General features: G+C 65.5%; 107 protein-coding genes and 8 pseudogenes (2 of these 115 cut by a window edge). 63 read left to right on the forward strand and 52 right to left on the reverse strand.

The window, feature by feature from the left end; translation table 11 throughout:
• The 16 genes from FOZ76_RS22840 to gspG all read right to left on the reverse strand — a co-directional run.
• On the reverse strand, positions 1 to 335 hold the start of the coding sequence (locus tag FOZ76_RS22840; RefSeq protein ID WP_143950557.1) for an ABC transporter ATP-binding protein. 385 nt of this gene lie to the left of the window's left edge; the window shows 335 of its 720 coding nt (coding positions 1-335); the start codon lies at positions 333 to 335; the stop codon falls past the left edge of the window.
• Positions 332 to 1,102 carry an ABC transporter ATP-binding protein gene (locus FOZ76_RS22845; protein ID WP_143950558.1) on the reverse strand — a complete coding sequence of 257 codons (771 nt, stop codon included), beginning with the start codon at positions 1,100 to 1,102 and terminating at the stop codon, positions 332 to 334. Before FOZ76_RS22845 ends, FOZ76_RS22840 begins: the two co-directional genes overlap by 4 nt.
• The gene (locus tag FOZ76_RS22850) at positions 1,099 to 1,980 is read right to left on the reverse strand and encodes a branched-chain amino acid ABC transporter permease (protein WP_143950559.1); all 882 of its coding nucleotides are present in this window, start codon (positions 1,978 to 1,980) and stop codon (positions 1,099 to 1,101) included. Before FOZ76_RS22850 ends, FOZ76_RS22845 begins: the two co-directional genes overlap by 4 nt.
• Positions 1,981 to 1,990: 10 nt before the next feature.
• On the reverse strand, positions 1,991 to 2,863 hold the full coding sequence (locus tag FOZ76_RS22855) for a branched-chain amino acid ABC transporter permease (RefSeq protein ID WP_143950560.1): 873 nt from the start codon (positions 2,861 to 2,863) through the stop codon (positions 1,991 to 1,993).
• Positions 2,864 to 2,882: 19 nt separating this feature from the next.
• The gene (locus tag FOZ76_RS22860; protein ID WP_143950561.1) at positions 2,883 to 4,016 is read right to left on the reverse strand and encodes an ABC transporter substrate-binding protein; all 1,134 of its coding nucleotides are present in this window, start codon (positions 4,014 to 4,016) and stop codon (positions 2,883 to 2,885) included.
• A 245-nt stretch (positions 4,017 to 4,261) separates the two neighbouring features.
• Complete coding sequence (serB, locus tag FOZ76_RS22865) at positions 4,262 to 5,122, reverse strand: phosphoserine phosphatase SerB (protein ID WP_143950562.1); 861 nt, start codon at positions 5,120 to 5,122, stop codon at positions 4,262 to 4,264.
• On the reverse strand, positions 5,119 to 6,552 hold the full coding sequence (gspE, locus tag FOZ76_RS22870; RefSeq protein ID WP_143950563.1) for a type II secretion system ATPase GspE: 1,434 nt from the start codon (positions 6,550 to 6,552) through the stop codon (positions 5,119 to 5,121). Before gspE ends, serB begins: the two co-directional genes overlap by 4 nt.
• A gap of 10 nt (positions 6,553 to 6,562) precedes the next feature.
• On the reverse strand, positions 6,563 to 9,034 hold the full coding sequence (gene gspD / locus FOZ76_RS22875) for a type II secretion system secretin GspD (RefSeq protein WP_143950564.1): 2,472 nt from the start codon (positions 9,032 to 9,034) through the stop codon (positions 6,563 to 6,565).
• Positions 9,035 to 9,038: 4 nt separating this feature from the next.
• Complete coding sequence (gene gspN / locus FOZ76_RS22880; RefSeq protein WP_143950565.1) at positions 9,039 to 9,809, reverse strand: type II secretion system protein N; 771 nt, start codon at positions 9,807 to 9,809, stop codon at positions 9,039 to 9,041.
• 160 nt (positions 9,810 to 9,969) lie between these two features.
• Positions 9,970 to 10,560: a type II secretion system protein GspM gene (gspM, locus tag FOZ76_RS22885; RefSeq protein ID WP_143950566.1), complete on the reverse strand. Its 591-nt coding sequence runs from the start codon at positions 10,558 to 10,560 to the stop codon at positions 9,970 to 9,972.
• Positions 10,557 to 11,822: a type II secretion system protein GspL gene (gene gspL, locus FOZ76_RS22890; protein ID WP_170235582.1), complete on the reverse strand. Its 1,266-nt coding sequence runs from the start codon at positions 11,820 to 11,822 to the stop codon at positions 10,557 to 10,559. Before gspL ends, gspM begins: the two co-directional genes overlap by 4 nt.
• Positions 11,819 to 12,757 carry a type II secretion system minor pseudopilin GspK gene (gene gspK / locus FOZ76_RS22895; RefSeq protein WP_143950568.1) on the reverse strand — a complete coding sequence of 313 codons (939 nt, stop codon included), beginning with the start codon at positions 12,755 to 12,757 and terminating at the stop codon, positions 11,819 to 11,821. The genes gspL and gspK overlap by 4 nt, the downstream gene beginning before the upstream one ends.
• Positions 12,754 to 13,422 carry a PulJ/GspJ family protein gene (locus FOZ76_RS22900; RefSeq protein WP_170235583.1) on the reverse strand — a complete coding sequence of 223 codons (669 nt, stop codon included), beginning with the start codon at positions 13,420 to 13,422 and terminating at the stop codon, positions 12,754 to 12,756. The genes gspK and FOZ76_RS22900 overlap by 4 nt, the downstream gene beginning before the upstream one ends.
• Positions 13,419 to 13,799, reverse strand: a complete 381-nt coding sequence (gspI, locus tag FOZ76_RS22905; protein WP_246129713.1) for a type II secretion system minor pseudopilin GspI — start codon at positions 13,797 to 13,799, stop codon at positions 13,419 to 13,421. The genes FOZ76_RS22900 and gspI overlap by 4 nt, the downstream gene beginning before the upstream one ends.
• An 85-nt stretch (positions 13,800 to 13,884) precedes the next feature.
• On the reverse strand, positions 13,885 to 14,469 hold the full coding sequence (locus tag FOZ76_RS22910) for a prepilin-type N-terminal cleavage/methylation domain-containing protein (protein WP_211366413.1): 585 nt from the start codon (positions 14,467 to 14,469) through the stop codon (positions 13,885 to 13,887).
• Positions 14,470 to 14,505: 36 nt separating this feature from the next.
• The gene (gene gspG / locus FOZ76_RS22915) at positions 14,506 to 14,952 is read right to left on the reverse strand and encodes a type II secretion system major pseudopilin GspG (protein WP_281283028.1); all 447 of its coding nucleotides are present in this window, start codon (positions 14,950 to 14,952) and stop codon (positions 14,506 to 14,508) included.
• Positions 14,953 to 15,087: 135 nt separating this feature from the next.
• Here gspG and FOZ76_RS22920 point away from each other — a divergent pair, with 135 nt between their 5' ends.
• Positions 15,088 to 15,519 (forward strand): type II secretion system protein N, encoded by a 432-nt coding sequence (locus FOZ76_RS22920; protein WP_143950572.1) that lies wholly within the window; start codon positions 15,088 to 15,090, stop codon positions 15,517 to 15,519.
• A 70-nt stretch (positions 15,520 to 15,589) separates the two neighbouring features.
• Here the strand turns inward: FOZ76_RS22920 and gspF are convergent, their stop codons facing one another.
• Both gspF and smpB read right to left on the reverse strand, forming a co-directional pair.
• The gene (gspF, locus tag FOZ76_RS22925; RefSeq protein WP_143950573.1) at positions 15,590 to 16,798 is read right to left on the reverse strand and encodes a type II secretion system inner membrane protein GspF; all 1,209 of its coding nucleotides are present in this window, start codon (positions 16,796 to 16,798) and stop codon (positions 15,590 to 15,592) included.
• 10 nt (positions 16,799 to 16,808) lie between these two features.
• Complete coding sequence (smpB, locus tag FOZ76_RS22930; protein ID WP_143950574.1) at positions 16,809 to 17,258, reverse strand: SsrA-binding protein SmpB; 450 nt, start codon at positions 17,256 to 17,258, stop codon at positions 16,809 to 16,811.
• A 53-nt stretch (positions 17,259 to 17,311) separates the two neighbouring features.
• On the opposite strand from smpB, the gene FOZ76_RS22935 reads away from it, so the two are divergent.
• From FOZ76_RS22935 to FOZ76_RS22950, 4 genes are all read left to right on the forward strand, one after another.
• Complete coding sequence (locus FOZ76_RS22935; RefSeq protein WP_143950575.1) at positions 17,312 to 17,758, forward strand: type II toxin-antitoxin system RatA family toxin; 447 nt, start codon at positions 17,312 to 17,314, stop codon at positions 17,756 to 17,758.
• Positions 17,742 to 18,074, forward strand: coding sequence for an RnfH family protein (locus FOZ76_RS22940; RefSeq protein WP_246129714.1), 333 nt, complete (start codon positions 17,742 to 17,744; stop codon positions 18,072 to 18,074). Before FOZ76_RS22935 ends, FOZ76_RS22940 begins: the two co-directional genes overlap by 17 nt.
• A 146-nt stretch (positions 18,075 to 18,220) precedes the next feature.
• On the forward strand, positions 18,221 to 19,681 hold the full coding sequence (guaB, locus tag FOZ76_RS22945; RefSeq protein ID WP_143950576.1) for an IMP dehydrogenase: 1,461 nt from the start codon (positions 18,221 to 18,223) through the stop codon (positions 19,679 to 19,681).
• A gap of 215 nt (positions 19,682 to 19,896) precedes the next feature.
• Positions 19,897 to 20,127: a hypothetical protein gene (locus FOZ76_RS22950; protein ID WP_143950577.1), complete on the forward strand. Its 231-nt coding sequence runs from the start codon at positions 19,897 to 19,899 to the stop codon at positions 20,125 to 20,127.
• A 111-nt stretch (positions 20,128 to 20,238) separates the two neighbouring features.
• Here FOZ76_RS22950 and FOZ76_RS22955 read toward each other — a convergent pair whose 3' ends face one another.
• On the reverse strand, positions 20,239 to 20,787 hold the full coding sequence (locus FOZ76_RS22955; RefSeq protein WP_143950578.1) for a hypothetical protein: 549 nt from the start codon (positions 20,785 to 20,787) through the stop codon (positions 20,239 to 20,241).
• Between the two features lie 487 nt (positions 20,788 to 21,274).
• Between FOZ76_RS22955 and FOZ76_RS22960 the strand changes: the two genes are divergently transcribed.
• The 6 genes from FOZ76_RS22960 to FOZ76_RS22985 all read left to right on the forward strand — a co-directional run bounded on the left by FOZ76_RS22960 (position 21,275) and on the right by FOZ76_RS22985 (position 28,541).
• On the forward strand, positions 21,275 to 22,708 hold the full coding sequence (locus FOZ76_RS22960) for an ABC transporter substrate-binding protein (protein ID WP_143950579.1): 1,434 nt from the start codon (positions 21,275 to 21,277) through the stop codon (positions 22,706 to 22,708).
• Positions 22,709 to 22,710: 2 nt separating this feature from the next.
• Positions 22,711 to 23,598 (forward strand): ABC transporter permease, encoded by an 888-nt coding sequence (locus FOZ76_RS22965; RefSeq protein ID WP_143950580.1) that lies wholly within the window; start codon positions 22,711 to 22,713, stop codon positions 23,596 to 23,598.
• The gene (locus FOZ76_RS22970) at positions 23,595 to 24,455 is read left to right on the forward strand and encodes an ABC transporter ATP-binding protein (RefSeq protein WP_143950581.1); all 861 of its coding nucleotides are present in this window, start codon (positions 23,595 to 23,597) and stop codon (positions 24,453 to 24,455) included. The genes FOZ76_RS22965 and FOZ76_RS22970 overlap by 4 nt, the downstream gene beginning before the upstream one ends.
• Positions 24,456 to 24,573: 118 nt before the next feature.
• On the forward strand, positions 24,574 to 25,941 hold the full coding sequence (locus FOZ76_RS22975; protein WP_143950582.1) for an arylsulfatase: 1,368 nt from the start codon (positions 24,574 to 24,576) through the stop codon (positions 25,939 to 25,941).
• Between the two features lie 127 nt (positions 25,942 to 26,068).
• Entirely contained in the window at positions 26,069 to 26,938 is an 870-nt protein-coding gene (locus FOZ76_RS22980; RefSeq protein ID WP_143950583.1) for a formylglycine-generating enzyme family protein, read from the forward strand.
• A 97-nt stretch (positions 26,939 to 27,035) separates the two neighbouring features.
• Complete coding sequence (locus FOZ76_RS22985) at positions 27,036 to 28,541, forward strand: SulP family inorganic anion transporter (protein ID WP_143950584.1); 1,506 nt, start codon at positions 27,036 to 27,038, stop codon at positions 28,539 to 28,541.
• A 123-nt stretch (positions 28,542 to 28,664) separates the two neighbouring features.
• Here FOZ76_RS22985 and FOZ76_RS22990 read toward each other — a convergent pair whose 3' ends face one another.
• The 4 genes from FOZ76_RS22990 to FOZ76_RS23005 all read right to left on the reverse strand — a co-directional run bounded on the left by FOZ76_RS22990 (position 28,665) and on the right by FOZ76_RS23005 (position 33,431).
• Positions 28,665 to 29,471 carry a GntR family transcriptional regulator gene (locus tag FOZ76_RS22990; RefSeq protein ID WP_143950585.1) on the reverse strand — a complete coding sequence of 269 codons (807 nt, stop codon included), beginning with the start codon at positions 29,469 to 29,471 and terminating at the stop codon, positions 28,665 to 28,667.
• Between the two features lie 215 nt (positions 29,472 to 29,686).
• The gene (locus FOZ76_RS22995) at positions 29,687 to 30,784 is read right to left on the reverse strand and encodes a CaiB/BaiF CoA transferase family protein (RefSeq protein WP_143950586.1); all 1,098 of its coding nucleotides are present in this window, start codon (positions 30,782 to 30,784) and stop codon (positions 29,687 to 29,689) included.
• Positions 30,781 to 31,776 (reverse strand): Bug family tripartite tricarboxylate transporter substrate binding protein, encoded by a 996-nt coding sequence (locus FOZ76_RS23000; RefSeq protein WP_143950587.1) that lies wholly within the window; start codon positions 31,774 to 31,776, stop codon positions 30,781 to 30,783. Before FOZ76_RS23000 ends, FOZ76_RS22995 begins: the two co-directional genes overlap by 4 nt.
• A 23-nt stretch (positions 31,777 to 31,799) precedes the next feature.
• Positions 31,800 to 33,431: a carboxylesterase/lipase family protein gene (locus FOZ76_RS23005; RefSeq protein WP_143950588.1), complete on the reverse strand. Its 1,632-nt coding sequence runs from the start codon at positions 33,429 to 33,431 to the stop codon at positions 31,800 to 31,802.
• 218 nt (positions 33,432 to 33,649) lie between these two features.
• Here FOZ76_RS23005 and FOZ76_RS23010 point away from each other — a divergent pair, with 218 nt between their 5' ends.
• From FOZ76_RS23010 to FOZ76_RS23020, 3 genes are all read left to right on the forward strand, one after another.
• Entirely contained in the window at positions 33,650 to 34,651 is a 1,002-nt protein-coding gene (locus FOZ76_RS23010; RefSeq protein WP_143950589.1) for a LysR family transcriptional regulator, read from the forward strand.
• 132 nt (positions 34,652 to 34,783) lie between these two features.
• Positions 34,784 to 36,376 carry a glutamine-hydrolyzing GMP synthase gene (gene guaA / locus FOZ76_RS23015; RefSeq protein WP_143950590.1) on the forward strand — a complete coding sequence of 531 codons (1,593 nt, stop codon included), beginning with the start codon at positions 34,784 to 34,786 and terminating at the stop codon, positions 36,374 to 36,376.
• Positions 36,377 to 36,684: 308 nt separating this feature from the next.
• Positions 36,685 to 37,893: a tyrosine-type recombinase/integrase gene (locus FOZ76_RS23020; RefSeq protein WP_143950591.1), complete on the forward strand. Its 1,209-nt coding sequence runs from the start codon at positions 36,685 to 36,687 to the stop codon at positions 37,891 to 37,893.
• 399 nt (positions 37,894 to 38,292) lie between these two features.
• Here FOZ76_RS23020 and FOZ76_RS23025 read toward each other — a convergent pair whose 3' ends face one another.
• Positions 38,293 to 39,264, reverse strand: a complete 972-nt coding sequence (locus FOZ76_RS23025) for a LuxR family transcriptional regulator (RefSeq protein WP_246129715.1) — start codon at positions 39,262 to 39,264, stop codon at positions 38,293 to 38,295.
• Between the two features lie 146 nt (positions 39,265 to 39,410).
• On the opposite strand from FOZ76_RS23025, the gene FOZ76_RS23030 reads away from it, so the two are divergent.
• Genes FOZ76_RS23030 through FOZ76_RS23040 form a run of 3 tightly spaced genes read left to right on the forward strand, consistent with a single transcriptional unit; the run spans position 39,411 to position 41,205 of the window.
• Positions 39,411 to 39,584, forward strand: coding sequence for a helix-turn-helix transcriptional regulator (locus FOZ76_RS23030; protein ID WP_211366416.1), 174 nt, complete (start codon positions 39,411 to 39,413; stop codon positions 39,582 to 39,584).
• Positions 39,585 to 39,587: 3 nt separating this feature from the next.
• Positions 39,588 to 40,466, forward strand: coding sequence for a helicase RepA family protein (locus tag FOZ76_RS23035; RefSeq protein ID WP_143950593.1), 879 nt, complete (start codon positions 39,588 to 39,590; stop codon positions 40,464 to 40,466).
• Complete coding sequence (locus FOZ76_RS23040; RefSeq protein ID WP_143950594.1) at positions 40,453 to 41,205, forward strand: ABC transporter ATPase; 753 nt, start codon at positions 40,453 to 40,455, stop codon at positions 41,203 to 41,205. The genes FOZ76_RS23035 and FOZ76_RS23040 overlap by 14 nt, the downstream gene beginning before the upstream one ends.
• 661 nt (positions 41,206 to 41,866) lie before the next feature.
• Here the strand turns inward: FOZ76_RS23040 and trbK (FOZ76_RS23045) are convergent.
• On the reverse strand, positions 41,867 to 42,118 hold the full coding sequence (gene trbK / locus FOZ76_RS23045) for an entry exclusion lipoprotein TrbK (protein WP_211366419.1): 252 nt from the start codon (positions 42,116 to 42,118) through the stop codon (positions 41,867 to 41,869).
• Between the two features lie 657 nt (positions 42,119 to 42,775).
• Between trbK (FOZ76_RS23045) and trbJ the strand changes: the two genes are divergently transcribed.
• The 5 genes from trbJ (at position 42,776) to FOZ76_RS23070 (ending at position 45,918) form a co-directional block, all read left to right on the forward strand.
• A complete protein-coding gene (gene trbJ / locus FOZ76_RS23050) occupies positions 42,776 to 43,624 on the forward strand; it encodes a P-type conjugative transfer protein TrbJ (RefSeq protein ID WP_425473343.1) in 849 nt (282 codons plus the stop codon).
• Between the two features lie 12 nt (positions 43,625 to 43,636).
• A complete protein-coding gene (trbK, locus tag FOZ76_RS23055; RefSeq protein WP_143950595.1) occupies positions 43,637 to 43,867 on the forward strand; it encodes an entry exclusion lipoprotein TrbK in 231 nt (76 codons plus the stop codon).
• Positions 43,864 to 45,336, forward strand: a complete 1,473-nt coding sequence (trbL, locus tag FOZ76_RS23060; RefSeq protein WP_143950596.1) for a P-type conjugative transfer protein TrbL — start codon at positions 43,864 to 43,866, stop codon at positions 45,334 to 45,336. The genes trbK (FOZ76_RS23055) and trbL overlap by 4 nt, the downstream gene beginning before the upstream one ends.
• A 66-nt stretch (positions 45,337 to 45,402) precedes the next feature.
• Complete coding sequence (locus FOZ76_RS23065; protein ID WP_143950597.1) at positions 45,403 to 45,648, forward strand: type I toxin-antitoxin system ptaRNA1 family toxin; 246 nt, start codon at positions 45,403 to 45,405, stop codon at positions 45,646 to 45,648.
• Between the two features lie 12 nt (positions 45,649 to 45,660).
• Complete coding sequence (locus FOZ76_RS23070) at positions 45,661 to 45,918, forward strand: hypothetical protein (RefSeq protein WP_143950598.1); 258 nt, start codon at positions 45,661 to 45,663, stop codon at positions 45,916 to 45,918.
• An 86-nt stretch (positions 45,919 to 46,004) separates the two neighbouring features.
• Here FOZ76_RS23070 and FOZ76_RS23075 read toward each other — a convergent pair whose 3' ends face one another.
• From FOZ76_RS23075 to FOZ76_RS23085, 3 genes are all read right to left on the reverse strand, one after another.
• The gene (locus FOZ76_RS23075) at positions 46,005 to 46,304 is read right to left on the reverse strand and encodes a helix-turn-helix domain-containing protein (protein WP_143950599.1); all 300 of its coding nucleotides are present in this window, start codon (positions 46,302 to 46,304) and stop codon (positions 46,005 to 46,007) included.
• Positions 46,305 to 46,392: 88 nt separating this feature from the next.
• A complete protein-coding gene (locus FOZ76_RS23080) occupies positions 46,393 to 46,710 on the reverse strand; it encodes a type II toxin-antitoxin system RelE/ParE family toxin (RefSeq protein ID WP_143950600.1) in 318 nt (105 codons plus the stop codon).
• The gene (locus FOZ76_RS23085; RefSeq protein ID WP_143950601.1) at positions 46,707 to 46,958 is read right to left on the reverse strand and encodes an antitoxin; all 252 of its coding nucleotides are present in this window, start codon (positions 46,956 to 46,958) and stop codon (positions 46,707 to 46,709) included. The genes FOZ76_RS23080 and FOZ76_RS23085 overlap by 4 nt, the downstream gene beginning before the upstream one ends.
• A 323-nt stretch (positions 46,959 to 47,281) precedes the next feature.
• Here FOZ76_RS23085 and FOZ76_RS23090 point away from each other — a divergent pair, with 323 nt between their 5' ends.
• The 8 genes and pseudogenes from FOZ76_RS23090 to FOZ76_RS23130 all read left to right on the forward strand — a co-directional run.
• Positions 47,282 to 48,010 (forward strand): recombinase family protein, encoded by a 729-nt coding sequence (locus tag FOZ76_RS23090; protein ID WP_143950602.1) that lies wholly within the window; start codon positions 47,282 to 47,284, stop codon positions 48,008 to 48,010.
• The gene (locus FOZ76_RS23095; RefSeq protein ID WP_143950603.1) at positions 48,007 to 48,276 is read left to right on the forward strand and encodes a hypothetical protein; all 270 of its coding nucleotides are present in this window, start codon (positions 48,007 to 48,009) and stop codon (positions 48,274 to 48,276) included. The genes FOZ76_RS23090 and FOZ76_RS23095 overlap by 4 nt, the downstream gene beginning before the upstream one ends.
• A gap of 234 nt (positions 48,277 to 48,510) precedes the next feature.
• A complete protein-coding gene (locus FOZ76_RS28400) occupies positions 48,511 to 48,612 on the forward strand; it encodes a recombinase family protein (protein ID WP_425473347.1) in 102 nt (33 codons plus the stop codon).
• A gap of 417 nt (positions 48,613 to 49,029) precedes the next feature.
• Positions 49,030 to 50,376, forward strand: coding sequence for an antiviral reverse transcriptase Drt3a (gene drt3a, locus FOZ76_RS23110; RefSeq protein WP_170235584.1), 1,347 nt, complete (start codon positions 49,030 to 49,032; stop codon positions 50,374 to 50,376).
• Positions 50,369 to 52,441: an antiviral reverse transcriptase Drt3b gene (drt3b, locus tag FOZ76_RS23115; RefSeq protein WP_143950605.1), complete on the forward strand. Its 2,073-nt coding sequence runs from the start codon at positions 50,369 to 50,371 to the stop codon at positions 52,439 to 52,441. The genes drt3a and drt3b overlap by 8 nt, the downstream gene beginning before the upstream one ends.
• 800 nt (positions 52,442 to 53,241) lie before the next feature.
• Positions 53,242 to 53,772 (forward strand): annotated as a pseudogene (locus FOZ76_RS23120) (tyrosine-type recombinase/integrase); the annotation flags it as partial.
• Positions 53,773 to 53,926: 154 nt separating this feature from the next.
• Positions 53,927 to 54,748 carry a type IV toxin-antitoxin system AbiEi family antitoxin domain-containing protein gene (locus tag FOZ76_RS23125; RefSeq protein WP_143950722.1) on the forward strand — a complete coding sequence of 274 codons (822 nt, stop codon included), beginning with the start codon at positions 53,927 to 53,929 and terminating at the stop codon, positions 54,746 to 54,748.
• A pseudogene (locus FOZ76_RS23130) lies at positions 54,732 to 55,527 on the forward strand (nucleotidyl transferase AbiEii/AbiGii toxin family protein); the annotation flags it as partial. The gene FOZ76_RS23125 and the pseudogene FOZ76_RS23130, both read left to right, overlap by 17 nt.
• Before the next feature lie 105 nt (positions 55,528 to 55,632).
• Here FOZ76_RS23130 and FOZ76_RS23140 read toward each other — a convergent pair.
• A pseudogene (locus FOZ76_RS23140) lies at positions 55,633 to 55,985 on the reverse strand (helix-turn-helix transcriptional regulator).
• 71 nt (positions 55,986 to 56,056) lie between these two features.
• Between FOZ76_RS23140 and FOZ76_RS23145 the strand changes: the two are divergent.
• Positions 56,057 to 56,343: pseudogene (locus FOZ76_RS23145) on the forward strand (DUF2958 domain-containing protein).
• Between the two features lie 164 nt (positions 56,344 to 56,507).
• Here FOZ76_RS23145 and FOZ76_RS23150 read toward each other — a convergent pair.
• Together FOZ76_RS23150 and FOZ76_RS23155 are read right to left on the reverse strand one after the other, a co-directional pair.
• Positions 56,508 to 56,909 carry a DUF6157 family protein gene (locus tag FOZ76_RS23150; RefSeq protein WP_143950607.1) on the reverse strand — a complete coding sequence of 134 codons (402 nt, stop codon included), beginning with the start codon at positions 56,907 to 56,909 and terminating at the stop codon, positions 56,508 to 56,510.
• Positions 56,910 to 57,245: 336 nt separating this feature from the next.
• Complete coding sequence (locus FOZ76_RS23155; protein WP_143950608.1) at positions 57,246 to 57,695, reverse strand: MerR family transcriptional regulator; 450 nt, start codon at positions 57,693 to 57,695, stop codon at positions 57,246 to 57,248.
• An 80-nt stretch (positions 57,696 to 57,775) separates the two neighbouring features.
• Here FOZ76_RS23155 and FOZ76_RS23160 point away from each other — a divergent pair.
• Positions 57,776 to 58,078: pseudogene (locus FOZ76_RS23160) on the forward strand (DUF2938 family protein); the annotation flags it as partial.
• Entirely contained in the window at positions 58,075 to 58,863 is a 789-nt protein-coding gene (locus tag FOZ76_RS23165; RefSeq protein ID WP_143950610.1) for a class I SAM-dependent methyltransferase, read from the forward strand. The pseudogene FOZ76_RS23160 and the gene FOZ76_RS23165, both read left to right, overlap by 4 nt.
• 81 nt (positions 58,864 to 58,944) lie before the next feature.
• Here the strand turns inward: FOZ76_RS23165 and FOZ76_RS23170 are convergent, their stop codons facing one another.
• A complete protein-coding gene (locus FOZ76_RS23170; RefSeq protein ID WP_246129718.1) occupies positions 58,945 to 59,886 on the reverse strand; it encodes an AraC family transcriptional regulator in 942 nt (313 codons plus the stop codon).
• A 204-nt stretch (positions 59,887 to 60,090) separates the two neighbouring features.
• Here FOZ76_RS23170 and FOZ76_RS23175 point away from each other — a divergent pair, with 204 nt between their 5' ends.
• The 5 genes from FOZ76_RS23175 (at position 60,091) to FOZ76_RS23190 (ending at position 64,051) form a co-directional block, all read left to right on the forward strand.
• On the forward strand, positions 60,091 to 61,425 hold the full coding sequence (locus tag FOZ76_RS23175; RefSeq protein ID WP_143950611.1) for an aldehyde dehydrogenase family protein: 1,335 nt from the start codon (positions 60,091 to 60,093) through the stop codon (positions 61,423 to 61,425).
• Between the two features lie 86 nt (positions 61,426 to 61,511).
• A complete protein-coding gene (locus FOZ76_RS23180) occupies positions 61,512 to 62,357 on the forward strand; it encodes an oxidoreductase (RefSeq protein ID WP_143950612.1) in 846 nt (281 codons plus the stop codon).
• 109 nt (positions 62,358 to 62,466) lie between these two features.
• Positions 62,467 to 62,604 carry a hypothetical protein gene (locus FOZ76_RS27625; protein WP_170235585.1) on the forward strand — a complete coding sequence of 46 codons (138 nt, stop codon included), beginning with the start codon at positions 62,467 to 62,469 and terminating at the stop codon, positions 62,602 to 62,604.
• A gap of 108 nt (positions 62,605 to 62,712) precedes the next feature.
• Positions 62,713 to 63,249, forward strand: a complete 537-nt coding sequence (locus FOZ76_RS23185) for a TetR/AcrR family transcriptional regulator (protein ID WP_246129719.1) — start codon at positions 62,713 to 62,715, stop codon at positions 63,247 to 63,249.
• A 64-nt stretch (positions 63,250 to 63,313) separates the two neighbouring features.
• Positions 63,314 to 64,051: an SDR family NAD(P)-dependent oxidoreductase gene (locus FOZ76_RS23190; protein WP_211366422.1), complete on the forward strand. Its 738-nt coding sequence runs from the start codon at positions 63,314 to 63,316 to the stop codon at positions 64,049 to 64,051.
• 68 nt (positions 64,052 to 64,119) lie between these two features.
• Here FOZ76_RS23190 and FOZ76_RS27755 read toward each other — a convergent pair.
• A pseudogene (locus FOZ76_RS27755) lies at positions 64,120 to 64,215 on the reverse strand (cyclase family protein); the annotation flags it as partial.
• Between FOZ76_RS27755 and FOZ76_RS28055 the strand changes: the two are divergent.
• Positions 64,216 to 64,389 (forward strand): annotated as a pseudogene (locus tag FOZ76_RS28055) (LysR family transcriptional regulator); the annotation flags it as partial. It lies immediately after the preceding pseudogene.
• A gap of 28 nt (positions 64,390 to 64,417) precedes the next feature.
• Here the strand turns inward: FOZ76_RS28055 and FOZ76_RS23200 are convergent.
• On the reverse strand, positions 64,418 to 65,326 hold the full coding sequence (locus tag FOZ76_RS23200) for a LysR family transcriptional regulator (RefSeq protein WP_170235586.1): 909 nt from the start codon (positions 65,324 to 65,326) through the stop codon (positions 64,418 to 64,420).
• A 127-nt stretch (positions 65,327 to 65,453) separates the two neighbouring features.
• Here FOZ76_RS23200 and FOZ76_RS23205 point away from each other — a divergent pair, with 127 nt between their 5' ends.
• From FOZ76_RS23205 to FOZ76_RS23230, 6 genes are read left to right on the forward strand one after another with little or no spacing between them, the layout of a single operon-like run.
• On the forward strand, positions 65,454 to 65,900 hold the full coding sequence (locus tag FOZ76_RS23205; RefSeq protein ID WP_170235587.1) for a nuclear transport factor 2 family protein: 447 nt from the start codon (positions 65,454 to 65,456) through the stop codon (positions 65,898 to 65,900).
• Between the two features lie 16 nt (positions 65,901 to 65,916).
• On the forward strand, positions 65,917 to 67,095 hold the full coding sequence (locus tag FOZ76_RS23210; RefSeq protein ID WP_143950616.1) for an iron-containing alcohol dehydrogenase family protein: 1,179 nt from the start codon (positions 65,917 to 65,919) through the stop codon (positions 67,093 to 67,095).
• A gap of 40 nt (positions 67,096 to 67,135) precedes the next feature.
• Positions 67,136 to 68,059: a TauD/TfdA dioxygenase family protein gene (locus tag FOZ76_RS23215; protein ID WP_143950617.1), complete on the forward strand. Its 924-nt coding sequence runs from the start codon at positions 67,136 to 67,138 to the stop codon at positions 68,057 to 68,059.
• On the forward strand, positions 68,056 to 69,303 hold the full coding sequence (locus FOZ76_RS23220; protein ID WP_143950725.1) for an alpha-hydroxy acid oxidase: 1,248 nt from the start codon (positions 68,056 to 68,058) through the stop codon (positions 69,301 to 69,303). Before FOZ76_RS23215 ends, FOZ76_RS23220 begins: the two co-directional genes overlap by 4 nt.
• On the forward strand, positions 69,284 to 70,300 hold the full coding sequence (locus FOZ76_RS23225; protein ID WP_170235588.1) for a Bug family tripartite tricarboxylate transporter substrate binding protein: 1,017 nt from the start codon (positions 69,284 to 69,286) through the stop codon (positions 70,298 to 70,300). Before FOZ76_RS23220 ends, FOZ76_RS23225 begins: the two co-directional genes overlap by 20 nt.
• Before the next feature lie 31 nt (positions 70,301 to 70,331).
• Positions 70,332 to 71,168 (forward strand): fumarylacetoacetate hydrolase family protein, encoded by an 837-nt coding sequence (locus FOZ76_RS23230; protein WP_246129720.1) that lies wholly within the window; start codon positions 70,332 to 70,334, stop codon positions 71,166 to 71,168.
• 70 nt (positions 71,169 to 71,238) lie between these two features.
• On the opposite strand, the pseudogene FOZ76_RS23235 reads toward FOZ76_RS23230, so the two are convergent.
• Positions 71,239 to 71,965: pseudogene (locus FOZ76_RS23235) on the reverse strand (helix-turn-helix transcriptional regulator).
• 98 nt (positions 71,966 to 72,063) lie between these two features.
• On the opposite strand from FOZ76_RS23235, the gene FOZ76_RS23240 reads away from it, so the two are divergent.
• Positions 72,064 to 72,810, forward strand: coding sequence for an SDR family oxidoreductase (locus FOZ76_RS23240; RefSeq protein ID WP_143950619.1), 747 nt, complete (start codon positions 72,064 to 72,066; stop codon positions 72,808 to 72,810).
• A gap of 73 nt (positions 72,811 to 72,883) precedes the next feature.
• On the opposite strand, the gene FOZ76_RS23245 is transcribed toward FOZ76_RS23240, so the two are convergent.
• Positions 72,884 to 73,729, reverse strand: coding sequence for an aldo/keto reductase (locus FOZ76_RS23245; RefSeq protein ID WP_143950620.1), 846 nt, complete (start codon positions 73,727 to 73,729; stop codon positions 72,884 to 72,886).
• 728 nt (positions 73,730 to 74,457) lie between these two features.
• On the opposite strand from FOZ76_RS23245, the gene FOZ76_RS23250 reads away from it, so the two are divergent.
• Both FOZ76_RS23250 and poxB read left to right on the forward strand, forming a co-directional pair.
• Positions 74,458 to 75,237 carry an acetoin reductase gene (locus FOZ76_RS23250; protein WP_143950621.1) on the forward strand — a complete coding sequence of 260 codons (780 nt, stop codon included), beginning with the start codon at positions 74,458 to 74,460 and terminating at the stop codon, positions 75,235 to 75,237.
• Positions 75,238 to 75,275: 38 nt separating this feature from the next.
• Positions 75,276 to 77,003, forward strand: a complete 1,728-nt coding sequence (gene poxB, locus FOZ76_RS23255; RefSeq protein ID WP_143950622.1) for a ubiquinone-dependent pyruvate dehydrogenase — start codon at positions 75,276 to 75,278, stop codon at positions 77,001 to 77,003.
• A gap of 66 nt (positions 77,004 to 77,069) precedes the next feature.
• On the opposite strand, the gene FOZ76_RS23260 is transcribed toward poxB, so the two are convergent.
• On the reverse strand, positions 77,070 to 77,990 hold the full coding sequence (locus tag FOZ76_RS23260) for an NAD(P)/FAD-dependent oxidoreductase (RefSeq protein WP_143950623.1): 921 nt from the start codon (positions 77,988 to 77,990) through the stop codon (positions 77,070 to 77,072).
• 2 nt (positions 77,991 to 77,992) lie between these two features.
• Positions 77,993 to 78,436 (reverse strand): Rrf2 family transcriptional regulator, encoded by a 444-nt coding sequence (locus tag FOZ76_RS23265; protein WP_143950624.1) that lies wholly within the window; start codon positions 78,434 to 78,436, stop codon positions 77,993 to 77,995.
• A 7-nt stretch (positions 78,437 to 78,443) separates the two neighbouring features.
• Here FOZ76_RS23265 and FOZ76_RS23270 point away from each other — a divergent pair, with 7 nt between their 5' ends.
• Entirely contained in the window at positions 78,444 to 79,910 is a 1,467-nt protein-coding gene (locus FOZ76_RS23270; protein WP_246129721.1) for an MFS transporter, read from the forward strand.
• A gap of 67 nt (positions 79,911 to 79,977) precedes the next feature.
• Here FOZ76_RS23270 and FOZ76_RS23275 read toward each other — a convergent pair whose 3' ends face one another.
• Both FOZ76_RS23275 and FOZ76_RS23280 read right to left on the reverse strand, forming a co-directional pair.
• Positions 79,978 to 80,601, reverse strand: a complete 624-nt coding sequence (locus FOZ76_RS23275; protein ID WP_143950625.1) for a TetR/AcrR family transcriptional regulator — start codon at positions 80,599 to 80,601, stop codon at positions 79,978 to 79,980.
• Positions 80,598 to 81,218: an NAD(P)H-dependent oxidoreductase gene (locus FOZ76_RS23280; protein ID WP_143950626.1), complete on the reverse strand. Its 621-nt coding sequence runs from the start codon at positions 81,216 to 81,218 to the stop codon at positions 80,598 to 80,600. The genes FOZ76_RS23275 and FOZ76_RS23280 overlap by 4 nt, the downstream gene beginning before the upstream one ends.
• A 129-nt stretch (positions 81,219 to 81,347) precedes the next feature.
• Here FOZ76_RS23280 and FOZ76_RS23285 point away from each other — a divergent pair, with 129 nt between their 5' ends.
• The 6 genes from FOZ76_RS23285 (at position 81,348) to FOZ76_RS23310 (ending at position 85,688) form a co-directional block, all read left to right on the forward strand.
• Complete coding sequence (locus tag FOZ76_RS23285) at positions 81,348 to 81,818, forward strand: MerR family transcriptional regulator (RefSeq protein WP_143950627.1); 471 nt, start codon at positions 81,348 to 81,350, stop codon at positions 81,816 to 81,818.
• Positions 81,751 to 82,134, forward strand: a complete 384-nt coding sequence (locus FOZ76_RS23290; protein WP_143950628.1) for a carboxymuconolactone decarboxylase family protein — start codon at positions 81,751 to 81,753, stop codon at positions 82,132 to 82,134. Before FOZ76_RS23285 ends, FOZ76_RS23290 begins: the two co-directional genes overlap by 68 nt.
• Positions 82,135 to 82,318: 184 nt before the next feature.
• Positions 82,319 to 82,627, forward strand: a complete 309-nt coding sequence (locus tag FOZ76_RS23295) for an I78 family peptidase inhibitor (protein WP_143950629.1) — start codon at positions 82,319 to 82,321, stop codon at positions 82,625 to 82,627.
• 140 nt (positions 82,628 to 82,767) lie between these two features.
• Positions 82,768 to 83,151 (forward strand): VOC family protein, encoded by a 384-nt coding sequence (locus FOZ76_RS23300; protein ID WP_143950630.1) that lies wholly within the window; start codon positions 82,768 to 82,770, stop codon positions 83,149 to 83,151.
• Between the two features lie 192 nt (positions 83,152 to 83,343).
• Positions 83,344 to 85,029 (forward strand): AMP-binding protein, encoded by a 1,686-nt coding sequence (locus FOZ76_RS23305; RefSeq protein ID WP_143950631.1) that lies wholly within the window; start codon positions 83,344 to 83,346, stop codon positions 85,027 to 85,029.
• 56 nt (positions 85,030 to 85,085) lie between these two features.
• Positions 85,086 to 85,688 (forward strand): peroxidase-related enzyme, encoded by a 603-nt coding sequence (locus FOZ76_RS23310; protein ID WP_143950728.1) that lies wholly within the window; start codon positions 85,086 to 85,088, stop codon positions 85,686 to 85,688.
• Positions 85,689 to 85,744: 56 nt separating this feature from the next.
• Here the strand turns inward: FOZ76_RS23310 and FOZ76_RS23315 are convergent, their stop codons facing one another.
• Positions 85,745 to 87,430 (reverse strand): ABC transporter substrate-binding protein, encoded by a 1,686-nt coding sequence (locus tag FOZ76_RS23315; RefSeq protein WP_143950632.1) that lies wholly within the window; start codon positions 87,428 to 87,430, stop codon positions 85,745 to 85,747.
• A 183-nt stretch (positions 87,431 to 87,613) separates the two neighbouring features.
• On the opposite strand from FOZ76_RS23315, the gene FOZ76_RS23320 reads away from it, so the two are divergent.
• The gene (locus tag FOZ76_RS23320; RefSeq protein ID WP_170235589.1) at positions 87,614 to 88,381 is read left to right on the forward strand and encodes a class II aldolase/adducin family protein; all 768 of its coding nucleotides are present in this window, start codon (positions 87,614 to 87,616) and stop codon (positions 88,379 to 88,381) included.
• Between the two features lie 79 nt (positions 88,382 to 88,460).
• On the opposite strand, the gene FOZ76_RS23325 is transcribed toward FOZ76_RS23320, so the two are convergent.
• From FOZ76_RS23325 to FOZ76_RS23365, 9 genes are all read right to left on the reverse strand, one after another.
• Positions 88,461 to 89,831, reverse strand: coding sequence for an MmgE/PrpD family protein (locus FOZ76_RS23325; RefSeq protein ID WP_143950634.1), 1,371 nt, complete (start codon positions 89,829 to 89,831; stop codon positions 88,461 to 88,463).
• Between the two features lie 146 nt (positions 89,832 to 89,977).
• Positions 89,978 to 91,339, reverse strand: a complete 1,362-nt coding sequence (locus FOZ76_RS23330) for an LLM class flavin-dependent oxidoreductase (RefSeq protein WP_143950635.1) — start codon at positions 91,337 to 91,339, stop codon at positions 89,978 to 89,980.
• Positions 91,340 to 91,349: 10 nt separating this feature from the next.
• Positions 91,350 to 92,513: an acyl-CoA dehydrogenase family protein gene (locus FOZ76_RS23335; protein ID WP_143950636.1), complete on the reverse strand. Its 1,164-nt coding sequence runs from the start codon at positions 92,511 to 92,513 to the stop codon at positions 91,350 to 91,352.
• A gap of 28 nt (positions 92,514 to 92,541) precedes the next feature.
• Entirely contained in the window at positions 92,542 to 94,185 is a 1,644-nt protein-coding gene (locus FOZ76_RS23340) for a rhodanese-like domain-containing protein (protein ID WP_143950637.1), read from the reverse strand.
• Positions 94,186 to 94,190: 5 nt separating this feature from the next.
• Positions 94,191 to 95,342, reverse strand: coding sequence for an ABC transporter ATP-binding protein (locus tag FOZ76_RS23345; protein WP_143950638.1), 1,152 nt, complete (start codon positions 95,340 to 95,342; stop codon positions 94,191 to 94,193).
• Positions 95,333 to 96,391 (reverse strand): ABC transporter ATP-binding protein, encoded by a 1,059-nt coding sequence (locus tag FOZ76_RS23350; RefSeq protein WP_143950639.1) that lies wholly within the window; start codon positions 96,389 to 96,391, stop codon positions 95,333 to 95,335. Before FOZ76_RS23350 ends, FOZ76_RS23345 begins: the two co-directional genes overlap by 10 nt.
• Entirely contained in the window at positions 96,388 to 97,296 is a 909-nt protein-coding gene (locus FOZ76_RS23355; protein ID WP_246129722.1) for an ABC transporter permease, read from the reverse strand. The genes FOZ76_RS23350 and FOZ76_RS23355 overlap by 4 nt, the downstream gene beginning before the upstream one ends.
• Positions 97,293 to 98,297 (reverse strand): ABC transporter permease, encoded by a 1,005-nt coding sequence (locus tag FOZ76_RS23360; protein ID WP_143950640.1) that lies wholly within the window; start codon positions 98,295 to 98,297, stop codon positions 97,293 to 97,295. The genes FOZ76_RS23355 and FOZ76_RS23360 overlap by 4 nt, the downstream gene beginning before the upstream one ends.
• Positions 98,294 to 99,121: an SDR family NAD(P)-dependent oxidoreductase gene (locus FOZ76_RS23365; RefSeq protein ID WP_143950641.1), complete on the reverse strand. Its 828-nt coding sequence runs from the start codon at positions 99,119 to 99,121 to the stop codon at positions 98,294 to 98,296. Before FOZ76_RS23365 ends, FOZ76_RS23360 begins: the two co-directional genes overlap by 4 nt.
• A gap of 374 nt (positions 99,122 to 99,495) precedes the next feature.
• Here FOZ76_RS23365 and FOZ76_RS23370 point away from each other — a divergent pair, with 374 nt between their 5' ends.
• A complete protein-coding gene (locus FOZ76_RS23370) occupies positions 99,496 to 100,416 on the forward strand; it encodes a LysR substrate-binding domain-containing protein (RefSeq protein ID WP_170235590.1) in 921 nt (306 codons plus the stop codon).
• 66 nt (positions 100,417 to 100,482) lie between these two features.
• Here the strand turns inward: FOZ76_RS23370 and FOZ76_RS23375 are convergent, their stop codons facing one another.
• A complete protein-coding gene (locus tag FOZ76_RS23375) occupies positions 100,483 to 101,616 on the reverse strand; it encodes a porin (RefSeq protein ID WP_170235591.1) in 1,134 nt (377 codons plus the stop codon).
• Between the two features lie 260 nt (positions 101,617 to 101,876).
• Positions 101,877 to 102,872 (reverse strand): ketopantoate reductase family protein, encoded by a 996-nt coding sequence (locus tag FOZ76_RS23380; RefSeq protein WP_143950644.1) that lies wholly within the window; start codon positions 102,870 to 102,872, stop codon positions 101,877 to 101,879.
• A gap of 465 nt (positions 102,873 to 103,337) precedes the next feature.
• On the opposite strand from FOZ76_RS23380, the gene FOZ76_RS23385 reads away from it, so the two are divergent.
• The 6 genes from FOZ76_RS23385 to FOZ76_RS23410 form a co-directional block, all read left to right on the forward strand.
• The gene (locus tag FOZ76_RS23385) at positions 103,338 to 104,255 is read left to right on the forward strand and encodes a TauD/TfdA dioxygenase family protein (RefSeq protein ID WP_170235592.1); all 918 of its coding nucleotides are present in this window, start codon (positions 103,338 to 103,340) and stop codon (positions 104,253 to 104,255) included.
• A 10-nt stretch (positions 104,256 to 104,265) separates the two neighbouring features.
• Positions 104,266 to 105,279, forward strand: a complete 1,014-nt coding sequence (locus FOZ76_RS23390; protein ID WP_170235593.1) for an ABC transporter substrate-binding protein — start codon at positions 104,266 to 104,268, stop codon at positions 105,277 to 105,279.
• Between the two features lie 221 nt (positions 105,280 to 105,500).
• A complete protein-coding gene (locus FOZ76_RS23395) occupies positions 105,501 to 106,331 on the forward strand; it encodes an ABC transporter permease (RefSeq protein WP_143950647.1) in 831 nt (276 codons plus the stop codon).
• The gene (locus tag FOZ76_RS23400; protein ID WP_170235594.1) at positions 106,321 to 107,115 is read left to right on the forward strand and encodes an ABC transporter ATP-binding protein; all 795 of its coding nucleotides are present in this window, start codon (positions 106,321 to 106,323) and stop codon (positions 107,113 to 107,115) included. The genes FOZ76_RS23395 and FOZ76_RS23400 overlap by 11 nt, the downstream gene beginning before the upstream one ends.
• On the forward strand, positions 107,115 to 108,557 hold the full coding sequence (locus tag FOZ76_RS23405; protein WP_143950649.1) for an MFS transporter: 1,443 nt from the start codon (positions 107,115 to 107,117) through the stop codon (positions 108,555 to 108,557). Before FOZ76_RS23400 ends, FOZ76_RS23405 begins: the two co-directional genes overlap by 1 nt.
• A 14-nt stretch (positions 108,558 to 108,571) precedes the next feature.
• Positions 108,572 to 109,215 carry the 5' portion of a sulfurtransferase gene (locus tag FOZ76_RS23410; protein ID WP_143950650.1) on the forward strand. 175 nt of this gene lie beyond the right edge of the window, so the window shows 644 of its 819 coding nt (coding positions 1-644); it begins with the start codon at positions 108,572 to 108,574; the stop codon falls past the right edge of the window.

The following is a 109,215-nucleotide window of genomic DNA, read 5'->3' on the forward strand; positions in this document are numbered from 1 at the left end:
GGCACGCCGGCCGCCCAGAGCCCCAGGCGCATGGTCTCGGCCACGGTGAGCCCCGGGAAGACGCCGCGGCCCTCGGGTACGAGGGCGACCCCGGCGGCCGTCATGGCCCGCGGCTCGACCTGGGCAAGACGCTTGCCGTCGAGCAGGATCTCGCCGCCCTGGCGGGCGATCAGCCCGAACAGCACCTTGAGCAAGGTGGACTTGCCCGCGCCGTTGTGGCCGATCAGGCACAGCACTTCGCCCGTGCGCAGCTCGAAATCGACGTTGGAGAGGACCGGACGGCCGCCGTAGCCGGCCTGCAGGTCGCGGGTCTGCAAAATGGCGGAGGTGCTCACGAGGTCTGCTCTCCAAAGTAGATCGCCGCCAGGTGCGGATCATTGAGCACGGTCTGCGGGTCGCCGTCGGCCAGCAGGCGGCCCTGGTCGAGGAAGGCGATGCGGTCGGAGATGCTGACGACGATGTCCAGGTTGTGCTCGATGATGCACACCGTCACGCCGTTGCGCACTTCGCTGCGCAACAGTTCCAGGAAGTGGCCGTACGAGCCGCGGTCCAGCCCGGAGGCAGGTTCGTCGAGCAGCCAGATGCGCGCCCCGGTAGCCATCACGCGCGCGATGCTGAGGAACTTGCGCTCGGCGTACGCGAGGTCGATGGCGCGCGCCTCGGCCTTGCCGGCCAAGCCGGTCCGGTCCAGGATCGCATCGACCCGTGCGGCACGCTCGTCGCGCGCGCTGCGCCCGCCCGGTTGCCAGAGCCAGGCGCGATTCTCCGTGACGGTGAGGACGTTCTCGCGCACGGTCATGTGGTCGAACAGACGCAGGTCCTGGAAGGTGCGCGCGATGCCCAGGCGCGCGATCTCGTGGGGACGCTTGCCGAGCAGGGGGCGCCCCATCCAGTGGATCTCGCCCGAATCCGGCACCAGGTGGCCGGTGATCTGGTTGAACAGGGTGGTCTTGCCGGCTCCGTTCGGCCCGACCAGCGTGGTGACCACGCCCGCGCGCAGGTCCAGCGTGACGTCGTTGGTCACCTGCAGGCCGCCGAAGCGCTTGTTGAGATGGCGGATGCCGAGCAGCACCTCGCCCGCGCAAGGATGCGGCGTGCTCATCGCGTCTTCCCCTGCAGCGCGCCGACGATGCCGCCGGGACGAAAGATCATGAGCAGTACCATGGCCAGGCCGTAGGCGATCTGCTGGATCGCGCCGATCTCGCTCTGGGGCAGGAACCACATGTAGCTGAACAGGCTCGGCAGCAGCATGAGCAGGATGGTGCCGACAACGGGGCCGGCGATGGTGCCGGTGCCGCCGATGATGACCATGGCCATCAGCAGCACCGAGGTGTCGAGGGTGAAGCTCTCGACGTTGATGAAGCTCAGGTAGTAGGCATAGACCGCGCCGGCGATGGCGGCGAGGGCCGACGACACCACGACCGAGAGGGTCTTGATCGCCGCCACGTTCTTGCCGTAGGCGTAGGCCGCCGACTCGCTGTCGCGGATCGCCTTGAGGTTGCGTCCGAAGCTCGAACGCAGCAGGGCGGTGGTGAGCGCGACCACCACGACCAGGCTGGTGAAGGCCAGGCCCAGAAACGCCCAGGGCTCGATGATCTCGTGGCCGAGCAGTTCGGCGGGCGGGATGCCGACCAGGCCGCCGAGGCCGCCGGTGACGGCATGCCACTCCGAGAAGATGGTCACCGCGATCACCTGCAGCCCGAGCGAGGCGGCGACGAAGTACTCGCCGCGTACGCGCAGCGCGGGCAGGGCGAGCGCCAGCGACAGGACGCCCGCGACCAGCATGGCCGCCGGAATGGTGAGCAGGATGGATGCCGAGGCGTTCAGTGCAAGGTAGGCGGCGGTGTACGCCCCGACGCCGAAGAACACGGCATGCGCGAGCGAGAAGATGCCGGCATAACCCATGATGAAGTTCAGCGTGACCGCGAGGACCGCGTTGACGCACATCAGGGTCGCCAGGTTCAGGACATAGGCGAGCATGCGGTGAGCCTCAGGAAGCGATGGGCCGGCCGAAGAAGCCGGACGGGCGGAACAGGATGAAGAGGAACAGCACCACGAAGGTGACCGCCTCGCTCCATTGCGGCCCGAACCACAGCAGCGCCAGGTTCTCCGCCAGGCCCAGCAGCAGCCCCGCGCAGGCCGCGCCGCGCAGGCTGCCCACGCCGCCCACGATGGTGGCGGCCAGGCTGATCAGCATGACGTGATGGCCCACCGCCGGGTTCAGCCCCGAGGTGGCGGCCGAAATGATGGCGGCCGGCACGACGAGCAGCGAACCCAGGGCGAAGATCAGCGTGGACAGGCGCGCCGGGCTCAGGCCGTAGGCGCGCACCAGTTCCGGATTCTCGGCCAGCGCGCGTACCGCCATGCCCAGGTGGGTGCGGGTGAGGAAGAGCTGCAGGCCGGCGAAGAAGACCGCTGCGCAGACGATGGCGATGCCCGACAGCGGCGAGACGAACACGCCCTCGACCAGTTCGACGCTGCGCGAGAGCGGCGTGGCCACCGTGACGAAGCCGCGGCCGAACACCATGCCGATCACGTTCTGCACGATGATGCCGGCGCCGAACGAGGCGACGAAGACCGTGAAGAACGAGCCCTCGTGCCGCTTGATGGGCGCGTACACCAGGCGATCCAGCAATACGCCGAACACCACGGCGGCCAGGGCGGCGGCCAGCGCCGCGAGCAGCCAGTGCAGTTCGACCAGCGAATACAGGTCGTAGAAGACGTAGGCGGCCAGGGCGAAGGCCGCGCCGTGCGCGAAGTGAAAGACGCGGGTGGTGGAGAAGATCAGCGAGAAGCCGGCCGCGATCAGGGCGTACAACGCCCCGGTCTGCAGGCCGTTGACCAGCAACTGTAGCAGGAGCATGGATGACTCCGTTGCGCGGTCAGCGCAGGTCCGAGGCGACCACCTTGCCGCCCTTGCCGTCGACCTCGACCACTTGCATCGGGCTCACCGCGGTGCCGTTCTCCAGCAGCGTCACCTTGCCGCCGACGAGTTCGAAGGTGCCGACCGACTTGCGCTGCGCCAGCAGGTTCTCGCCGGTGATCCGCTTGCCCTGCTGGATCAGGTCGTGGGCGAGCAGTCCGAACAGACGCACGGCGTTGTAGTAGTTCGCGATGTAGGCCGTCGGCATCTTGTCGTACTTGGCGCGGTAGTCGTCGACGAAGCGGCGCGTGACCGGGTCGTCCGAGTTCCAGTCGACGTTCTGGGTCGTGTAGAGCGCGCCCATGGCCTCGGGCAGGGTGTTGATCTCCGGCACCGAGAACGCGCTGTAGCTGACGAGCTGCTGCTTGACCCCGTTGTCGCGGAACTGCTTGATGATCTGAGCCTGCTGCGAACCGTAGGAGACGATGTAGACCACGTCCGCGTTGGCCGCGCGCACGCGCGCGGCGATGCCGCTGAACTGCTGTGCGGTGACGGGCACCGAGAAGCTGCCGACCAGTTCGCCGCCGGCCTGCGGCAGCGTCTCCTTCATCTGCGCCAGGATCGACTGGCCGATCGGGTCGTCCACGTAGACCAGGGCGAAACGGGAGAGCTTACGTTCCTGGATGAGGTAGGGGATCATCGCCTTGACCTCGAAGTTGGCCAAGGGAATGATGTTCCAGAAATAGGGGCCCAGTTCGGCCAGGTCGGGGCCCACGCCGCCCCCGTTGATGGCCACCGTCCTGGAGCGCTGCCCGAGCGTGGCGATGGCCTTGGATACGCCGGTGAAGGCCGACAGCACGTAGGGCACCTTGTGCACGTTGACCAGCTTGGTCATGCCGATCACGCCCTGCTGCGGCAGCGCCTGGCTATCCTCGTACTGGATCGTCAGCTTGCCGTCGCCGAGCATCTTGTCGGCGTTGACGTGCTCTGCGGCGAGGTTGGCGCCCGAGCTGAAGACGTCGCCGTACGTGGCGTTCGGGCCGCTCATCGGAAACAGGGCGCCGATGGTGACGTCGGCGGCATGCGCGAACGAGGCCGCGGCCAGGCCGGTCGCGGCCACGGCGGCGGCGAGCCATTTGCGGATGGGGGTCATGGGAGTCTCCTATGGTTTTATTGTTCGTACGGCCGTCCTTGGGAACGGCTTTTTTTGCCATCAGGTAGCCATGGCGAAGCCGCGGCCTTGCCCCGCAGGGCAGCGGCGCAGCCATCGTCCGGGCAGGTTGACGGCACCCGCACATGATATTAGGCAATTCGCACGCGGCCCAGCCTTCGGCATCGACGAAGCAAGGGTTCGCGCCGTATGAACCGGCGCGGCTGGGGAAAGGGGCTGGCGCCCCTTCAGCCCGCGGTGTCCTCGAACCAGTTGAGGATGCCGTCCAGGCCGCTCACGCTCAGTGCGCAGCTCGCCGCGGCTCGCACCGCGGGTTTGGCATGATAGGCCACGCTCAGCGCGGCTTCGCCCATCATGCGCAGATCGTTCGCGCCGTCGCCGATGGCGATTGCGTGCGCGCGCGGCTCGGCGCCCACCTCTGCGCAGAAGCGGCGCAATTGCTCGGCCTTGCCCTCGGCATCGAGGATGCGGCCGAGCACGCGGCCGGTGAGCTGGCCGTCCACGATCTCCAGCTCGTTCGAATAGGCCGCATCCAGCCCCAGCCGCTCCTTGAGGCGGCTCGTGAAGAAGGTGAAGCCGCCGGACACGAGCAGGGTGCGAATGCCCAGGCGCCGCGCGGCCGCGAGCAGGGCTTCGGCGCCGGGGTTCAGGCGCAGGCGCTCCTCGTAGACCTGCTGCAGGGCGCTGGCCGGCACGCCCTGCAGCAGGGCGACGCGGCGGCGCAGGCTCTCGGCGAAATCGGCGATCTCGCCGCGCATGGCGGCCTCGGTGATCTCCGCGACCTGCGGCTTGACGCCCACGGCGTCGGCGATCTCGTCGATGCACTCGATGTTGATGAGGGTCGAATCCATGTCCATCGCGATGACGCGAAAGTCCGACAGGCGAAAGCCGGGCGGAACGAAGGCATGGTCGATACCGTCCTGGGCGCAGCGCTCGGCGACCAGCTCGCGCGCATGCGCGTCGGCGGCCACCTCGCACAGGCGCGTCGCATGCGCGTTCAGGCGCACGGTGCGGCTGGCGCCGGTCAGGGTGGCGATGCGCTCGACGGCGGCGTCGGCCAGGACGGGGCTTTGCAGAATCAGGTTCATGTATCTCGGGTAACTCGTAGGATTTCTTCGGGCGTGGTGCTGCCGTCTGCCACCCAGCGCTCGCCGTCCTGACGCATGGTGCGCATGCCGGCTCGCTGCGCGGCATGGCGCAGGGCCTGTTCGCCCGCGTCCTCGTGGATCAGGCCGCGCAGGGCGTCGTCGATGACGAACAGCTCGTGGATGCCGGTGCGGCCCTGGTAGCCGCTGTGGCTGCAGGCCGCGCAGCCGACCGCGCGCCATTGCGTCGGCCGGCCCTCGGCGTCATGCGCTGCCGGCTGGCGGCAATGCGGGCAGAGCCGGCGCACCAGGCGCTGGGCCAGTACGCCCAGGAGGGACGACGATAGCAGAAAAGGCTCGATCCCCATGTCGGTGAGCCGCGTCACGGCAGAGACCGAGTCGTTGGTGTGCAGGGTGGCGAGCACGAGGTGGCCGGTCAGCGAGGCCTGCACGGCGATCTGCGCGGTCTCCAGGTCGCGGATCTCGCCGATCATGATGACGTCGGGGTCCTGGCGCAGGATGGCGCGCAGGGCCGTGGCGAAGCTCATGTCGATCTTGGCGTTGACCTGGGTCTGGCTGATGCCGGGCAGGTCGTACTCGATCGGGTCCTCGACGGTGAGGATGTTGGTCGTGCTCGCGTCCAGGCGGCCCAGGGCGGCATACAGCGTCGTGGTCTTGCCGCTGCCGGTGGGGCCGGTGACGAGCACGATGCCGTGCGGCTGGTGGATCAGGCGGTCGAGTTCGCCGAGCACGCCGGGGGCCATGCCCAGGCGCGAAAGCTCCAGGCGGCCGGCCTGCTTGTCGAGCAGGCGCAGCACGGCGCGCTCGCCGTGGCCCGTGGGCAGGGTGGACACGCGCACGTCGATCGGGCGGCCGCCCACGCGCAGGGCGATGCGTCCGTCCTGGGGCAGGCGCTTCTCGGCGATGTCGAGCTGGGCCATGATCTTGATGCGCGAAACCAGGGCCGCGTGCAGGGCGCGGCGCGGGCTGACCACGTCGCGCAGCGTGCCGTCCACGCGGTAGCGCACCACCGAATGCGTTTCGTAGGGCTCGATGTGGATGTCGCTCGCCCCGTCGCGCGCGGCCTGGGTGAAGAGTGCGTTGATCATGCGAATGACCGGCGCGTCGTCCTGCGTCTCGAGCAGGTCCTCGACCTCGGGCATCTCCTGCATCAGTCGGTCCAGGTCGATCTCGTTCTCGGCCGCGTCCATCACCGCGGCGGCATTGCCGGGTAGATCGGCGTAGGCGGCGGTGAGGCGCGTCTCCAGCTCGTTGTCGGCCACCGGCAACAGCTCGACGATGCCGTGCACGCGCTGCACCTCGGCGATGGCCCAGGCGGGCGTGCGCTCGGTGACGAGCAGGCTGGCGCCGTCGGTGCGTACGTCGAGCAGGGCGCGTTGCGCGCGGGCCCAGGCAAAAGGCAGCGGATGCATGCCGGGGCCCTCAGCGCCGCACCAGCAGCTCGGGCGCGTAGCCGAGCTGGCGCAGCGCGCCGACGGCGGCGTCGGTGGTGGCGGCCTCGCGCGCGACCCGGATGTACACCTGATACACCGGGTTGGCGCCGGCGCGCCGCACCTGGACATAGGGCGCGAAGCCGGCGTTGCGGATCTGTTCGGCGATCTCGTCGGCCTGCGCCTGGCTGGCCACGCTCGCCGCGAGCAGCACGTTGACGCCGCGATCGAGGTAGATCGCCGCCGGATCGCGCGGGATCACCATGCCGCCGGCCAGCGGCTGGCCGCGGCTGGCGGTGAGGTCGCCTTCGCCGGGCAGGCGCGGCGGCAGGGTCGGTGTGCCCAGCTCCGGCAGCAGCCAGTGGTCGGCCGGCAGGTTGCCGCCCTGCATGGCGCGCATGATGTCGTAGCGCTCGGCGGTGAAGCGGTCGATCTCGGGGCCGCGCACCACGTAGGGACGCAGGAAGATCATCAGGTTGGTCTTGGTGCGCGAGCGCGTGTCGTAGCGGAACAGATTGCCCAGCAGCGGGATGTTGCCCAGGCCCGGCACCTGCTCGCGCCCGCCGCTCATGCGGTCTTCGAGCAGGCCGCCCAGCACGATGATCTGGCCGTCGTCGACCAGCACGTTGGTGCTGACCTCGCGCTTGTTGGTTACCACGCCCAGGTCGGGCATGGCCGCGGTGAGGGCCTCGTCGAGGTTGCTCACTTCCTGGTGGATCGCCAGGCGGATCGTGCCGCCCTCGGAAACCTGCGGGCGGATGCGCAGTTGCAGGCCGACGTCCTGGCGCTCGATGGTCTGGAAAGGGTTGATACCCTCGGCGCTCGTCTGCGTGTACTGGCCGGTGACGAAGGGCAGGTTGCGGCCCACCATGATGCGGGCCTCTTCGTTGTTCAGCGTGAGCAGGTTGGGCGTGGACAGCACGTTGGCGTTGCCGCGGCTTTCGAGCGCTCGGGCGAGCAGGCCGAGGTTGAGGATGTTCAGGTTACCGATGCGGACCGAACCGCGCACCAGGCCGACGTTCAGGCCGTTGCCGATCGATGCGGGGTTGGCCGCCACGCCGATCAGATTCTGGCCCGCGCCGCCGAAGTTGGTGCCGCCGAACGCGCCGCTGCCGCCGTCCAGGCGGCCGCCGCCGGCCATCCACTGCACGCCGAACTCGGCGGCGTCGTTGGCCGCCATTTCCACGATCAGGCTTTCCACGAAGACCTGGGGGCGGCGCACGTCGAGCTGTTCGATCACGCTGCGCAGGTTGCGGTAGATCGGAGGCGGCGCGTTGATGATGAGGGTGTTGGTGGCCGGATCGGCCTGCACGGTCGCACCGCCGGCGGAAAAAGCGTTGCCGCCCTGCTGGCCGCCTGTGGCCGCCGAGGTGAGGTTGAGGGTGCCGTCCTGCCCGCCACCCATGCCGCTGCCGCCGCCCAGCCCACCGCCGAGCCCGCCGCCGGCGCCGTTCGCACCGCCCAGACTGCCGCCGCCCAGGCCGCCACCCGCTGCCTGCGAGAGCTGGCCCATGTCGGCCGAGCCGCCCTGCGACTGGCCGGTCAGCAGGCCGCGCAGCACCTCGGCCAGGCGCACGGCCTCGGCGTTGCGCAGCGTGACCACGTGCATGGTGGTCTGGCCCGCCTCGGGCGTGTCCAGGCGGGCGATCAGCTCGCGCGCGAGCTGGGTGCGAGCCGGACTGCCCGAGCGGATCATCAAGGTGTTGGCGCGTGCGTCGGCGACCACGCTGATGCGCTGGGTGGGGTCGTTCGCGCCGTTGTCGAGCAGCCGGGTGAGCTGCGCGGCCAGGTCCGGGGCGACCGCATAGCGCAGCGCGATCACGTCGGTGTCGGTGGAGCCGGGTGTGTCGATCGACTGGATAACCTGGGCGATGCGGTTCAGGTTGCCGGCGTAGTCGGTGATGACCAGCGTGTTGTTGCCCGGGTAGGCGTTGACCGGGTTGTTCGGCGAGACCATGGGCCGCAGCACCGGCACCAGGTTGGCCGCGTTCTCATGGCGCAGCGTGAAGACGCGCGTCACCAGTTGATCGCCCGCAAAGGCCGCCGGCGGCGCTGCGGTTCCCGTGGCCACCGCGCTGCCCTGCAGTTTGGCGTCGGCCTCGGGCACCACCTTGGCGATGCCGTCCGTCTCGACCACCGCGAAGCCCTGCATGCGCAGCGCGCCCAGCAGCATGCGGTAGGCGATGTCCCGGTTCACCGGGCGCTCGGAAACCAGGGTGAGCTGGCCCTTGACGCGCGGGTCGATCAGGAAGGTCTTGCCGGTGAAGTGGCCCAGGGCGCGCACCACGGCGTCAAGGTCGGCGTCGACGAAGTTCAGCACGACGTCGCCGGGGTTGCGCACGGCGGCAGCCTCGCCCGTGCCTTGCGCGGCTGCCGGCAGAGGGCCCAGCGCCGAGGCGGCGAACACGCAGGCCGCCACGAACGGGGAGAAGGGGAAGCAGCGAAAGCGGGAAGTTGACGTCATCGGGCTAGCGGCCAAACTGAAAAAGGGTCTCGTCCCCGGAGCGCCGGCCGATGGCCGAGAGCAAACCCTGAAGACTCATGATGGTGGTGTCCGGCGTGCCTGGCGCCGGGCCGGCGCGGCCCGAGAAGCGCGCCGCGGCCGTGGGCGAGAAACTGCCTTCGCCCTGCACCTGGAGTACGCCGCGCAGGGTCGCGATGGAAACGTGGGCGGCGCCATTGTCGCCGGTCATCTGCACGCGGTAATCGCCCAGCGGGCGCACGGGCGACAGCGCCGAGCCGGCCAGGGTCCAGTCGAGCGTGACGAGCTGGCCGCTCGGCACGCCGCCGCGATAGGGCAGGCGCAACCCCGGCCAGCTTGCGCGCAGGGTGCCGCTGGGCTTGAGGGTGTTCAGCGGCGCGCCGAGGGTGGCCAGGGTCTCGGCCGGCAGGCGCACCTGGCAGGGGCCCAGGCCGAGACCGGACCAGCCCGCGCGTATGGCGAGCTGGCTGCATTCCAGCCAAGGATGGTGCACCAGGGCGCGCAAGCCGGCGTCCCAGCCGGTCTGCCACCGGATCGGATCGGGCAGCGTGGTGCGTGCGCCGGGCGGGCCGAGCGCGACCAGCGCGGTGCCGGCCCAGACCGTGCCCGAAGCGTCGACGATGGCGAGCGGCGCATCGGCCGGCAGGAGCGTGATCAGCCAGCGTGCCGGCAGCACGGCGAGCGCGGCGGCTAGCGCCAGGATGGCGAGCGCCGCGCCGACGAGGACGCGCGGTGCCCAGCGGCGCATGGCATTCATGGACGACCCTCCTGTCGCTGGCGCGACATCCTCCCCGCGGGAGGAATCGCACCTCCTTCGGGCGGCCGGGCGGGGGCGTCGGAAAATGCCCTCCTGTCGCTACGCGACATCCTCCCCGCGGGAGGAATCGCACCCCCTTCGGGCGGCCGGGCGGGGGCGCTCATGGCGTACCTCCATCGTCGCCGGCCGCACTCAGATCCACGCCGCCGCTGACCAGCCCGGGCAGGATGGCGCCGGCGTCGTCGGCGACGCGGCTCAGGTCCACGCGGGTGGGGCGCAGGCGCAGTTCGGTGCCCACGTCGCGCAGCCAGCCGAGTACGGGTTCGATCGGCGCCGCCCGCAGCGTCACCTGCCAATGCCTCGCTTCGCGCGACACGCTGGCGTGGGTCGCGAGGCCCGCGCGCGTCAGACTGGCGGCGAGGTCGGTTTCGCCGATGGGCGCACCGGCCCGCGCCTGGCGTGCGTTCGACGCGCGTGCCTGGGCGATCACGGTGTCGAGCTGGGCGGCCTGTGCCCGCAGGGCCGGCAGGGTGTCGGCGGCGGCCCGCGTGGTGCGCCAGGCCGGCAGGAACAGGAACTGCCAGGTCAGGGCGACGCCGGCCAGCGTCGCGGCCAGGCTCACCAGGCGCCGCTCGCGCGGGACGAGGCGCTGCCAGCGCGTGGCGACGGCACGGCGCGTCTCGCCATAGCGGGCCTGCAGCCCGCGCTGGGCCTGCGTCTGCGGGGACGAGCCGGAAAGGCGGCGGCTCATCGTGCGCCCCCGTTCGGGCCGAGGCCGGCACGCGGTGCCAAGACCCCTGTGTCGGCGCCGATCCCGGCGCCCAAGACGCGGGGGCGCAGCAACCAGGTACCGTCGCGTTGTTCGATCTCCAGATCCAGGTCGCGCGCGCGGGCCGCGGTGTCGGGGTCGAGCGCGCGCGCGCCCACGTCGCCGACGGTGCTGACCGCGAGCACGCCGTCCTCGTAGTGCAGCCGGTCGACCTGCGCGCCCGCGGGCAATAGGCGGGCGCCTGCCAGCGCCAGGGTTACCACGTCGTCGGCTACGCGATCGCCGACGGCCGCGAGCAGCGCGTCGCGCCGCTGCGTGGCCTGGCGCAGCGGGTCGAGCACGACCGGGATGTCCGGAAAGGCTGCGCGCACGGCCGCCGCCATCTGTGCGCGCACGGCGTCGGCTTCGCGCGAGAGCCGCGCCGCGTGCAGGTTCAGGCCGAGCAGCCAGAGCGCCGCCGCAGCCGCCGCCCAGGCGAGGGGCCTGCGCCAGGTCGACGCCTGCATCCGCCGTGGCCGCAGCGCCGGGAGGGCCAGCGACCAGGCGGGCAGGCTGGCGCCCCAGCCGGCGTCCGCCGGCAATACCCGGGGCGCAGGCGCATCCGGGCCGGGCTGCGCATACCAGGACGGCACCGCGCCCAGCCACACGGGCTGCGCCTGCGGCTGGCGCTGCCAGGTAAGCCGCAGCCAGGCCATGGCGTTGGCGGCGGCGGCCCGGGCATCGTCGGGCAGCACGAGCGCGCTGCCGGCGTCGCGCCCGGCGCGCGCGAGCAGCACGTGGTCCTGCACGGCGAGCACCAGCTCGCCATCCTCGGGCAGGGGCAGGGCGAGCGGCGCGGGCACCAGGGCCTGGACCGGCAGGCCCGCGTCGGCCAGCAGCGCCCAGGCGCGGGCCAGGGCCGATCGGTCGGCCCAGGCGATCGGCGTCGCGCCGTTGGCCGCTCGCGCGCCATGGGCCAGGGCGTACGGCTCGCTGTCGCCCAGCAGCAAGGGCTCGGCCGCGCCGGCGACCGCGCTGGCCATGCGGTGCGCAGGCAAGGGCGGCAACACCACGGCAGCGAGGTTCGCGTCGGCCGGATGCAGGATGGCCGCCGCGGGCACCGGCGGCAAGGTGGCGGCCAACTGGGCCATCGTCAGTTCGCCGCTGCGCACTGCCTGCCCTTGCTGCACCAGGGCGAAACGCAGCGGCACCTGCGGAGCGAGCTCCGCGAGGCGTGGCAGTTGCAGGCGTAGCGTGGCTTTCAAGGCAATTCTCGGATCCAGACGATTTCGGGCGATGGTGCCGCACCGCGTTGCAGGAGCGCTTCGGTGCCCACGACGGCGCGCTCGAGCGTAACCGCGCCTTTTACCAGAAACCAATTGCTATTTACTACGACGTTGGGTTTCGCAGATGTAACGCCGATGCTTTCGATGCGAAGCCAGAAGCCCGCCGCGTCATTGAATGTCTGGCCGGCGTCGCGCTGCGCTGCCACCCCGCGCATCGCGGGCAGCGGCAAGCCGGTCAGGGCCGCCAGGACTTCGGGCGTCGCGGTGTTGACGTTGACGTCGGTCCGCTCGGGCAGCAGGGTGACGTGCGGGCGCAGGGCGGCGATGGCCGCCGGGCCCAGCACCTCCATGTGGCCGAGATCGTCCAGGCGCGTCGGCATGGGCGCCGCCGGCAGGCGGGCGCTGCGCGCGGGTTCGTCATCCTGCGAGGCCGTGCCCGGATCGCGCTGGGCCGCGGCGATGCGCGCAGCGACGAAGGCGGCAAGGCCTTCGGGCAGATCGAGCAGGGGCAGCAGGCGGCGCAAGGCCGTGATGTCGTCGTCGCGCACGGCGCCGTTCTGCGCGAGGTTGCGCAGGTTGAACTTGCCCTGTTCGTCCTCGATGCGGCCGGAGAGCACGGCGGTGCGGTCCCCGTCGAGCGCAACGCGGGTGTCCTCGATGGGGGTCGCCCACATCTGCCCCTGTCGGGTGGTGACGGCTGTGCGCAGGCCGTCGGAGCGCAGGATCAAGCGGGCCCAGTCCACCCCGGCGGTCATCAGCAGGCGGGCCTGGGCGCGCGCCATCTCGTTTCCCAGCGCGCGTACGTCCGTGGCCTGGCGCTGCAGCAGGCCGGTGACGAGGACGGTCGCGACCATCACCACGACCAGGGCGGCGACCACGGCCATGCCGTGTTGGGAGCGTCGGTGCGGCCTCATCGGAACTCCGTCACGCGGCGATAGCCGGCCTGGGGCGGCATGTCGCGCTCGAACACCATTTCCAGCCCCTGCACCACGGCCGTGCTGTCGGCCGGCAAGGGCAGGTCGGCCCAGCCGCGGCCGGCCACCCAGCCGCGCAGCGACCAGGCTGTGACGCGTGGCAGCACCACCGTGCCGCCCGCGGGCGCCGGCAGCGGGTAGATCGAGGACGCGGCGCCGACGGCGCGGTGCAGCGCACCGTCCTGCTGCCACCAGCGCACGCGCTGCCAGGCGCCAGGCTGGGCAGGCGCCTCGCGCACGATGTCCAGCTCGAGCTGCCGGCCGGGCTGCAAGGTCAGGGCCAGCGGCAGGCCCGGCCGGACGCTCGACGGGGCCGGGGGCGTCTCGGTGCCGGTCGATTGCGCGAGCAGCAGCGGCTCGAGCGCCATGTCGGGCGCCCGCGCCGCCAGGTCGCGCTCCCACTGGCCCAGCACGCGCAGCAGGGCCGCGCTGTCGTCGGCGTCCTGCGTCAGGCGTTCGCGCAGGAAGATGATGCCGTCCAGGCCGCGCCAGGCCATCAGGCTCAACACCGCCATCAGCGTGATCGCCACCAGCAGCTCGACGAGCGTGAAGCCGCCGGCGCGCCGGCGGCGGAGGGCATGTGTTGTGGGCGGACGCGCGCTCACTCGGGCACCCTCGACAACAGGCCGCCGACGGAGGCCAGGGTCTCCAGGCGCTCGTCCTGGCGATGCACGCGGACGACGACCTGACGGAAATTGGCGTTCACGGAGCTGCTGATGGTGTGTTCGCAGACGAGGGCGATGCCGCCCTGTGGACAGGGCACGCTGCCGCGGCCGGGCGCGGGAAACTCGCGCGCCAGCCGCATCTCGGCCAGGCGGTTCTCGGCCGACAGCACGGCGATGGCGCGCTCGCGCAGGCCGGCGTCGTTGCCGGCGATCATGCCGGCCGCGCGCACGGCCGCGCCCAGCGCGACGGCGACGATGGCGAGCGCGATCAGCACCTCGATCAGCGTGAAACCGCGCGCGGCCCGGCCCAACGGCAAAAAAAAGGGGGCGCCTTCGGCGCCAGGATGGACTTGCCTCGCCGGACCTCGCCGTAAACGGCGAGGCTGGCCCTTGGGCCCATGGTCACTGCACGGCATAGCGGCCTGCGGCATCCCGCACGATGAGGGCGTGCCCCGTGTCGGCCGACAGCTCGACGCGCAGGGGCGGTGCGATCCACTCCGGCGTGAAGACCGCGCCGCCGGGCGGTTCCACCCGCACCTGGACGGGCGCGGAGGCCCAGGCGCGCGGGCGCAGCGGCGCATCGGGCGGGAAGGTCTCGGGCGGCGCATCGAGCACGGTGGTGGGCAAGGGCTCGCCATCGACATAGCGGCGCGCGGGGCGCTCGAAGCGATAGCCGTCCGGACCCGCGACCCAGGCGATGTTGCGCCCGTCCGCGCGCACCTCGCTGTGCGCCAGCGCGAACAGCTCGACCAGGCGGCGGGCCTCGGTCTGGATGTCGGCCTGGCGCGGCGGCATGGCCGCGAGGCCGACGGTCGCGGCCAGGATGCCGATGATGGCAACCACCACCATCAGCTCGAGCAGGGTGAAGCCGTCCTGCCGCGCGGCTGGTTCCCCGGGGACGGGCACGCCACCTTCGGGCGGCCAGGCGGTGGCGTTGGGATGACGGCCCTCCGGTCGCTGCGCGACCACCTCCCCGAGGGAGGGCACGCCACCTTCGGACGGCCGGGCGGTGGCGTGCATGCGCTACAGCGCCCAGGAGCCGATTTCTGCGTCGACGCCTTCGCCGCCAGGCTGGTTGTCGGCGCCCAGCGAGAAGACGTCGATTTCGCCGTGCACGCCGGGGTTGAGGTATTGGTAGGGGGCGCCCCACGGGTCGGTGGGGACGCGATCCAGGGTGCGGCGCCAGTTGGCGCCGACGGGCCCGGCCGCGGGCTTCTCGACCAGCGCCTGCAGGCCCTGCTCGTTGCTGGGGTAGCGGCCGTTGTCCATGCGATACAGGCTCAGGGCCTGCACAATGGCGCGGATATCCTGCTTGGCGGCGGCAACGCGCGCCTGGTCGGGGCGCTCCAGCAGGCTCGGCACCACCAGGGCGGCGAGAATACCCATGATGACCACCACCACCATGATCTCGAGCAGTGTGAAACCCTGCTGGCGACGCAAAGCCCGGCGCGCGGGAGAAAGACTGTGCACGGAAACGAAGACTCCTTGGACATGCCGCCTGCAGCGGCGCGACTGGCGCGGGACGCCACAGGCTGACTATCCTAATACAGTTGTTTAACAATTGTGTTGCAATATGACGCGGTTTCGGCGGAACACAGGATCGACATGAACAGGGATTGGCCTGCCTTGGGGCGCAGCTCGGTGCAGTGGTTGTCCATCGCGGCGCTCGCCGTCGGGGTGGGGGTATGGGGCGCTATCCTGCTCGCGCCCACGCCGCGCGCGATTCCGCCTGCGCTCGTGGTCGCCACACAGCCGCCGGCGGACACGGCGCCCGTGGCGGGATGGTTCGGCGCCGCAGCGGCGGCGCGGGTGAAGGTCGAGTCCAGCGGCCTCATTGCGGCGGGGCCCGACAGCTCGGCGATCCTTGCCGTCGACGGCGGGCGGGCGCGCGCCTACGGCGTGGGCGCACGCCTGGCCAGCGATCTCACGCTGGCGGAGGTCAGGCCGGATGCCGTGGTGTTGCGCCAGGGTGCGCAGCACGTGGTGGTCGAGGTGCCCCGGCTGCCCGAGCCGTCCGGGATCACGCCGGCGCGCTGAGCCGTGCGCGTCGGGCTTCCCCGCGGGCAAACCCGCCCGGCGACGATCCGCCGGCAGCGCCTTGCCCGGCTCATTGCACGAGCTGGTTGATCTCGATGATGGGCAACAGCACGGCCAGCACGATCAGCAGCACGAAGCCGCCCATGGCGAGGATGAGCAAGGGCTCCATCATCGCGGTGAGCGTCATGGCGCGGCGTTCGAGTTCGCGCGACAAAGTCTGCGCCGCGCGGCCGAGCAGTTCGGGCAGCGCGCCGGTGCGCTCGCCGCTTGCGATGAGGTGGATCAGCAGCGGGGGGAAGCGGCCCTGGGCCTTGAGGGCGTGCGCCAGGCTGGCGCCTTCGCGCACCCGGTCGGTCGCGGTGTCGATGTCGGCGCGCAGCCTGTCGTTGGCGACCGTCTGGCGGGCGGCGTCCAGCCCGCGCAGCAGCGGTACGCCGCTGCCGGTCAGTATGGCCAGGGTCGAGGCGAAGCGCGCGGCGTTCAGGCCGAGCGAAAAGCGGCCGGCGAGCGGCAGCCGGAGGATCGCCGCATGCCAGCGCAGCCGGTGCGCCGGATTGCGCAGCAGGGCGCGCCAAATCGCAGCGAGCAGCACCAGGATGCCCAGTGCCACCCAGCCCCAGCCCTGTACGAACTCCGACAGGCCGAGCATGACGCGGGTGAGCAGGGGCAGCGCCTGGCCGGACTGCGCGAAGGCATTGACCACCTGCGGCACCACGTAGGCGAGCAGGAAGATCACGATGGCCACCGACACCAGGCTCACGATCGCCGGGTAGATGAAGGCCGTGCGCACTTTGTTTTGCAGGGTGTTGCGCTCTTCGATGTAGTCGGCGAGCTTTTCCATCACCTGCGCGAGGTTGCCCGACTCCTCGCCCGCTGCGACCAGGGCGCGATAGATTTCCGGGAAGTCGCGCGGGCGCGAGCCCAGGGCATCGGCCAGCCGATGGCCCGCGCGCACGTCGCTGCGCACGCCGGCCAGGACCTCGGCCAGGTAGCGGCGCTCGGCCTGTTCCGCGGTGGCGCTCAGCGTTTCCTCCAGCGGCAGCCTGGCCGAGAGCAGGCTGGCCATCTGGCGGGTGGCCCAGGCGAGTTCGGCGTCGGTGAGCCGCGGGGCGAACCAGCCGCGCGCCTGCGCGGACGCGGCGCCGGCGTCCTCGACCTGCAGCGGCGTCAGGCCGCGCGCGCGCAACTGGTTGCGGGCACCGCGTGCGGTGTCCGCGTCCAGCGTGCCGCGTTCGATGCGGCCCGTGGCGTCTGCCGCCTCGAAGCGGAACGAGGGCATGCCGGGCCCGTCAGCGCGCGGCGCTCTTCATGATGCGTTCGCGCTCGCGCTGCCAGTCGCGTTCGCGCGCGGTATCGCGCTTGTCGTGCAGCTTCTTGCCGCGCGCGAGCGCGAGCTCGAGCTTGATGCGCCCGTTGCGATAGTGCAGGTCCAGGGGCACCAGGGTATAGCCGCGCTGCTCGACCCGGCCGATGAGCTTGCTGATCTCGTCGGCCTTGAGGAGCAGCTTGCGCGTGCGCGTGGCATCGGGCCTGATGTGCGTGGAGGCGGTGGGCAGCGCACTGATGTGCATGCCGATGATATAGAGTTCGGCATTGCGGATCACGATGTGGCTCTCCTTGAGCTGCACACGGCCGTCGCGGATGGCCTTGACCTCCCAGCCTTCGAGCACGAGCCCGGCCTCGAAGCGGTCTTCGATGAAGTAGTCGTGAAACGCCTTCCGATTGTCGATGATGCTCATGGTCGCCAAGCCGGTAAAATCTTTCGATTCTACCCTTTGCCAATTTCCCGCGTATGCATAACGTGCAACGATCCGTGCTGGTGCCCTACGCCCCCGCGCGGATGTTCGAACTCGTCGCGGATGTCGAGAGTTATCCGGACTTCATGCCCTGGTGCGGCGGCGCCCAGGTGCTCGAGCGCACCGACGACGGCATGCTCGCCTCGGTCACGATCAGTTTCGCCGGTCTGCGCCAGTCGTTCACCACCCGCAACACTCACGACTTTCCGAACAGCATCCATCTGACGCTGGTGGACGGGCCTTTTTCGAGGCTGGACGGCCATTGGGAGTTCCAGAGCCTGGGGGATGGCGAGGCGTGCAAGGTCGTGTTCACCATGGAATACGCGTTTGCCGGCCGCGCGCTGGAGCTGCTGGTGGGCCCGGTGTTCAACCGCATCGCGACGACTTTCATCGACGCGTTCTCCCAGCGCGCGGAGCGGTTGTACGGTGGCGCAATCAGTTGAGCAGGGCGCCCGGGTGCGCGTGAGCGTCTGCTATGCCTTGCCGGGCGCGGCGTGGCAGCGCGCGCTCGAACTGCCGGCGGGAAGCACTGTGCGCGACGCGATCGCGGCCAGCGGCTTCGCCGCCGAGCATCCCGGCGTCGATCCCTATGCCCACGGCATCGCGGTGTTCGGCGCATTGCGCGGCCCGGGCCACGTGCTCGAATCGGGCGAGCGCGTCGATATCCTGCGCCCGCTCACGTTCGATCCGATGGAGTCGCGCCGGCGGCGCGCCCGGCACAAGGCGGCTGCCGCGGCGAAAAAGGCGGCGGCTGACTGAAGCGCTTCAGGGAGCGCACGGCCGTCTGCGTCGGCGGCTCGCGCGCGGGCGACGGCTCGCCCTGGGCGGGGCGAGGGCTTGCGTGTCGGCTGGAAATGTGCCTTGTCGAGGCGTATAATTCGTTTTTGCGCCCAGGGTAAATCTCCATGCGTCTCGTCAAACAAGCGCTCACCTTCGACGATGTGCTGCTCGTCCCGGCTTATTCGGACGTCCTCCCCCGCGACACTCAGCTCGCCACGCACCTCACCCGCGACATCGTCCTCAACATCCCCCTCGTGTCCGCCGCCATGGACACGGTCACCGAAGCCCGCCTCGCCATCGCGATGGCCCAGGAAGGTGGCATCGGCATCGTCCACAAGAATCTCTCCGCTGAAGCCCAGGCGCGCGAAGTGCTCGCCGTCAAGCGCTTCGAGTCTGGCGTGGTCGGCGATCCGGTCACGGTCACTCCCGACATGCGCGTGCGCGACGCGCTCGCACTGCAGCGCCAGCATGGCATCTCGGGCCTGCCGGTCGTGCAGGGCAAGGAAGTCGTGGGCATCATCACCAACCGCGACCTGCGCTTCGAGGATCGTCTGGACGCTCCGCTGTCCAGCGCGATGACCCCGCGCGAGCGGCTGGTCACGGTGCGCGAGGGCGCGACCCCGGAAGAAGCGCAGGCCCTGATGCACAAGCACCGCCTGGAGCGTGTGCTGGTGGTCAACGACCACTTCGAACTGCGCGGCCTGATGACCGTCAAGGACATCAACAAGAACATCGAGCGCCCCTACGCGGCGCGCGATAGCCAGGGCAAGCTGCGCGTGGGCGCGGCCGTGGGCGTGGCGGGCGACACCGAAGAACGCGTCGAGAGGCTCGCGGCCGCAGGCGTGGACGTGATCGTCGTGGACACCGCGCACGGCCACACCCGCGGCGTGATCGAGCGCGTGCGCTGGGTCAAGCAGAACTATCCGCAAGTGCAGGTCGTCGGCGGCAACATCGCCACCGGCGACGCAGCGCGTGCGCTGGCCGAGGCCGGCGCCGACGGCGTCAAGGTCGGCATCGGGCCCGGCTCGATCTGCACCACCCGCGTCGTGGCCGGTGTCGGCGTGCCGCAGATCACCGCCATCTCCGACGTGGCTGCTGCCCTGGAAGGCACGGGCGTGCCGCTGATCGCCGATGGCGGTGTGCGCTTCTCGGGCGACGTCGCCAAGGCCCTGGTGGCCGGCGCCAATACCGTCATGATGGGCGGCATGTTCGCCGGCACGGAAGAGGCCCCGGGCGAGGTCGTCCTGTACCAGGGCCGCTCGTACAAGTCGTACCGCGGCATGGGCAGCCTGGGCGCGATGACCGACGGCTCGGCCGACCGCTACTTCCAGGATCCGGCCAACAACGCCGACAAGCTCGTGCCCGAAGGCATCGAAGGCCGCGTGCCCTACAAGGGCAGCGTCCACGCCATCATCTTCCAACTGGTCGGCGGCGTGCGCGCCTCGATGGGCTATTGCGGCTGCAGCACGATCGAAGAGATGCGTACCCGTCCGCAGTTCGTGCAGATCACCGCGGCCGGCATGCGCGAATCCCACGTGCACGACGTGCAGATCACCGAAGAAGCCCCGAACTATCAGGCAGGTTGATCCCGCACCTGGCACTGCATTGCAATAATGGCCCGACATTGTTCGGGCCATTATGCTTTTCGGTGTCGTGCCGGGCGCAGTCCGGGTCCTGAACGCCCCGACGCCGGCGAGGACGGCGCCTGCGCGCGGGAGGCATACCCCTTGCTGCCTTCGTCCGGGCCAAGGGCGCGGATGGCTCCCGGTTCCCCGGGAGCGGCGACGCCCGGGAGAAGGTCATGAGCAAGGTGGACCCCAGCAAGCCGATAGCCCCGCCCGCACCCGCCACGCCGTCGGTCGAGAAGCCGCGGAACACGCGCGAGCCCGAGGACCGTACCTTGGGAAATCGTCCGGTGGATCCGAACGCCGCCAACCAGAAAGTCCGGATCCCGCCGGGCGTGGCGCCGGAAGAAGTCCGCGACCCCGGCAGCAACACACCGGGGGCCCCGCCGGTGGACAACCGGTCCTGAGCGCTCCCGCGCGGCCGCCCGGAGGGAGCGCGTTCCTCCCGCGGGGAGGATGTCGCGCAGCGACAGGAGGGTGCCTTGGGTCGCTCCCGCGCGGCCGCTTTCTCTTCCTTTTTATTGCATCAACCCGCCCAGTTGGGCAAGCCAGTGCTTGCCCGCGCTGACGGCTTCGCCGTAGACGGCATCGGTTTCGCGCACCTCCCGGTCGAGGATGCGCACGTCGTAGGCAGGCGCAGTGTCGGCGTCGAGGATGAGGCGCAACTCCACGCGGCGCACTTCCTGCCAGCGCGTGATCTCGCCCTCGGCCCTGTGCACCACGGGCGGGGACAGCTTCTTCTTCAGCTCACTCACCCGAGCATCTGCGCCGGGGCGCTGCACGGCGGCCAGAGGTTCGCCATCCCGATAGAGTTCCGCGGCAAGCACCTGCGCAGCCGGGATGCGCTGCGCGGAGCGGCCCGGGCGCAGCAGCCCGATTTCGCGCGAGCCCGGATCCAGGGCGATGCCGGTGCCGCCATCGGCGCCGAACAAGGTCAGCGACGGATTGAAGCCCTGCATCGCATCCAGCGAGGTCTGCAGCGCCTGTTCGCGCCTGGGTTCGTCCTTGTGCCAGAAGAAGGCGCCGAGGGCGATGGCGACGATCAGGGCGATGACGATGACTGCCATGGGCTCTCCGGAGTTTCAGCCCCTCGATTCTAGGGGCGTTGCGCGGATCGCCGGGCAGTGCGGCGCGGCGATTTGGTAGCCGGTTGTGAACGGCGCGGTCCGCGCTTCGCCCCCGTGGCCATGAACGGCCGCACGCACTGGCGTGGGGACGGCCCGCGTCACGATAGTGCGTAGTGCACTCGAGCGGTGGGCATGCGCCTGCCTCATCGCCCCCGCGCTCCTCGTATTCCCTGCGACACATCGATTGGCACGCCTTTTGCATCATTTTGAATCGTCATAACGAGTTATGTTGAGTTAAGCGACCATGGCATTCCACGACGGTGACCCGCCTGAATCACTCCCGAGGAGACGACCGCCAGTTCAAGGTTCGCGCCGCGCGTTCCACTGACCAGCAAAACCGGGGTGGCCGGGGTCGCATACGGTTCCGCGGCCGCCACTGCCCCAGCAAGAAGGACCCGCCTGCCCATTCTCTTTCGGAGATTTCACTATGCGCTTCGCTTCTCTTGCACGTCACATCGCCAACCTCATGGTGCCGCTGGGCACCTCGCTCGCGCTTGCCGCGCCGCTGCATGCGCAGACCATCAACCTCGGCATCGGCACCCAGAACACGACGACCAATACCGTTACCGGCGGCATCCTCCTGAAGGAGCTGGAGCTGCTGGAAAAGCACTTGCCCCGGACCGGCAAGTACGAGGGCGTCAAGTACAACATCAGTTGGCAGAACGCCACGTCGGGGCCGCCCATCACCAACGGCATGATGGCCGACAACATCCAGATCGGCATGATGGGGGACTACCCCCTGCTCGTGAATGGCGCGACCGGACAGGCCACGGGGAACCCGACGCGGCTCGTCGCCGTGATTGCCTACAACGAGGTGGGCGGCGGCAACGGCATCGTGGTGCCCAAGGATTCGCCGTACTACGCGCTGGATGACCTGAAGGGCAAGACGGTATCCGTGCCGTTCGGCTCCGCCGCCCACGGCATGATGCTGCAGGCTTTGCAGCAGCGCGGCCTGCCGCCGACGTTCTGGAACCTGGTTTCGCAATCGCCGGAGGTCGGCAGCACCAACCTGCAGGAAAAGCGCATCGACGGGCACGGCAACTTCGTGCCTTTCGCCGAGCTGCTGCCGTTCCGCGGCATCGCCCGCAAGATCTACGACGGTTCGGAAACCCGGCAGCCGACGTTCCATGGCGTGGTGGTCCGCGAGGATTTCGGTGAAAAGTATCCCGAAGTCGTGGTGGGCTACATCAAGGCGATGATGGAAGCCAACGACTGGGTGCGCAGCAATCCCAAGGCCGCCGCCGAGAAGATCGAGGCCGTGACCGGGATCGACAAGGAAGTCGCCTATATCTTCCTCGGCCCGGGTGGCATGCATACGCTGGATCCGACGATCAAGCCGCGCTGGGTGGAAGCGCTGGGCGTCGACTACGGCGTGCTCAAGAACCTCGGCATGATCAAGGAGCTGGACATCCCGGCCTGGGTCGACGACAGCTACGTGCGCCGCGCCCACGAGGAGATGGGCCTGGACTACGAGGCGCAACTCGCGTCCTTTGCCAACTATGCCGTCCAGGGCGACGACCCGGTATGCGGCAAGCCCATCACCAACCCGAACGAATCCGGCCAGATCTGGATTGAGGACGGCGACATTCTTTCGTTCAGCTCCGCTGTCTGCACGCTTGCCGGCGTAAAGAGGTACGAAGCCGAGGGCAAGAAGCTGGATGCGGTCTACCTCGTGGATCACACGCTGGGCATCAAGGTATTCGCCAATGCGGCGTTCTACACCGTGGCCGGCGACCCGAAGCAACCGCAGATCACGCCTTATCTGCTCAGGCGCGACGCCGAGGCGGATGCCGAGAAGAACGGCGGCAAGGTCGCCACCTACGACGAAGCGCTGGCCGCTGTCGGCAGCGTGGAGCTCTGACCATGAGTCGTCCATCACCAATGCTGTCGCAGGCGACGCCGGTGGAGCGGCAAGGGTCGGGCCGGCCCGCCGGCGCCGTGCCGGCGGGGGTCGTGGCGGATTTCGTGCGCCAGCATGCCGTCGCAGCCCTGTTGGCGGTCGCATCGATCGGCGGCGTGTTCCTGTTCTGGTATCTGGGAACCCGGTACCAATGGGAGTTCTACATCCGGTTCAGGAATGTTCCCACGCCCTATGCCGTCTTTCAGGAAGCCGTCGATGTCGTGTTCTCCGGCCAGTTCTCGACCCACATCCTGGTCAGCCTGCGGCGGATTCTCGCCGGTTTCGGCATCGCCATCGTGCTGGGGGTCGTGCTCGGCCTGCTGATCGGCCGCTATCGCCGGGTCAGCGAACTGTTCATGCCTGCGATCGAGGTCCTGCGCCCGATCCCGGCGATCGCCTGGGTGCCGATGTCGATCATGCTGTGGCCCACCAGCGAGGCCTCCATCGTGTTCATCACCTTCGTGGGCGCCTTCTTTCCGATCCTGCTCAACACGGTGCACGGTGTGAAATCGATGGACGGCGTGCTGCTGCGCGCCGGCCGCTGCCTGGGTGCGCATGAACTGCAGTTGTTCTGGCACGTGATCCTGCCTGGCGTACTGCCCCACATCTTCACGGGCCTGGCGATCGGCATGGGTGTGGCCTGGGTGTCGCTGATCGCCGCAGAGATGATCTCCGGCCAGTTCGGCGTCGGCTACTACACCTGGGAGGCCTATTCCCTCGTGAATTATCCGGCGATCGTGCTCGGGATGATCACCATCGGTGTGCTGGGGCTGGCCTGCAGCGGCGCCATACGCCTGATCGGCCACGTCGCGATGCCCTGGCTGGCCTACGTCAACGGAGCGAAGAAATGAACGGTGCAAGCAAGGGTTTCGTCGAATGCCGCAACATCGGCGTGGTGTTCGGCTCCGGCGACGCGCAGACGGAAGCGGTCAAGGACGTCTCGATCACGGTCCAGCCGAATGAGTTCGTATCTCTCATCGGCCCGTCGGGCTGCGGAAAATCCACGCTTCTGAGCATCGTGGCGGGCTTCGCCCACCCTACGCGCGGCGTCGCCACCCTGGACGGTGTCGAGATCAGGAAACCGGGCGCCGAGCGCGGCGTCGTGTTCCAGCAGTACTCGCTGTTTCCCTGGCTGACGGTGCGCAAGAACGTCGAGTTCGGCCTGCGCATGGCGGGCGTTCCGTCGAGCAAGCGCATCAGCTCGGCCCGCACGCTGCTCGGGCTGGCCGGGCTGCTCGCATTCGAGAACCACTACCCCGATCAGCTCTCGGGCGGCATGAAGCAGCGCATCGGGATCGTGCGCGCGCTGGCGACCAGCCCGCAGGTCCTGCTCATGGACGAGCCGTTCGGCGCGCTCGACACGCAGACGCGCGCGGTGATGCAGGAAATCCTGACCAACATGTGGCAGCAGTTCCGCATATCGGTGCTCTTCATCACGCACGACATCGAGGAATCGGTCTTTCTCTCGGACCGCATTTACGTGATGACCTCCCGGCCGGGCCGGATCAAGGCGGAGATCCAGGTGCCGCTGCCGCGCCCGCGCACCGCGGCCATGACCGACACGAAGGAATTCACCGATCTGGTCCACCAGTTGAAGTCCCTCATCCGCGAGGAATCCCTGGCGGCGATGGGCTCGGAGCTTGGCCCGGAAGGCGTCGCCGGCTTCGGCATGGAAGTGGGCCCCGGCGGCGTGAACAACATCTTGTGATTACGGGCCCCGAGTCCGAGTCTCGCCCTCTGCAGGGCGAGGCGAAGCGAGGCAAGCCCATTCTGGCGCCGCGCGCGCCTCCATCCTCCCATCCTCATCTCAACCCTGGAGTACACAAATGGCGAAAAAGCCCAACATTCTCTTCTTCCATGTCGACAATCTCGGCATGGGAGAGCTCGGGTGCTATGGCGGCGGCAAGCTGCGCGGTGCGGACACCAAGCGCATCGATGCCTTTTGCAAGGAAGGCATGAAGCTCACCCATTACGTGGTCGAGCCGCAGTGCACTCCCACGCGCTCGGCGCTGATGACGGGTCGCTATCCGATCCGTTCCGGCAACCACACCATCGCGCTGGGCGGCAACGGCGGCGGCCTGGTCTCGTGGGAAGTCACCGTCGCGCAAGTGCTGGAGAAGGCCGGCTACAAGTCCTCGTGCCTGGGCAAGTGGCACATCGGTGCCGAGGACGGACGCTTTCCCACCGACCATGGCTTCGACGAATGGTACGGGCCGTTGCGCACCTATGACGAATGCATGTGGCTCGAGGACCCGCACTACGTGCCCGAACGCGACGGCTACTCGCACATGCACGAGGGCAGGAAGGGCGAAGGCACCCGCCCCCTGCTGGACGAGCAGTTGACGATGGAGACGAAGAAGATGTGCGACCTGGAATACCAGAAGCGCGGCGTCGACTTCATGCGCCGCTGCGTCGCCGAGGACAGCCCGTTCTTCCTCTACTTCAACCATTCGCTGATGCACTTCCCCATGTCGCCTCGCGACGAGTTCGTGGGCAAGAGCACCAACGGTGACTGGGGCGACTGCCTGCTGATGCTGGACCACGACTTCGGCGTGCTGCTCGATGAACTGGACCGCCTCGGCGTTGCCGACGACACCATCGTGATCCTGTGCGGCGACAACGGCGCGGAGGACCACCTGGCTGGCCGCGGCACCGGCGGCTTCTTCGACGGCTCCTATTTCAGCTCGGCCGAGGGCGGCATCCGCACGCCGCTGCTGGCCCGCTGGCCCGGCCACATCCCCGCCGGCATCGAGAGCAACGAGATGGTCCACGTCACCGACATGTTCACCACGCTCTTGAGCTTCACCGGCTGCGAGCCGCCCAAGGATCGGATCATCGACGGCGTCGACCAGCGCGAGTTCTTCGAGGGCAGGCAGGAGACCTCCAACCGGGAAGCGTGCATGGTCTGGCTCAAGGACGAACTGCACGCGGTGAAGTGGAAGGACTTCAAGATCAATTTCAAGCGCCAGCAGCACTTCCACGATCCCGAACTGCCGCTGGGTTTTGCCCGCATCACCCATCTGCAGGAGGATCCGAAGGAGCGCGAGGCCGTCAACCAGCGCTACGTGCGGTGGTGGGTCATGCAGCACGCCCACCGCGTGGTCCGCGAGTTCGAAGACAGTGTCAAGCAGGAGGCGCTGATCCCGCCCGGGTCGCCGCTCGACTTCGTACCGCAGACCGCCAAGGCGGGCTGACGCCATGTCCTCGCACGACGACGCCCGGAGGCACGCCTCCACGGCGGGCGGATGCTGCGGGGGCCGGCGGGGCGCGGCTGCGGCCGCGCCCGCAGGCGCCCAGCCCGGCCCGGTGGATTCGTCCCGCATGGTCCAGATACCCGGCGGAAGCTTTCTGATGGGTTCCGACCGGCACTACCGCGAAGAACGCCCCACGCGCCGCATTTCCGTCGAGGGGTTCCGGATCGACCGCCATCCCGTCACCAATGCCGAGTTCCGGGCCTTCGTCGAGGCGACCGGCTACCTGAGCACTTCCGAGCGGCAGCCCGATCCGCGTCTCTATCCGGATGCCGATCCCGAGCTGCTCGCCCCGGGCTCGCTGGTCTTCGTCAAGCCCGACAGGCCGGTCGGGCTGCGCGACTTCAGGCAATGGTGGGCCTATGTCCTGGGCGCCTCGTGGCGCCGCCCGCTGGGTCCGGACAGCAGCCTGGAAGGTCTCGACGATCACCCGGTGGTCCACGTGTCGTACGAAGATGCGGCCGCCTACGCGGCCTGGGCCGGCAAGTCGCTGCCCACCGAGGCCGAGTGGGAATTCGCCGCGCGGGGCGGGCTGGACGGCGCCGTCTATCCCTGGGGCGACGAGTTCATGCCCGACGGCAGGATGATGGCCAATACCTGGCAGGGACAGTTCCCCTGGCAGAACAGCCTGGAGGACGGCTACGAGCGGACCTCGCCGGTCGGCGCCTATCCGCCCAACGGCTATGGCCTGCACGACGTGGTGGGCAACGTCTGGGAATGGACGACGACCGCCTTCGGCGCGCCGCCGGGCGTGGCGCAAGCGAAGTCGTGCTGCGTCCCGGGACGGGCGGACGATCCGTCCGTGCGGCACGTGGTCAAAGGAGGCTCGCACCTGTGTGCGCCGAATTACTGCTTGCGGTATCGTCCGGCTGCGCGCCAGGGCCAGACCCTGGACACCGCTACCAGCCATATCGGATTCCGTTGCGTGATACGAGGCTGAACCCGGCGCGCCTGGCCACGGCTCGAACCGGCACGGCGCGCTACGCATGCTTTACAACCCGGGGCGCCGCTCGTCCCCGAATACCAAGAATTTCGTCATGACCCAACCCGCCACCGATGCCGCATTGCCGGTGCAGCCCGACGCTTCGCCGACGCTGCGCGACGTACTGCGCTCCCCGAGCCTCCTGACCCGGGAATGCCTGGCCGGCGCCATCACGGCGCTGGCGCTCATCCCGGAGGTGATCTCCTTTTCGGTCATATCGGGCATCGACGCCAAGTCGGCGCTGTTCGCCTCGGCCGTCCTCTGCCTGGTCATGTCCTTTCTCGGCGGCAGGCCGGCCATGGTCACCGCGGCTGCAGGTTCGGTGGCGCTGGTGGTGGGCCCCATGGTGCGTGTGCACGGCGCCGAATACATCCTGCCCGCGGTGCTGCTTGCCGGCACCATCCAGATCGCCTTCGGTCTGGCCGGCTTCGCTAGGTTGATGCGGTATGTTCCCCGATCCGTCATGATCGGTTTCGTCAACGCGTTGGGCATTCTCATCTTTCTTGCCCAGATTCCGCACATCGTGGACAAACCCGCCGTCGTCTACCTGCTGTTCGCGGCGGCGGTGGCGATCGTGCTGTTCTTCCCGCGCTTGACCACGGCGATCCCCTCACCGTTGATTGCCGTGGTCGCGGCCACGGCCGTGGTCATCGCCGGCGGCCTGGACGTTCCCACCGTGGGCAGCGGCGGAGCGATGCCTCCCGGCCTGCCCGGGCTGACGCCTTGGCTCGTCCCCTTCAACCTGGACACGCTGCGCATCGTCTGGCCCACCGCGCTCAGCATCGCGTTCGTTGGGTTGCTCGAGTCGCTGCTGACCGCCAAGCTCGTCGACGACATGACCGACACCAAGTCGAGCAAGGGACGCGAGTCCTGGGCGCTCGGTGTCGCCAATCTGTGCTCGGCGTACGCCGGCGGTATCGCGGGCTGCGCCATGATCGGCCAGACCGTGGTCAACGTGCAGTTGGGACGCGCCCGGACCCGGGTTTCCACCATCGCGGCCGCACTCATCCTGCTGCTGCTCATGACGAGCCTGAGCGGGCTGATGGCGCAGATTCCCATGGTGGTTCTCGCCGCCATCATGATGATCGTCGCCCTCAAGGCAGTGAACTGGCACAGCCTGCGCCCAGCGACGCTGCGGCGCATGCCGCTGTCCGAGACCGTGGTCATGGTCGTCACTGTCGCCGTCACCGTCGGCACGGAGAACCTTGCGCTGGGTGTCGCCGTCGGCGTGCTGTGCGCGATGATGCTGTTCGCGCGCCGGGTCGCGCATGTCGTGCGCGCGGACCGCATCCTCGACGAGGACGGGCGCAGTGTCCGCTACGAGGTCCACGGACCGCTGTTCTTCGGCAGCAGCAACGACCTGGTCGAGCGCTTCGCCTATGCGGCCGACCCTGTTTCGGTGCAGGTGGATTTTTCCGCGTCGCAGATCTGGGACGCGTCCACGGTCGCGGCCCTCGACGCCATCGAAGCCAAGTACCGGGACCACGGGAAAACGGTGTCGTTCGTCGGCCTGGATGCGCGCAGCCGGGCATTCCACGAGCGCCTGACCGGGCGGCTGTGAGACGCGGCCACCCGCTCAGGCGCGAGTTCCCCTCTAGCGCGCGGTCCGCGTGCCGTCCGGTTTCCCCAACGGCTGGATCCATGGGGAAAAGCGCTCGGGAGCTTCGAGCGCTTTGGCCCGTGGTCAGAACGCGGCGCGCTCCACGCGCACGCGATAGCGGAACGCATCGCCTCGGTAGTACAGGTGCTCATAGTCGATCGGCGTCTCGCCGCCGCCGTCCATCGTGTGCGTCAGGCGCTCGATGAAGAGCACCGGCGAGCCGTCGGCCACGCCCAGATGGCGCGCCAGCCTCGCATCGGCGAGCATCGAGCTGATCTGCAGGTCCGCATGGCCCAACGCCAGCCCGTAGTCGTTCTCCAGGATGGCAAAGACGTCGCGCGTGGCGAGATCCTCCCGGGCCAGGCGCTCGCCGATGGCGATTGGCACGTAGGTCACGTCCAGCGAGATCGGTTCGCGGTTCAGGAAACGCACCCGTTGCAGCTCGGTCACGCGCGCGCCCTTGTCCAGCCGCAGTTGCTCGCGCACCTGGGGCGAGGCCGCCACCTCGCGGATCGATACGAGCTTGTTGTAGGTGTCGTAGCCCATCTGTCGCATGGCCTCGCCAAAACCCTGCAGTCGGCCCAGGTCCTGGAAGGTGCTCTGCTTGGCCACGAAGGTGCCCTTGCCGTGCATGCGGAAGATCAGCCCTTCCTTTTCCAGATCGTTGAGCGCCTGGCGCACGGTGATGCGGCTCACCGCGAAGGCGCGGATCATGTCGTTCTCGGACGGCAGCTTGCAGTGGGGCGGATAGCGACCCTCCAGGATGTGGCCGCGCAGCAGGTCCTTGATCTGTACGTAGAGGGACACCGGAGAGCCCGGGTCGAGCGCAGTGGCATTGAGATCGGGCGGGGTGGTACCGGCGTCGGCAGCGGGGTTAAGGGCGTGGGGCATGGGGCAGTGGGGCGAGGCGGCGGCCGCGGGCGCGCGGGCCGGCAGGGCGTGGATAGAGACGAGTCTACTCATTATTACATGGCATGACTCGTGCTTTGCGCCAACTGCCGGTGCGCGTGGCCTGCGCCTCCCCCAGGGACGGCGGGCGCGGAGGGCTGCCCGCGTCCGGGGGAGGGGGCTGGCGCCGATGCCAGCCCGGACGCGCCCGATGCGCCTCAGCGCCGCACGCCGAAGCCCAGCCCTGGCGTCGTCACCGACATCTCGCCTTCGGTCAGCGTGACCGTCTCGATTGCCCCTTCAGCCACGGCATCGCGGGCGAATTCCGCGATGGTGCGCAGCCGCGAGCAAGGCACGCCACGCGCGATCAGCCGCCGCTCCAGGTCGGCGGCGTCCTCTTGCGCCACCGCTGCGCGCAGCCGGCGCTTGAGTTCGGCCGGGTCCTTGGCCCGCACGAAGGTCGGCTTGCCGGTGAGCTCCAGCGGCGGATCGAAGACCGCGGGGTCGCGCAGCGTGTCGGCCATGCCCAGTTCGTCCAGCAGGCCGGCGAGCTGGCGCGGCGTGTTCGCACCGAAGGCGATCCAACCCTCGCGGGCCGGGAAGAAGTCCGCCGACGGGCTGCCCGAATAGCCCTGGTTGCCCACGCGCGGCGGCGTCGTTCCCTGCGTGAGCGCCTCTGCCGCAAAGCCGTACATCAACTGCATGGCCGCGCCCGTCATCGACACGTCGAGCAGGCAGCCCCTGCCGGTGCGATCCACGTCGCGCAGCGCCGCGACGATGGCGAAGGCGGCGAGCAGGCCGGTGGCCGAATCGACCACCGGAAAGCCCGTCTTGATCGGCGGATCGCCTTCGAGGCCGGCCATGAACGTCATGCCGGTGGCGGCCTGCACTACGTGGTCGTAGGCCGGGCGCAGCCCCCAGGCCGGGCTCGCCCGCCCGAAGCCCGAGATCGCGCAGTACACCAGGCGCGGGTTGATGGCGATGGCCGCGTCATAGCCCAGACCGTATTTTTCCAGCGTGCCCGGACGCAGGTTGTCGACCAGCACGTTGCAGTCGGCGAGCAGGGCACGCGCGCGGGCCTGGTGGGCCGGCAGCGACAGGTCGAGCTGCAATTCCTCCTTGCCCGCATTGAGCGCGAGAAAGGATTGCCGGCCCTTCTCGGTATTGCGCATCACGTCGCCGCCATCGGGATGCTCCACCTTGATGACCTGTGCGCCCAGACGAGTCAGGAAGAAAGTGGCAAGCGGGCCCGCGATCACGTGCGAGAAGTCGAGCACTTGAACCCCGGCGAGCGGGGCGAAATCCTGTTGCGTCATTGTTGTATCTCGATTTTGCTGTCGGTGATGATCTTGCGGTACTTGGCGGTCTCGGCCTCGACGAAGCGGGTGAATTCCTCGGGGCTTTCGCTGAGCGACACCAGGGTGCCGACCTGCTCGTTGAAGGCGATCACGTCGGGTTGGCTATACACCTTCCGGAAGGCGGCGAAGAGCTTGGCCACTACGTCGGGCGGCGTGCCCGCGGGCACCCACGCGCCGCCCCAGGAATCCAGGGCCAGATCCTCGCGCTGGAAGACTTCGTTCAGCGTCGGCACCTCGGGCAGGGTCGGCAGCCGCTCGGCCGAGGTCACGGCCAGCGGCCGGACCTTGCCGTTGGCGATCTGGGGCAGGGCGGTCGAGGACACCGGGAACGCGAACTGCACGTCGCCGCGCAGCAGCGCCGGCACGATCTCCACCGAGCCGCGGTAGGGTATGTGGGAAGTCTGGATCCCGGCCACCTGGCTGAAGGCGGCCGCCGAAAGATGCGCGGCGCTGCCGATGCCGCCCGAAGCGAACTGCAGGGGCGCGGGGGCCGCCTTGGCGGCCTCGATCAAGCCCTGCACGTCCTGGATCGGCGAATCGATGGTCACCACCAGTACCGACGGCGAGAAGCCCGTGCGGGTGACATGCACGAAGTCCTTGACGGGATCGAAGTTCAGGCTGGGCTGCAGGACTTTCTGCGTCACGTGGCTGGACGACCCCAGCAGGACGGTATAGCCGTCGGCCGGCGCGCGCGCGGCGAACTCGCCGGCCAGCATGCCGCCCGCGCCGACCTTGTTCTCGACCACCACGGTGGCGCCCAATTCCTTGGCGAGCAGGTCGCTGGCCTTGCGCGCGAGCACGTCGGGGCCGCCGCCGGGCGCATAGGGCACGATCATGCGGATCGGGCGACTGGGATAGCTGTCGGCGGCGAGCGCGGCCGAACCCGACGCGAATGCGCCGACGGTGAGCGCTGCCGCGAGGGCCACGCGGGTGCGTGAGGTAACGGACATGAGGGGTCTCCTTGCGTGTGTTTCTAGTGAGTTGCCGGTGAGCGCGGCGGCACCACCGGCGCCGCCACGCCGACGTTCAGAAACCATTGCTGGCCTGCCCGGCGCCGGCGCGACACCAGTTCTTCCTGCATCTCGAACATGCCGGCGATCGGATCCGCGCCCGGTTTGGGGCCATCGGCGAAGCGCATGTAGCCCTCGTTCCGGGCATAGGGCGGCCAGGCGGGCCGGCCCGCACCGGCGGGGACGCCATCGCGGATGAAGCCCACCCAGTAGTCCAGCATGGCATCCGACAGCGCCGCTTCGGCGGCGCCCTCCGGGCGCGGCCAGTTCACGGACAGCGCCGCGTCGGGCCCTACCTGGCCGAATACATAGGGCAACTCGCTGGCGTGAAAGGCGCACAGCCCGCGCTGCCTGGCGGCCGGGTAGCAGTGATCAAAAATGTATAGATAAGCGGGCAGCCCGGCTTGCGCCTGCTGGCGCACCATGCGTTCGGTGGCCCAGCCGTAGATCGCATCGCGCAAAGTGGCGAGCATGCTCTCCTGGACGTCGGAGGCCGGATACAGGCGCAGAAAGGCCGGCGCCAGGTCGCCATAGCGACGGGTGATCTCGGCCTCGTAGGTGGCGGCATCCGGCGGCGTCGCGGGCAGAAAGCGCTGCGAGCGCACTTCGCCGCTGTTGAAGCCCGCGAGCAGCGGCACCCGGGCCTGCTCGCCGCGATCGAAGGTGTCGACCACCTGGGCGGGCAGGGACCAGCCGTCCACCGTACCCTGCGGCGAGAACCCCGCCTTCGTGCTGGCGAGCGTCAGCGTTTCGGCATCCATCGCGCGCAGCGCCGGCAGGTCGGCCGCGCCCACCGCCTTGGCGATGTCCGCCCCGATCTGCCCGGCCGCCGGCAGCCCGTAGGCCGGGCCGGTCAATTCCGGCACGGCCCGGATGTTGGCGCTCTGGGCGATGGCCTTGTGGAACAGGCCGCGCGCCAGCGGGCTCGTCAGCAGGTAGGTCACGCTGAGCGCGCCGGCCGATTCGCCCATCACCGTCACGTTGGCGCTGTCGCCCCCGAAGGCGGCGACGTTGTCGCGTACCCAGCGCAATGCCTGGATCTGGTCGAGCAGGCCGTAGTTGCCCGAGGCGTGCTGCGGCGATTCGGCGCGCAGCGCCGGGTGCGCCAGCCAGCCCAGTACCCCCAGGCGATAGTTGATCGAGACGAAGACCACCCCGCGGCGCGCGAAGTGGGCGCCGTCGTGCATGGGCTGGGCGCTGCCGCCCATGCGCAGCGAGCCGCCGTGGATCCAGACCACCACCGGCGCGTTGCGCGCATCGGCCGGCGCCCAGACGTTGAGTGTCAGGCAGTCCTCGCTCATCGCCGCGGGCGGGTCGGCATAGATGTTGTCGGCGGCGAGCGGCGGCTGCACGCAGCTCGGCCCGAAGGCCGTGGCGTCGCGCACGCCTTGCCAGCCGGCGTCCGGCACCGGCGGCTTCCAGCGCAGCTCGCCCACCGGCGCCTGTGCGTAGGGAACGCCCTTGAAAACGTGCAGGCCGTTCTCGGCGGAACCGGCGAGTCGGCCCTGCGCGATCGTCACCACGGGCGCGGCCGCGGCCGGAAGGGCAGCGGCCGGGGCGCAGGCCGCGCCGGCCAGGACCAAAGACGCCGCCATGGCTTGCAGCCGTCGCCCGGCGGTATTCGAAGATGGCGGCGCTGCGCCATGGCGCAGCGTCCGGCGGCCGGCGCGCGGCCGTGCGCGCCCCGAATCGGGGGCCCCAGGCAGGGCATGCATGGGTTGTCTCCATTGTGTGGTGTGTTTATCCGGCCATTGTTCTGCGTCAAGCTATGCTTGTAAATTATCCAGTTATGAATTCGCCATAAGGAAATCGTATGGCTCGCACCAGCCGTCCGCGTGGGCCGCGGCAAGAGGACGGGAAAACGGGTTCCGGCCCGGCGCCGCTGTCGCCCGGCGCCCGGCAGAACCAGTTGGAACGCCTGCGCCTGCGCCATCTGCGGCTGCTCGACCTCGTCGCCGAGCAGGGGTCGCTCTCGGCTGCCGCCAACGCGCTGCATCTGAGCCAGCCCGCGGCCACCAACATGCTGCGCGAGCTGGAGACCGCCTTCGGCGAGCGGCTCATCGTGCGCAGCGCCTCGGGCAGCGTGCTCGCACCCGCCGGAGAGATCGCCTTGCAGCGTTTGCGGGTGGCGCTGGCCGCCGTGCAGGGGGCGGTGCTCGACGTCGCCGAATCGCCCGCCGTGCCCACCGTGCGGCTGGGCATCATCCCCGCCGTCGGCGTGACCGCCATCCCCCATCTGGTGCGGCGCTTCACCGCACAGCAGGCGCTCCCGCGCTTGTGCATCGAAGAGGGCACCGTACCGGTGCTGGTCGAGCGCCTCATCCGCGGCGACATCGACGGCATGGTCGGCCGGCTCGACCTCGAAGGCGAGCACGTCGCCATGGCGCGCGACATCGTCATCCGCCCCCTGTGGACCGACCGGCTGGAGATCGCCTGCGCGCCGGATCACCCCTTGTACCTAGAGGGCCGGCCGGTCAGCCTGCGCGCCCTGACCCGGGAACCATGGATCGTGGCACCGCACGGCGCGCGCACCCGCGAGTTCTTCGACCAGCGCTTCCTGAGCGCCGGCCTCATGCCGCCCCGCCCCGAGATCGAGTCCTTCTCCTTCCATACCAACCTTCCCGTGGCTGCCGCGTCGAGACTGCTCACCATCGCGCCCAGCACCGCCGTGCGCTATTACGAGAAACTGGGCGTCGTGCGCGCCTTGCCCTTGGCCGAGCCTTTCGGCGAAAGCTCCGCCGTGTTCGCACGGCGCAGGGAGGTAAGGATGCCGGCGCTGGAGGAAATCGCCGACATATTGGCGGAGATGGCGTAGAAGGGCGAGTGTGGGCCGGCGCCGTCTCACGGGGCGCCGGATCCTCTGGATGCCCCGTCCGCCGGCGCCAGGCCCCCGGCGCTACCGGCTAAAATCACGGGATTCATCTCCTTACCGAGCACCGCCGCCACCATGCACGACCGCATCCTCATCCTCGACTACGGCTCGCAAGTCACCCAGCTCATCGCCCGCCGCGTGCGCGAAGCCCAGGTGTACTGTGAAATCCACCCCGGCGACGTGGATGACGCCTTCGTGCGCGAGCAGGCGGCCCAGGGCCTCAAGGGCATCATCCTCTCGGGCGGCCACGCCAGCGTCTACGACGACGGCTCGGCCACCGTGCCGCACGCCGTCTTCGAAGTCGGCGTCCCCGTGCTCGGCATCTGCTACGGCATGCAGGCCATGGCCCAGCAACTGGGCGGCAAGGTCAGCTTCGCCGACCACCGCGAGTTCGGCTACGCCGAAGTGCGCGCCCAGGGCCACACCCGATTGCTCAACGGCATCGAGGATTTCCGCAACGCCGACAGTCACGGCATGCTGAAGGTCTGGATGAGCCACGGCGACAAAGTCCTGGAGCTGCCACCCGGCTTCGTCCTCATGGCCTCCACCCCCTCGTGCCCCGTCGCCGGCATGGCCGACGAAGCCCGCGGCTTCTACGGCGTGCAGTTCCATCCCGAAGTCACCCACACCGTCCAGGGCCAGGCCATCCTCAGCCGCTTCGTGCACGAAATCTGCGGCTGCGCGCACGACTGGAACATGCCCGACTACGTCGCCGAAGCCGTCGAACACATTCGCCAGCAGGTCGGCAGCGACGAAGTCATCCTCGGTCTTTCCGGCGGCGTGGATTCCTCCGTCGCCGCCGCGCTCATCCACAAGGCCATCGGCGACCAGCTCACCTGCGTCTTCGTCGACCACGGCCTCTTGCGCCTGAACGAAGCCGAGCAGGTCATGAAGACCTTCGCCGACAACATGGGCATCCGCATCATCCACGTGGACGCCAGCGACACCTTCATGGGCCACCTGACCGGCGTCACCGACCCCGAAGCCAAGCGCAAGATCATCGGCCGCGAGTTCGTCGAAGTCTTCCAGAACGAAGCCGGCAAACTCAAGAACGCCCGCTGGCTCGCCCAGGGCACCATCTATCCCGACGTCATCGAATCGGCCGGCGCCAAGACCGGCAAGGCCGTCAGCATCAAGTCCCACCACAACGTCGGCGGCCTGCCGGACACGTTGAATCTCAAGCTGCTCGAACCCTTGCGCGAACTCTTCAAGGACGAAGTCCGCAAACTCGGCATCGCCCTCGGCCTGCCGCCGGAAATGGTCTACCGCCATCCTTTCCCCGGCCCCGGCCTGGGCGTGCGCATCCTCGGGGAAGTCAAGCGCGAGTACGCCGACCTCCTGCGCCGGGCGGATGCCATCTTCATCGAGGAACTGCGCAACACGCGGGACGAGGCCAGCGGCAAGACGTGGTACGAGCTGACCTCGCAGGCGTTCGCCGTGTTCCTGCCGGTGAAGTCGGTGGGGGTGATGGGGGATGGGCGGACGTATGACTACGTGGTTGCGCTGCGGGCCGTGGAGACCACCGACTTCATGACGGCGGGGTGGGCGGAGTTGCCTTATTCGCTGTTGGGGCGGGTGTCGGGGCGGATTATCAATGAGGTGCGGGGGATCAATCGGGTGGTTTATGACGTGAGTTCGAAGCCGCCTGCGACGATTGAGTGGGAGTGATCGGACGTCTAGTACAGTCCGGCACCAGACAGCAAGAAAGAGCGCCTAAGCCCGCGTAAATGCGGGCTTTTTTGATTCTTTGAGTGGCACCATCTGGTAAATTTTCGCATAGCCAAGCACCATTTTTTTATGGCATGGTAGAGGGTATCGAATGAACCTGATGCCATGCTTGGCAGTTGATACCATGTCGCTCAGAACGAGTGGTTCATGGTATCAAATTTACCTAACTCGTTGATCTATATAAATTTATATGGAGAAAGTACGGGTGTTCTGGGCATGGTATTTTGACGTGGAGAGCCACCCAACCCATGCTGACCGATACCAAGCTGCGCAACCTCAAGCCACAGGACAAACTCTACAAGGTGAACGACCGCGACGGCCTCTATGTGGCCGTGACGCCTGCCGGGTCGATCTCGTTCCGCTACAACTATTCGATCCACGGCAGGCAGGAGACCATCACCTTCGGCCGCTACGGTATCGGCGGGATCACCCTGGCAGAAGCCCGTGAGCGGCTGGGCGAGGCCAAGAAGATGATTGCCGCAGGGAAATCGCCAGCCAAGGAAAAAGCCAGGGATAAGGCTCGCATCAAAGATGCGGAGACGTTCGGCGCCTGGGCCGAAAAGTGGCTGCGCGGGTACCAGATGGCCGAATCCACGCGAGATATGCGCCGCTCTGTCTTCGAGCGTGAACTGAAGCCGAAATTTGGCAACCAGAAACTGGCAGAGATTACCCACGAAGACCTGCGCACGCTGACCGATGCCATCGTGGAGCGAGGCGCGCCGGCAACGGCAGTGCATTCCCGCGAGATTGTGTTGCAGGTCTATCGTTGGGCCATTGAGCGCGGCCAGAAGGTCGAGAACCCGGCCAATCTGGTGCGTCCTACGACCATCGCCAAGTTCGAGCCACGTGACCGGGCGCTGACGCCAGATGAAATCGGCTTGATGTACCAGTACATGGAGCGCATCGGCACGACCCCTTCCATCCGGGCGGCGGCCAAGCTGCTGCTGCTGACGATGGTACGTAAGAGCGAGTTGACCAACGCGACCTGGAGCGAGATCAACTTCAGCCAGGCGCTTTGGACGATCCCGAAGGAGCGGATGAAGCGACGCAATTCGCACCTGGTGTTCCTGTCCCGGCAGGCGCTGGACATTTTCATTGCCCTCAAGACCTTTGCCGGAGGATCGGAGTACGTGCTTCCGTCGCGGTATGACTCCGATCTGCCTATGAGCAGCGCCACACTTAACCAAGTGCTGACACTGACGTATCGGCTGGCGCAGAAAGAGGGGAAGTCGCTCGCCAAGTTCGGGCCGCATGACTTGCGGCGCACGGCCAGCACGCTGCTGCATGAGGCCGGCTACAACACCGACTGGATCGAGAAGTGCTTGGCGCACGAGCAGAGGGGCGTCAGGGCCGTTTACAACAAGGCCGAGTACCGCGAGCAGCGCACGTCGATGCTACAGGATTGGGCGGACATGATCGACGAATGGACGCTCAAGAAGCCAAGCCTGAAATCGTGAATTTGGATGGGAGCGTGGAGGACTACTCTTACCCACGCAGTTTTAGCCGCTAAAAAAACCATCGTTCAACCTCGTTAGCGGGCGGCAGCCGGCCAGCCTCGCAGAGCAGGATTCCCGTTGAGTGCCTTCGGCGCGAATAAGGGACAGTGAAGAAGGAACACCCGCTTGTGGGTGGGCCTACTTCACCTATCCTGCCCGCCTTACGGCGTTGTTTACACCAAGGAAAGTTCTGGTCGCGTTTTGTGGATTCCCCTGTAAACGCCGAGCCAAGCGTGTATACGCGTCGAATGCACGGCATTACAGGAAAACTCAGAGGTTTTCTGCCAATTTCCGCGTGAATTCCTCAACAGTTCCCCGTGATTTCCACATGAGCAAAAAAAGGTCCAGGCCGCAAAGGATTTACCGGCCATGGCGCTTCGTTGGTTTCAGGTGAAATCTCTCGGGGATTGCGGCAATTGCCTTAGAGACGGCCTGGCGTTCGATGCCCAGTCTTCGTGCAATCTCCGACTGATTGTGTCCTGACCATTGGAGCATCAGCATCTGCTTTTTACGGTCCGACAGTTTTGCGTCCACCATTTGCCGCGCTTGATTGCGGAGTTCGGTTGTGTCTGCCGGCTGTAAGCATTGACCCGCCACATAGTGAAAGACGTAGTTATCAACCAGTTGATCCCCCGATTTAACTTGGGGAGTGGCAGGCTTTGCGCTTTGCTGGCTAAGCCTGGCCAACTCGAGATCGAACTGAGCGACTGATCGCCTCGCTTGCCGATAGGCGGTATTCCAGGTGCCACTTGGCAACCTTGGCCGGTGCTCCAGGCAGTATTGGCTGCTCAGTCGAAGTTCTTCCTCCAGATCATTGGCCTTCGGGGTGTCGTTCCCATCAGCGTACAAGGCGAGTTCGGTGAGTGACCCGCAGAACCTGCAAAAACTTTGACGACGTTCGCCATTTAGGCGAGTGGTTCGCACTCGGGACTTTGCCGGTCGCTTGCAGGCGCAGTCCGCAACCAATTCGATCAACGTTTCCAGCGTCGCCACAAATCGCTCATCCCTCTTGGATTGCTTGTCCACGGTTTTGACGAACTGGCGTAGCAACTGCCGCTGCACGCGAACCATCGCATCAAGCCCCACCAACCGAATGATCTCGCTGAAGCTCACCCCTGTTCCCGCGCCAGGGACGTGGCCCAGGTAGCGTTGTGGCAGCGCCGCCGTGTATGCGGCCATAGCGGGGTCGATCAGCTCCTGTATCAGCCGAACGATGGGGTAGCGCTTTGAATACCTGGAGTATGGATGCCAGCGATCCTGAAGCTGTCCGATGGCTTCTGAGACTGTGGGATCGCATCCCTCCCAAACGGTAATGGTCGATTTAATTTTCATGTCAACCATTATCGCCAATTATTAGGCTGATGCAATACTGCGTTGCAAGGCATGATCAGGCACACATTAGAAAGTGACTGACGGAGGTCAATGCATGCAGGCAACGACGAACAGGACCCTAATCAACAAAAAAAAAACTACTGGCGATGATTCCGCTGTGCGAGCGCACGATTTACAACCTGGAGCAACGGGGAGAATTTCCCCGCCGGATTGCGCTCACTAGCCGAAATGTCGTGTGGGATTTGGCCGATGTCGAGGAATGGATTAAGGCCCGCAAGTTGTCGGGCATCCAAGCCCGTCGCCCCGGAATGGGGGGCTGAATTGTGTCCATTGATTTGCGGGCGGCCTTCGAGAATGAGCCGCCTGTACTTGATTTCATATGGCCTGGATTCCTTGCGGGAACAGTCGGAGCGTTGGTAGCGCCTGGAGCCACTGGCAAGAGCTTTTGGGCGCTTGAAGCAGCAATGTCCATTGCGTGCAGCGTTGCGGGCGGTGACCTTGTGGGCTTCAACCCGCAGCACGCTGGCCGCGTGATCTACCTGGCTGGAGAAGATCCGCCGGCAGCGCTTGTGTGTCGAATTCACGCTATCGGCAAGTACCTTGATCGGCAGGCTCGGGAAGCCATCGCGGAGAACCTGAGCGTTATGCCGATCATGGGGCAGCGCATGGACGTGATGAAAGAATCAGAGTTGTCCCGTCTAATTGAGACTAGCGCAGGTGCTCGGCTGATTGTGCTCGATACTTTGAGCCGGATTCACGGCTTGGATGAGAACAGCAACGGCGACATGGCGCGTCTTGTCGCCACCCTTGAGTACGTCGCGGCCAGCACCGGCGCATCAGTTCTGTACCTGCACCACGTCAGCAAAGGTAGCGCGCGCGAGGGGCTGGCCGATCAGCAGCAGGCCGCCAGAGGCGCGTCAGCTCTAATCGACAATGCCCGCTGGTGTGGCTTCGTGGCGAAGATGAGCGCGGATGAGGCCAAGCGTCTGAGTGATCGCGTCTATGAGCGACAGCCCATCGGAAACGAGCGGCGCGGCTACTTCGTGCGCTTCGGCGTATCCAAACAGAACTACGACGCCACCGATTTTGATCGCTGGTATTTGAGGCACGCCGGCGGTGTGTTGCGGCCGGTAGAGCTAGTGGAGGTGAAGAAGGAGAGCAGCCTGCACGTCGTGAATGGGAGGGACGATGAGCGGTGGTAATGCCGTGACCCCTACCAGTACGAGCGCGCAGGCACGGGTGATGCTCTATCAGCCTAGTCAGCGCCCACGCCTGCGCGAAGCAATTTGGGTGGACACGTCTTTCGGGCGCTGCCGCGTCACCGGTAGGTTAGGGCAGCGGCACGCCGATATTGTGGAGGCAGTCTTGTACTGCGCTGAACGTCGGCGCGATATCTCAGATGGTGGCGTTGAGCTTCTGGTGGACCCCGCCCGTGTGCGAAAGACACTGTCTGACAGCCGGTACAGCTTTACGCAGATCGAAAAGCTGTTGGTTGAATTACGCACCGCGACGATCTCAATCGAGACCCCGCAATTCGATTTTCCAATCATCGGCGGATTGATTGACCATGTTATCCCTTCGCCCATGACACGTCCCGATCCCCTGACGGGGGGTGAGCGGAGCCTCTGGCGGGTGCGGCTTGGTGTTGCGCTTGTGATGCTGCTCGAACATGATTTGAGCTTGTACTATGACCCGGCCCCCGTTGCTCGCCTACAGCATGGCATCAGCCAGGCTGTCGCGCGGCACGTTTTGAGCCACAAAGTAGAGCCGACTGGCGGATGGTATCTGGACACCATTATCGTGGCAGTAACCGGGGAAGCCTCAAGCCAGACCATGCGCGATGCTCGTCGAAGGCTCAAGGAGGATGCTGAAAAATTACGGCAAATTGGGCTTGCGATTGACGGCGACCGAATCAGGAAGAGGGGCGTTGGCAACACCTAAAGCGTGGCACAGCCGCCCGATGGCGTGGCACACCCGCCCGATAGCGTGGCACAGTCGCCCGAAACGTGGCACAGCCGCCCGGAGTTAGCAGGATATTCAGGATATTCAGATCCTGCGCGGCACAGCCCGCGCTTGATGCGCGGTCCGGCCTTGCCGGTCGGCCACGGGCCGACGGTTGAACACCAAGGAAGGAGAGCGTCTGCCGGATGCGCCTACTGCTCCTCCTGGCGTTCAACCTAAAACGTCGGTTTCCGGTTTCGCTTCATGGCGCGTCCCACATCCGCACAATGCGGATGGAATAGGAGGCGACCGGATCAGATGCCCTGCAAAAGCGCGCAGGACGACCAGGAGGCGGTTCAAAACGGTTCGGTATTGGTTGGGTGGCCTCGCGACCCGAAAATCGCACCACGGACCGTACATCGCGTTTTCAGGCTGGCGCCGGTTGAGACTGGTCCACGCGGAGTGAACCGGCGGCCTGATATCGGTAAGAATATTATTCTTCTTTCCGCGAGAAGCGGCCCCTCAAGTGTCAATGAAGTCGATACAAATCAAGAACATGGAAATGCGAAAGCACCGAAAATATGGGCTTTTCTGCGTTCACACAGGCCGTTCGTTGACAGTTCCGGCGTCAGGTGCGGAAGTTGAGCCGGCCCGGGCCGCTTTACCAGGTTTTCGGCTCTGAGTGCTTGTACTCGCCACGGCGCAAGCATTGCGCTACCAGGTCATCGCGCGACTTTCCTGCCGGCAAGGTCTTCCAATAATCCGCTTTGCATGTTTCGTCGCTCACGTCGTACTGCTTATCCGCACTGGCATCGTCACCGCAGCCGACCAACACTGATCCCATCAGTACGCCAACCACAAGCCCCTTCAACACTGCCACTTCTGCCTCCATACGAGATTTCGGAAGCGACATGATAGCCGGTCCTCGCCGCTGTACAGAGTAGGGCGGCCGCCGTTCTTTAGCGGCTAAAACACCCTTCCCCTGGCGTCCAAACAACGTTTCTATCCGGAGAAGTTTGTTCCCCGTGGTTCGCTGCGCTCACTCCTGCATCTTCGAATTCGGATCGGCTGCATCTGCAAACGGCGTACGGAAATCACGGGGAAATGTTGAGGAATTCGCGCGGAAATCGGCAGGAAACCTCTGTGTTTTCCTGTAATGCCGTGCATTTGCCGCGTATACACGTTCGGCTCGGCGTTTACAGAGAAATCCACAAACGCGACCAGAACTTTTCTTGGTGTAAACAACTCCGTAAGGCGGGCAGGATAGGTGAAGTTAGCTAATCGGCGGAGCCGATTAGCTATCTTCACTGTCCCTTATTCGCGCCGGGGGCACTCAACGGGAATCCTGCTCTGCGAGGCTGGCCGGCTACCGCCGGCTCGTGAGGTTCGGCTGATTACAGAAAACGAGATGGGCGAGAACGGGAAACGTCGCCGGCTAGGCAGAGCCTAGCGAGCCGTAGTTCCTGCACCTTTGAAGAACTATTTCTAATGTCAACCATTTTCGCCAATTATTAGGTCGATATGATTCCGCATTGCAGGGCAATATCAGGCACACATTCGAAAGTGACTGATGGAGGTCAACGCAATGCACGCAAAAACATATAGCCCTCTGAGTAACAGGCGAGAGCTACTCACTACGAGGTCGCAAAATTTAGCGGCTAAAATCGCTCTCACCGTCGTCGCGGCCCTTGGCATCGTTTCAATGCCCGCGCATGCAGGCATTCCGGTCATTGACGGAACCAACCTGTCGCAAACGACCGTCACCGCGATTCAACAGGTCGCGCAGGTCCAGAAGCAAATCGAGCAATACTCAACGCAGTTGCAGCAGTACGAAAACATGCTGCAAAACACGGCCGCGCCCGCCGCCTACATTTGGGATCAGGCACAGTCCACCATTAACGGATTGATGCAGTCCATCGACACCCTGAATAACCTCACCAATCAGGCCGGCAGCCTGGACGCTTACCTGGGTAAGTTCCAGGACGTGTCCTACTACAAATCGTCGCCGTGCTTCACCTCGGCCGGCTGCTCTGACACCGAACGTACCGCGCTGGAGAAGACTCGCGCCTTGGCTTCACAGTCGCAAAAGGCTGCAAATGATGCGCTGTTCAAGGGCATCAAAGATCAACAGGACAATCTCAAGTCAGACGCGCGGCAGCTTGAACGTCTGCAATCGCAGGCGCAGGGCGCAAAAGGGCAGATGGAAGCCATTGGCTATGCCAACCAAATTGCCAGCCAACAGTCCAACCAGCTTCAGCAAATCCGTGGCCTTTTGCTCGCGCAGCAGAACGCCATCGGTGCACAGTTGCAGGCCCGAACCGACCGTGAGGCGCAACAGGAAGCCGCGCATAAGGCATCGACGGAGTCCAGGATCGGGAAGACTCCCAATCCGAAAAACTGGCTGCAAGTGAAGCCGTAGGAGGGCGGGAACATGAAGAAATCAATGGTCCTCTTGACCGCCGTTCTCGTCGCATTGGTCGCCGGCTGCGATAACAAGCAGCCGGCCCAAATGCCCGAGGTGAACGCGGAAAACTGCGCGCCCGACCGCATTCAGAAAATCGGGGATCGACAGACGCGTGAGCAGTTCGCCGGCGCGTGCTCCCGCCGGTCGGTGATTGCACCGACTGATACTCCTAAGAACTGGCTGGAGGTGAAACCATGAAACGAATGGCGCTCGTCCTTAGCGTTGGCCTGGCCTTCGCATTGTTCTCAACGGGTGCCTCGGCCGAGCTGACCAATCAGGGCATGCTTGACCAGGTGGTGACGGAGTTCGCCAGCAAGGCATCGAGCTGGAAAACGGTCATCATGGATGCCGCGACTTGGCTTTTCTGGACCCTGGGCACGATTTCCCTGGTCTGGACGGGCGGCACACTCGTCATGAAAAGGGCGGATGTTGGAGAGTTCTTCGCGGAGTTTGTGCGCTTCATCCTGTTTTTCGGCTTCTACCTTTGGCTGCTGCGAAACGGGCCAGAAATCGCATCAGCGATTATTCAATCCTTGCAGCAACTCGGATCGAAAGCTACCGGTATATCGTCCGTGACGCCCTCCGGCATCGTCGATGTGGGCTTTATGATCTTTCAGCAGCACGTCAAGAACTCGTCCCTGTGGAGTCCGGTTGATACGGTCATCGGGGCAATTCTTAGCATCGGAATTCTGCTGCTGCTCGCCACCATTGCAGTCAATATGCTGCTTGTTCTGGTGTCGTCTTGGTGCTTGATGTACCTGGGAATCTTCTTCCTCGGCTTCGGCGGCTCGCGCTGGACCTCGGATATGGCTATCAACTATTACAAGACCGTCCTCGCGGTTGGCGTCAACCTGCTTGTCATGGTCGCTCTGGTCGGGATCGGCAACGACATGCTGACCGGGTTTTACGCCAAGATGGGCAAGGGCACGCTCAACTTTGAAGAAATGGGCGTGATGCTGGTTTTCTGCCTGGCACTGCTGTTGCTCATTAACCGGGTGCCGCCCCTGATCTCCGGCATCATCACCGGCGGCGGCGTTGGCGCGGCCGGTGGCCTCGGTAACTTCGGAGCTGGCGCGGTTGTAGGTGCAGGCATGGCGGCCGCAGGCATGGCGGCGCAAGCTGTGGCCGCTGCTGCGTCCGGCGGTGCTTCCCTGGCTGCATCGGCCGCAGGCGGTGCGCAAGCCGTCATGACGGCAGCGTCGGCGGCCGCTCAAGTCGCCGATGGTGGCGGTGGTGATATGTCGAACGCAGGCGGCGGCGGAGAATCTGGTGGCGTTGGCGCTACTGGCGGCGAGCCTATGGCCGCTGCATCCGGTGGCGGCGGCTCCCCGATGGCCCAGGCCGCAGGCGATGGGGCATCTGGAAGCGGCGGTAGCTCTGGTGGTGGTAGTTCCTCTGGTGGCGGAAAAGCCGGCCAGATCGCGAAAGGTACGGTCGCCAACCTCGCCAAAGGCATCGGCTCGATGGCCTCAGCCAAGGCCAGCAGCATGGCCGGCGCGGCCAAGAGCCGGATTGCGGAAACCGCTGGCGGCAAGCTCGCCGCGACGATCAAGGCGGCCAGCAGCCCGAGCGCTGACAACAGCCCCTCCAACTCGAATGACAATGCGCTGGCAGACGCCGGCAATGATGAGGTCGCAGCTTTCGTAAACCGGCCGCAGGCGACCTAAAGCGCGTCGGCCGACGATGCAACGCCGGCCGACACTTCCACTATCCACCTGTGAGAGAGGTGAAAAATGGCAACTGTATATCCTAACGAATTTTCCCAAGTCGTTCATCACGCGGCAGCGGAATTGAACGCTATCGACTGGCTGGACCAGGCAGCCGCGCGAGAGCTGGGGCCGCTGGCCGAAGCCACGGCCAATATGTTCATGGTGCTGTTCTACCAAGCCGAAACGGGCCTCGCGACACGCGATGACTTCCTGAAAGCTAGGACGCAGATTCAGAACGTTCTGAGTGCTCACAACGGCCGTTTTCAATGAATCGGAGGCTTTATGGAATTTTTTCCCCCGCAATCATTCTCTGATCTGCTGATCGTCTGGGCACTGATGTTCGTCGTCATGCTCGGGTTTTATTTCCTCGGCCGTCTCATCTGGGCATTGGGTTTCGGCCCCCAGGCCACGGCGATCGCGAACAGGATGGAACGCATACAGCAGACCGTCATGCAGCCGACCGGGCAACGTCTGATCGGAACCGCTGACCAGCTTTCAAAGCTACAAGGCTGGCCTTTCCACAATCGCAGCCGCCGCTAATCTTCCCTTCAAGGTATCCCGACAACAAGGGCGGCCAGTGTGCCGCCCTTGTTATTTCGCCTTGTCTTCTCCACATGTGTCCCAGCTCATTTCACCGCGTCCCTGGCCTTGTTGAGCCAGCCGGCCACGTCATCGACCTGGTAGGCGCGGAACTGACCGCGTAGCACTCGCGACAGCGCGGACGTTGACAGCCCCAACACGGCGGCCGCTTTTTTTCTGGACCATTGCCGTGCCTTGATAGCGTCATTCAGTTGCATGATTAGGCGCGACTTAGCCAGCATCCTCTCGGCGTCGGGTATGTCGAGATCGGCATAGACGTTGCCGCTGCTGTGGTGAATTTCAATTTCGCCCTGGTCGGGTACTGATACGATAGATTTATGGAGCATGTGGCCTCCCTTTATTGCAGTCTGTCCCGGTCGCCGGTGAGGATTTTCCGTCAATGGGTATCGACATGCGGACCATCTTTGCCATCGTCTAATCCTCTTGGTTGAGTCTGGTGGCCAGCCGCGTCAGGAGGTCCATTCGCTCATGCAAAATCGCCACGATCAATGCTGCCGCATCTTCGCGTGGCAGGCAAAAGACGTAGTGATGTTCACAGCGGGCCATCCGCAGCGCCGGGTAGATTTCGCTCATATCCTTGAAGGGGCGGTGTCCGTCAGCGAGGGCGGCAATCCCCTGTTCCAACTTGGCGATATAGCGCCGCACCTGGGCTGCGCCCCACTCCTTCCGCGTGTAGCGGATGATGCCGCGTAGATCGGCTTCGGCCTCGGTCGTTAGGACGTAGCCCGTCAAGCGCGGTCCCCGTCAAGTTCCTCTTTGAGAATTTCTCCGACGCTCTTGGTGGACACCTTGCCGGCTAGCCCGTCGCTGACGCGCGTGTGCAGCAGGGTTTTTAGCTCCTGCCATGCCTGACCGGCGTCCGCATCACCAGGAAACAGGCGTTCCAGGGCGTACTGCTTGATGGTCTTCCCCTGCAAGGCGGCCAGAGCCTTGAGGCTCTGGTGCTGCTGGTCCGTTATGTCGATTGTCAGGCGACTCATAAGATAAGCTCCACAGATTACACAAACCCACATTAGCACATATGTAGGGGTGAGGCCACCGTCTACCAGAGGCGCTGGAATTGTCTTGCCAGCTCAGTAGGACCGGGAACATGCGCTAGGCGCATATAAATCGGACTTTCACAATTGGGCCTAGTGAGCTAAGATGGGCGCATTAACCTATACCCAAAAGAGCCAGTATGAGAACAAAGGAGGACCGACGCGTCGTGGCGCTACCGGTTGGAATCGCACACGATACGGGGTGGCTAACGGATGCCGGGGCCGAGAGAGTCAACGACCTGCGCGACAAGAAGCCGGTAGAGTCAATGAGGGTTGACAACGCCCCAGTCCCCAAAGTAGCCCGCGTCTATTTGCGCGTTAGTACCGATGCTCAGGACCTGGAACGCCAGGAAAGCATCATTGAGGCAGCCCGGTCGGTCGGGTACTACGTCGCTGGCGTCTATCGTGAGAAGGCTTCAGGTGCGCGTCCAGACCGACCCGAGTTGCTGCGAATGCTCTCGGACCTACAGTCTGGCGAGGTAGTCATTGCAGAGAAAATCGACCGTATCAGCCGCTTGCCGCTTGTAGATGCCGAGCGCCTGGTTGCAGCCATTCGAGCGAAGGGCGCACGTCTCGCCGTTCCTGGTGTTGTTGACCTGTCCGAGCTGGCGGCCGAGGCAACGGGCGTAGCCAAGATCGTGCTGGAATCCGTCCAGGACATGCTTTTGAAGCTCGCTCTACAAATGGCGCGCGACGATTACGAGGACCGCCGCGAACGGCAGCGCCAGGGCATTGAGCTGGCGAAGGGTGCGGGCAAGTACCGAGGCCGGCGGGCCGATCCGAAGCGCCGCGCCCAGGTGATCGCGTTGCGCCGATCCGGCCACAGCATCAACAAGACGGCCGAGCTGGTCGGGTGCAGCCCATCCCAAGTGAAGAGGATATGGGCGATCGAAGTGAGCCAGTCCGAGGCGGTGCGCATGGGGGCCTTCCGCGAGGACGCATTGACCGAGGCTGACGCGATGGTGGCTGCCGACCAAGAGGGTGCGAAGGTATGAGCAACGGGCACTATTCCTTGCCTCCGCTTCGGCCGGAGCTGCAAGCCTCACATGATGAGATGGACGCTAAGGGCGATTACTTTGCCTATGCCGTGTGCCGCACATATGACGGCCAGGCGTGGGAAGTGGCGACCAAGCAGGGCTGCATATATGGCACGCTCGATGGCTGCTATCTCGACCACGACGAAGCGGCCGCTGCAGGCGTGGCCTGGCTGCTGGAAAAGATCGACCACGAACCGATCGGCGACGAGGAGACCTGCCAGTGATTATGGGAGAGCCAGGTGATATTTATGCCAGATCGAGACCGGGTCTCTGTTCATAAAACGGTGGTTTTTCTAACACCATAAAAAACCTACCTAAGCACTGCTACTTAGAATGTTAAGTTGTTAAGATGCCCATAAATTTATCATCGTCCGAAAAATGTTAATAAATCAACGGATCGGTTATGCCCAGTTTCGAAGGATGACCAGAACCTGGATTTGCAGCGCGACGCACTGCAATTGTCTGGGGTTCAGGCGATCTACGAAGAGATGGCGAGCAGCAAAACCGCTGGTCGGCCGGAGCTGAACCATTGTCCGAAGGCGTTGCGTGCCGGTGGGTAGCACATTCACATGATTTACCTTGGCCATGGTCAGGAAGAGTTAGGAGGAGAAAGTATGACGAAGCTGGACTCAGAAGAGCTACCGAAGCCATTTTTCATCACTGAGGGTGGCCCATCAGCCGATCTCCCAATACACCCACATCGAACCAAAAGCCTTCCGCAAATCCTAGCGGGGCTCACCGATGGCGAGTTGGCGAGGTGGCCTGACGCTCTTACAGACGCTGAGCGAGAGCGGAGGTATAGGGCCATAGGCTGAGCGTCAGGAAGGAAAACATCGGCTGAATTGATTGGTAAGTAGGCGCGACCAAGTTCAACGATACCAGTTTGAGAATAGCCTGGCGTTGTCTGGTGCTTTCGGGTGGCGAGGGTAGTAATCCGATCGAATTAATTGACAACAAAAATGGAATAGGTGCTGACGATGCTCGACCAAATGTTCACTGCGGAGAACTTCCGTCGCATCTATGATGCTGAGAACCGCAAGGGCGCCGACTTGGCGACCCGATACTTCCCCACGCTTGAGCCATTTACACTCAATGTACGCAACAAGGTGCAGGAGATTCGTGATTTACGGAAAAGCGAAGCTGCACTCAAAGCGAGTGACTTCGAGGAGCGGTTACTTACGTTGAAGGCTGAACTAACGGCTTTGAAGGCAGATAAATCATCAGCCGTTGATGCCTTGATGGATAGCATCAGCCAGAAGGTACTTAAACCGCGCTTCAAGATCGATCTTTCCAAAAAGATCGGACCGAAGGGAAAGGCCGTTTTCTGCATTGACGAGGAGCCTGAAACCTTCTTCGTCATTAAGCAAATCCAGCGTAACATTCATCGAATTTATGGTGTCAAGCAAGCGAGTCGTCATGACCTCGTATGTCAGCTTCGCGATATGCTCGGCAGCAAATTTCCCTTTGAACTGGTTCGCACGGATATTTCGTCATTTTATGAAAGTATCGACCGTAAGCATTTGCTAGAGAAGCTGGAGCGCGACCAGCTATTGAGCCCCGCGTCAAAAAAATACATAAAACAAGTGATGGACTCATATGGCTTGATTTCTGGCTCATCTACTGGCGTTCCCCGAGGTGTGGGCATTAGCGCGTATTTAGCCGAGTTGTATCTGAGGCCGGTGGATAAGGCGATCCAGGCTCTTCCTGGTCTGGTGCTATATTGTCGGTTTGTCGACGACATAGTGGCAGTGTTTGCACGCCCGCCTGCTGGAAAAAGCCTCGGTTCATTCAAAGAGTTGATCAATGAAATCCTCAGTGATAACCGTCTTGCGCTCAATGAGGAAAAAACCTCTGAATTTAATCTGGCTGATACTAACCCGAAGAAGTTCGAGTATCTGGGGTATCGCTTCTGCCTCAAACAGGGGCAGCTTGAGATCAGCCCGAGCGCGGCAAAAATGATGAAGTATCGGTCGAGGATGAATGCTGCGTTTGCAGACTATTGGCATGAGAAGTCTGTCGATTCAAAAGGTGCATTCAGGAGGTTGGTCGGACGCATTAAATTTCTGACAGGTAACACACGCCTTTCCAACAGTAAGTCACGCGCTGCCACCGGAATATATTTTAACAACTCGGTCGTGACCGATTTGTCGAGCTTCAAATTACTCGATAGGAGGCTCAGGAAGCGTATAGACAAGCTAGGGCGAAGTAGTCTTCAAAGGAAGTTAAGAAAACTTAAATTCACGACGGGTTTTGAGCAGCGACGGTATCATAATTTTAGTACCCGAGAGTTGCAGATGATCGTGGGGGCCTGGAAGCATGACTAAGCGACGCGCTTCGCTCACTCACCGAAAGCAAAGGTCTGTACTCACCGATATGTTGCCGTTCGAAGTGCCGCCGACGTTCTCCAATCGGGGCTATTACCGCTTCTTGGTTAATAACAGCATTGAGATTCAGGATGGCCAGTTGCGCTGGATTTGCGAAACGACCGCTCTCGACCAGACAATGCGGTTACTGTTCGGAATCAAGCCAACAGCCGACATTGCGACTGCTGTTGTGAACGAGTGGGGCAAGGAGAAAACTCGCCGCAGTGTACCAATCGGTAAATGCGAGATGGCAACCATCCCTTTTAATTTCCGCGTCGCTCATAATCTTGATGGACGTACGCTTAGCGTTGTCCATCCGCGTAATCAGGTCGCCGTGGCAAGTTTTTACGCCATGCACAGCGCCTTGATTATATATCATACTTCTGTTAGCGAACTCTCGATTCGTCATCCTGTTTCGGTGTCGCGCTACGCTTATTTCAAAGACAAGCTTCATGAGGAGCGCTTAGATACTGTCGCAGGCGTCGAGGAAAGCGATCGAGAGTATGAGCAGTTGGGATCTTATTTCGTGTATCGGAAATACCGAAATATTCACCGCTTCTTTGAATCGCATCAATACCATCGTAGTGAGAAAAAGTATGATGCAATGGTGCAGATTGATGTGGGTAAGTGCTTTGACAGCATCTATACTCACTCACTGCCTTGGGCGGTATTGGGCAAAGACCAGACGAAATTCAGTCTGGAGGCGTCGAAGAAAACTTTTGGGGGGCGTTTCGATGCCCTTATGCAAGATCTCAATCATAAAGAGACCAACGGTATAGTGATTGGCCCGGAGTTCTCCCGAATTTTTGCTGAGATTATTCTGCAGGCCGTTGATGTAGAGGTGGTCGAGAAATTGTCCGAAGGGGCTAATCTGACCCACAAGGTAGATTATGAAATCTTCCGCTACGTGGATGATTTCTTTGTTTTTTATAATCAGGAGTCTACTCAACTCAAGATATTCGAGACGCTTCAACAGGTGCTCAAGTCTAAAAAACTCAGCATCAACACGGCAAAAATAAAGCATTATCAAAAGCCAATCATAACAGAAATTACGATTGCTAAAGAGCGTATCTCGATTCTGCTGAATGACGAGGTCGATCCAGTGTGTGAGGAGGAGCTTCTGGTCGATCCCTCCAGCCCTCCAAAGAAGAATCTGGCTTGCTCTGTAAATGCGAACCGTCTGATTGTCCGGTATAAGGCAGCCATCAAAGAGGCTGGCGTGACCTATGGTGATCTCCTGAACTACACCTTCGCTATAACCGAGAGTAAAATTGAGAAGCTTTCCAAAGCATATGTGACGAGCGACAAGTCAGATCGTGACCGTAAGCGCCTTTCCAATGCCTTGCTCGCGATTATGGAGTTCGTGTTTTTCGTTTACTCTGCAAGCCCGAAGGTCAATCATACGATCCGCCTCTGCCGGATGATCACTGCTTCTGTAAATTTCCTGCAGGCGCAAAGTTTTCCATACGAGCAGAAACATTTACTGTTTAAGTATGTTCACGACAACGTGTTGCAGCAGCTTGAAAAAAACACGATGAGCGTACATCGTGAGATCGAGAGCCTATACCTACTTATTTCCTTGTCGCAGATCGGTCGGGAATATTGGCTGCCGGTTTCTGTGCTTCTCCGGCATTTCCTAATCAAGGAGGAAGAAGATACAGCGTGCTATGTTCGTCCGTCGGGCTTTATGAATCACTTTTCGATAACAGTTCTGCTGTCCTATATCAAAGACAAGGTTCGCTATGAAAAGTTGAAGACTTTCGTAGAGGATCACATCATTGCCAAACTCGAATATATGAAGGCCCATTGTCCGGATGATGCGGAAACACTGATTTTGCTGCTTGATTTGATTGTCTGCCCTTATATTAGTAACGCTACTAAAGCTGCCATTGGACAGGTTTTTGGGCTAGATGAGATAAAGCTTGCATTGATTCAATTATCCAACGATCAGTGGTTCACCGCTTGGGGTGATAAATTCGACCTCGGGAAAGAGCTGGAGGCGAGGCGTAGTCGTGAAGTATACTGACCTCGGCGCTCCGCTTTACCCTTAATGGCTGTTGGCAGCCCACACACAAGCGCCAACTCTTCCCCTATATCAATTGGGGGGAGGGTATGAGACGGCAGGAGCGGGCCGTCTCTCCTCTGCATTCTTGCTACGTCGGCGCTTTCGTTGGCATTGCTGCATCAAGGCAGGCTAGGCGCAAGCTGGTGTACATGTGGGTTATCCCTGATCGTTAGGTGTTTTCAGCTAACCCATGAGACTAACTGAGCGTTTTTTTGGGGGAGGGGTATTCTTCATGGTACTGCTGCTCTGTTGATTTTTATATGTCTGTTTTTAAATGGATTTTTACTGCCATTGATAATAGAGTGGGAGTGACGGAGCGTCTTTCGGAGGCTATCGGCAGGTATCGGTAGAAGTGTCGTAACTTGTTGAATTTAAAAGTATAAGTTGCGTTTTCTGTCGGTGGCTATCGCCGGCCAGCAGAACGGGTCGGCGACAGAACTGACGGTAAGCCCCCGGAGGTCGGCTCCAGACCTTCCTGTTTACTATTGAGACCGAACCGGTCTTTGACGGTAAAAAACTCCTGAGGAAAGCTTGTTTCATGCGGCTTTCCGAGCATCAACGGGTCTCCAGGTCCCTGACGGTAAAAGCCGTCACGAACAGGAGGAACACCTCGATGCTCACCGATACTGCACTGCGCAATCTCAAGCCTAAGTCCAGGATTTAAAGGTTTTTGACCGCGATGGCATGTACGTGGCGGTATCGACCGCCGGTACCATCACCTTCCGCTACGACTACCGTCTCAACGGACGCCGCGAGACGCTGACGCGACCTGGAACGAGGTGGATTTCGAGAACGCCACCTGGACGATCCCCAAGGTGCGGATGAAGGGGCGCAAGCCGCACGTGGTCTACCTGTCGCGGCAGACGATGGACATCTTCGTGGCCCTGCACACCTGCGCGTCAGGCTCGCGATTCGTGCTGCCGTCGCGCTATGACCCCGACCGGTGCATGTCGCATGCCACGCTCAACCGGGTGACCCAGCTCATTGGTTCACGTGCGAAGGAAGCCGGGTTGCCGCTGGAGCCGTTCACGGTGCATGACCTGCGGCGCACCGCGTCCACGCTGCTCAACGAGGTGGGCTTCAACGGGGACTGGATCGAGAAGTGCCTGGCGCACGAGGAGGGCAGCCGGTCTTCGCGCTCGGTCTACAACAAGGCCGAGTACGCCGGGCCGCGGCGGTACATGCTCCAGGAGTGGGCCGACATGGTGGAGGCGTGGGTCGATGGGCGCACGCATGTGCCGAAGCTGGTGCCGGAGGACGTGTCGGTCCCGGTGCTCAGCACGGCTTTGTGAGGGAGGAGCGCAGATGACCTTGACCGGGATCGCTTCTAGCGGACATTCCGAGGCTTGCATTCGTCCAGAAAAGATCACTATGGGTGATCTTTTCCTCAGTTCATTAAACTCATCGTTCTTGGCGTTGGTTTATAAATCTGATATTTTGATCACTATGGATGCTCAAAATTCAGGAAAACTGAACCGATTGCTGGCCGAACTGGGCGATACGCGTCTGGTGTCCAGCCGCTGGCTGCGCGCGCATGACTACTCCAACAGCCTGGTCGCGCGTTATGTGGGCAGCGGCTGGCTGGTGTCGCCGGCGCGTGGCGTCTACATGCGCGCCGGCGGGCGGCTGCAATGGGATGGGGTAGTCCGCAGCCTGCAGGTAGGGGAGGGCATGCCACTGCATGTTGGGGGACATTTTGCGCTAGCCCTGCAAGGGCACGAGCACTACTTGCGTCTGGGCGATGCCGGGACGATCACGCTTTACGGGCCTGTGCCGCCGCCGGGCTGGGTCGGCAAGTTGTCGATGGAGCAGCGCTTCAAGTACGAGGGCAGGGGGCCGTTCGATCTACGGGCTGTGCCCTTTACTTCGGAAGCTTCCGAGAAGGCGCTGTCCGAGGCGGGCTTGGCCTGGCATTCCGCTGTGCCTGGTGTCGATGCCCTGGTGTGTTCGACGCCTGAGCGGGCCATGCTGGAACTGTGCGATGGCATATCGGATGCCGCCGGGGTCTACGAAGCCGATGCGCTGATGCAGGCCATGACCACGCTGCGCCCGCAACGGGTTGGCCTGCTGCTGCGCCACTGCCGCAGCATCAAGGCGAAGCGGCTGTTCCTGGCCTTGGCCGATCGACATCGGCATGCGTGGTTGTCGCATGTGCCGTTGGATGGCGTCGATCTGGGGCGCGGCAAGCGCGCGCTGGTGCCCGGTGGGCGTCTGCATCCGACCTACCAGATCACCTTGCCGGGAGACCTCGATGATCACCTGGCTTGATCGGTGGGACCGGCGCTATACGGACCGTGTGCGGTTGCTGGTGGAGATCCCTGCCGGTGCTGGCCCAGGAGCCGCACTTCGCTCTCAAGGGCGGCACAGCCATCAACCTGTTCGAGCATGATCTGCCTCGCCTGTCGGTGGACATCGATTCGGCCTGGCTGCCAGTCCACGACGATGCCGAGGATGCGAAGTTGATCGCCGAAGCGCTCGGGCGCTTGGCCGATGCCTTGGGCGCCCGGCCTTTGCAATTGCAGGTACAGGCTTCGGCGGGCGAGGGTGGGGCGGTCATCCGGCTGGTGGCCAGTCGCGGCCGTGCGCGTGTGCAGATCGAGACGACGCCTGTCATGCGCGGGACGGTCCATCCAGTGCGAACCATGGTCGTGCGGCCACGGGTGGAGGAGGCGTTCGGCTTCGCCGAAGTGCAGGTGCTGGACTTCGCCGATCTGTATGCCGGCAAGCTGGCGGCGGCGCTGTCGCGGCAGCATCCGCGCGATCTGTTCGATGTGGGCCTGCTGCTGGCGGATGAGCGGGCGGATGCAGGTCTCTGGCGGACCTTTCTCGTGTATCTGACGTGCAGCCCCAAGCCGGCCTGGGAGATGCTGGCACCGCGCGTACCTGCGGATTTCGAGGCCACCTTCGAGGCTCACTTTAAGGGCATGACGGCTGAGCCCATTGAAGCGACGGCCTTGTTGGAGAGCCGCGAGCGCCTATTGGCACGGGTGGCGCATTGGCTGGACGAGCCGTCGCGCGCTTTTCTGCAATCGGTCGACGGGAACGAGATACGGCGGTCACGCTTGCTGCGGCTCAGATGGCACAGGTGCTGCCCGGTGTAGAACTGGTCAGGGCGGATGCCGGGTAGTCGCCGTGGACGCCAGATGGCGGTTTCATGGAACAGGGCGGTGCCGGCGCAGTCTCACCTTCGGGCCGGCCGATGTGTTGGCCTTCGCTGATCGAGAGGCTTGCTTGTGGCCTTCGATCCAGGCTTCGAGCTCTTCCAGACTCCAGACGACGCAGTGGGCGGTGAGGCGGAAGCGGCGCGGGAATTCGCCGCGCTGCTCCATCTCGTAGATCGTCGTCTCGGCCAGAGGCATGATCTGGTGCAGTTCCTGACGGCCGATGGTGCGGCGGAAAGGCAAGGGCGTCTTCGCCGGGAACTGGGGGCGTTGTCGTAGCCGGGCATGCCCGGATGGGGCAAGGATGAAAGTCTGTCCGGGGTAGGGAGTGAAGAGGGCGGCATGGCAGTGACCGTGATCGGATGCGTGGCGGTCTTGCCCTTCCCTTCATCGTGCCCGCCCGGCAACCTTTCCCTTGGAGAACCCGGACTTCGATCCGGCCTCCGTGGTCAAGCTGTTCACGCCGGATGCCGGCGCGACCTGGCTGCTGGCCTCGATCGATCCCGATGATCACGACACGCCTTTAGGCTTGGCGACCTGGGTCTGGGCATGCCGGAAATCGGCTGGGTCAGTTTGGCGGAAATCGCAGCCTTGCGCGGCCGGCTGGGCTTGCCGGTCGAGCGTGACCTGTATTTCCGGACCGGGAAGCGCCTGAGCGCCTATGCGCGCGATGCGCGGTTGGCCAGGCGCGTCGTTGTCTGACGCGCAGGGCGTCGCTGTACGCCTCTTCGCATCGCGCCCGCGTGGCGCAATGTCTGTGCTCCTGTGGCGCTGCGTGCTTCGTTTGCCTCCAGCGGAGAGCCCTGCTGCGCGATGCTTGGCGCCCCTCAAAGAACGCCGAATCGGCTGCGCCAGATCAGCCTTCCCTACTTGGCCCGTTGGCTGCGCATGCCGGGCACGATCTTCAGGTCCTTGCGGCTGCTGAGTTCGCAATAGGCATCGGTTTCGACGCCGTAGGCAGCGATCCTCGATTCGGCGTCGTGGTGGATGCCCCAGCCGAACTGCTTGACCAGCGGGGAGGCGCGCAGGCAGGCCTGGGACTTGGCGAAGAAGGTTTCGCGCGCCTGCGCCCGATCCTCGGGAGCGACGCCGTTGCGGATGGCGTGGACCTCGAACAGCAGGTCGTCGCTGGTGTAGTGATAGGGCCGGGCGGCCAGGAGCCGGTGCTGGATCTGCGCAATCGAGCCGGCCCTGGGCGGTGTCTGGCCCATGGTGGCTGTGCTGTCGGGTGAAGCCGTGATGAAGGCGTCCACGTAGTTCGTCGTCATGGTGCAACTGGCTCCTGGGTGTCCCCGGCCAAGGATACATGGCTGGTCGCGCTGTCGTGCTTCGCATCGAGCCGCCAGCGGCGTCTCGCCCCTGACGGGCTTTCCTCGTTCCCTCGCTCCGCTCGGCTGACGCCTCGGGCCCGGCTTCCAGATCCGGGCTTGCGCGCTTTGCTTGCCGTGTGGTCGGCATCTAGGAATCCGGTGTGTAGTGTGAACAGCATAGCTCTCTTTGTCAGGAGGAGGACCATGCAACTCGCATCCCGTTTCGCTTCCCGGTCCCCGTCGCTGCATTCGACCAGGCAGCAACGCCGCGGGCTACCAAGATTCTGACGGCCTTCAGCTCAGTTGGAGGCTTTTGGCATGGCGCTTGACGACCTTCGGCGCCGCCGCACCTGGCTTCAACCGGCCTGCGGCAGCGGCCTTGAGCAGCCGCTGGAATGTCGGGCATTGCGCATGATGGGCGGCGGGGCATGCGGCGGCATGGCGCAGTCCCTGGCTCATCGTGCGTAGACGTTTGATGGTCGCGTCAATTTCATCGGCCTTCGCCGACAGCATCTTTCTGTCCACTTGCACAGCGCCATCGGGAGAGAGCATGGCGTGGATTTCGTCCAGTGAGAGGCCCCCGGCCTGCCCCAGCGCGATCAGCGCCAATTGGTCGAGCACGTCCGGTGCAAAGTGCCGCCAGCCACCTGCCGCGCGGGTTGCCGAGATCAGCTCCTTCTTCTCATAGAACCGTAGCGTGGAGGCTGGCAGGCCGGTGCGCTTGGCGACTTCGGAAATGTCCATCGCATATCTCTTGACTTGAAGTTGACTTCAACTTTTACCATGCCATTGAGACTTGATTGGAACAATCGCAAAGGAACAGGGAGCGGCCGCTGGGCTGGGCGGTTCACTACGCCACCGGCATCGCCTTCGCGGTGCTGATGGTGGCGATGCAGGGCTTGGCCTGGCTGCGAGCCCCCGCCTTCTTGCCTGCCGTGGCAGTGGGCATGGCGACCGTTGTTGTGCCGCTGTTCGTCATGCAGCCCGCTATGGGGGCGGGGTTCGCGGCATCGAAGACGCCCACGCCGTTGAGGAACTGCCTGCGCAGCCTGGTGACGCATGCCGTATTCGGAGTGGGGCTTTATCTTTCGGCCACGTTGATCGAACTGTTTGGGGGCTTGATATGAAGACTGATCAAATCCATTTTCACGATGGGGCGGCGTACGAGCGCTACATGGGAAAGTGGAGCCAGCTTGCGGGGAAAACTTTCCTTGACTGGCTCGACCCGGAATTGGGGCAGCGATGGCTGGACGTTGGCTGCGGCAATGGCGCCTTCACCGAGATGCTCATCGGGCGCTGTCATCCGGCGTCGGTGCGTGGCGTAGACCCTTCCGAGGAGCAGCTTGCCTACGCGCGCATGCGACCTGCGCTTCGCACCGTACAGTTCCGCCAAGGGGATGCAATGGTGCTGCCTTACCCCGACAGCACGTTCGATGTTGCTGTCATGCCCTTGGTGATTTTCTTCGTTCCCGATCCGGCCAAAGGCGTTGCCGAAATGAAACGAGTGGTCCGCCCTGGCGGGGCCGTTGCCGCGTACGCCTGGGACATGATGGGAGGCGGCTTTCCATATGAAGCGTTGCTGGCGGAAATCCGCCGGCTTGGCATTGCGGTCCCGGCGCCGCCAAGCCCCGAGGCGTCGCGCAGAGACGTCATGCGGGATTTGTGGGCTGGCGCTGGCCTGGATGCGATTGAAACGTGCGAAATCGAGGTGTGCCGCACGTTCAGCGGCTTTGACGACTTCTGGGCGACGGCCTTCGGAGCGCCGAGCGTCGGGCCGACGCTCGCAACGATGGCGGCCGAGGATCTTGCCGTTCTCAAGGCACGCATGCGCACGCGCCTACCGGCAGAGGTTTCTGGCCATATCACTTGCAGCGCCCGCGCCAATGCGGTGAAAGGTCGTGTTCCGAAATAGCCCCATCACCGGTGTCGAAGAGACGACACGGGACGCGGCCTGCAGGATGGCGGCGACCAGTTCGGTCGAGCGCCACATCGGTTAGTGCGTGGCTGCAACCCCTTCCAGTTGCGTGGGCGGCAAGAGCGAGAAGGCGGCTCTCATTTCCCGCGCTTCTTCTCCAGGACTGCGACCGAACAATCGCTTGAACTCCCTGTTGAACTGGGAAGGACTCTCGTAGCCGACACCTGCAGCGGCGGCCGCAGCCGTAAGGTCATCGCGGATCATCAGCAATCTGGCTTGGTGCAATCTCACCGACTTGATGTATTGGATGGGCGATGTTTTGGCGAAGGCCTTGAAATGCCCATGAAAGGTCGGCACGCTCAGGCCCGCTTCGCGGGCCAGCAGGCCGACATCCAGCGGCTGGGCATAGTCATTGTGGATGCGTCGTAGTGCACGGGAGATGCGGCCGAAATTGCCGAAATTGGCCAGTGCCGCTCGAATTGCACCTCCTCGTTCACCGACCAGCACGCGAAAACACAACTCGCGCACAATGCCCGGCCCCAGCACCTTCGCTTCTACCGGCGAGGACAAAGCTCGCAACAGGCGTAAGGTCGTGTCGGCCAGCGTCGCATCCAGCGGTGTGGACACGATGCCTTCAGGCGCCGTGACCGTGCTCGTCTCATGGTTGTCCAACTCCAAGACGAGATCGGCCACTGCCGCCATATCCAACCGGACCGAAACCGCCAGCAGCGGCTCCTCGGTGCTGGCCTCGGTTTCCGACGAGAACGGCAGCGGCACCGACAGCACCAAGTAATGCTGCGAGTCGTAGTGGTAGACCCGGTCGGCCAGGTAGCCGCGCTTGTGGCCTTGGCACACGATCACGATGCTGGGCTCGTAGAGTACCGGCGTGCGGGCGAGTGGCCGGTCTGCACGCATGAACCGAACGCCATCGAGCAGCGATCGGGTGTAGCCCTCATGCGGTGCGAGCTGTTTCAGAAGCCTGGCCATCTGCTGTTGCATTGGCGGAATGTGCTCGTCCATGTGCGCTGGCGTGTAAAAAATAATAGGCAATCATTTTGCCTGAAATCAGTGAAAAATAGAGTGAAATCTGAGGAATAGGCAATGATGGCATAGGAATGAGTCTATCCGGACAGGCGTGGCAAGCCCAGAATTTCATCCTGTAGCCAGCCCCGAAGTGGGGTTGTCCCATGCCAAGCCAAGGCAACCCAACAGGAGAAATTTCTCATGCCGAATGAAGCCGATATCACGCGCGTCTTTGAACTACAAAAGCGCAATGCCTGGAAGCTCAAGCGGAGCAACTCAGCGACCCGGAAAGCCAAGCTCGTGCGCCTGCGTGATCGCCTGATGCAGGTGGGAGGGGAGGTTTCCGAGGCCCTGTATCAAGACATGGCGCGCCCGAGGACGGCGATGCCCTTCGATGTCCAGAACGCCATCGACACCGCGAACGAAGCCATCGAACATCTCGAACAGTGGATGGCCCCTACGCCCGTTGCCGCGAAGAGCACCGATGCCGACGTCAATGCCTACGTCCACTACGAAGCCCGCGGGGTCGTCCTGATCGTCGGCCCGTGGAATTTCCCCTTCCACCTCTGCTTCGAGCCGCTGATCTATGCCGTCGCGGCGGGGAACAGCGCCATCGTCAAACCGTCCGAATTGACTCCGGCAACCAGCGCCATCGTCACCCGCATCATCCGGGAATTGTTCGACGAATCCGAAGTTGCCGTCTTCGAGGGCGGCGCGGAAGTCGCCGGCTTGCTGCTCGACAAGCCGTTCGACCACATTTTCCTGACTGGCAGCCCCAAGGTAGGAAGGATCGTGATGGCCGCGGCGGCGAGGAATCTGGCCTCTGTCACCCTCGAACTGGGCGGCAAGAACCCGGCGATCATCGATCGAAACGCTGACCTCGACAAAGCGGCCTACGAAATCATGCTCTCCCGGATCATGAACGCCGGGCAGGTCTGCCTGTCCATCGACTACGTCATGGCGCCTTCGGCATCCGTCGATCTGCTCGCAACCAAAATGGTCGACGCGGTCAAGGGCTTGGTCTACACGGATGGTCGTTTCGATGCCGCCAAACAGGGGCGCTTCGTCAACCGGAACAATTTCGACCGTGTTCGCCGCTACGTGGACGACGCGGTTGCCCTGGGCGCGCGCGTCATCCTGGGGGGTGGCTCGAATGCCGACGAACTCACGATGGAACCCACGATCTTGGCCGATGTGCCTCCGAATGCCGAGATCATGCATGAAGAAATATTCGGGCCGGTCGTGGTCATTGTTCCGTACGACACCCTCCAGGACGCCATCGACTTCGTGCGGTCGAACGGCAAGCCGCTCGGCTCTTTCATCTTCTCGCACGACCCGGCATTCATCCAGGACGTCCTTCAGCAGACCAGCTCCGGCGGGGTGTCCGTCAATGTCTGGGGTGAGCACTATTTCGACGGCCGGCTTCCCTTCGGCGGCGTCAATGGTAGCGGCGTCGGACGCTACCACTCGGTCTATGGCTTCCGCGAGTTCTCCCATGAACGTGCTGTCTTCGCCCGCGGAGTCAAGGCTGCTTGACGTTCCACATCGGCTGAGTGGTGGGGGCATCAAGTTCATCTTGGTGCGCAACGATGAAGTAATCATTCCATTTGGAGATTCAATCAATGAGTAGCAAGACTTGGCTAATTACCGGCGCGGCCCGTGGCCTGGGCGCCCAGATCACACGAGCCGCGCTCGCGGCTGGCGACAACGTCGTGGCCACAGCGCGCAGCGTGGAAGCCGCCCGTGGGGCTTTTGCGGCACACACCGACCGGCTTCTGATCCAGCCGTTGGACGTGACCGACCCCGCTGGGCCGCAAGCCGTCGTAGACGCGGCAATCGCGCGTTTCGGCGCCATCGACGTGCTGGTGAACAATGCCGGCTACGGCCAGCTCGGTATTTTCGAGGAGTCTTCCGATGAAGACGTGAAGCGCCAATTCGACACCAACGTGTTCGGCTTGGCGCGAATGACGCGCGCGGTACTGCCGGCGATGCGCAGCCGGCGTTCCGGCCACATCATCAACATCAGCTCAATCGCCGGCGTGGTCGGTTTCGACTTGTGCACGCTCTATGGCATGTCCAAGTTCGCGGTGGAAGGGTTCAGCGTTAACCTGGCACGAGATCTTGGTCCCTTGGGCATCCACGTCACCGTGGTGGAGCCTGGCTATTTCCGCACCGACTTCCTGGATGCCAGCTCCGCGCGTTTTGCCGGCAACCCTATCGACGATTACGCGGAAGTCCGTAGCAGGACCGAGGCTGCTTACAGGGAATACAACCACCAGCAGCCTGGCGATCCGGCCAAGCTCGGACCTGCGATCGTGCAACTGGCGAGTACGAAAACGCCACCGTTGCACTTGCTGCTTGGCTCCGATGCCGTCGAGGTGGTTCGTAAAGGCATGACGGAACGCTTGGCGGAGATCCAGGCGTGGGAAAGCCTGTCGGTTTCCACGGATCACGACGACGTCGCGTAGTCACGGGTTCGTCGAGAGTCGCGGCTCGCCATGGCCGCGCCTGGAAGCCGGCCGTGGCCGTCCACGCAGCTCCCCGGCCAAGACCCGGCTGAGGCGGAACACCTCGGTCATGGAGCCGATCTATGACACGGCCACGGGCAAGTTTCTGCTGATCCCGTACATGCTGGAGGTGCTCATGGCCGGGGATCGGGGATTCAGGAAGACGAAAGTGGCCAAGGCTACCGCTAAGGCGGCTGAGGACAATTGAGGAAGATGGTGATCGAGAATTATTGACAAGTCTGTCCAGAATATCTATCGTCTGTGCATTATGGCGAGACCAAGAGAATTCAATCGGGAAGAGGCTCTAGACCGCGCGATGCGCGTGTTCTGGGAAAAGGGCTATGCCGCGACTTCGACGGACGAATTGCTGAGTGCGATGAACATCGGTCGGCAAAGTCTGTACAACGCCTTCGGTGACAAGCGCCGCATCTATCTGGAAGCGCTAGAGCGCTATCAGTCGATGACCGTCTCCCGCCACATCGACAACCTGAATGGCCCGGCCTCGCCGCTTGCCGGGTTGAAGGCACTGCTGCTCGGAATGATCCCGGAGAAGAATGGCGGTGATCCGCAAGGCTGCATGGGCGTCCATGCGATCTGCGAGTTTGGTGACGAGGATCGGGAACTGGCGGCCGTGCATGGCCGTACAGCTCCCGCACTGGGCAGGCATTTGCTTGCTCGCATCCAAGAAGGACAGGACGCCGGCGAACTCGATATGCAGATGGATGCGCGTGAGGCGATGTCGTTCGTCCAGATAGCGATGCAGGGAATGCAGGTCGCTAACCGTGCCGGCGTGAAATCGAAGGAGCTGCGGTCGATGGCGAATTTCGTCATCGATCGCTTGCGGGCACGCTGACGGCTTTTTTCGAGGCTCTTTTTTTTGCCTAGTTGTTGACTGATCAATCAAGAAAGGAACTGAAATGACTGAGAACCAGCAGAAACGGAAGCGGGCGATTGTGTTCGGCGGTTCGCGCGGCATTGGCGCCGCCATTGCACGCCGGCTTGCGCGGGACGGTGCGGAGGTGGCATTGACTTACGTCTCGGCACCGCAGCACGCGGCGGAAACGGTTGCGGCGATCGAGGCTGACGGCGGGGTCGCACTGGCCATCAAGGCGGACAGCGCCAACGCCGACGAGATACGGCAAGCGGTCGCTCAGGCGGTCAGTCGATTCGGTGGCTTCGACATCGCAGTCGTCAACGCGGGAATCATCAAGGTCGGGGACTTTTCCACGTTCAGCATCGAGGATCTCGACCATATGCTGGACATCAACGTGCGAGGCGTGTTCGTCGCAATCCAGGCTGCAGCCGAGCACATGGAGAGTGGCGGGCGCATCGTGACCATCGGCAGCAACGCGGCGGTGCGAAGCGGATATCCCGGCGCCAGCGTGTATTCGATGACGAAGGGCGCTGTGGCAGTCATGGTGAAGGGCATCGCCATCGACCTGGCGCCGCGCGGAATCACGGTCAACAACGTGCAGCCGGGGCCGACGGCTACGGATATGACGGCTGGACAGATTGACTACATTCGATCACTGGTGCCGTTGCAGCGCGTGGCGGAGCCTGACGAAATCGCCGGTCTGGTCTCCTATCTGACAAGTGCGGAATCGGCGTACATGACCGGCTCCAGCCTGACGATAGACGGCGGCTCGGCGTTGTAGCGTCTGGCTGCTGATTCTGGAGCGGTTTGGGTACGCAGTCGTGAACTGCGCACCCAGGCTTGAGACCCTCACCGAATGGCCACGGGGTTGATGTTGACCTGGGCGGAGCCGACGTACAGCGGCTGGCCGAGCACGAACAGGAACTCCCAAGCCTTGTCGAACACTTCATGAGGCGGCAGGATCGCCAGGAGGGGCGGCTGGTCCAGCTTCTTGCTCGGCAGGCCCTCGATGTACGGCAGTCCATCAACGCGGTCTACTATCGCAATACGGCGCTGTCCTCGCGCATCACTTCCTTCGTCGATTACGTGGCGCAGCGGTTGGGCCGGCGCGCGTTCGAGGAATGTCAGCAGGGGCCGGGCAACCCCCTCAATCACTCGCCGCCCACGACGGCGGCGAGCGAGCCCAGTCCTTCAAGAAATCCAATAAATGCCGCACACGCGCCGGCATATTGCGCCGCGTCGAAAACACCACGCTGATCGCCATAGGCTCGGGCACCTCGTGCGGCAATAGAACCTCCAGTTGCCCCTTGGCAATGTCGTCCTCCACCATGTAGCTGGGGTGCACGGAAATGCCTCTTCCCAGCAGGGCCGCCTGCTTGAGGGCATCGCCCATGTTGGATCGGATGGTGCCGTGCACGCGCACTTCCTGCGGCGGGTCTCCCTCGAAGCGCCAGATGCCCGAGTGCGACTTGACGGTATGGACGAGGCAGTTGTGGCGCGCCAGGTCGGCGACGCTCCTGGGGCGTCCGTAGGTCTTGAGGTATTTGGGGGCCGCCACGATCAACTGGGGCGATCTCATCAGCGGCTGGGCCACATAGCTCGCGTCCTCCAGTGAGGGGGCGATGCGGATGGACAGGTCCAGCGCCTCGGCGACGATGTCGGAGCGCCCGTCGTCGTACACCACCGTCACTTCGATGTCCGGGTAGCGCTGTGTGAACTGGGCCATGACCTGCATGAGGTGATGGGCGCCGAAAGAAGGCGGTGTGCCGACGCGTATCGTGCCGCGGGGCAGTTTTACGGCGTCCCGGACTTCGGACTCCATGGCGTCGTAGCGCTCGAGCATGTCTCGCGAGCCATGCAGCACACGTTCGCCGGCTTCGGTGAGGGCGACTTGCTTGGAGCTTCGTTTCAGCAATTGCGCGCCCATGTCCTGCTCCAGCGCGGCAATGCTCTTTGTCACGGTGCTTTTCGCGAGCGACAGGTGCATGGCCGCACGGACGAAGCTGCCGCAGCGCGCCACTTCGCAGAACACCCTCAGGCTTTGCAGTTTGTCCACGGCATCCGGTTTCCTGTTTGGAAACCTTGGATTGTCATTCCGATGAGCCCGGACGGCAAGCGCACTCCTACACTTTCCGATGTGCCGGCAGTCATCGCGGCACATGGATTTCCAGGAGAGATGCCCTTTGACACCACCCGAGCTGTCCAGCCCTGCCGCATTGCTGTCCGCGTTGACGCAAGCTCTGCATGGTGTCTTTCGCCATCTGGACGCGCGACGCTATGACGCAGTGCTGACGTGCTTCACGCCCGACGCCCGCTGGCTGCGTCAGGGCAAGTGGCTGCACGGGCGCCAGGCGATCGGAGCCGCATTGCAGGAGCGCGCTTCCGACGTGGAAACCTGCCATGTGATGAGCAATGCGTTCGTCATCGCTTGCGACGTTCGTACCGCCACGCTGGAAGCCTACATGACAGCCTATCGATATCCGTGCGCAGGGGAGGGCGAGGGCGTTCCCGTGATCGCAGGGCCGCTGCGCGTCAATCATGTGATCACTGTCTTCGAGCGGCAGGAGGGCGCTGACTGGCTCATCGCGGAGCAGCGCCTTCTGCCGCTCGTCGCCTTTCAAGACACATAAGCGGGCAAAGCCTGAGATGACGACCAGCGCATTTTCTCTGCCACAAGAACCTTTCGTGCAGCGCAGCCCAGCCTCTCGGCTCGTGATGGGTCGCGGTGTCGTAGGTGCGCTGGCCGGGGAATTGACCACGCTCGGCGTGTCGCGTCCCATGGTGCTGGCTGGGGCCCGGACCCGACAGTCGTCGCTCTTTGCCTCGGTCGCGCAGGCGCTGGGCAGCGTGCCCTGGGTGGATACCGCTGCGGTGCCGTCGCATTCGAGGGTGGACCTGGTGGAGTCGCTGACCGTCGAGGCCCGCGCCCGTGATGTCGACGGCTTCGTATCGGTGGGTGGTGGCAGCGCCGTGGATACGGCCAAAGCCATTGCCATCCTGTTGGCCGAAGGCGGGCGGCTGGCCGATCATGCCGTGCACTTCACGCCGCCTGCCACGCTCCGTGCGCCCTCGCTGCGCGCGCCGAAGCTGCCCATTGTGGCGATCCCCAGTACGGCGTCGGGCGCGGAGGTGACGGGCAGCGTGGGCATTCGCGATGCCAGCGGCGCCAAGTTGATCCTGTCGGACCCGCAGGTGGCCGCGCGGCTGGTGCTGCTGGACGCGCACGCCGGTCTGCAGGTGTCGGCATCCGTACTCTGCAGCACAGCGATGAATGCGCTCGCCCACGGCATCGAGGGCCTGTATTCGCGCGAGAGAACGCCGATGGCCGAAACGCATGCGCTCGAGTCGCTGGCCCGCCTGGCGCAGGCCATCCCGGCGGTAAGCCACAACCACCAGGACGAGAACGCGAGGGCGCAACTCCTGTATGCCGCGCATCTGGCGGGCCTCGTCCTCGTCAACGCCCGCACGTGTCTGCATCACGCGCTGTGTCATGTGATCGGCTCGGTGACGGGGGCTGCGCATGGCGAGGCCAACGCGGTGATGTTGCCGCACTGCGTGGCATTCAACGCCGAGGCGGCCGCGGCGCCGTTGGCGCGGGCGGCCCAGGCTGTGGGCGCGCCGGGCGGCCCTGAGGCGCTGGTGGGCTTCATCCGCGCACTGCAGACGATGGCTCGCGTGCCGCGTCGCCTTCGCGACATCGGCGTGCCGCACGCCGCCTTGGACACTATCGCGCACAAGGCCATGCATGAGCGCGGCCTCCACTACAACCCCCGTCCCGTCACCGGCAGCAGCGACGTTCTCGCCTTGCTGGAGGCGGCGTATTGAGCATCAGCGTTTTCCAGCCGTCGGACCCAAGGATCTACCCATGCCTCTGAACATCATTCCATCCGGCCAGACGCTCGGCGCGCGTGTCGAGGGCCTGGATCTGTCTCGGCCCATCGGCGAGGACGACTTCACGTCGCTGCTGCAGGCGCTTGGCCGCTACGGGGTGCTCAGTTATCCCGATCAGCAGCTCACGGCCGAGCAGTTGCGCGCGTTCTCGCGCCGGTTCGGCGAGCTGGAGGTCAACGTCGCGGGCGCCTACCAGGAGCCCGGCCTGCCTGAAGTGATGGTGCTGTCCAACATCGTCGAGAACGGTAAACCGGTGGGGTTGGCCGACGCGGGTCAGGACTGGCACACCGACATGTCCTACAACCGCATGATCGCCTTCACCAACATTCTGTACGGCATGCGGATTCCCATGCGCGATGGGAAGCCGTTGGGCAACACCGAGTTCTGCAACATGCATGCGGCCTACGAGGACTTGCCGGCGCAGCTCAAGCAGCGGCTCGACGGAATGACCGTGGAGCACGACTTCAACAAGTTCTGGGAGATGATGCGCCGAGAGCGGGGCAGCCAGCGCCCGCCGCTCACGCCGGAGCAGCGCGCGGCGCGCCCGCCGGTCTCGCATCCGCTGTTTCTTCGGCATCCCATCACGGGCCGCAGAGTGCTGTACTGCAATCCCGGCTATGCGGTTCGCATCAACGAACTGGATGTAGCGGAAAGCGACGCGATGCTCGAGTTCCTGTTCGCGCATCAGACGCAACCCAAGTACCGATATGCCCACCGCTGGCAGGTCAACGACGTCCTCATGTGGGACAACATGGGGACGATCCACAACGCCAAGCCGGACTATCGCGCGGACGAGCCGCGACTGATCAAGCGCTGCCAGGTGATGGCCACGCGCTTCTTTCACGGCGATGGAACGCCCCGCGTCAAGTGCGCTCAGGCCGAGGGGCAATCGGCGTGACGTCAGCGCCGGCCCGCCGCCCGCGCCGCGTCGGCGATTGCCATTCGATCGCGGATTTGCGCTCGCTCGCCCAGCGGCGTCTGCCGCGCGCCGTCTTCGACTTTTACGACGGCGGCGCGGAGGACGAGCGCACCCTGGCCGCGAATCGCAGCGCGTTCGCATCGCATCGGTTTGCGCCTCACGTGCTGATGGACGTGGCGCAGGTGTCGACGGCGTGTGAGCTGGTGGGCGGCCCCGCAGGCATGCCGGCCGCCATCGCGCCGACCGGGGCCGCCGGCTTTGGCTGGCGGACCGCCGATCTGGCGCTGGCCAAGGCCGCGGCCGAGCATGGCATTCCCTACACGCTGTCCAGCAGCGCGACGACCGCGATCGAAACCATCGCGCGCGAGGCCCCCGGGCGTCATTGGTTCCAGGCCTACGTCCTGCGCGACCAGGTTTTTTTCTGGAAGCTCATCGAGCGTGCGCTCGCAGCGGATTACGAGGCCCTGGTGATCACGGTCGACTTGCCCGTGGGCGGCAAGCGCGAGCGGGACTTCCACAATCATTTCTCCATCCCGTTCCGCTTCTCGGCGCGCAACGTGATGGATTTCGCAAGCCGGCCGGCCTGGGCCCTGGACATGTTGTTCAAGGGCATGCCGGTCATGGAGAACCTGCGCGGGCTCGAGACGACGGCCAAGAGCGCGACGGCCATCGCCTCCTCGGTGGGTCGCAGTTATGACCCGAGTTTCGACCATCACCGTCTTGCCCGCGTGCGTGATCGCTGGCCCCGCAAACTGATCGTCAAAGGCTTGAGCCGCGGCGACGATGTCGAGCGCCTCGTCGCCATGGGCGTGGATGCCATCGTCGTGTCCAACCACGGCGGCCGCCAGCTCGACGGTGCGGTTGCCACCCTGGATGCATTGCCCGAGGTGGTCCAGGCCGCCGCGGGACGGGTGCCCGTGCTCGTGGATGGCGGCGTGCGGCGTGGTAGCGATATCGCCATGGCGCTGGCGCTGGGCGCACAGGGCGTGCTGCTTGGGCGCGCCACGCTGTTTGGGGCCGTTGCTGCAGGCGAGCCCGGGGCGCGACGCGCACTGGCCATCCTCCATGACGAATTGCAGCGCACGCAAAGACTCTGCGGCGTCGGCAACGTCACGGATTTCACCGACGACATTCTGCGCAAGCCGCCGGCATGGTCGTTCCACAAGAAGCAGAAACCGCCACTTTCGGTATGGAGACAACATCATGACCTTTCCAACACCTAGCCGCCGCCGCTTCGTGCGGCTCAGCGCGATCTGTGCCTTTGGTCTCGCGGGGCTCGCCGCCACCGCCGCGCCTGTATGGGCGCAGGACGCGGCAAAGTATCCCGAGCGACCCGTGCGCCTCGTCGTGGGGTATGCGCCGGGCGGCCCGACCGACATACTGGCCCGCGTGATCGGCCAGGAAATGGGCGATGCACTGGGTCAGCCGCTGGTGATCGAGAACAAGCCCGGCGCCAATGGCAACATCGGCACGGAGACCGTGCAGCGCGCTGCGCCCGATGGCTACAGCATTCTGATGAACACCATTTCGCACAACGTGAATCCGCTGTTGCAGCCGAACCTCGTGCGATACGACCCCATCAAGGACTTCACACCCATCGCCCAGGTCGCCGTGCTGCCTCAGGTCATCGTGGTTGGGCCCGCGTCTGCCTACAAGGATTTGGGCGAGCTTCTGGCCAAAGCCAAGTCCAACCCGGGCGAGGTGAGCTTTGGCTCGGCAGGCAACGGAGGCTCGGCACATCTGGCCGCGGCGCTGCTGCAGCAGCGCTCCGGCACGCAGATGAACCACATTCCGTTTCGCGGCAACGGCCCGGCGTTGACCGAAGTCATCGCCGGACGCGTGGACTTCATGTTCTATCCCATGATCGGACTGAACGAGCTGGTGACGGGCGGCAAGCTGCGCGTGCTGGCCGTCACGACCGCCGAGCGGATGCCTGAGTATCCAGACGTGCCGACCACCTCGGAGCTCGGCTTCACCGGGTTCGAGGACTATGCCCAGCCCATCGGATTCATCGGGCCGGCCGGGCTTCCCAAGGATGTGACGAGCAAGTTGCAGGCGTCCATCGAGAGTGCGCTGGACAAGTCCGAGGTGCAGTCGCGTCTGAAGTCGCTCGGCGCCGAGCTGACCTTCCGCTCTGCCGAGGATTACACGACGTGGCTCACGCAGGACCGCGAACGTTGGGCCGATCTGATCAAGTCGGCCGACATCCGCGCGGAGTGACCCGGACCCCCGGGGCATTCGATTCCATGTCATGGCATCCCTGCCGGAGCGGGGCGCCTCACCAATCCGGGAGGGGCAATACATGCGTTGGTTGCGCTTTTCGCTGCCGGGCCAGGACATCCTGCGCTACGGCCTGCTCGATGACGAAGACCGCATCACCGAGATCCAGGGAGCGCCGTGGGAGACCTACGCCAAGACTGCGAGCCGCCATGCCCTGGCCGACGTGAAGACGGAGGTGCCGCTCATTCCGCGCACCTTCTACGCGGCCGGCTTGAATTACGTGAAACACATCCGGGAATACGCTGCGCAGACCGGCAAAGAGATCAATGTGCCCGCGCAGGCGGACATAGGCTATCGCGCGGTGAATGCGCTGATTGCCGATGGCGAGGATGTCATCATTCCCGTAGGTGCTACCCAGGTCGAATACGAGGGCGAGCTGGTGGTGGTGATCGGCAAACGCGCACGCCATGTCTCAAAGGAAGAGGCGTTGCAATGTGTGTTTGGCTACACCATCGGCAATGACGTCAGCGAGCGTGTCTGGCAGGCCTCGGATCGCACGTTCTGGCGCTGCAAGAACAGCGACACGTTCAAGCCGATGGGGCCGTGGATCGATACGGAATTCGATCTGTCCGGTGCCGAAACCGTCGTGAGCGTGAACGACGCAGTGACGACGCGCTTCGATACCGGCGACATGCTATTCGACATTCCCACCTTCATCAGCCGGATGTCGCAGAACCTGACACTGTATCCGGGCGATGTGATCTGGATGGGGACGGACGGCCACTCGCCGCATTTGCGGGATGGCGACCGGGTGCGGGTGGAGATCACGGGCCTGGGGGCATTGCAGAACAGATTCGTTCGCGCGTAGCGGGCGCCTGTACCCCAGCGGCCATTGCCGAAGTGCAAGCCGAGCTGCCGCGTACGTCGTTTGTGTTCCTCTACGAGCGGTGCGATGTTGCGTAGCGCCTCGGCGGCAGCCCCACATGACGAGTGAACGCGACACTGAAGGTATTCGCAGAACGGTAGCCGATGCGCTCTGCGACCTCAGCGATGCCGCACGCGTTCCGCCGCAGCAGGTTCTTGGCCAATGCCATGCGCCAAGCCAATAGGTACTCCATCGGGGCCGTTCCTACGATGCGGCTGAATCGTTCGAAGAATGCCGAGCGCGAAAGGGCAGCCTCTTTCGCCAGTTGGGCCACAGTCCATGGCCTGGCTGGATGCTCGTGCATCCGTCGTATTGCGATCGCGAGACGCTCGTCGGCCAGTCCGCGCATGAGACCCGATGACGCGGCGGCTCCGGCTGTGGAGCGGAGCGCTTCGACAAAAAGCACCTCCAGCAAATGAGACAGGATGACATCGCGAGCGGGCCGATGCGCGCTGCATTCTTCGCCCACCATGTGGACAAGGGTAGCCAGCCGCTTCTCGCCGCGGACAAGAACGAGCTGGGGAAGGAGTGATACCAGCAAGGCCGCATCAGGCGCACCGAAGACGCAGTAGCCGACCAGAAACCGAACCTCAGGCGGTCCACTCTGAATGCCCAGCCTGAACTCGCCATCGGCCGGGTTCGGTGCGCCGAACGCGCCAGGCACCCGCACCACTGACGACCTTCGAGAACGGAGCGCCGGGCTGAAGCAGCATGACCACTTCGGCTAGCGGATCGATCATGGATGGACTCACAGAACAATAATATGGACTTTCTATTGTAGTAAGTCCTGTCCGTGCAGCCTATCGTTTCGATATTGCAACCACTTACTGGAATTCCCATGCAAACCGTCTTGATCACCGGCTGCTCATCCGGGTTCGGCCTCGAAACCGCCAAATACTTTCTCGACCGCGGCTGGAAGGTGGTTGCCACGATGCGCACACCGCGCGAGGATTTGCTTCCCCGCTCCGAGCATTTGCGAGTGCTTGCCCTCGATGTCACAAACTCGGAGCGCATTCGTCAGGCCGTGCAAGAGGCGGGGCCGGTGGACGTATTGGTCAACAACGCGGGGATTGGCCTATTGAATGCCCTTGAAGGCACACCGATGGACACGGTGCGCGAGGTCTTCGAGACGAACACTCTCGGCACAATAGCGATGACCCAAGCAGTGCTGCCGCAGTTCAGGGAACGCAAGAGCGGTGTCATCGTGAACGTCACGTCGATCGTGACGTTGACGTCCTTGCCTATGCTTTCCGTGTACACCGCCAGCAAGGCGGCGGTCAACGCATTCACCGAATCGCTTGCGCTGGAACTCCAGCAGTTCAATGTGCGTGTGAATCTGGTATTGCCGGGACGAGCGTCGGAGACACGTTTCGGTGAAAACGCACGGTCTCGCATGGGAGCTGTCCCCGATCCCTACGCCGACTTGGCGCAGAGCATCTTCGCGGGATGGGCGCAGTCGTCCGAGCCAGGTACCCAGGCATCGGACGTGGCGGAGACTGTGTGGCGCGCGGCAAATGACTCGTCATGCCCAATCCGCCAACCTGCCGGTGCGGATGCGCTGGCCACCACGGGTCAATTTCCATAAGGACGCGAGCCGCCATGGGCGGTTCCTTCACAGTACGGATTGACGCTGGGTGAACGGGGGAAGCGGCCAACGATCAGAATTCTTCGTAGCGCGCCGGGTCCTGGTCGAAGGTGCGCCCGTCAGGCCGGGCGAGCGTCGCGATGGTTGCCATGTCATCGGGCGCGAGTTCGAAATCGAAGACCGAAAGGTTCTCGATTTGGCGCGCCTTGTTGGCCGCCTTGGGCAGGGGAACCGCGCCCAACTGCACGTGCCAGTGCAGGATCACCTGGACGACCGAGCGGCCAATGCGCTCGGCAATGGTCCGGATCGGCGCTTCCTGCAGCAGGTGGTTCGCACGGCCGAGCGGGCTCCAGGATTCGGTGACGATGCCATGGGCCTTGTCGAAGGCGCGCTGCTCGGCCTGGGGGAAGTAGGGGTGGAGTTCCACCTGGTTCACCGCGGGCGCTACACCGGTCTCGCGCATGATCCGTTCCAGATGCGCGGGCAGGAAGTTGCACACGCCGATGGAGCGGACCAGCCCGCGCTTGCGCGCTTCGATCAAGGCATGCCAGGCCTCGACATATAGCCCCTTGCTCGGGTTGGGCCAGTGGATCAGGTACAGGTCGTAGTAGTCGAGTTGCGCTCGGTAGAGCGACTCTTCGATCGTGGCAATAGCCTCGTCGAACTGGTGGTGGCGGCCCGGCAACTTGGAGGTGACGCGCAGTTCTTCGCGTGAAACGCCCGCCTTGCGGATCGCAGCGCCGAGCGCGCCCTCGTTCTCGTAGTTGAAGGCCGAGTCGAGCAGGCGGTAGCCGCATTCGATGGCCGCAGCCATGTCTTCCATGCCGTTGGAACCATTGAGTTTGTACGTGCCGAAACCCAGCGTTGGAAGGCAGATGCCATCGTTCAACGTGACTGAAGGAATGGATCGGTAAGTCATCAGAAACTCCTCGATGTTGAAAGCACGAGGCGCTGGCGCCCTGTTTGCGCAGCTCCATGCGCCAGGACAGGAGGGCGAGGCCAAGCGCCACGATGGCCAGTACCGCCCCGATCCAAAGCAGGTCCGCATAGGCCGTGCTGAAGGTCAGGCCCAGCCCCCCGATCCAGGCGCCTGTGGCGTTGCCGAAGTTGCAGGCCCCTGGATGAGGGTGGATGCAAGATTGGAAGCTTCCGCTGCCTGGTCGACCACGCGCGACTGCAGCGGTGCGATCAATGCGAAGGAAACCATGCCCCGGATCCGCTGCGTGGTGGCCGCGGGCACGCGGCAGCGCCGGACAGCGTGAACAGGCACAGGCCCGAGACGCAGCCCAGCCCGCGGGATCGAGACGGCGAGGCTCCGACGCGACGCCAGGCAGCAGGTCCATGACCACATACTCGGTCGTGCCGGTGCGGAAGGAGGCCGCAGCCACTGCCAGCATAGGCTTGCTGACCGTCGATTGCGTCGAATACAGTCTTGACGGCTTGTGAAACGTCACCCTGGCAGACCACGTCGATGAAAGCGCGAAGCGGACGGAATTCCATATTGGAATTATATCGAGTCAATTAATTCGCTTTCATAATGTCGCGGCACAACATAACCTTCATGCCATAAGGTCAAGTTTCTGAGTCGCAGTGCTCTCGGTCCATTGAAGCACCTTTCCATTGAGGAACCTTTACAGGAGTACTGCCATGTCAGTCAAAGGAAAAGTCATTCTGGTCACCGGCGCAGGCCAGGGCATCGGTCGCGGCATCGCGCTGCGGCTGGCACAAGACGGCGCGGATCTCGCGCTGGTCGACATCAAGGCCGATACGATCGCGGCAGTGTGCGAGGAGGTCGAGTCGCTCGGCCGCAAGGCCACGACTTTCGTCGCCGACGTGAGCCAACGCGCCCAGGTGCATGCCGCAGTCGACCACGCGGAAGACGCGCTGGGCGGCTTCGACGTCATCGTCAACAACGCCGGCATCGCACAGGTCAAGCCCATTGCCGACGTGCTCCCCGAAGATCTTGAGCGCATCTTCCGCGTCAACGTCGACAGCGTGGTGTGGGGCACCCAGGCCGCCGCCGCGAAGTTCAAGGCTCGCGGGCACAAGGGCAAGGTCATCAATGCCTCGTCCATCGCGGGCCACGACGGCTTCGCGCTGCTCGGCGTGTATTCCGCGACCAAGTTCGCCGTGCGCGCACTGACGCAGGCAGCGGCCAAGGAATACGCGAGCGCTGGCATCACCGTGAACGCCTACTGCCCCGGCATCGTCGGCACCTCCATGTGGGTCGAGATCGACGAGCGCTTCGCCGAACTCACCGGTGCGCCCAAGGGCGAGACGTACAGGAAGTACGTAGACGGTATCGCGCTCGGTCGTGCCCAGACCCCCGAGGACGTCGCGGCCCTGGTCGTCTTCCTCGCCAGCAGCGATGCAGACTACATCACCGGCCAGGCCATCCTGACCGATGGCGGCATCGTCTACCGTTGATTCCGCAGATCTGTCCGGATCACTTGAGGAGAGTATCCATGGCCAAGCCAACCATCGCCGACCTGATTGCCGGCACCTTGAACGACGTCGGCGTGCAGCGCATCTGGGGTGTGACCGGCGACAGCCTCAACGGCCTGGGCGACAGCCTGCGCCGGCTGGGCCGCATTGCATGGATGCCGGTTCGTCACGAGGAGGTGGCCGCCTTCGCGGCCGGCGCCGAGGCGGCAGCCACCGGCCAACTGGCGGTGTGCGCGGGTAGCTGCGGGCCGGGCAACCTGCACCTGATCAACGGGCTGTTCGACTGCCACCGCAATCACGTACCCGTGCTCGCCATCGCCGCGCACATCCCTTCGTCCGAGATCGGCCTGGGCTACTTCCAGGAGACGCATCCGCAGGAGCTGTTCCGCGAGTGCAGTCACTACGTTGAACTGGTCACCAGCGCCGAGCAACTGCCGCGCGTGCTGGAGACGGCCATCCGCACCGCCATCGGCAAGCGAGGCGTCGCGGTGCTCGTGCTGCCCGGCGACGTGGCGCTGCAGCCGGCACCGGCCGGCGCTGCGATCCGCTGGGCGCCCACGTCGCCGCCAAGCCTGGTGCCCGCGCCGCAGGACATCGATCGTCTGCTCGAGATGCTCGATACTTCCAAGGCCGTGACCCTGTTGTGCGGAAGCGGCTGTGCGGGAGCCCATGACGAGGTGATGGCCCTGGCCGATGCGCTGGCCGCGCCGGTGGTGCATGCGCTGCGCGGCAAGGAGCATGTGGAATGGGACAACCCCTTCGACGTGGGCATGACGGGTCTGATCGGCTTCTCGTCCGGCTACCACGCCATGCTCGACTGCGACACGCTGGTCATGCTGGGTACCGATTTTCCCTATCGCAACTTCTATCCGACCGATGCGAACGTCGTGCAGATCGACATCCGCCCCGAGGCCATCGGCAAGCGCACGCCAGTCGACCTCGGCTTGGCGGGAGACGTCAAATCAACCATTGGCGCGCTGCTGCCGCGCCTGCGGCATCGTGGCGACCGTAGCTTTCTCGAACGCGCCCGGGCGCATTACGCCACCGCCCGCGCCGACCTGGACGAACTCGCGCACCCCAAGGTCGGCGACCGGCGTATTCATGCGCAGCACCTGGCCCGCGTGGTCAGCGAACTCGCCGACGCAGATGCCGTCTTCACCGCCGATGTCGGCACGCCCACGGTGTGGGCGGCACGCTATCTGAGCATGAACGGTAAGCGCCGTTTGATCGGCTCGTTCAATCACGGCTCGATGGCCAACGCGATGCCTCAGGCGCTGGGCGCCCAGGCCGCCTGCCCCGGGCGTCAGGTGATCTCGCTGTCGGGCGACGGGGGCTTCACCATGCTGATGGGTGACATCCTGTCGCTGAAGCAGTTGAAGCTGCCTGTGAAGATCATCCTGTTCAACAACGGCTCGCTCGGCTTCGTGGCCATGGAGATGAAGGCGGCGGGCTACCTGGACACCGGCACCGACCTCGAGAATCCGAACTTCGCGGCCATGGCCGAGGCGGTCGGCATCCGCGGCATCCGCGTCGAGGACCCGGCTGCGCTGGAGGAGGGCGTCCGGGCGGTGCTGGCCCATGACGGGCCGGCGCTGCTCGACGTGGTGACGGCCAAGCAGGAACTCGTCCTGCCGCCCAAGATCCAGCTCGAACAGGCCAAAGGCTTCAGCCTGTTCCTGCTGAAGGCGATCATCAGTGGGCGTGGCGACGAGGTGGTCGAGCTGGCCCGGACCAATTTTCTGCGGTGATGCGGGTCACGCGGGCAGACTCGGGGCAGCGGCGGGTAGCTGACTCGCCGGGGGCCGGGGTCGCAATCATCGAGTGCCGACTGCGTCTCGCACGGGTTGGACGGTCTCGGGCCAGAGCAGCGAACGGTGCACATGGGCGCCTGCCATCGCGCCATTGCCCACGGCGAGCGACACCGAATGAGGTGCCCGGGCCACATCTCCGCAGGCGAATATCCCGGGCACCGAGGTTTTGCTCTCGGCATCGGTGCGCACCTGAACGCCCATGGGTGTTGCTTCCAGCGCGCAGCCCATCGCTTCGGCCAGAGAGTTGGGAGCCGTGCGCGGCGCTGTGAACAGGCCGGCAAAGCGCAGCAGCCGCCCATCGGCCATCACGACATCGGCATGCCCTTCGATCCTGTCGACGGGTGTTTCCTCGATCGTCACGCCGCGTCGCTCCAAGGTGGACCTGGCGTCTCGATTCAGTTCTACCGCTCCGTTGACGAGCAGGCTCACGTCGCCCCAATCGGTGAGCAGTTCGGCCTGATGGATGGACATCGGGCCGGTGCCGATGATGCCGATGCGGCCCCGGCCGATTTCGTAGCCGTGGCAATACGGGCAATGGAAGACTGCCTTGCCCCAGCGCTCGGCCAATCCAGTGACGGGAGGAAGCTGGTCGAGCACGCCGGTGGCCAGCAGCACGCGGCGGCCTCGATGCGATTCACCATCGGCGGTTGTGACGGTGAAGCTGTCCACTTGCCCTGAAACGGCTTCGACTCGGCCCTCCAGCCAAGACAGCGTCGGATAGGCTTCGAGCTGGCGGCGCGAGCTCGCCGCGATCTCGTCGGGCGGGACGCCATCCTGACCGAGAAACCCGTGCGAATGGCTGGCGAAGCGGTTGCGCCGCTCGCCCGCATCGATCACGAGCACGGACCTGCGCGCCCGCACCACTTGCAGGGCCGCGGCCATTCCCGCATAGCTTCCACCGATAACGATGGCGTCGTAGTGCATGGTCAACTCCTTTTGCGTCGTGCGGCCGCGTGGCGGCGCGCAAAATCGGCGGCCAGATCGGCAAGGGTGATTTCCGAGAACCGCTTCAGCAGCAGCGCCTCGGCCTCGGCAAACGTGCCTTCGAGCGCGGCATTCACCGATTGCTCGACCAGGCACGCCGGGGTTTCGTTGCGGTTGCCGATGGCAAACATTGCCGGCTCTCCCAGTGCCTCGTGCAACCGGCGCAAGGTGAGGGAGCCGAGGTCGGCATGGATGCGCCATCCGCCCGCATGGCCGCGATCGGACGTGACGATGCCGGCCTCCCGCAGGTAGCCCATGGTGCGCCGGACAACGACGGGGTTGGTGCCCAAGCATTGGGCCAGGGTTTCGGAGGTGACGGGTCCTTCCTGCTCGGCCATGTGCAGCAGCGCATGCAAGACGGACGATAGGCGGCTATCACGTTTCATGTAACTAATGATGTTCTATTTGAGGCCGCGTGTCAAGACAGAGTTACCCGCCAAAGGCGCGGTCGTCCGGCTGCGCACATCCGACCGACCGAAGCCGGTCCGCAGCCGCCCCTGTCAAGCGCTTGCACTCGCACGTGACGAAGGCCGGCGCCAGACGGGGTTGGGATACTATGAAAAGCGGAAGAGAAGACTCGACGGTCCAATGCGATCATCCTCCATCTTCTCGTTCATACAACAAGAACGACCCAGAGACTTCATGAAAACCAACCCCCCTACTTGGCTCGTGCCTGTAGTGGCAATCTTTACCCTGCAGACCATCTCGGCGTTTCTGTCCCGGCTCATTCCCATCGTAGCGCCTGCAATGTCCGACGAGTTCGGCTGGAGCGGCAGTTCCATTGGTTACCTGACCGCGAGCAACGCGGTCGGCGGGCTTGCCGTTCTCGTCGCGGGCTCGGCGCTGCTCAGGCAAATCGGCGGCATGCGCATGCTGCAGCTCACGTTGCTCCTGGGCGCTGCCTGCGTGGTGTTCTTCCTGTATCCGAGCCTGGTCCTGGTCCTGTTTGCCTGCTTCGTCATGGGCATGAGCAACGGTGCGGCGAACCCGGCCGGCAGCGAAGTTCTGCAAAAATTCTCGCCACCGGGCAAGCGCAATCTCATCTTCTCGATCAAACAGGCCGGGGTTCCCCTCGGCGGCATGGTGGCCGGGCTGCTCATCCCCCTGGTGATCGTGCTGGCCGGATGGCGCATCGCCCTGTTCGTCTGTGCGCTTGTCGTATTGCTGCCCACTCTGCTGACCTGGCGGCTGAGTCCCGCCCTGGATGGAACGGCCGGGAAGAAGGGCCGCCTGTTCGCCGTTCCGACCCGGGAGTCGCTGCGCATGCTTCGCGTGCCCCTGGCTGCGCTGGCGGACAACCCCGGCCTGCTGAAGATGTCGGTCGTGGGCAGCCTGTTCGCCGCCTCGCAGAGTTGCTGGTTCGCCTTCACCGTCATTTATCTGGTCGACAGGCTGGGGTTCTCCTTGAGCCTGGCTGGCGCCGTGTTCGCCGTGATGCAGGTGGGAGGCGTGATCGGCCGCGTTGCGTTGGGATGGTTGTCCGATCAACTGGGCTCGGCTACCGCGACTTTGTCCATCGCTGCCATCCTCTCGGCTGCAAGCACGGCGCTGCTGGGGGTGACCAGCACGCAATGGCCTTTGTGGGCCATCGTCCTGCTGGCATTCGTCGCCGGCTGTTCGGCCGCAGGTTGGAATGGGGTGCAGATTGCCGAAGTGGCCCGGCGTTCGCCCCCGCGCCTGATTGCCGAGACGGCTGCGGGCGCGGGCATCCTCGTCAGCCTGGTGAACATCGCCGCTCCCACGGCTTTCGCGCTGTTCATCACGGCCACCGGACACTACGACTACGCCTTCATCTGCGCCGGCGCGTGCTCGTTGTTCGTGCTCGCCTTTCTACCGCGGGAACGGTGCGGCGCCTCCTGAATGTTTGCTGTCGTGAAGGTCCACGGATTGGTTTTCGCCCAATCTACGGCTGCTTGCGGTGCGCGACCTACTTGCTGCGCTTGACCATCGCCAGGATGGTTGCCGCCAGTTCCTCCCGCGCCTGTTCCTCGCTGATGTCTCCGGTGACGGCCGCTTGCGACAGCGCATCGGCCGCCCCGAGCATTGCCCACAAGCTGGCCAGCGAGATTCCCGGCGGCCCGGCGAAGGGCGCGAGGATCTTCTGGCACTTTTCGATGAAGGCCAGTTGGTACTGGCGTTTGACCGCAGCCAGTTCCGCCGATCCGCTGAGCGCGGCGAGCACCTCCGGGATCTCGCGCCCCTGGGTCAGGACGCATTCGACGTAGCTGGATGCGATGACGCGAGCCTTGTCCGTCAAGGTGGGTTTGCTGGCGGCGATGGCGGCATCGATGAGCGCGGTCTGGCGGACATCGAAATCCTGATAGAGCGCCGTCAGCAGGCCGTTGCGCGTGCCGAAGTGGTCGTAGGCCACGGGCTTGGTGACGCCTGCTTCTGCGGCCAGGCGCCCAAGCGTCAGCGCATCCGTGCCTTCATCGCTGATCAGTCTCCAGGAGACGTCCAGCAATTGGCGTAGCCGCGCGTCTTTGGACAGCCGCCGATGCGAAGCAGCCGTGCAGGCGCGTGGTGCTGTGCCCGATGGGCGAGCTTTCATGATTCGACTTCCTTCTCCCGTGCTGCGGGATGAGAGGCGAAAATCCTGCCACCGATGGCTCGCGCAGTATCCAGGTGTGCGGCTGGAAACCCGGCGTCCGACGCGAGCAGCAGCTCCGACGCCGCAACACGTGCACCACAGTAGCCGAAGATGCCGTGGTCGATTTGTGTCTTCATCGCGCCGAAGTAGCCATGTCGGGCATAGGTCCGCTGGTCTGCACCACCTATCGCGACCAGATGCACCTGAAGGCGCTGTAGTTTCTTGACCAACTTTCCGTCTGCATCGTCGTAGGCCCAGCCCTGGGTGAACACCCGGTCGATCCATCCCTTGAGCAACCCGGGAAAAGACCACCAATACACCGGGTAGACCAATACCAGAGCGTCTGCGCGGTCGATGCGCGCATGTTCCGCTGCGACATCGGCCAGCGGTTCTTTCTCCTTTAGAGCCAGGGCGATGTCAGCCTGAGTGAACCTCGGATCGAAGCCTTCCGCAGTCAGATCGGCAATTTCGAAAGAGTGCTGGGAACCCGACGCAACGATTCCCTCTGCTACCTGGGCTGCAACAGCGTGCGTAAGCGATGCTTGATCGGGGTGTGCGATCACGATAAGGGCATGCATGGTTCATCGACTCCATCGGACGTGATACCTACCAATGGTAGCCTACTTTTGGTAAGTTGCGTTCGTGTCCAGATCAGGTCGCCATAAAATGCTTGACTTAGAGTGAACTCTAACTTTTAGGATCACCCCATGGAATCCCATCTGAGCATTGACGAAGTCGCCAAGCGCACTGGCCTGACGGCCCATACCCTGCGCTATTACGAGCGCATCGGGCTGATCGCCCCGGTCGGCCGTGCCGCCGGGGGCCAGCGGCGCTATGCGGCTTCAGACATGGCCTGGATCGAATTCCTGCTGCGGTTGCGGACGACGCGCATGCCTATCGGCAAGATGCAAGCGTTCGCACAACTACGCGGCGCTGGGGACTCGACGGTGCCGGATCGTCGCCAGATGCTCGAAGAACACTTGACGGATGTTCTTTCAGAGCTCGAGGCGATGCGCCAGTCCGCGGATGCTTTGCAGGCAAAGATCGAGTATTACCGCTCGTTCGAGCAGTCCTTGGCGTCGGATCCACTCGCTGATGAAGGCCATGCTGATGAACCCCCAAGAGCGCTACGAACGCGGACTTGCGAAACTGAAAGAAATAGACGGCCAGGCCGGTGAGGATGTGCTGGAAAGTCTGGAGGGTATCGCCCCGGATTTCGCACGCTACCTGATCGAATTCCCTTTCGGGGACATTTATGCCAGACCGGGCCTGGATCTGAAAAGCCGGGAGATCGCGGTCGTCGCCGCGCTGACCGCATTGGGCAATGCCGTCCCCCAGCTCAAGGTGCACATCCAGGGTGCGCTCAATGTGGGTGTGACCCGCACGGAGGTCGTCGAGACCATCATGCAGATGGCGGTCTACGCGGGCTTTCCGGCCGCACTCAACGGGTTGGCCGCGGCCAAGGAAGTTTTCGCCCGGGCAGAGGTGGCCTGAAACAGGCTTCTTACGGCTGGACACCGCTTTTCCTCTTTGCTGCGGCCCGTCCTGGTCCGGTCAACATGCGCGACCTGAGGCACGCCCAATGTCTTCGGTGGAGGAGGTCTCGAATTTGCTCCGTGCCTGGTCACGATCGGCGTGCTTCGCCCGACGGGAATCTACGCTCAAGAAGAGGACGGATATGATCAAGAAATCGACTGTGCTGACTATCGGAACGCTGGCGTTCGCGGCCACGGCCGTTACCGGTTGTGAAAGCTTGACGGGGCAGAAGGAGGTCGGCGCAACCCCGGGCATCTGCCAGCGTGATGCCGCTGATGCGCTGGCGGGCAGGGACAGGCTGACTGATGAGCAGGCCAAACAGGCGAGCGGCGCGTCCATTGTTCGCCAGATCGCGCCCGGCCAGGCCGTGACGATGGATTATCGGCAGGAGCGGGTGACGATAGAAACCGATCCGAAAACGGGCAAGATCGTTCGCGCCTTCTGCGGCTAGGTCAGGCTGGCGGCTTGCTCTGAACCGCCTGGCCGGCAGCGCCAATCGTGTTTTCCGGTCATTGGTGCGACTGCGGCCAGGAAGGGAGATCATGAGATTTCCTGCCAATTGAAACCGGAACGAAAGGGAGACCGATTGCCATGCTCAAGCACAATGCATCTTCCGCGATCGTCGCAGTTTCCGACATCGACCGCGCCCGCGCCTTCTACAGCGACGTGCTCGGGCTCGACCTCGTGGAGGGCGACGAGACGGTGATGGTGTTCGCTACTGGCCCGACACATCTTGTCGTCTACACATCCGACGAAGCCGGCACCAACCGCGCCAACGCGGTGGTCTGGGATGCGGGCGGCGACATCGAAGGGATCGTCGCTGAGCTCGCCGCCAGGGGCGTGAGGTTCGAGCGCTACGAACTGGAAGGCGCCGAGTATCGCGACGGCATCCATCATGCGGGGGAAATGAAGATGGCCTGGTTCAAGGACCCGGACGGCAACATCCTCCATATCAATCAGATGCCGGCGGGCTGAAGCCGGCATCGAAGGCCTGCAGCGACGACGAAGGGCGATCGCAGGCGATTGACGTTTACGTTGACGGACGTTTACGTTATCGCAAGTATCCATGGGCTGGGTCAGCCGGCCTGAATGCGATGGGCACCGGCCGCCGCGATGCAGCGCGACACAAGAACACGAGGAAACCTGCATAGACAAAAGGGGTGATGCATGACCGTTTCCAGCTATACCTGCGGGCCGCAGGACCAGCCCCTGCTGGCCCGGACCATAGGCCAGGCGTTCGACGATACCGTAGCGCGCTACCCCGATGGCACCGCGTTGATCGTCCGGCACCAGAACGTACGTTACACCTGGAAGGAACTCGCCGACGCCGTGGACGGGTGCGCGCGCGGGCTGATGGCGCTGGGTCTGCGGCCTGGCGATCGCCTGGGCATCTGGGCGCCGAATTGCGCGCAATGGTGTGTTACTCAGTTCGCCACGGCCAAGGCCGGCGTGATCCTGGTGAACATCAACCCCGCCTATCGGCTGTCCGAGCTGGAATACGCGATGAAGCAGGCCGGTTGTAGCTGGCTGGTCTGCGCCGACGCGTTCAAGTCGTCCGACTACCACGCCATGCTGGCCGAGCTGCTGCCTGAATTGCCTGCGTCCACCCCGGGCGATCTGCACAGCACCGTGTTACCCGACCTGCGAGGCATTGTCAGCCTGGGCGAGCAGCCCGCGCCCGGGATGCTGGGCTGGTCGCAGGTCCAGGAACAAGCGTCGGCCGTCAGCGCCGATCAATTGCAGGAACGCGCCGCGTTGCTGCAATTCGACGAACCCATCAACATCCAGTACACGTCGGGCACGACCGGCTTTCCCAAGGGCGCCACGCTCAGCCACTACAACATCCTGAACAACGGATTCATGGTGGGCGAAAGCATAGGCCTGACTGCGAACGACAAACTGGTGGTGCCGGTGCCGCTGTACCACTGCTTCGGCATGGTGATGGCGAACCTGGGCTGCATGACGCACGGCAGCACCATCATCTACCCCAGCGCCGCGTTCGAACCGCTATCGTCGTTGCAGGCTGTCGAAGACGAGCGGGCCACGGCGCTGTACGGCGTGCCCACCATGTTCATCGCCATGCTGGACCAGCCCGAGCGCCCGGCCATGGACCTGTCATGCCTGCGCACCGGCATCATGGCCGGCTCGATCTGCCCGATCGAAGTCATGAAGCGCGTGATCACCGACATGAACATGAAGGAGGTCCAGATCGCCTATGGCATGACGGAGACCAGCCCGGTGTCGTTGCAAACCGGCGCGCACGACGATCTGGAGCGCCGTGTCACCAGCGTGGGCCGCACGCAACCGCACCTGGAAAGCAAGATCATCGACGCGCAGGGCCGCATCGTGCCGCGCGGCGAGATCGGTGAGCTGTGCACCCGCGGCTACAGCGTCATGCTGGGCTACTGGAACAATCCTGACGCCACGCGCGAAGCCATCGACGGTGCGCGCTGGATGCATACGGGCGATCTGGCGGTGATGGACGACGAGGGCTATGTCAAGATCGTGGGCCGCAACAAAGACATGATCATTCGCGGCGGCGAAAACGTGTATCCGCGTGAAGTCGAGGAATTCCTGTACACCCATCCGGCCGTGGCCGACGTGCAGGTGGTCGGGGTGCCCGACCAGAAATACGGCGAGGAAATCGCAGCGTGGGTGCGCGTGCACGAAGGGCAAAGCGTGGATGAAGACACCCTGCGTGCATTCTGCAACGGCCGCATCGCGCATTTCAAGATCCCGCGGTATTTCAAGTTCGTGGACGACTTCCCGATGACCATCAGCGGCAAGATCCAGAAATTCCGTATGCGCGAAATCAGCATGGACGAGCTGGGGCTGGATGGCGAGAAACCGTGATTCTTACCGCGATTCGACATCCTCGACCTGCCTTCACGCGCTGTTTAGGGGACACTATGCAAAACGCCATTAGCCGCTTTGCCGTACCGGAAACCCTGGTCGACCTGCCCAGCGATGTACGGGAACGTATCCTGAGCGTCCAGGAGAAAGCCGGGTTCATCCCCAATGTGTTCTTGATGCTGGCACACCGGCCCGACGAATTCCGCGCGTTCTTTGCGTATCACGATGCACTGATGGATCGCGAGTCCGACACGCTGACACCGTCGGAAAAGGAAATGATCGTCGTGGCCACCAGCGGCCGGCATGCGTGCCTGTATTGCGTCGTGGCGCACGGCGCGGTGCTGCGCATCTATTCCAAGAACACCACGGTGGCGGACCAGGTAGCGGTCAACTATCGCACCGCCAAGATCAGTGAGCGTGAACGCACCATGCTGGATTTCGCGATGTATTTGAGCTTCGAGCACGGCGCACTGAACGATCCATGGGATGCCCGCCTGAAGGCCGTGGGCTTCACGCTGGACGACATCTGGGACATCGGCGCGATCACCGCGTTTTTCAGCTTGTCCAATCGCCTGGTGTCATTGGCAACCACGCCACCCAACGACGAGTTCTATTTAATGGGTCGCGTGCCGCGCGACAAGACGCAAAAGAAATCCTGAAGGTCCCACCGGGCGCTGACGCCCCTGCCCGACGGCGGGCAGAGCGGCACCGTCTTCTATTTGGACAGCCAGACATTCCTGAACGACGAGCGCGAGCCGTCGGGGTCGAAGTCCAGACCGTGCACGCGCCGGTTGTACAGCGTGAAGAACGGCGCATCCATGACCGGCAGCAGAGGCAGGTCAGCCATGGTGACCCGCTGCAGGTCGTGGAACAGGGCGGTGCGCTTGGCGGGGTCGATTTCGCGCTGATAGGCCTCGATGATCCGGTCGGTCTCGGCGTTGGCGTAGCCGGTGGCCGAAATGTACGGCACACCGGGCGATACCGCCTTGGACCAGTACTGCCGGGTCAGGCCCATCTCCGGGTCGAACAGGGTCGAAAAGCCGTTGATGATGACGTCGTAGTCGTAGTCGGTCCAGATCTTCTTGAGGTAGGCCGAGGGCTCGGAGGATACCGGCCTGACGTCGATGCCGACCTTGCGCAGGTTTTGCCGCAGGAACTCGCCGGCTGGCACGAAGGCGTTGGAGCTGGGCGACAGGTCGAGCTGCAGCGAGAAGCGGATGCCGTTCTCCTTGCGTGGAAAGCCCGCCTCGTCCAGCAGTTTTTCGGCGAGGGCCGGGTCGTAGGCGTAGGCCGGCTTGTCCTCGGTGTAGAACCGGGTCAGCGTGGACGGAATGGGACCATCGGCCGGCCGGCTCAGGCCGTACCACACGGTGTCGATCAGCCCCTGCTTGTCGAGCGCGTGGGCGAATGCCTGACGCACTTTGAGGTTGCCCGTCACCGGCCGCTTGAGGTTGAACATCAGGAAGTAGATCTGCGCGTTGTAGACATAACCGCGCTGTTCGAACACCAGGTCTTCCTGCTTGCGCAAGCGCTCCACGTCCGAGAACGGCACGCCGGCGAACGGCAGGTACTGGATGTCGCCGGTTTCCAGGGCGGCAGCGCGGCCCGCCGGGTCGGGGATGTCGCGGAAGATGACGCGGTCCAGGTAGGGCTTGCCCTCGTCCCAGTAGTCCGGATTGCGCTCCAGCTCGACGTACTGGCCCTTTCGCCATTCCTTGAAGCGGAACGGCCCGGTACCCACGGGCTTGGCGTTGTAGGGGTTGGTGCGAACGTCTGTGCCCTCGTACAGGTGGCGGGGGATGATCTGGGCTTCGACGGTGTTCAGCGAGTTCAGGATCACCGGCGCCGGGCGCGACAGCCGCAGCACCGCGGTGTGCGCGTCGGGCGTTTCCACATCCTCGACCGCACTGAAGGTGATGCGCGCGCGCGGGTGCACCTTCTTGAGCACCTCCAGGATGCTATAGCGCACGTCGGCCGAGGTGAACGGCTCGCCGTCGTGCCATTTGACGCCCTGGCGCAGGTTCAGCGTGATCGCCAGGCCGTCCGGCGAGACGTCCCAGGACGTGGCGAGCACGCCATGCGCGTTCTGCGCGTCGTCGTAGGTGAACAGCCCGTCGAAGATGTTCGAGGAGACCGCGGAGTTCGCGTACTGGTTGTTGAAGGTGACGTTGAGCTGGTTGGGCGCCGGGTAGATCGCGGTGATCAGCGTCCCGCCGCGCACCGGCTCGGCCCCGGGCGCGGCGGCCGGTGCGGTCTGAGCCGCGGCATCCAGGCCGTAGAGCATCGGCGCGAGCATGGCGGCTTGCAGGATGCGGCGGCGGGCGAGGTCGGTCGGGTCGTCGGGGTAGGGCATGTCGGGGTGGTTCTCGGGTTGCTGGTGAAAGCGTCGAGTCTGTGCCATCCAATTGATCCGACAAAATATATTATTCGCATATATATCTTCATATGCTATCGATATTCAAGGATACTCTTTCAGTATCAATACATTGAGAGGCGGCGCACGTAATATCGAAAGGCATATTCGTTCGTTGGCGCGGTTTTCTTGCGGGATAAGATGCCGGTATTTGCAGTGAGGTAAATGGTGGTGCAAATATCCGAGTCGACCCGTCAGGACGACACGCGTTCATGGTCGGACGCCGAGCAGAAGACCCGCGAGGATCTGGCCGCGGTGGCGCGCTCGCTGGCCGAACTGGGCTGGACCAAGCTGATCTTCAACCACATCACCGCGCGCGTGCCCGACGCCCCCGAGTATTTCCTGGTCAACCCGCATGGCCTGTTCTACGACCAGGTGCGGGCGTCCGACTTCGTCAAGCTGGACCTGGACGGCAATCCGGTAGGCGAGAACCGCTGGGGCTTCGGCCGCGCGGCCTTCGTCATCCACAGCGCCGTCTACGCGGCGCGGCCGGACGTGGCGTGTACCATCCACACGCATACCGACGGCGGCACCATCGTGTCGGCGCTGCAGGAGGGCCTGCAGCCGCTGACGCTGGAGGCCGCGCAGTTCTACGGTCGCGTGGGCTACCACGATTACGAAGGCATGGCGCACGATGTCGACGAGCGCCAGCGCATCGCCGCCGACCTGGGCCCGCATGCCGCGCTGTTCCTGCGCAACCACGGCCTGGTGGTGACCGGCTCGACCATCGCCGAGGCCTTTCACCGCAACTACAACCTGGAATACGCCTGCCGCATCCAGGCCCAGGTGCTCGCGACGGGACGCCCGCTGTCGGTCATTTCGCACGAGGCGGCGAGCCGGACCGTGGCCCAGGTGCTGGCCCACCCCGCGCGCAGCGAACCGCTGCTCGAAGCCATCCACCGCCGGCTGGGGCAGACCGACCCCTCCTACCGGCTCTGAGCGGAGGTCGCCGGCAGCCGGGCGTGCCGGGCGCGCCGCTCTCCCGACGCGCGAAGGGGGTCCCGGGCTGCCGATCCGCTCAGCCGGAGGAGCGGCCGAACAGATCCGCCACGTCGGCCACGTCCTCCACCGTTTCCAGCCGCGCGAGCAGGCGGTCCGCCGTGGCGGTGTCCAGCCCCGCGCCGTACGTCAGGGCCGAGGCGGCCTTCTCGCGCAGCGCCTGCGGGTCCAGCAGTCCGCCGGGCAGTTCGGCAACGGTTTGCGTCAGCCGTCGGCCGTCGTTCAGGCGCACCGCCACGGTGGCGGGAGCCATGCTTCCGCTGCCTTGCACGCGTATGTTCACGCGGTCGATCAGCGGCCGCAGGGCAGGGTCGAGCACGGCCTGGGGCGTGATCTGCGCCAGCCCGAAGCGCCCGGATGCCAGCGCCGCGGCCACCGCGTACTGTGCGCAGAACTGGGCGGTGACTTCGGGGTCGCCGTCGGTGGTGTAGGGTGCGCCGACCAGGGTGTGCATGTCCTCGGTGAGGACGAGTTCCACCGCTTCGATAGCGCTGGCGGCCAGCGGCGGGCCGTCGGCCGGACGGGCCAGGCGCAGGGCCGCCTCGATCGCGGCGTGGGCGCGACCGCAGGCCGGATAGCGTTTGTAGGTGGCGTGTTCCAGCAGGAATTCGCGGCCCAGGCCGCTCTCCGGCGCGCCGGGATCGGCTTGTCCATACAGCGCGTACAGGCCGTGCCTGCCGTCGAAGGCGCGGCGCGGCCCGCTGATGCCGGCCTGCGCCAACTGGGCACTGAAGACGCCTGCGCGCGCGGCGAAGGCCGACAGCAGCCGCTTGCTGAGGGTGCGCTCGACGTGGCCCTGCTGGGTGCCGGCGGCCTGTCCCAGCGCCAGGCCGAGGGCGGACTCGATGCCGGCGGCGTCCAGCCCGAGCAGCCGGCCGGCCGCGGCCGCCGCGCCGAAGACACCATAGACCGAGGTGCGGAACCAGCCAGGCCGCGCCTGTCCGGCGCGGGCGAGCCGGTAGGCCAGTTCGTTGCCCGCGGCAATGGCCGCGAGCAGGGCGCGGCCGTCGGCGTGCACCTGTTCGGCGACCGCGATGGCGGCCGGAATGACCACCGCGTCGATGTGGCTGACGTCCGGGTGCAGCGAGTCGAAATCCAGCGCGGCCGCGTAGCCGCCGTTGTGAAAGGCCGCGGCGGCGGCGGGCACGCGCCGGCCGCTGCCGTCCCACAGCAGGCTGTGCGCAGCGCCGCCGTCGGCCGCGACCAGCGCCGAGACTGCCGGCATGCCGGTGGCACCGCGCGCTGCCCAGGCCACCGCAACCGTATCGAGCAGGCTGGCGCGCACGCTGCGCGCCGCCGCCTCGGGTAGCGCGGCCGGGCCGGGCCCGGCCAGCCATTGCGCCAGCGTACCGGCGTCGGGTGTGTCCAGGGCAAGGGTTGCAGTGCGCATGGTGGTACCTCTTGCGTCAGGCGGCAGGCCGGTTCAGGTGTCGAGGCCCGGATGGTCGCGTTCGGCTTTCCGGCGGAAGGCTGGCCATTCGGAGGCCAGCGTGCCGTGCTTGCGCATGCGCGCGGCGTACGGTGCTGGAACCGTTCTCATGCCTGCGCAACGGGTTGTGCGGATGACTGTACGTGCCGGTTGGACGGTACCGGCAGGCCCAGGTGAGAGCGCAGGGTGGAGCCCTGGTATTCGTGGCGAAAGCGCCCGCGCCGGCGCAATTCCGGCACCAGAAGATCGACCACGTCGTCCAGCGCGGCGGGCAGCCAGGGCAGCATCAGGTTGAAGCCGTCCGCACCGCCGCCGTCCACCCAGGCCTCGAACTGGTCGGCCACCTGGGCAGCGGTGCCGATGGCGAGCAAGTGTCCGCGCGCACCGACCACGCGCTCGTAGAACTGGCGCACGGTGAGCTTCTCGCTCAGCGCCATCTCGATCAGCAGCTTCTGCCGGCTGGGGAAGTCGGGGGTGAGCGGCAGATCGGGAAAGGGCGCATCCGGGTCGAGCCCGGACACGTCGATACCCAGATGGCGCCTCAGCACGATCCAGCCCACCTCGGGGTCGATCAGCGACTGCAGTTGCTCGTACTTCTCGCGCGCCTCGGCCTCGCTGGCGCCGATGAAAGTCATTGCGCCCGGCATGATCTTGACGTGGCCGGGGTCGCGTCCGGCGCGCTCGGCGCGCGCCTTGACGTCGGCGTAGAAGCCACGCGCGGCCGCCAGGCTGGGCTGCGCCGTGAACACCACCTCGGCGCGCTCCGCGGCGAAGCCGCGGCCGTCCTCGGACGACCCCGCCTGTACGATCACCGGCTGGCCCTGCGGCGAGCGCGGAATGTTCAGCGGGCCGCGCGCGGAGAAGTACTTGCCCCTGTGATCCAGCACGTGCAGTTTCGCCGGGTCGAAGAACAGCCCCGAGGCCTTGTCGCGCAGGAAGGCGTCGTCTTCCCAGCTATCCCACAACGCCTGTACCACGTCGACGAATTCGTGCGCACGCTCGTAGCGCTCGGCGTGCGTGCGCACCTCGCCCTGGTTGAAGTTCTGCGCCTCCCGGTCGTTGAACGAGGTGACCACGTTCCAGCCCGAGCGCCCCTCGCTCAGCCGGTCCAGCGTGGCGAACTTGCGGGCGACGTGAAACGGCTCGAAGTAGCTGGTCGAGACCGTGCCGACCAATCCCAGGCGGGTGGTCGCGGCGGCCAGCGCCGACAGCAGCGCGGTGGGTTCCAGCCGGGTCACCCGCGAGGTGCGCCCCACGGTCTCGTCGTCCGGATATTGCGCGGCCATCTGGTCGCCGAAGAAGATCATGTCCAGCTTGCCGCGTTCGGCGGTCTGGGCGAGTCGGCGGTAGAAGTCCAGGCTGGAGCCGCCGTCGGCCGGTACGTCGGGATGGCGCCACGCGGCGATGTGGTGGCCCACGTCCAGGGGGAAGGCGCCGAGGTGGATGTCGGGTTTGCTCGATGTCGTCATGGCCGAGTCCTCAAAGCCTGGAGGTCACATCGTAGGCCTGCCCCAGGTGGTATTTGCCGATGGTGGCGGCGGTCTTGTCGTAGTTTTCATGCAGCGTCTGGTAGCGCAGGTCGCGGATGAAGCGCGACAGCGCGCTGCCAGCGTCGAGCGCGCTGGAGCCTGCGATCTGTGCGCCGCGCTCGACCGCCAGCACGGCGGCGGCGATGGCCTGGTGCTTGGCGTTCATCGAGAACAACTCGGCCGCCGCGATGTCCCGCGCCCATAGCCAAGCGGCGCGGTAGGTCAGCCAGCGCGCCGCGTCGATGGCGATGCGGATCTCGCCCAGGCGCAGTTGCGTGTAGCCGTCGCCGGCGGTGCCGCGGCGCGGCAGGTATTCCGTGAGCAGGTCGAACACGCCCTCGGCGCCGCCGATGTATTGCGCGGCGAAGCTCAGGTGGCTCTTGGCCTGCCAGCGGCCCTTGGCCGATTCGCCCAGCTCGCCGAGCTGGTCGCGCTCGGGCACGAAGACGTCCTTCAGGGTCAGCACCGGGCTGACCGCCGCGCGCATGCCGATCGGGTCCCACGAACCCGGTTCGATGGTCAGGCCCTCCACGCCCTGCGGCAGGGCGAGCATGAGATGGCCGCCGGGCGGCGGCGTGTCCTTGGCGACCGCCGCGATGGTGTTGTAGTGCACGGTGTCGGCGAGCGTGGCGTAGTTCTTGACGCCGTTGACCCGCCAACCGCCGGGCACCTTCTCGGCGACGGTCTGCAGGTTGTACAGACCGCGCGCGGTGCGGCCGGGCTCGCTGCCGGTCGAGTTGACGAACTTGCCTTCCTCGACCACCGGGCCTAGCAGGCGTTTGCGCTGTGCCGGCGAACCGATCTGCTCGATGCGGTGCGAAGCGTTGTAGTGGATGTGGATGCACTGCGCGGTGGACAGGCAGTAGCGTGCGGTCTGTTCGACCACCAGGAGTGAGGCGAGCGGGTCCTTGCCCAGCGCGCCGCCGCCCAGCCCGCCGATCTCCTCGCTCAGCGCGGCGGCGGCGTAGCCGGCGTCGACCAGATCCTTCAGGTTTTCGACCGGCGTCACGGCGCGGGCGTCGTAGTCTGCGGCGCGGGCGGCGAAGCGGGTGCGGCCGAGTTCGCCGACAGTCTCGTAGATCTTGCGTTGCTTGGGGGTGTAGTCGAAGTCCATGGTCCGGGAATGTGCAGGAGTGATGGGGTCAGGCGGCAGCCTGGATGCGAAAGCCCGCCTGTTCGGGGGCGCCGATGGCGGCCGGCAGCTCGCCTTCCCAGGCGAGATAGGCACGCGAGGCGTCGGCGTTGCCGGTGTGGCGGTCGTGCAGCCAGAACAGGAAGTCGATGCGATCGGTTTGCGGCACGGGCGCGGGGGTGGTGTCCAGAAGCAGTCCGGCGGCGCGCCAGTCGTCCGGCGTGCCGTCCACCGGCAGCACGGTCTGCCCTGGATGTCGTTCGCGCAGGTCGAGCGCGGCCAGCCGGTGCGCCTGGCCGGCCGGTCCGAAGACGAGCAGGACGGGCGCCTGCCGGATCGGCTCGGGCAGCAGGGCCAGCCGCGAGCGGTTGGTCCACACCGCGCCGGTGGCGCGCACGCGCGCGAAGTCGGCGCTGCCGGCGACCGACACGGCGGCCGCGCCGCAGCGCAGCAAGTCCGCCGCTTCGGCGAGGGGAACTGCCGCCGGAAGGTCAGGCGCCGGGTCGCGCCGCTGGGCGTCGTCCGGTCCGCCCGCCGGGCCGCCGGCGGTGAAGGCCTCGGTGAAGGCCTGTTCGATGCCGGGCTCGTCCAGTACTGCGACCTCCCAGCCGAGTTGCAGCAGCCAGTGCGCAGTGATGTCGGCGCGCGCGCCCAGTTCGTCCACCAGCACGATGCGCGCGCCGCGCACAGCGGCCCAGCGGTCCAGGGTCTGGACCAGCTGGCCGCCAGGCACGCCCACGACACCGGGCAGGTGGCCATGCGCATATTCCTGCGGCGAGCGCACGTCGAACACGTAGGTGGTGCGGCCGGTGTCTTCGCGCCAGGCCGTGAGGGTGGCGGCATCGATGCGCGGGACGCCGTAGCGCCGGGCCACATCGCGCGCGCGCCGGCGGCCCAGCGCCAGTCCCGCCTCGCTGGCCGGCACGCCCGGCGCGCCGGCGCCTTGCTCCACCGCCAGGCCGGCGAGCTTCCAGCCCTGGGTGCCGCCGGCCAGGGCGGACACCGGATTGGGCACGCCGGCATTGATCAGCGCCTGTGCACCGATGATGCCGCGCGTGCGGCCGGCACAACTGACCACCACCCGCGTCTTGGGGGAGGGAACGAGGTCGGCGAAACGCAGGACGAGTTCGGCGTTCGGGCAGCTCACTGCGCCGGGCACGTGGTAGCGGGCGAACTCCTCGGCGGTGCGGCCGTCGAGCACGACGACGTCCTCGCCGCGGGCGCGCAGCGCCTGCAGTTCCTCGGCCGAGGTCGCCGGCGTATGGTACGCATGCTCGACGACCTCGGCGAAAGCCTTGCTGGGCACGTGGATACTGGGCAGCAGTGGATGGCCGGCGGCCTGCCAGGCAGGCGCGCCGCCCGCCAGCACGTGGACGTTGGCGTAGCCCAGCGCGGCGAGGCGGCGCGCAGCGAGCGTGCCGGTAGGCTCGGGCGCGACGGGCGGTTCGTCGCCGATCAGGACGATGCGCGTCGCGCGGTGTGGCACCCGTGCATCGACGGCGGTCTCCAGCCGGCTGTACGGCAGATTGACGGCAAGCAGCGGGTGGCCCGCGCCGTACAGGCCTTCTTCGCGAACGTCGATCAGGGCGATTTCGTCGCCGTCGGCGAGCCAGGCCGCGAGGGCCTGCGGGGTCAGGGTAGGGGTGTCGGACATGGGGCTCAGGTAGCGGTGGTTGCGTAGGCGCCGGCGGCGCGGGCCGGTCGCGGCTCGGCTTCGTGTGCGGCGGCCGGCCGCACGAAGTGCACGATCTGGCTGGCGTGACCGGCGGCCTCGCCATGCAGGTGACAGGCGGCGTGGTGGCCCGGGCCGATCTCGCGCAGCGCGGGTGCCTGTTCTCTGCAGACCGGGAGCGCGTGCGGGCAGCGGGTGTGAAAGCTGCACCCGGCCGGCGGCTGGAACGGGTTGGGCAGGTCGCCGTGGATCGCGCCGGCGTTGCGCTCATGGCGCGGGTCCATGACCGGGATCGCGTCGATCAGCGCCTGCGTATAGGGATGGGCCGGGCTGCGCCAGATGCGCTCGCGCGGCGCCAGTTCGACGATGCGGCCGAGGTACATCACCGCGACCCGGTCGGCCAGGTGTTGCACCACGCCCAGGTCATGGCTGATGAACAGATAGGCCATGCCATAGCGCTGCTGGAGGTCCGACAGCAGATTCAGGATCTGGGCCTGCAGCGACACGTCCAGGGCCGAGACCGGCTCGTCGCAGACGATCAGCGCCGGATTGAGCGCGAGGGCCCGGGCGATGGCGATGCGCTGGCGCTGGCCGCCCGAGAATTCGTGCGGCTGCCGGTCCGCCAGCTCCGGACGCAGGCCGACCTGCAGCATCAGCTCGCGCACCCGCTCGGCCCGCTGCGCCGGTGTGCCCAGCCGGTGCAGGTCCAGCGGCGTGCGCAGCGAGCGGCCGATGCGCTGGCGCGGGTCGAGCGAGCCGCCCGGATCCTGGAACACCATCTGGAAGCGGCGGCGGTGGGGACGCAGTCCGGCGGGGCCGAGGTGGGTGATGTCCACGCCGTCCAGCCGTATCGTGCCGGCGGCGGGCTCGATCAGGCGCATCACTGCCTTGCCGAGCGAGGACTTGCCGCAGCCGGATTCGCCGACCAGCCCCAGCGTCTGCCCGGCCTGGAGCGACAACGACACGCCGTCGACGGCATGCAGCAGGCCACGCCGGGTACGGTAGCGCACGTGCAGCCCGTCGACGTCGAGCAGCGCGGCGCGGGACGGGGGCTGCCGATGCCGTCCGGCGTCCGCGGGGTGGGGGATCGGCGTCGGCCGGTGCAGCACCGTGCCGGGTTGCAGCGGGTTCACTGGCATACCCTCCCGTCGCCGCGCGATATTCTGTCTGCAGGAGGGTGCGCACTCCCTTCGGGCGGCCAGGCCGCGTCGATCTCGTGGCAGGCCGCGCGCGCCTGCGCGGGAAAGTCGCGCAGCGGCGGCGGCACCGTACGGCAGTGCGCGGCGGCGATGTCGCAGCGCGCCACGAAGGCGCAGCCCGGCAGCGGTGTGCCTGGCGTCGGCACGATGCCGGGGATCTCCTGCAGGCGCGGCGGGCGCTGCGTGCCGCCCGGAGCGAATTGCGGCCGCGCCCGCATGAGCCGGCGGGTATACGGATGCAGCGGACGGTCGAACAGCCCCTGCACCGGCTGCTGTTCGATCTGGCGGCCGGCGTACATGACCAGGACGCGGTCGGCGCTCTCGGCCACCACGCCGAGGTCGTGGGTGATGAGGATCAGCGCCATGCCGAGTTCCTGTTGCAGCTGCCTGAGCAGGGTGAGTATCTGCGCCTGGATCGTCACGTCCAGCGCGGTGGTGGGTTCGTCGGCGATGAGCAGCGAAGGCCGGCAGGCCAGCGCGATCGCGATCGCCACGCGCTGGCGCATGCCGCCGGAAAGCCGGTGCGGATAGTCGTCCAGCCGCTGTCCCGCCTGGGGAATGCGGACCCGCTCCAGCAGTTCTTCGGCGCGCGCACGCGCGGTGCGGGCGTCGATGCGTTCGTGTGCGCGGATCGCTTCGGTGATCTGCTCGCCTACGGTCATGACCGGGTTGAGCGCGGCCATCGGGTCCTGAAAGACGATGGCCAGCCGGTTGCCGCGCAGCGCGCGCATGCGCCGTTCGGGCAGCTCGACCAGTTCCTGGCCCTCGAAGCGCACGCTGCCCTGCATGCGCGCAGTGCGCGGCAGCAAACGGGTGAGCGCGAGCGCGGTGATGGACTTGCCGCAGCCCGATTCGCCGACGATGGCCAGCGTCTCGCCGGCGCCGACGGTAAAGGAAAGGTCCTCGACCACGGTGGTCTGGCCGCCGTCGCGGGTCGGAAAGCCGATGCGCAGGCGGCCGACTTCCAGGAGGGGCGTCGCGGTGTTCATCGGTTGCGGGCCTTGGGGTTGAGCACATCGTTCAGGCCGTTGCCGAGCAGGGTGAAGGCCATGACTGTGAGGAAGATCGCCAGGCCGGGCTCGGCCGTCATGTACCAGGCGGTGCGCAGCACCTGGCGGCCCGCGCCGACCATGCTGCCCCAGGACATGCTGTCGTTGTCGCCCAGGCCCAGGAAGGACAGGGCGGCCTCGGCCAGGATGACCGAGGCGATGAGTTCCGAGGCCGCGACCATCACGGGCGCAAGGCTGTTGGGCAGGATGTGTCCACAGATGATGCGGCCATGGCCCATGCCCATGGTCACCGCCGCGCTGACATAGTCGTATTGCTTGGCGCGCATCGCCTCGGCGCGCACCAGCCGCGCGATCTGCGGCCAGGAGGTCAGGCCCAGGGCGAGCGCGATGCTGGCCTGCGACGGCCCCAGGATGATGACCAGGGCGATCGTGAAAAGCAGCGTCGGCATGGTCAGGAAGATTTCGGTGAAGCGCATCAGCGTGTCGTCCAGTGCGCCGCCGAAATAGCCGCACACGACGCCCACCGCGATGCCCACCACCAGGGCCAGCGCCGTGGCGCAAAAGCCGATGGCCAGGGACTGGCGCGCACCGTGCATCAAGGCCGCGGCCATGTCGCGGCCCAGCATGTCGGTGCCCAGCGGGAAGGCGAGGTTGGTGCCGGGCCACTGCGTGGGCGTGCCGACCATGTCGCGCGGATCGCCCGGGTAGAGCGCGCCGGCGCCCAGCGCGGCGGCGATGGCGAGGATGACCAGCACGCCGCCGGCCACGGCGGAGGGCGAGCGCAGCAGACGCGACCAGAGCCCGGGAGCGGCGCCGGCGGCCGGCACGGCATCGGCCTCGTGCATCGCGGCCGGCGCTTGAGATGAAGGCTGGACCAGATTCACGCCGTCACCTCGATGCGCGGGTCGAGCACGGCGTAGAGCAGGTCGACGACGAGGTTCATGACGATCACGAGCAGCGAGCTGCACAGGAAGATCGCGAGAAAGACATTGAGATCGCGCGCGGCGACGGCGTCGTAGGCCATGCGCCCTATGCCCGGCCAGCCGAAGACGGTCTCGATCACCACCGTGCCGCTGAACAGGCTGCCCAGTTGCAGGCCGGTGATGGTGACGATGGGCAGCAGGGCGTTGCGAAGGACGTGGCGCACCAGCACCCGCCATTCCGACAGGCCCTTGGCGCGTGCGGTGCGCACGAAATCGAGGTCGAAGATCTCCAGCATGGCCGAGCGGGTCAGGCGCACGTACAGCGCGAGGTAATAGCAGCCGAGCGAGAAGGCAGGCAGCACCAGGTGCGCGGCGACGTCCTTGACGTATGCCCAGGCCGAGGCGTGCTGCAGGCCGACCGTGGTCAGGCCGGCCACCGGAAACCAGCGCAGCTTGACGCCGAATGTCACGATGAGCATCAACCCCACCCAGAAGAGCGGGGTGGCGAAGCCGATGCTGGAGAAGACCGTGATGCCGGTATCGAGGGGGGTGCCGCGGTACTTGGCGCTGAGCGCGCCGAGCACCACGCCGACCGTTACCGCGAACAGGATGGCGGTGAGCGAGAGCAGCAGGGTCGCGGGCAACGCGCTCCAGATGAGTTCGGCCACCGGCATGTTGTCGCGAAACGAATAGCCGAGGTCCAGGCGCGAGATGTTGCCGAGGAAGATCAGGAATTGCCGGTGCATGGGCACGTCCAGCCCGTACAGCTCGCGCATTTCCTGCATGTATTCGGCGGTGGCGCCGCCCGACTCGCCGGCCATCACGTCCACCATGTCGCCCGGCGCGGCCTTGAGCAGCAGAAAGGAGAACAGCACGATGAGCAGAGCCGTCGGCAGGACCTGCACGAAGCGCTTGAACAGATAACGGCGCGTCGAGCGCGCGCGCTGCGCACCCCCGCTCATAGCGCGGCCTTCTGCCCGCCGTCCACCGGCACCAGGGCGCCGACCATGTAGCTTGCCCTGGAGCTGGCCAGGAAGGCCACGACGTCGGCGATTTCGCCGGGCTGGCCGTAGCGGCGCAGCGGCGCGGCGGCCTCGCCGCGGCGGCGGGCTTCGTCGACGTCCACGCCCTGGATGCGCGCCTCGTGCTCCAGCGTCTGAGCCGTGCGATCGGTCACGGTCACGCCCGGGTTGACGGCGTTGATGCGGATGCCGAATCGTGCGTAGTAGCGGGCCAGGCCGACAGTGCTCAGGAGCAGGGCGGCGTTGGCGGCGCTTCCCGAAATATGGCTCTCGCTGGGGAACTTGCCGCCCATGCCGACGATGTTCACGACGGCGCCGATCTGGGTCTCGGGTGGGCAAGCGCCATCCTGGCCCCGTTCGCGCGCCCGGGTCAGCATGCGCCGCAGGACGGCCTCCTGGACATTGATGTAGGGGAAGAACTTGCGTCCCAGCGCTTCGCGCCAGGCGGTGGCGTCGAGTTCCTCGGCCGGCCTGCGGCGCGCCGCCCCCGCGCTGTTGACGAGGATGTCCAGCGGGCCGAGGGCCTGTTCCGCCTGCGCCACCGCATGCTCGGCGGCCGCTTCGTCGGCGAGGTCGGCAACGATGCCGACGGTGTCGAAACCGTCGGCTGCGAGCCTGCGCCGGGCGTCGGCGACGTTGACTGGATCTCGCGAGACGATGGCCACGCGGGCGCCTTCGCGCAGCAGGGTGTGCGCACAGGCGAATCCCAGGCCTTTGCTGCCGCCGGTGACGAGAGCGTTCTTGTGCTGCAATCCGAGGTTCATGAGCTCATGGCCGTGAAGCTGGCGCGGTGCGCGGAGCGACTCCGGCCAAGTTTCCGTAAGGTAGGCACAAAATTGAGAATCGGGAGCCGCAACTTTCGGGCATTCTTCGGCCGAAGGGAATGAATTTGTTCTTGTATGAATATGCGATTTCGCCAATATTCAAATGCAATACATGCATATACATTGGATATGCTCAGCCCGATGGCATGGGCCGTAATAAGATTATTGGCAGTTCCGGACTGTCGGCCGGGTAGGGTCCGCAATAGAATGGCGCTTTGCAGCATGTCCCTGCACCGGCGAGCAGCATGGCGGCGGCCCGCCATGCAGGCCGTGGCGCCGGGCCGTCCCAGTGCACGGGCATCCTGGAGGCCGCCATGGAACTTCGCCATCTTCGCTATTTCGTCGCCGTCGCCGAGGAGCAGCACGTCACGCGCGCGGCCCGGCGGCTGGGCATGCAGCAGCCGCCGCTCACCATGCAGATCCAGCTCCTGGAGCAGGAGCTGGGCGTGCAGTTGTTCACCCGCAGCCCGCGGCGCATCGAGTTGAACGATGCCGGGCGCGTCTTTCTGGACGATGCGCGCAAGCTGCTCGCCGCGGCCGACGCCGCCGTGCAGCGGGTGCGCCGGCACGACCAAGCCGCGCACGCGGTGCTGCGCATCGGGCTCACCACCTCCTCGGCGATTCACGGCCGCACGCGTTCGCTGCTGAACGGATTCCGCACGGAGCGTCCGCACGCATCCCTGCACCTGGAGGAAGGCGCCGCGATCGACCTGCTCAATTCGCTGCAGCGGGGCACTCTGGACATCGCCTTCATCCGCGCAGGAACGCCGGCCGTCGAGTCGGTCGACGGGCAATGGCTGGCCGAGGACGAACTCGTCGTCGCCGTCCCCATCTCGCATCCCTATGCCCAGGCCAGCCAGCTCGGCCTGGCCGACCTGAAGAGCGAAAGCATCATCCTCTATCGCCAGGAGCGCTGCGCAGGCATCGGTGACATGCTGCTCGCTAGCTGCGCCAGGGCGGGCTTTCAGCCTCGTATCGCGGGCGAGACCAGGCGGCTGATGTCGGCCGTGAACATGGCCGCCGCCGGGGTGGGCATGACCATCGTGCCAAAGTCGATGGAGGCGCTGCGCATGGAGGGCATCGTCTACCGGCCGATGCAGGCGGGTTCGGCGATGACAGCGCCCGTGAACATGGTGTTCCGGCGCAACGACACCTCCGACGTTCTGCACGAATTCCTGTCCATGGGGCGAGGCCTGGCGGCCGCGGGGAGCGTCGCGCGGCAGGCGCCCGGCTGACTCGCGCCGCGCTGCGCGGCAGGGGAGAATCATGCGGCGGGCGCGGTGGCGCCCGCCGACCGCCCGTCAGAAGAGGTGGCGCAGGCCCACGGCGAAGTGGGTGGCATTCCAGTCGTCCGCGGCAACGCCCGTGCCGGCGTTGTCGAACCAGGCGCCGTCCAGGTAGGACACGTACGCATACGCGTTGGTGCGCTTGCTGAACGGATAGGTGTAGCCGACGCTGTACACCTTCTGGTTCTCGGCCTGCTGTCCGGAGCGCACCACGCTGTCGTTCGGATCGGAAAGCTGGAAGCTCGCCAGCAGGGTGCCTGTGCCGACAGGCACCGCCACGCCCAGGGTGTAGCCGTTGACTTTGCCGCCCTTGAACAGGGCGGTCTGTCCCGTGTTGCCCGACGCCACCCCGTTGATGTATGCGTCCTTGTGCTGGGCGAAGCCGCCGTGCAGGGTGAACACGCCCAGCTCGACGCTGCCGCCGATACCGTATTCGCGCGGCGAGACATCGGCATGGCTGCCGCCGGAGCTCGTCTCGCGGCCCAGCGAGGCGCCCTGGTAGTAGCCGATCAACTGCCACTTCGCGGCTTTGTAGTGTGCGGCTGCGCTGAACACCCGATCGCTGCGGCTGGAGGGGGCTACGCCGCCGCCGTCGCTGTTCTGGGCCAGGTTGGCGTTGAACGAGTAGCTCAGCGTGGCCTGCAGCCCGGACATCGTCGGCGATACGTATTTGACCGTGCTGTCCGCGCGCGGTGTGGTGTTGCTGTTGATCGACTGGCCCCCGCTTGCAAGCTGGAACGAGGTGCCGAACGGGCTGAACGCGCCGGTGTAGTCGGTGGCCGCCAGCGTCTGGCGGCCCAGCCGCAGCTCGCCCCAGCCGCCGGACAGGCCGGCCCATGCGAGACGCCCGAACAGGCGGCCGTTCTGCGAGGCCGTGCCTCGGGTGATGTCGAAGCCGTTCTCCAGCGTGAAGTTGGCCTGCAGTCCGTTGCCGAGATCCTCGCTGCCGCGCAGGCCCCAGCGGGAGGCGGCCTGGCCGCCGCTCGTCAGGCCCGAGGTGGAATCCTGGCCCTTGAATTTCTGGTATTGGTAGCCGACGTCGACGAGCCCGTAGAGCGTGACGGAACCGGCGGCGTGAGCGGGCGCAGCGAAGGCCGCGGTGATGAGGGCGGTGGTGCCGGCCAGCTTGAGTGTGGTTGCCTGGTTCACTTGTATATATAGGAAGGTTCATGAAAGGGGTTTCATGATGCTTCCGCATGTGAAAGTAATCCAACAACGATTTGTTGGTACTTTATTCCAGGCAGAGATGGGGTCGTGAGGAACAAGGGCGAAAGCCCGGGGGGCGAGGCTGTCGTCGCAGCCTCGGCCGGGGCGCCGCTGCGGCGGCGGGCCGCGTCAGCGGATGCCGGCTTGCTGGACCCCCTGGGTCCGATGCGCGCGTTCGCGCGAGAGCAGGGCGGCGGGGGCGTTCATGCTGCCTGCCCCGGGGCGGGATACAGGCCGGTGGCCCGCGCGCGGCGGATCAGCAGAGGCAGCAGGAGGTCCAGAACGGGTGTGGGCACCGCCAGCGTGCGGGCGATATCGCGTACTACCGCGAGCTGGCCATCGATTTCCATCGGCCGGCCTGCTTCCAGGTCCTGCAGCATGGACGAACGGTGCCGGATCCTCGCCGAGCGGGCGAGCCAGGCTTCGACATCCAGAGCGACCTGCTCACCCAGCGCGGCGGCGACCCGGCTGCCTTCCTCGGAAAGGCGGGCGAAGATCGCACGCAGTTCCGCATCCTCGGCCACGTCGGCGCCGGTCGAGAGCGTCAGGCAGGCCAGCGGCGACAGCGACATGTTGAGCAGCAGCTTGCGCCAGATCTCATGGCGAATGCGATCCGAGGTGCGCACGCCGGGCACGCCGCGGCCCAGGGCCTCGGCGACCGCGGCCAGGCGGGCGGAGACGCCGCCCGCAGGCTCGCCCAGCGTGAAGACATTGTCCGCCGTGCCGTTGCGCACGACCCCCGGTTCGACCACTTCGTTGGGGGACTGCACCACGCAGCCGATCGCGCGCTGCGGACCGAGGACATCCCACAGCCGGCCGTCGGGGTCGAGCCGGGGCAGGCGGCGTTCGGCGTGTTCGCTGCCGTGCCGGTGGAAGTACCACCAGGGGATGCCGTTGGCTGCATACACGACCGGCGTATCCGGACCGAGCAGCGCGGCGATGCCGTCCACGGCGGCGGGCAGGGCGTGCGCCTTGACCGAGGTGACGACCAGGTCCTGCGGACCGAGTTCGCGCGCGTCGGCCGCCGCCCGCACCGGTACCGTGAAATCTTCGTCGACTCCCACCAGACGCAGGCCGTGCGCCCGGATGGCTTCGAGATGCGGGCCGCGGGCGACCAGGCTGACCTGCGCGCCGGCGCGGGCCAGGCGCGCCGCCAGATGGCCACCTACCGCGCCGGCGCCGAAAACGGTGATTCTCATGATTTCGCCAGATTGAGTTTGCGCAGGATGGTCTCCTGCTGGTCGGCAGAGTTCCGCACGTAGCGGCCGAAGTCGTCCATGGTGTAGTACCGGGATGGATTATGGTGCATTCTCCCCGGCGACTACCGCTTTGTAAAATAGCCTGCGGTTCTCTCTTTTGATACCTGGCGAATATCAGCCGCATCGCGGCACACACTTCCCGCAGCCACCTGCCTGCTGCGCGAACGTACGTATCCACTGCCTGTCCGGATGCCGCGGAAGATTCGGGCGGGAGCCGCCGCGAGGCTTATCTGTGGTCCGTTGCAAGGCGCCAAACCCACGTCGCCGCCATATGCTAGTTGCGATTCTGTCTATTGCGGCCTTGCCGTCCGGCGATATGTAGATACAAATAAACAAATCATCAGAAGTTCGTTTCGATCGGCGGGCCAGAGGCGTAGGCTCACACTTTCGCCAACGAGTACTGCCATGAGCGCCAACCTTCAGCATCTGCACCGGCCCGCCGACACCGAGACGCATCAGCCGCGCGTGCTCGGTCCCGAGTCGTTCCGGTACGAGCCCGAGTTCTTCCAGGACATCCGGATCACGCCGTATTCGCCAGCGGTGGGCGGCATCGTGGAGGGGTTCGCCATCCCGGCGAGCGGTGAAGTGCCGGAAGTCGTGCAGCGGCATCTATACCGGTCGCTGCTGAAGTACGGCTTTCTGTCGTTCGCGCCGGGGTCGATTGCGCCGGGCGGCTTCGAGCGCTTTGCGCATCTGTTCGGCTCGCCCCGCTTCGCCGGCAATCCGCAGGCCCCGCGCGCGGGGGGCGAGACCAACGCGATCGACTCGGCCCGCAAGAAGACGCGCACCAACTACATCTGGCACATCGACCAGGCGTACCGTGAGCGGCCGCAGAAATTCACCGCGCTGTATGCGCACAAGGCGCCGGGCTTCGGCGGCGGCACCGTGTTCTCGAATGCGACGGCGGCCTACCGGCTGATCGACCCGAAGTTCGCCGATTACCTCGATACCCTGACCATCATCCACAACGGTGACCAGATGGGCCTGTTGTCGATGTCGTATCCCGACCCGGAACGGCTGATCGAAGCGCGCCTGCAGGCACCGCCGTTGGAGGTGCCCCTGGTGCGGGTCCATCCGGAGACCGGCGACAAGCAGCTTTTCGCCTGCGAGCTATACGCCCAGCGCGTGCTCGGCGTGCCCCGCCTCGTGAGCGATAGCCTGCTCAACATTGTGTTCGAGTTCCTGCGCTCGCCCGAGGTCTGCACCGAGTACCGCTGGCAGGAGGGCGCGGCCCTGATCTGGGACAACCGTATCGTGCAGCACCGCGGCGTCTTCAACTATGGCGGGCAGCACCGGCTGCTGCAACGCGCCGTCATCGACTGAGTTTTCCACCATGAACCCGTTTCGCAAGCGCCTTCATCGACTGGTGGCCGCTCTGACGTTCTCCCTCGCTGCCGCCGGCGCCCACGCGCAGGCCGAGCTGCCCCGGCTGCCGGTCACGGTGTTCGGCGCGCCGTCGCAAAGCGTGTGGATCCCCTCGCTGATCCAGCACCTCGGGCTGGACCGCAAGCACGGCTTCGAGCTCGTGGTGACGCAGAAGCCGTCGAAGGTGGCCTACACCGACTTCGCCACCGGCAACGATCCGGTGTGCTACTGCGCTGCCATCGCCGCCGTCGCGCGCTTCAAGCAGCAGGGGGCCGACATTACCCTGCTCTGGAACATTTTCAACTTCGAGACCGACGTCGTCGTGCGCGATCCCGCGCTGAAGAGCCTCGAGCAACTGCGCGGCAAGACGCTGCAGACCGACACCATCACCGGGAGCTGGGCGCTGTCGCGGTGGTTTCTGCAGGCGCGCGGCCTGGACGAGAGCACGCTCACCATCCAGTCCACCAGCGCGCGCGGCGCGGGTGCTCTCGCCGAGCTGCAGCTCGGACGCGTTGACGCCCTGTTGGTCAACCCGACCGAGAGCGCCGCGGCCGTCGCGCAGGGGCGCGGCGAACTGCACGCGATCCCGGTGTTCGACCAGACGGTCTGGCAGCAGGTGTCGGGCACCGACTTCGTGCCGTCGATCACGCTGGGCGTGGCGAGCTCGTGGATCGAGGATCCGGCCAACCAGGATCTCGCCCGCCGCTTCTACGCCGCGAACCGCGAGGCGGCCGCCTTCATCCGCGAGCAGCCGGCCGAGGCAGCCAGGCTGGTCGCGCAGGACTCGCGGCTGGACCCCGAGTCCATGGAGAGCGTGCTGCGCCGCTACCGCGACCTCATCCGCATCGAGCCGCTGCGGCGCCATCTCGACACCGTGGCCCTGCTCACGCAGAAGCTGCTGCCCGAGGGCGGTCAGCTTCCGCGTCCGCTGACCGACGCCGAGCTCGATACCTTCGTGTCGACCTTCGATCCTGAAATGTGACCCCCCCTGCGCGCTGACGCGCGCCCCCTCAAGGAAACGCCGGGCCGTCCCAAGTTTCCTTGCCCCCTCGGGGGGCGGGCCGGGCGCAGCCCGACCCTGGGGGCGCTTCAGTAGGCGGTGCTGGCGGACCGGCAAAGCCGGATCCGCGGCACCCTGGATGGGGCAGCGTGCTTTCATGCGCCGTGCAAGGCGCAGCGCCATGGACAACTGAGAAGTCAATCATGAACGTACTGACGCAAACGGCCGCCGGCCTGCGCACTGCACGTCGGCGGACCGCGAGCCGGCCCCGACAGTGGCCGTGGGAGGGCTTTCTGGCGGTCGCCATCCTCGTGATCGCCTGGGAATGGGCGTCGCGTCATTCGACGCCGATGTTTTTTCCCTCGTTCGCGCAGATCGCCGACACCGGCGCGGCGCTGCTGTCATCGGCCGACGGCTGGTCGTCGATCGCCACCACCTACGGCCGCATCTGGGTCTACCTCCTGGGCTCGTTCCTGCTGTCGTCGCTGCTCGGGCTGGCAGCGGCCTGGAACCAGCACGTCGAGCGCTTCCTCGTGCCGCTGGTCGAGCTCAAGCAGGGTATTCCGTCGGTGTGCTGGGTGCTGTTCGCCATCATCTGGTTCAAGGAGGCCGAGACGCGGATCGCCTTCGTGGTGATCACCTCGGCGCTGCCGGCCTTCTTCTACCAGGCCCGCGACGCGCTGCGCAGCATCCCGCGCGACTGGGTCGACCTCGTGCAGTCGCTGCGCCCGACGCCCTGGCAGAAGGCCCGCATCCTGTGGTGGCCCGCGGTACTGCCCTCGCTACTCACGGTGTGGCGCATCAACGTCGGCAACGCCACCCGCGTGACCATCATGGCCGAGCTGCTGGGCGGGATCACCGGCATCGGCCACGAGCTGCGCGTCTCGCAGGAGCTCTTCCGCATGGACCAGACCATCGTCTGGACCGCGATGCTCGTGCTTTTCGTGATCGCCAGCAACCAGGTGCTGAGCCTGGTCGAAAGGCGCTATCTTGCCTACCGGCATTCCGATGGAGTCCGCAACGATGCCGCATGATGTCGCCATTGCCTTCGATCACGTCGCCAAGCGCTTCTCGCGCACCGGCGGCCCGGCCGCGATCTCCGACCTGGACTTTCGGGTGCGCACCGGCGAGCACGTGTGCGTGGTGGGTCGCACCGGCTGCGGCAAGTCCACCAGCGTGAACCTCATCCTCGGGCTGACGCCGGCGAGCGCCGGCCGGGTCGACGTACTGGGCGTGGATCCCTACCGCGACTTCAAGCGTCTGCGCGGGCGCATTGGCTGCGTCTTCCAGAGCGACCGCCTGCTGCCCTGGCGCACCGCGCTCGACAACGTGCTGATGCCGCTCGAGGTGCTGCACGCGCGCAACGCCCGCACCGAGAGCGAGGCGGCCGACCTGCTCGCCAAGGTCGGGCTGGCCGGCTACGAGCACGCCCACCCCCACGAGTTGTCGGGGGGCATGCGACAGCGCGTGGCGATCGCCCGCGCTCTCATCACCCGGCCCGACGTGCTGATCGCCGATGAGGCTTTCGGCCACCTCGACGAAGTCACCGCCGCTGCGCTGCGCGCCGACTTCCAGCGCATCGCCAAGGCGCAGGGCCAGACGGTCTACCAGATCACGCACTCGCTCGATGAGGCCTTGCTGCTGGCCGACCGCATCCTGGTGTTCGACCGTCCCGGGCGGGTGGCGGGTGAGTTCGCACGGGCGCAGTGGGAGGCCGGCGGTGCCCGCCAGCCGGTGCGCGAGACGCTGCGCTCGCTGATCGCGGGCGGCGAGGCGCCGTCCTTGCAGGCGGTGGCCGGCGACCGGCAGGTGGCGTGATGTCAGCCACCGCCGGTGCCGCGCGAACGGCCACGCCAGCCCTGTCGCCCGCCACTCGCCGGGTGGCATGGATCGTCTCGGCCATCTTCTTCATCGAGCAGCTCGACGCGACCATCATCGCGCCCGCGCTGCCGGCCATGGGCGCGGACCTCGGCACGGACGCCATCACGCTCAGCGCGGCGATCACCGCCTATCTGCTCGGGCTCACCGTGCTGATCCCGATGAGCGGGCGTCTGGCCGAGCGTTTCGGCGACAAGGCGGTCTTCACCGCCGCCATCGGCGCCTTCCTGGTGAGCTCGGCCGCCTGCGGGTTCGCGCAGGATGCCGGCGTGCTGATCGGGCTGCGCTTCGTACAGGGGCTCGCGGGCGCGCTGATGGCGCCGGTGGGACGGCTCATCGTGCTGCGGGCGGCGGCCACCCACGAGCTGGTCGAGGCCATGGCGCTCGTCATCCTGCTCGCGATGATCGCGCCCATGGTCGGTCCCTTCCTGGGCGGGCTGCTCACCACCTACCTCGGCTGGCGCTGGATCTTCTGGATCAATATTCCTCTGTGCCTGGGCGCGCTGTACCTGGTGCGCCGCTTCCTGCCTTCCACCGCGGGCAGCCGGGACGTACGTTTCGACGTCGCGGGCGCCACGCTCACCGGCCTGGGCTTCGCTGGCCTGGTGTACGGTCTGGTGGTGCTGGGCGAGCGCCATGGCGGCGACGGCGGCTTGAGCACGGCGTGGTTCGCGCTCGCCGCGGGGCTCGTCCTGCTGGCCGCCTACGGTTGGTATGCGCGCCGCGTGGCCGCACCGGTGCTGGCCCTGGGACTGCTGCGCGTGAGGAGTTTTCGCGACGCGATGGCCGGCGGCTCGGTGTTCCGCATCGCCGTCGGCGGCGTGCCCTTCCTGCTGCCGCTCACCCTGCAGCAGGGCTACGGCTACAGCCCGCTCGCCGCAGGTCTGGTGGTGCTGGTGCCGGCGATTGGCGGCTTCTCCATGAAGTTCTTCAGCACCCGCCTGCTGCGCCGCCTGGGCTACCGCACCGGGTTGCTGCTGCACGGCGTGTTCGCCGCCGCCTGTCTGGCGCTGGCCGGCGCCTTGAGCCCGCGCGACGCACTCATCGTCTACGTCCTGGCCCTGTTCGGCTTCGGTTGGGCGCGCTCGCTGCAGATGAACGCCTACGGCACGCTCGCCTACGCCGACGTCGAGAAGCCGCGCCTGGCATCGGCCACGAGCTTCTTTCTGTCCATCCAGAACCTCACCGTGGCGCTCGGTGTGGCGCTGGCCGCCGTGCTGCTGCGCGTGCTGGAACAGGTGCCTGGCGTGGACGTTCTGCACAGCCATCTCTGGACCTATCTGCTGCTGAGCGCCGCCGCGCTTGCCAGCGCCCTGATGTGTCTTGCCATGCCGGCGGCGGCAGGCGCCCACCTGCTGGCCGGCAACAAGACCCGATCCTGAACCCGAGAAATGCCATGACAACACCCAACGCTCCCATCTCGCCCTTCGTTTCCGCGACCGAGCTCGCCGCCCGCCTGATCGGGCCCGACGCGCCCGCGCTGCTCTTCGTCGCCGCCGAGCCCGGCGCGGCCGAAGGTTTGATCCCCGGCTCCGTGCCGACCGATCTCCCGACCCACTATGCGGGCGCTGGGGGCGGCGCGCGCGGTCGGCTGCCGCTGCCCGAGCGCGGCGCAGTGCACGCCTGGCTGACGCAGGCCGGCATCGTCGAGGACGCGCCGATCGTCGTCTATGACGCCGGCACGGGCACGAGCGCGGCGCGCGCGTGGTGGGTGCTGAGCTGGGCCGGCAGGCGCGGGGTTCGCATCCTCGACGGTGGGCTCAAGGCCTGGCAGGACCGCGGGGCACACGCCGACGCGCTGTCGGCGGCGGCCACGACCGATGCGAGCGCGCCGCGACTGGCGGAGATCGGCACCGAGCAGATCGCGCGCGACCCGTCGGCCTACCGTCTCGTCGACGCGCGCGGCAAGGCGGCGTTCGAGGGCAGCGGCGAGGCGCCGTCCCACCTGCCCGGCGCAGTCAACAGCCCGGCCGCGCAATGGCAGGACGCCGAGGGCCGGCTGCTTCCCCTCGATGAGCGCCGCGCCCGCGCCGAAGCCCT

It is taken from the genome of Verticiella sediminum (assembly GCF_007558815.1).
GTDB lineage: Bacteria > Pseudomonadota > Gammaproteobacteria > Burkholderiales > Burkholderiaceae_B > Verticiella > Verticiella sediminum.

What these genes read in the sequence shown, in the direction of transcription:
- FOZ76_RS22970 (WP_143950581.1), top strand. Translation starts at nt 23,595, where the DNA reads ATGAACGGTGCAAGCAAGGGTTTCGTCGAATGCCGCAACATCGGCGTG.
- FOZ76_RS23125 (WP_143950722.1), top strand. Translation starts at nt 53,927, where the DNA reads ATGGATGCTCAAAATTCAGGAAAACTGAACCGATTGCTGGCCGAACTG.
- guaA (WP_143950590.1), top strand. Translation starts at nt 34,784, where the DNA reads ATGCACGACCGCATCCTCATCCTCGACTACGGCTCGCAAGTCACCCAG.
- drt3a (WP_170235584.1), top strand. Translation starts at nt 49,030, where the DNA reads ATGCTCGACCAAATGTTCACTGCGGAGAACTTCCGTCGCATCTATGAT.
- FOZ76_RS23240 (WP_143950619.1), top strand. Translation starts at nt 72,064, where the DNA reads ATGCAAACCGTCTTGATCACCGGCTGCTCATCCGGGTTCGGCCTCGAA.
- FOZ76_RS23275 (WP_143950625.1), bottom strand. Translation starts at nt 80,601, where the DNA reads ATGAAAGCTCGCCCATCGGGCACAGCACCACGCGCCTGCACGGCTGCT.
- FOZ76_RS23085 (WP_143950601.1), bottom strand. Translation starts at nt 46,958, where the DNA reads ATGAGTCGCCTGACAATCGACATAACGGACCAGCAGCACCAGAGCCTC.
- FOZ76_RS23335 (WP_143950636.1), bottom strand. Translation starts at nt 92,513, where the DNA reads ATGGACTTCGACTACACCCCCAAGCAACGCAAGATCTACGAGACTGTC.
- trbL (WP_143950596.1), top strand. Translation starts at nt 43,864, where the DNA reads ATGAAACGAATGGCGCTCGTCCTTAGCGTTGGCCTGGCCTTCGCATTG.
- FOZ76_RS23285 (WP_143950627.1), top strand. Translation starts at nt 81,348, where the DNA reads ATGGAATCCCATCTGAGCATTGACGAAGTCGCCAAGCGCACTGGCCTG.
- gspE (WP_143950563.1), bottom strand. Translation starts at nt 6,552, where the DNA reads ATGCATCCGCTGCCTTTTGCCTGGGCCCGCGCGCAACGCGCCCTGCTC.
- FOZ76_RS22950 (WP_143950577.1), top strand. Translation starts at nt 19,897, where the DNA reads ATGAGCAAGGTGGACCCCAGCAAGCCGATAGCCCCGCCCGCACCCGCC.
- gspF (WP_143950573.1), bottom strand. Translation starts at nt 16,798, where the DNA reads ATGCCCTCGTTCCGCTTCGAGGCGGCAGACGCCACGGGCCGCATCGAA.
- FOZ76_RS23230 (WP_246129720.1), top strand. Translation starts at nt 70,332, where the DNA reads ATGGCATCCCTGCCGGAGCGGGGCGCCTCACCAATCCGGGAGGGGCAA.
- gspM (WP_143950566.1), bottom strand. Translation starts at nt 10,560, where the DNA reads ATGAGCCGCCGCCTTTCCGGCTCGTCCCCGCAGACGCAGGCCCAGCGC.
- FOZ76_RS23190 (WP_211366422.1), top strand. Translation starts at nt 63,314, where the DNA reads ATGACTGAGAACCAGCAGAAACGGAAGCGGGCGATTGTGTTCGGCGGT.
- FOZ76_RS23025 (WP_246129715.1), bottom strand. Translation starts at nt 39,264, where the DNA reads ATGAAAATTAAATCGACCATTACCGTTTGGGAGGGATGCGATCCCACA.
- FOZ76_RS22920 (WP_143950572.1), top strand. Translation starts at nt 15,088, where the DNA reads ATGAACAGGGATTGGCCTGCCTTGGGGCGCAGCTCGGTGCAGTGGTTG.
- gspN (WP_143950565.1), bottom strand. Translation starts at nt 9,809, where the DNA reads ATGAATGCCATGCGCCGCTGGGCACCGCGCGTCCTCGTCGGCGCGGCG.
- FOZ76_RS23095 (WP_143950603.1), top strand. Translation starts at nt 48,007, where the DNA reads ATGAGCAACGGGCACTATTCCTTGCCTCCGCTTCGGCCGGAGCTGCAA.
- FOZ76_RS23065 (WP_143950597.1), top strand. Translation starts at nt 45,403, where the DNA reads ATGGCAACTGTATATCCTAACGAATTTTCCCAAGTCGTTCATCACGCG.
- FOZ76_RS23290 (WP_143950628.1), top strand. Translation starts at nt 81,751, where the DNA reads ATGAACCCCCAAGAGCGCTACGAACGCGGACTTGCGAAACTGAAAGAA.
- FOZ76_RS23400 (WP_170235594.1), top strand. Translation starts at nt 106,321, where the DNA reads ATGCCGCATGATGTCGCCATTGCCTTCGATCACGTCGCCAAGCGCTTC.
- FOZ76_RS23215 (WP_143950617.1), top strand. Translation starts at nt 67,136, where the DNA reads ATGCCTCTGAACATCATTCCATCCGGCCAGACGCTCGGCGCGCGTGTC.
- serB (WP_143950562.1), bottom strand. Translation starts at nt 5,122, where the DNA reads ATGAACCTGATTCTGCAAAGCCCCGTCCTGGCCGACGCCGCCGTCGAG.
- FOZ76_RS23030 (WP_211366416.1), top strand. Translation starts at nt 39,411, where the DNA reads ATGATTCCGCTGTGCGAGCGCACGATTTACAACCTGGAGCAACGGGGA.
- FOZ76_RS23225 (WP_170235588.1), top strand. Translation starts at nt 69,284, where the DNA reads ATGACCTTTCCAACACCTAGCCGCCGCCGCTTCGTGCGGCTCAGCGCG.
- FOZ76_RS23170 (WP_246129718.1), bottom strand. Translation starts at nt 59,886, where the DNA reads ATGGACGAGCACATTCCGCCAATGCAACAGCAGATGGCCAGGCTTCTG.
- FOZ76_RS23280 (WP_143950626.1), bottom strand. Translation starts at nt 81,218, where the DNA reads ATGCATGCCCTTATCGTGATCGCACACCCCGATCAAGCATCGCTTACG.
- smpB (WP_143950574.1), bottom strand. Translation starts at nt 17,258, where the DNA reads ATGAGCATCATCGACAATCGGAAGGCGTTTCACGACTACTTCATCGAA.
- drt3b (WP_143950605.1), top strand. Translation starts at nt 50,369, where the DNA reads ATGACTAAGCGACGCGCTTCGCTCACTCACCGAAAGCAAAGGTCTGTA.
- FOZ76_RS22860 (WP_143950561.1), bottom strand. Translation starts at nt 4,016, where the DNA reads ATGACCCCCATCCGCAAATGGCTCGCCGCCGCCGTGGCCGCGACCGGC.
- FOZ76_RS22965 (WP_143950580.1), top strand. Translation starts at nt 22,711, where the DNA reads ATGAGTCGTCCATCACCAATGCTGTCGCAGGCGACGCCGGTGGAGCGG.
- FOZ76_RS23260 (WP_143950623.1), bottom strand. Translation starts at nt 77,990, where the DNA reads ATGCACTACGACGCCATCGTTATCGGTGGAAGCTATGCGGGAATGGCC.
- FOZ76_RS23180 (WP_143950612.1), top strand. Translation starts at nt 61,512, where the DNA reads ATGAGTAGCAAGACTTGGCTAATTACCGGCGCGGCCCGTGGCCTGGGC.
- FOZ76_RS23315 (WP_143950632.1), bottom strand. Translation starts at nt 87,430, where the DNA reads ATGGCACAGACTCGACGCTTTCACCAGCAACCCGAGAACCACCCCGAC.
- FOZ76_RS23005 (WP_143950588.1), bottom strand. Translation starts at nt 33,431, where the DNA reads ATGGCGGCGTCTTTGGTCCTGGCCGGCGCGGCCTGCGCCCCGGCCGCT.
- FOZ76_RS23265 (WP_143950624.1), bottom strand. Translation starts at nt 78,436, where the DNA reads ATGAAACGTGATAGCCGCCTATCGTCCGTCTTGCATGCGCTGCTGCAC.
- FOZ76_RS23390 (WP_170235593.1), top strand. Translation starts at nt 104,266, where the DNA reads ATGAACCCGTTTCGCAAGCGCCTTCATCGACTGGTGGCCGCTCTGACG.
- FOZ76_RS22990 (WP_143950585.1), bottom strand. Translation starts at nt 29,471, where the DNA reads ATGCCCCACGCCCTTAACCCCGCTGCCGACGCCGGTACCACCCCGCCC.
- FOZ76_RS22975 (WP_143950582.1), top strand. Translation starts at nt 24,574, where the DNA reads ATGGCGAAAAAGCCCAACATTCTCTTCTTCCATGTCGACAATCTCGGC.
- FOZ76_RS23360 (WP_143950640.1), bottom strand. Translation starts at nt 98,297, where the DNA reads ATGAGCGGGGGTGCGCAGCGCGCGCGCTCGACGCGCCGTTATCTGTTC.
- FOZ76_RS23385 (WP_170235592.1), top strand. Translation starts at nt 103,338, where the DNA reads ATGAGCGCCAACCTTCAGCATCTGCACCGGCCCGCCGACACCGAGACG.
- FOZ76_RS23040 (WP_143950594.1), top strand. Translation starts at nt 40,453, where the DNA reads ATGAGCGGTGGTAATGCCGTGACCCCTACCAGTACGAGCGCGCAGGCA.
- FOZ76_RS23165 (WP_143950610.1), top strand. Translation starts at nt 58,075, where the DNA reads ATGAAGACTGATCAAATCCATTTTCACGATGGGGCGGCGTACGAGCGC.
- FOZ76_RS22960 (WP_143950579.1), top strand. Translation starts at nt 21,275, where the DNA reads ATGCGCTTCGCTTCTCTTGCACGTCACATCGCCAACCTCATGGTGCCG.
- FOZ76_RS23380 (WP_143950644.1), bottom strand. Translation starts at nt 102,872, where the DNA reads ATGAGAATCACCGTTTTCGGCGCCGGCGCGGTAGGTGGCCATCTGGCG.
- FOZ76_RS23245 (WP_143950620.1), bottom strand. Translation starts at nt 73,729, where the DNA reads ATGACTTACCGATCCATTCCTTCAGTCACGTTGAACGATGGCATCTGC.
- FOZ76_RS23340 (WP_143950637.1), bottom strand. Translation starts at nt 94,185, where the DNA reads ATGTCCGACACCCCTACCCTGACCCCGCAGGCCCTCGCGGCCTGGCTC.
- FOZ76_RS23345 (WP_143950638.1), bottom strand. Translation starts at nt 95,342, where the DNA reads ATGCCAGTGAACCCGCTGCAACCCGGCACGGTGCTGCACCGGCCGACG.
- FOZ76_RS22935 (WP_143950575.1), top strand. Translation starts at nt 17,312, where the DNA reads ATGCATAACGTGCAACGATCCGTGCTGGTGCCCTACGCCCCCGCGCGG.
- FOZ76_RS23175 (WP_143950611.1), top strand. Translation starts at nt 60,091, where the DNA reads ATGCCGAATGAAGCCGATATCACGCGCGTCTTTGAACTACAAAAGCGC.
- FOZ76_RS23075 (WP_143950599.1), bottom strand. Translation starts at nt 46,304, where the DNA reads ATGCTCCATAAATCTATCGTATCAGTACCCGACCAGGGCGAAATTGAA.
- FOZ76_RS23210 (WP_143950616.1), top strand. Translation starts at nt 65,917, where the DNA reads ATGACGACCAGCGCATTTTCTCTGCCACAAGAACCTTTCGTGCAGCGC.
- FOZ76_RS23070 (WP_143950598.1), top strand. Translation starts at nt 45,661, where the DNA reads ATGGAATTTTTTCCCCCGCAATCATTCTCTGATCTGCTGATCGTCTGG.
- FOZ76_RS22980 (WP_143950583.1), top strand. Translation starts at nt 26,069, where the DNA reads ATGGTCCAGATACCCGGCGGAAGCTTTCTGATGGGTTCCGACCGGCAC.
- trbK (WP_143950595.1), top strand. Translation starts at nt 43,637, where the DNA reads ATGAAGAAATCAATGGTCCTCTTGACCGCCGTTCTCGTCGCATTGGTC.
- trbJ (WP_425473343.1), top strand. Translation starts at nt 42,776, where the DNA reads ATGGAGGTCAACGCAATGCACGCAAAAACATATAGCCCTCTGAGTAAC.
- FOZ76_RS23305 (WP_143950631.1), top strand. Translation starts at nt 83,344, where the DNA reads ATGACCGTTTCCAGCTATACCTGCGGGCCGCAGGACCAGCCCCTGCTG.
- FOZ76_RS22855 (WP_143950560.1), bottom strand. Translation starts at nt 2,863, where the DNA reads ATGCTCCTGCTACAGTTGCTGGTCAACGGCCTGCAGACCGGGGCGTTG.
- FOZ76_RS22995 (WP_143950586.1), bottom strand. Translation starts at nt 30,784, where the DNA reads ATGACGCAACAGGATTTCGCCCCGCTCGCCGGGGTTCAAGTGCTCGAC.
- FOZ76_RS23330 (WP_143950635.1), bottom strand. Translation starts at nt 91,339, where the DNA reads ATGACGACATCGAGCAAACCCGACATCCACCTCGGCGCCTTCCCCCTG.
- FOZ76_RS22955 (WP_143950578.1), bottom strand. Translation starts at nt 20,787, where the DNA reads ATGGCAGTCATCGTCATCGCCCTGATCGTCGCCATCGCCCTCGGCGCC.
- FOZ76_RS23270 (WP_246129721.1), top strand. Translation starts at nt 78,444, where the DNA reads ATGATGTTCTATTTGAGGCCGCGTGTCAAGACAGAGTTACCCGCCAAA.
- FOZ76_RS23295 (WP_143950629.1), top strand. Translation starts at nt 82,319, where the DNA reads ATGATCAAGAAATCGACTGTGCTGACTATCGGAACGCTGGCGTTCGCG.
- poxB (WP_143950622.1), top strand. Translation starts at nt 75,276, where the DNA reads ATGGCCAAGCCAACCATCGCCGACCTGATTGCCGGCACCTTGAACGAC.
- gspD (WP_143950564.1), bottom strand. Translation starts at nt 9,034, where the DNA reads ATGACGTCAACTTCCCGCTTTCGCTGCTTCCCCTTCTCCCCGTTCGTG.
- FOZ76_RS22985 (WP_143950584.1), top strand. Translation starts at nt 27,036, where the DNA reads ATGACCCAACCCGCCACCGATGCCGCATTGCCGGTGCAGCCCGACGCT.
- FOZ76_RS23155 (WP_143950608.1), bottom strand. Translation starts at nt 57,695, where the DNA reads ATGGACATTTCCGAAGTCGCCAAGCGCACCGGCCTGCCAGCCTCCACG.
- guaB (WP_143950576.1), top strand. Translation starts at nt 18,221, where the DNA reads ATGCGTCTCGTCAAACAAGCGCTCACCTTCGACGATGTGCTGCTCGTC.
- FOZ76_RS23395 (WP_143950647.1), top strand. Translation starts at nt 105,501, where the DNA reads ATGAACGTACTGACGCAAACGGCCGCCGGCCTGCGCACTGCACGTCGG.
- FOZ76_RS27625 (WP_170235585.1), top strand. Translation starts at nt 62,467, where the DNA reads ATGGAGCCGATCTATGACACGGCCACGGGCAAGTTTCTGCTGATCCCG.
- trbK (WP_211366419.1), bottom strand. Translation starts at nt 42,118, where the DNA reads ATGTCGCTTCCGAAATCTCGTATGGAGGCAGAAGTGGCAGTGTTGAAG.
- FOZ76_RS23325 (WP_143950634.1), bottom strand. Translation starts at nt 89,831, where the DNA reads ATGCGCACTGCAACCCTTGCCCTGGACACACCCGACGCCGGTACGCTG.
- FOZ76_RS23350 (WP_143950639.1), bottom strand. Translation starts at nt 96,391, where the DNA reads ATGAACACCGCGACGCCCCTCCTGGAAGTCGGCCGCCTGCGCATCGGC.
- FOZ76_RS23310 (WP_143950728.1), top strand. Translation starts at nt 85,086, where the DNA reads ATGCAAAACGCCATTAGCCGCTTTGCCGTACCGGAAACCCTGGTCGAC.
- FOZ76_RS23370 (WP_170235590.1), top strand. Translation starts at nt 99,496, where the DNA reads ATGGAACTTCGCCATCTTCGCTATTTCGTCGCCGTCGCCGAGGAGCAG.
- FOZ76_RS22845 (WP_143950558.1), bottom strand. Translation starts at nt 1,102, where the DNA reads ATGAGCACGCCGCATCCTTGCGCGGGCGAGGTGCTGCTCGGCATCCGC.
- FOZ76_RS23150 (WP_143950607.1), bottom strand. Translation starts at nt 56,909, where the DNA reads ATGACGACGAACTACGTGGACGCCTTCATCACGGCTTCACCCGACAGC.
- FOZ76_RS23010 (WP_143950589.1), top strand. Translation starts at nt 33,650, where the DNA reads ATGGCTCGCACCAGCCGTCCGCGTGGGCCGCGGCAAGAGGACGGGAAA.
- FOZ76_RS22850 (WP_143950559.1), bottom strand. Translation starts at nt 1,980, where the DNA reads ATGCTCGCCTATGTCCTGAACCTGGCGACCCTGATGTGCGTCAACGCG.
- FOZ76_RS23300 (WP_143950630.1), top strand. Translation starts at nt 82,768, where the DNA reads ATGCTCAAGCACAATGCATCTTCCGCGATCGTCGCAGTTTCCGACATC.
- FOZ76_RS23365 (WP_143950641.1), bottom strand. Translation starts at nt 99,121, where the DNA reads ATGAACCTCGGATTGCAGCACAAGAACGCTCTCGTCACCGGCGGCAGC.
- FOZ76_RS23000 (WP_143950587.1), bottom strand. Translation starts at nt 31,776, where the DNA reads ATGTCCGTTACCTCACGCACCCGCGTGGCCCTCGCGGCAGCGCTCACC.
- FOZ76_RS23250 (WP_143950621.1), top strand. Translation starts at nt 74,458, where the DNA reads ATGTCAGTCAAAGGAAAAGTCATTCTGGTCACCGGCGCAGGCCAGGGC.
- FOZ76_RS23185 (WP_246129719.1), top strand. Translation starts at nt 62,713, where the DNA reads ATGCGCGTGTTCTGGGAAAAGGGCTATGCCGCGACTTCGACGGACGAA.
- FOZ76_RS23090 (WP_143950602.1), top strand. Translation starts at nt 47,282, where the DNA reads ATGAGGGTTGACAACGCCCCAGTCCCCAAAGTAGCCCGCGTCTATTTG.
- gspK (WP_143950568.1), bottom strand. Translation starts at nt 12,757, where the DNA reads ATGAGGCCGCACCGACGCTCCCAACACGGCATGGCCGTGGTCGCCGCC.
- FOZ76_RS23405 (WP_143950649.1), top strand. Translation starts at nt 107,115, where the DNA reads ATGTCAGCCACCGCCGGTGCCGCGCGAACGGCCACGCCAGCCCTGTCG.
- FOZ76_RS23020 (WP_143950591.1), top strand. Translation starts at nt 36,685, where the DNA reads ATGCTGACCGATACCAAGCTGCGCAACCTCAAGCCACAGGACAAACTC.